The sequence below is a fragment of the Armatimonadota bacterium genome (assembly GCA_016223145.1).
Lineage (GTDB): Bacteria > Armatimonadota > Fimbriimonadia > Fimbriimonadales > Fimbriimonadaceae > Nitrosymbiomonas.
Genome location: JACRPN010000005.1, coordinates 335,535 through 441,808 on the forward strand (window position 1 = coordinate 335,535; position 106,274 = coordinate 441,808).

Consider the following 106,274-nt stretch of genomic DNA (forward strand, 5'->3'; position numbering starts at 1 on the left):
GAGGTCGCGAAAGTGGCGCGAGTGGGTCGCTGCGCTCGAAGCGTTCGAAGAGTCCATTGGCGGTGAGTGAGGTTCTATGCGGCAGTCCTCCACCCATGAGATCGCACTGAGCCCCGACCAGGAGGCTGCCCTCCAGACCCTCCTTGCGCCGATGTGGCCGGCGCAATGCCTCTTCCTTACGGGGAGGGCGGGCACGGGCAAGTCGACGGTTCTGCGGCGCTTTGTCGAGGAGACCGACTGCAACGTGGTCGTGCTCGCGCCGACGGGCCTTGCCGCCATCAATGCGGGCGGCCAGACCATCCACAGCTTCTTTCGTATCAAACCTGGGCCGCTCGAACTCGACGACCCCGAAGTCCCACAGTTTCGGCCGGGGCACCCGATTCGAAAAGTGATCGAGGAAGCACACGTGCTCGTGCTCGACGAAATCTCGATGGTTCGGGCTGACCTGCTCGACGGAATCGACCAGGCGCTGAGAAAGAACTCCAAGCAAAGCCGAGAGCCTTTTGCGGGCAAGCGCATCCTGTTTGTGGGAGACCTTTGGCAGTTGCCGCCGGTCGTGTCCAATCCAGCAGAGCAAGAGATGCTGGATGCCAGATATGGAAGCGAGTTCTTCTTCGACTCCCTAGTGGCGCAAAGGGCGCCCATGCTCGCGATCGAATTGGAGACCATCCACCGCCAGGCGTCTGACCCCGCGTTCATGGACGCCCTAAACCTGCTTCGTTCGGGGGATTCCGAATCGCTCCCGCTTTTCAATGAGCGGGTCGTCTATGGCGGTGGGCCCCCCGACGTGCTTCGGCTCACGGCCACCCGCGCTCGGGCGGCGTGGATGAACTCTCTTCGACTCTCCGAAATCGTCGGCCCGGCGAAACTCTATTCGGCGGACATCGTCGGGACGCTCCGCGAAGAAGAACTCCCTGCCGAGCGATTGCTGAATCTCAAAGTTGGAGCTCGCGTCATGTTTACGCGCAATGGGACTGAGTGGGTCAACGGCTCGCTTGGCGAAGTCGCGGGATTGGGCGAGGGCTATGTCCAGGTCCGCCTCGATGAGGGTACGACCGTCGAAGCAGAGCCGGTCACATGGGAAAAGAGGAGCTACACCTGGAACGCGCTGGAGCGAAAGATCGGGAGCGAGCTGGTAGGGTCGGCCACTCAGATCCCATTGCGTCTGGCCTATGCGGTGACGATCCACAAAGCGCAGGGGCTGACGTTCGACAAGGTTCATGTCGACTTCGACCGGCGCGCCTTCGGCCACGGCCACGCCTATGTGGCGCTCTCGCGCTGCCGCAGTTTGGCTGGGCTCACGCTGGAGCGGCGGCTCACGGAGGCGGAACTCCAGACGAGCGAGCGCGTGAGGTCGTTCGCGAGGGGTCTGGGGCTGTAGGGGGCGGGGCGTTAGGCATTGGGCGTTAAGGCCTTAGGGCATTCGGTGATCGGTACTCAGGTGTTCAGGTCGCACGGATCCTCGGCCCAGGTCTTCGGATGCTCAAGTTCTCAGGCTCGGGGTGACCGGCATCGCGTATCGCGCTTCGCCCATCGCGTCTACCACGTCGCCCAACGCCCCAATGCCCCAATGCCTTCCCCCAAATTCCCAGCATCCCAATCCCGATGAAATACGGTGTTGGGTCCTGTGGGCCGCGCCGATCCTTTCCGTGGCAGGAGGAGTTGCCATCCCAATTGGCAACAGGACACGGATATGGTCAATGGCGCAAAGCAACGTTTAGGAGAACTGCTTGTCTCGCAGAAGCTGATCACGCAAGACGAGCTCAACACCGCACTCGAAATTCAGCTCGAAACCTCGGCGGCCCTTGGTGGCATTCTCATTTCGCTCGGCTTCATCTCGGAGGACATGCTCCTTCGCGTGCTCGCCGCACAGATGGGCGTCAGCCCCTGGAACCTCGCTAAGGAGCCGCCCCACGAGAGCGTGCTTCAGCTCCTGAAGAAGGAGGTCTGCGAGACGCACCAGATGCTCCCCGTGCGTGAGCAGGGCGAACTCCTGACGCTTGCCATGCGCAACCCGCTGGATGTCGAGGCGATCGACCTTGCGCGAAACCTCACCAAGAAGCGCATCGTGCCCGTCCTCGCCAACCCTGAGCGGCTCGCCAAGGCCATCGAGGAGAACATCATCGACGCCAAGCAGTCCCAGATGGATACTCTCGTGGACCAGGCGATCAAGGAACACGGCGACCACAAGCCCAAAAAGCGTGAAAAGCAGATTCTCACGGAAGCCGACACGCGCCCCGTCATCGCGGTTGTCAACCAGATCCTCACTCAGGCGATCCGTCTCGGCGCGAGCGACATCCACATCGAACCGCGCGGCAACCGCCTCGAGGTCCGCTTCCGTGTGGATGGCCACCTGCGAAAGGTTCGTGACTTCCCGCTCGACGTCATGCCGATGCTCACCGCGCGCCTCAAGATCATGTCCGAGCTCGACATCGTCGAGACCCGCCTGCCGCAAGACGGGCGCACGACCGTGGGTGTCGACGGCCGGAATGTGGACATGCGCGTCTCCGTGGTGCCCAACTACAACGGCCAGCGGGTCGTCCTCAGGCTCCTTGACCGTGCGTCGCAGCTCCACAAGATGGAAGCTCTTGGCTTCTCGCCTCTGCAGCTTTCGATGTTCCGCGGGCTGATCGAACGGCCCTACGGCATGATCCTGGTGACCGGACCCACAGGCTCCGGCAAGACGACCACGCTCTACGCGGCGCTCAACGAAATCAAGGACATTACGTCGAACATCATGACCGCCGAAGACCCTGTCGAATTCGACATCGACGGCATCAGCCAATCGCAGGTTAACGAGAAGATCGGCTTGACGTTCCCCACGGTACTGCGCTCGATTCTCCGCCAGGATCCGGACGTCATCTTCGTCGGAGAAATCCGCGACAAGGAGACCGCCGAGACCGCCATTCGCGCCTCGCTCACCGGCCATCTGGTGCTCAGCACGCTTCACTGTAACGATGCGCCCGGCGCCATTCCGAGGCTGCTCGACATGGGTGTGGAGCCCTACCTGCTCAGCACGTCGCTGATCGGCGTCACGGCGCAAAGGCTGCTCCGCAAGATCTGCCCGCACTGCAAGGAGGAGGCGCCTGACTCCTTCGTTCTGAACGCCATGGCCTCCGGATTTGGCCTCGAGGCCGACAAGCAGTGGCGCGGCAAAGGCTGCCCAAAGTGCCAGCACACCGGCTACAAGGGACGCATCGCCGTACAGGAGATTCTGCCGATCATGCCCGACGTTGCCGAAGCCATCGCCGAACACAAGGCGCTCGACACGGTCAAGTTCCTTGGGGCCAAGGCAGGCTATGAGCCGCTCCAGTTGGACGCGATGCGACGGGTGATCGAGGGCGTGACGACTCTGGATGAGGCGCGCCGCCAGGTGGCCTTCGCCCAGGCAGGCATCGAAACGCCGTTCCTGAAGTTGGCGGCGTAGGTGTTAGGGCCGCGTCGAGCGCTTCAGGCGCTCGACGCGGCCAAGAAACTCCTCGAAGCGCTGCAATGAGCCGACGGATTCGGCCCAGACCCGAATGCGTTCAAGGTCGACCGCTTCGGCCAGAGCGACAGCAGCGGCCGCAAGTCGGGCGGATGGGTCGCGCCGCTGATAGAAGAAGTCCCAGCTAAGCCGATCACGGACACAGTCAAACGGGGTGAGCACGTTGAGTGTGAGCCCGTCGCGCGCGATCGTCTTGAAGTCGGTGAGAAGCTCGTCGCCAATGAGGAGTTCGTCGTTCGGAAAATCCAAGGTTACGAGTTGGCCATCGCAAACAAAGATGCGGCCCGAGCTTACATATCCGAGCTCCTGGAGAACTTCCTCTCGTACGTCTTCCTTTCCCCAGAAGCTGGCGATGAAGTCAACGTCTGACGACATGTATGCTTCAGGAGCATAGATGCTCGCGGCGCTTCCACCACAGAGCACCGCAGTGATTCCTCTCCGATCGAGGGCGGTGCAGACCTTGAACGCAACGGCCTCAAGATCGTCTTTGGGCGTCACACGCAGCTCGGAACTCAAAGAGGTTTCCCTCTCTTTCGTGGCCTGCGGCGACGTCTCTCCACAGACGTTTCCAGATCCGGCTCCTTCCAGATCATTGCCGCAAGAAGCGCACGAAGCTCGCGCAATAGGGGATAGCGGACGTTCCAGCTATAGACACGTTCTCTTCCCACCGGCCCAGAGACGAGCAGGCCGTCCATTTCCAGTCGGTCGAGTGTTAGCTGCATGGATGACAAGGGCACTCTGAGCACCAACGCAAGCTCGGTCGCGTAGCTTGACTCAAGGAGCTGGAGCGCCAGCAAGGCGCCCGTTCTCCTGGTGGAACCAAAGAGCGCAGACTTGACCACAGGTCCAATATTCGACATGTTTCTGTCGATAATACCATAATTATGGTGATTCAGGCAGAATTCTGACGATTCACGTGTTGAATCAAGTGCAGTTCTACCGAGGGCGCGGCGGGATGGGCTCATCACCCCGGTCCGGCTTTACATTCGGGTCCCTTCTCCACCTCAGATCAATCCGTCCATGCGGCGGAAAGCCCTTGCTGAAAAGCTCATAGTGCCCGAACCGGTCAGGGAGGTATTGGAATGTGCCGTTGGCAAAGGTGTCGCGCCATTCCGCGGCAGGCGCGTCGAGCTTAGAAAGGTCCTTGGGCATCCGCCCTTCGTCCCACTTGAACGAGAGGATACGGGCATGAAGCCGCAGCAACCGCAGCTGCGTGCGGGTCTTTGCTTCCGCATTCGCGAGCTGGGGCAATATGGCGATGGCACCCCCCGCAAGCTGATCGGCCAGTTCGGCGCTCGATCTCGGAGGCTTAGGGCTGTAACCCGACGCCGACATCCCCTGCGCCTCCAACCCTGATATCCAAAGCTCCTCTGACCCTTTGAGAACGGAAACGCCGGTTCTCAGGCTCTCTGCGTATTTGGCTTTCGCCCGTTCTACGATGACGGGCCACTCGGCTTGGCTAACGGCCAAGATCGCCTTTCGCCAATCTTCATCGTAGATCTCTGACTGCGCTGCCTCACTAGGCCTTGCGGCCATCTGACGCAGCGAAGACTCGAACCGGTGGGCTTCGGCCTCGACGGCCTCGAAAATCCGGGCATCCCACTGCGGAAGTTGGGCGAGGGCTTTCGTAAGCGATCGGCAGTCCGGCGACGAAAGCTGATCGAGGTGCTTTTCAAACTCGGCAAGCACGATGCCGGACATGGCGAGCGACACCAGCCTCGCAACATAACCATCCTGCGGCACGTGGTGCGCCATCGAAAGGCAAACGATGAGGCTGTCGGTGCCCGCGTTCGATTTGCCCTGGGCGAAGTAAGCATTCGCCTCGCAGGCGAAGAACTTGGCGAGAAGCTTCATTCGAGCCAGAAAGGTGTTTCGAAGCTCGCTGTCAGGTGGGAGTGCCCGAACAGGCTTGCCGTTTCCGCGCCTGACCAACTCCTTCACTTGATCCAGACCGGCGAGGGCGACGCGGCTGGCCTCAAGCACCGAAGTCTTGCGAAGATCGCCAAACGGGAGCTTCGAGAGCCCATCAAGCTCCTCTTTCGAGGCAAACTCTGCGCCCGATGGAGACATCTTGTAGCCGAGCCAGTTCTGGAAATCCCCAAAGCGGCTTCTCGCCACCATGTCGGTGGCAAGGACGTATTCCTCCATCCCGTTCTGCCCGGTCGGATTCGGAAAGAGCTTGGGAAACAGCGGGGCATTCAGTTCGGCGAGCTGCGCCGAGCTTGCAGGACTTGGGTCCTTCTGCACCTGGCCAGGCGATTCAAGCAAGAAACAGGACCAGCCAACCAAGGCTGTCGTCAAGCATAGGGCGAAGAGCTTCAACGTTCATCCCTCCAGCAGCTTCAGTATGGGCGGATTCTTGCGGATGAGGGCAACGAATATGGCCGATTTGACTAGGGTTATGTGGGGCCGCGCAACACCTAACACCTAACACCTAACACCTACGGGGCCGTTGACCCTTCGCTCATCGTTCCTGGCCCCTCACCCGGTTCGCCATGGTCACCGACCTCTCCCCCTTTTGGGGCGAGGTGGGTTCCTTCGCCCCTCGCCCAATCCCAACGCTCCAATGCCCTTCGCCTCTCGCCTCTCGCTTCTCGCCCGTTGAGAATGGCCCTAATGCCCTAATGCCCTAATGCCCTAATGCCCCAATGCCTAATGCCCCAATGCCATTCGCCCTTCGCCTCTCGCCGAAAATCCTGGAGTTGGCCTATAAGCCGGATTCTGTCTTTGTGCGACGATTTGTCTCTGCGGCCGACCCGGGGGCTCCGCGGGCCGCCTCAACGCCCCCCTATTCGGCCTTGCTTCCAGCGGGGTTTGCCCCACCGCCGGTTACCCGGACGGCGCGTGAGCTCTTACCTCGCGATTTCACCCTTGCCGAAGATGGTGCTGGGTTTTGGGTCATTAGGTTGTCCGGTTCTCGGGTATTCAGGTTTTCAGGTGTTCGGAGCTTTGTTTTCCGATAACCTGACCACCTGAAAACCGGTCGCCAAACACCCAAGACCCAGCACCCCTTCGGCGGTTTGTTTCTGTGGCACTTTCCATCGGGTCGCCCCGTCCCGCCTTGGGCCGGCGTTCCGACCACCCGTAGCCGCCGGTTCCGTGCCGGCGCCAAGTTCCTCACAACCCGGGTGGAGCAAGGTCCGTAGCCGCCGGTTCCGTGCCGGCGCTAAGTTCCTCGCGACCAGGGTGGAGCAAGGTCCGTAGCCGCCGGTTCCGTGCCGGCGCATTGCCAAGGGTCGTCGGAAGGCCGGCCCTCGACGGGCGCCGTGCCCTGTGAAGTCCGGACTTTCCTCCCCGATCCTTCGCCTGGCCCGCCATTTTGCGCAGGCTGAAGACCAGCGGCTACGTCTATGCAGCTTATCTGGCAAGCTCAAGCCAAGGATCGGGGCCGTCGCCCGGCCAACTCCACCTCCATTATCCCCTTTCACGGCCCAAACGGTCCCATTTTTCCGCGCGGTATCCAACCTCCGGGATCAGCGCGAGGGCATGCTATCGTAAGGAAGGACAGACCGAGGTACCCCGACACATGGCCTTTTCGATCCTCTCCCTCCGCCCGATTTTGGTCTCTGCCCTCACGCTCTTTGCCCTTGGGAGCCAATCTGGCAGCCTGGTCCAACGATTCGTAGAAGCCCTTAACTCCGGCGACAAGGCAATACTCGAGGCATTCGTTCGGAGCGAATTTAATGAGTCCGTTCCGGTTCAGCAAAGAGTGGATCGGATCTTCCCGCTCACACAGCAAGGTGCGCCCTTCAAGCTGGTCAAGATGGTGGAAGAGAAGGCCAACGCGATTCGCGCACTGATCGAGGACAAGAACAAGGAACGCCTTGGCCTAACCCTGGAGCTCGCGGGAAGCCCGCCCAAAATCGCCCGCATCTTGTTGGCGGATCCCGAGTCACTAAACGCCGCCCCACCCAAGGACTACTCAGGCTGGACCGATCTCTCCTCGCTCGCTGCGGCAATCTGCAAGGACACCGGGGTTCCAGCCCTTGGACTGGCGGTGTGGCGAGCCGATCGCCCGATCGAAATCGCGGTCGCGGGGCTTCGTAAGGCAACCGGCAAAGAGGAAGTGAAGACCGACGACCTTTGGCACATCGGTTCGATCACCAAGTCCATGACAGCGACCCTGATCGGAAAACTGATCGACCTTGGCAAACTCCGGTGGGACATGACGATAGAAGAGGCGCTGCCGGGCGTCCCCATGAAGGAGCCTTATCGCAAGGTCACTCTTGAGCAGATCATGCACCATCGCGGCGGAATCCCCCAAGATATGGGCTTCACCGCAGTCCGCGTGAACGAGATCTGTGGCAACGAAACCAACCCTGTCAAGCTCCGCGAGCGATACACAAAGAACATTCTGGGCCGCGAGCCCATCGCCAAGCCGGATGAGAGCTTCGCCTATTCGAACGCCGGCTACTCCCTGCTGGGACACATCGCAGAACGCTCCATGGGCCAGCCCTATGAGCAATTGATGGACATCTACGTCTTCAAGCCTCTTGGCATGAATCGGTCCAAGGTCGGCAGTAGCGGCTTCCCGGGAGCCCGCACCACCGGGCACATGAAGGTGAACGGAAAGACGGTCCCGATGCCATCGGAGGGCAACCTGGGCACGATCGTCGCGCCTGCCGGCAACACCTGGTGCTCTATGCAAGACCTGGCGACTTACGCCAAAGCGCACATGGACGGCCTGAAGGGCAAGAACGGGCTCCTCAAGGCCGCGACCTTCCAGCGCCTCCACGAGGGTGTGCCGGAGCGGCCCGGCGATTCGATCTATGCCTGCGGCTGGAGCGTTGGCGCGATGCAGGGCACGGCGCTTCGCCACGGGCACAACGGCTCCAACGGCAGGTTCTTTGCTGAACTGGCGTTCTTTCCAAGCCAGGGATTGGTGGTGGCCTCGATGGTGAACTGCGGCGGCGAGGCGTTCCCCTCGCCACCTCTTCAGGCCGTACAGGCAGTGGCCCGGCGCTACGCGCCTGAGAAGTAGCCCACCGGCACAGAACAGGGGGGCCTATCAACAGCCTGCTGATTCAGGCCCCAACGGCGCTCAGGTCGCTTCCGCCCGCCTCTCACCGACTCTCCCACTCTCCCACTCACCGACTCACCGACTCACCCATTCTCCCGTTCCCCGACTCTCCCACTCACCGACTCCCGTCACCAACCCTCGGGTACAATTTTCGCTCCCCGTCGGGCGGTTAGCTCAGTGGTAGAGCACTACAATGACACTGTAGGGGTCACTGGTTCAAATCCAGTACCGCCCACCATTTTTTGAACCTGAATCGGGTTCGGGCTCCTAGCTGGTTCCTAAACGGATTCAAAACCCAAGAAGACGTCCTGATTAGGCGCTGACCCCGACGGTTTGGTTGCAGGCGTCAACGATGCTGGGTCGTCTCATCTGGAGCTCTGGTCCAACCCCCGAACGTAAGCCCCGCACGATGATAGGCCCGCGTTTCAGCCTAAGGGCGAATAGATCATGCCCCAGCCCCACGTCGCTGAGGTATGAAGAAGGCTGGACTGGGAACGCAGCCATGAAGTTGGTAGATTCTTCGCGTAACGCGTTTCAGAAGGCACTTGCCTCATGGGTGGCGGTGCTTGCGTGCACGGCATTAGCGGGCAAGCTGGGCTCATGGCGCGAGGAATACCTGGCCGGATATCTGATCATTCAGACCGGCGAGCGCGTGGACCGCTCCTACAATGCGGGCTTCTCGATGTACGTCGCGGTATGGCCCCTGCTGAATGCCTATCCCGGCCACCAATTTCAGACCGGCCTGCCGAGCACGTGGATGTTCGCCCAGCATGACGGCGAAGCTCCCAAAGACGCTTACTCCGACGTCGAGGGCGGTCTTGGCTGGTGGCGCGACACACGGTTCCCGACTGAAACGCCCAAGTTCATCATGGGCGGTGTGGGCCCACGATTCTCCGAGATCGCCAACGGGCCGGCCCACGGCGCAGGAAACTGGAAGGAGCCTCGAGGGCTCTACGGCGTCGCGCAGCTCAGCCCATGGCTGCTGTTCCCCATCGATGGCCTAAACCTCAAACAAGGGGAGTGTGGCGGGCTCTTCGGCTACGGGTACCTAAACCTCCCACTCTGCGAGGCAAAGGCCACGACCGACGGGAAGGATGTACCTACAGGCGGAAACTGCTGGACGCTGTTCTTGAGCGCCAAGAACTTCAAGGGGCCCGTCGCCTTTTTCACGCCCTACTTCTGGTCGCACTGCGCCGCCAAGGAACCACGCCTCGCGGGCAAGCTCCTAGACAGCCGGCCCATGGATCCCAACATGGCGATCCAGATGGAGACGCAATACATTCCTTGCCAGGTAGCGACGGACGCCAAGGGAAACTCCTACGCCCGCATCGCGCCCACGTCGTTCCCGAAAAACGCCGGGGAGGATTCCGCGCTCGTCCACCAGGCCATCGCATACAACAAGTCGGCGCTGTATGATTCCGTCGCTGCCTGGTTCGCGGGCGGCAAGCCTAGTAGAGGCGCGGTAGACCCGAAGGGCGCGTTCGCGCGGTCTTTCCCAGGCAAGGGCTACGCGACGTGGGAAATTCACGTCCCCGTTCCCGGCCAAAAGGAAGACCGAGTGCCGCTCGCGTGGAACGCTTTCGCCTCGCCAATCGCCGCGGATGCGGCCACCCACGGCTACCGATGGACCGGCGTCACAAGCACGCCGATCCGCGGCCACAGCTCCTTGGCGACGTTGCCGGAGTACTACAAGCTGGCGCCGGGCGACGAGAAGACCAAACCTCGATGGGATCCGGTGACGCCTTCCAGCGTGCCGGGGGAAACTGGCCTTCAGAATGTTGAGTGGAAGCGCCCAGAGGAGCCACCGCAAAGGCCATACGACACGCCCGACGATCCGGCTAGCTGTTGGAAGAAACCGGGGCCGGAGGCTGGACCCTACAAAGCCTATCTGGGCGATGGCACCGTGGTCACCTACTATTGGTATCGCTTCGCCGACCAGCCCGCGCTGCTGAATGCCGGCCTTACGGACGCCGAGCGCGAACGACTGCAAAAGCGCGTCGAGAAGCTGCACCGAGCCTGGCCCAAGAACCGCGACTATCTCGCTCCGCCCAAACTCGGCAGCCTGGCCGAACTCGATCCCGCGCAGATCGTGAAGCCCCCGAAAGGGCTGGAAGTGGGGTTCGTACCGATTGCGACCCGGCAGGAGCTTCGCAAGAAGTAGCCGCCTCGGCCAAGGGCGGTTCCGGATGCCAGACCATCGGGTCCGTCACCTGACCCGCAGAAGCCGCTTCATCGCTTCGCCCATGGCTTGGCCGATATCCCAATAGGTCCCCGCGTTGCAGTTCCAGTGGTAGCCCTGGTTGTTTGGCGACAGCTCGGCCGGCCGCCAAAACCCGCGCGTACCGACGAATACCACGTTGCCCTTGAACTCCGGCTCCTCGGCGACGTCGGCTTGGGCCTTCATCAGTGCCAAGGCGCGCGCGTTCTTCTCTTCGGGACCGCCCTGTCCAGTTTCTGCAATGACGAAAGGCAGCTTGGGAGCGCCGAGATCCTTGCGCATGTCGCGGATAAAATGGGCCATGTTGCTCTGGTATTCGGCGACGAATTGCTCGTTGATGCGGTCGTTCCAGCCCTGATGCCATCCAAAACCCGACAGCACGTATTTTCCGTCGCTTCCGGGAACGAGCTCTTTGATACTCTCGAGCGCCGCCTTCACCAGCGACACGGTCTCGCGGTAGTACTTGCCCACGATGCCTGGGTCCTGCGCGATGGCGGCATCGTTCTTCTCCCCAACCGAGCAGGGCACTTTGCCCGCGCCGGGCGGTCGAAAGTCCACGCCCAGGCTCTTTCCACCCCATGCGCACTTGATGAGCAGAACCGGCTCCTTGAAGGCATCCCCCATAACCCATCCGAAGCCGAGTTCGGGGCCGATCCGCTCCTCGTTCGCGCCGTAGCCTGTCGTTAACGGACCTTTGCGCTCCAGATAAGTGATGAGCACGTCGTCGCGCTTCTTCCATGCTCCGTCCTTGTCGAGCAACGACGCAAACGCTTTCGCCGTTGCCGGGTCCTTGGTGAAGAACTCCAGAGACCCCTTCCCACCGTTGCGCTTCTCGTCGGCGGCCACGAATCCATGCCCCTCCATGTTCGACTGCCCCGCGAGGATGAACACGCGCACGGGTCTTGCCCAAGGCGCGTGTTCCGCTAAGGAGTGATTGGCTGCAACGATCAGGAAGAGGCCTGCCAGGAGCGAGTACGACGTTCGTCGGTTCATGGGCTCTGTTTCGACCTTCTTGGTTCGATTCCTTTGCGAGTCGAGAAGCCGGCCGAGCTTGGCGATGCGGCGGGCCAACAGGCCATGCAAGAATCGCCTACACTTCGAGAATGACCTTGCCGATGGTTCTTGCGTCGCTTCTGGGGTCCTTCTCGTGCGCAGCAATGGACGCCCCTCGAAATCCTCTGTCAGCAAGGAACCTAACTTGCGAGTTTCGCCAAGATCCCCTGGGTGTCGACGTTGCACATCCAAGGTTGGGTTGGACCCTTGACGGGACTTCCTCGGTACGGACCCAACGCCAGAGTGCGTATCGCGTGCTCGTGGCAGCCTCTATTGAACGGCTCGTCAAAGATGACGGGAATCTGTGGGACAGCGGAAACGTATCGAGCAGCCAACAGAACAATATCCCCTATCAGGGTCTCGCGCTCAAATCCGGACAGACTTGCTACTGGAAGGTGCGCGTTCGCGATAACGCCGGACAATGGTCTTCCTGGAGCCCAGTGGCGCGTTGGGAAATGGGCCTGCTCAGCCCCGGAGACTGGAAGGCGCTGTGGTTGGACGACGGTAAGCCAGTCCCAGCATCGGACGCCGACTTCTATAAGGAGGATCATGCGCCGCTGTTCAGGAAGGAGTTTTCGGCGTCGAGGAAGATCAGGCGGGCTCGCCTTTCCATCGCCGGGCTGGGATACTACGAGGCCAGCCTGAACGGGAAACGGGTCGGCGACCACGTCCTAGACCCCGGCTGGACCGCGTTCTCCGAGCGCGTCCTCTATGACACCTACGACGTGACGAAGATGCTGGTTCGAGGAAGGAACTGCATCGGCGTGACGTTGGGCAACGGGTGGTTCAACCCGTTGCCGATGCGCATGTGGGGGAGCCGCAACCTGCGAGACGCACTGACGACGGGACGTCCCCGTTTCATCGCGCAATTGCGGCTTGAATATGTGGGCGGGGGCTCGGATACGATCGTATCCGACACCTCATGGAAGGTCGGGGAAGGCGCAATCCGGCGAAACAACGTCTACCTTGGTGAGGTCGTGGATGCCCGGCTGGATCCAGCCCTCTGGGGCCACGTCGGATTCGACGACGCCAAGTGGCGCGCTCCGAGCGTCGCCGCCAAGAAGCTGGGCAGGCTCTCCTCTCCCACCCATCCGCCAATTCGTGAGACCAGGCGTTGGAGCGCCGTGTCCGTGAAGGAGCCCAAGCCCGGGATCTATGTGTACGATATGGGCGAGAACTTCGCCGGCTGGGTGAGCCTCAAGCTCAATGTCCCCGCGGGAACCCAGGTTCAGCTCCGCTACGGCGAACTCCTGTATGCCGACGGGACCTTGAACCCCATGACCGGCGTGGCCGGCCAGATAAAGGGGCTCAAGCGAGGCTCGCAGGAGAGCGTCGGGGGTCCGGGTGCGCCACCTGTGGCGTGGCAAGCCGACACCTACATCGCCCGAGGAGGCCGCGAAACCTATCAGCCCAGGTTCACGTTCCACGGGTTTCGCTACGTCGAGGTGAGCGGGGTCCCCAAGCCTTTGCCTCTGGAGGCGGTGGTCGCTTCGCGGCTGAACTCGGACCTGGAAACAGCCGGATCGTTCGAGTGCTCCGATCCGATGCTCAACCGGATCCAGGCGATGTGTCGGCGGACGTTTCTCTCGAACGTGTTCAGCGTCCAATCCGACTGTCCGCATCGAGAGAAGTTTGGTTACGGGGGCGATATCGTAGCGACGAGCGAAGCCATGATCATGAACTTCGACATGGCCGGCTTCTATCAGAAGGCCGTCCGGGATTGGTCGGACAGCGCCCTCAAGGATGGAATGTTCACCGACACGGCGCCGTTCGTGGGCATCCAGTACTGCGGCGTCGTTTGGGCGATGGCCCATCCCTTGCTCATTGATCAACTATTCCGCTACTACGGCGACTCGTCTATCAGCGAAGAGCAATACGATGCGGCGAAGAAGTGGCTGGCGCTGGTTGAGGAGCGCTATCCGAACGGCATCGTGACGGATGGCCTGAGCGACCACGAGGGGCTGGCCCCAGCGCCCGCGCCTGACATGGTCACGCCGATGACCTTCCATACCGCGAACCTGCTTCGCCGAATGGCGGATCGCCTGGGGCGAAAGGCGGACGCGGCTCATTTTGCCGATTTGGCGGGCAAGATCCAGAGCGCGTACGTCGCGAAGTTCGTGAATGCCGAGACCGGGAAGATCGGGCCGGGGACGCAGGCGAGCCAGTCCGTCGCCCTTTACTCGGGCATTGTCCCAGAAGTTATCCGTCCGCAAGCGTTCGCGTTCCTGGTGAAGGACATCGAGGCGCACGCCGGCCACCTGACGACAGGGATCATCGGCACGAAGGCGATGCTTGACGTCCTATCGCGAAACGGAAGGGCGGATCTGGCTTACGCCATCGTTTCGAAGAAGGACTTTCCGAGCTGGGGATGGATGCTCGAAAACGGCGCAACCACGCTTTGGGAACATTGGGAATTGAGCGACAACACGTTCTCGCATAACCACCCGATGTTCGGATCGGTTAGCCAATGGTTCATGCAGTGGCTTGGCGGGATTCAGCCCGGTCCTGAGAGCCGGGGGTTCGACCGCGTGTCGATCAGCCCGCGCACGCCGGAAGGGCTGAAGTGGGTGAAATCAAGCTACCGCAGCATTCGCGGGAAGGTCGTGAGCAACTGGGCCCGTGAGGGAAGCGGGATCACGTTCGAGATCGAGATTCCGGCAAACACGGTGGCCAGAGTATCGCTTCTGGCGGACTCGGTGGCCCACGTGCATGAGAGTGGCCGTCCGCTGGCAAAAGCTCAGGGCGTCAGCAATGTCATGACGGACGGACACACCGTCGAGTTCGAAATTGGCTCAGGAGCCTATTCATTCTTCGTAGCGTCTGACAGGAATGCTCAGGAATAGCCTCACTCAAACACAATTTCCAGCGAAATAGTCTTCATTGCGGGAAGGATTGTCTGGATCGTCCGCGTGCCAACAGCCGACGAGACCTTTGTTCCGGCACCGGACGCCACAACTCTCTTTATCCGCCTCGGAACAGAGATTTCCACCGTCTGAGCCTTCTTCGACAGCAACGTCACGGTGACGCGGCCCGGCTTCCAAGTCAGGCGTTTGACCTCGATCTGGCCGCGACACAGCGCCCCCTCGATCGTCCCGGCGGGCCACTCCCTGGGCAGCGCGGGGAGCAACTGCACCTTGCCGGGCGCGGAGTTCACCAGCATCTGGATGAGCACCGCCGGCAGCCCGCCGCTGACGTCCATGTTGAACAGCGACTTGGGGTTGTGCATCGAAGCGAGGTTGCTCAGCCAGTAGCTGTTCACGAGCCGGACGACGGACTGATAGGCCAGCTCGCCCTCTCCGAGCGTCGCTGCAGCCTGGCCGAGTTGCACGACTCCGAACGACATGAAGCCGGCCTTCTTGTAGTGGTTCTCCAGCTTGATCTCGACGATCTTGCGAAATGCGGCCTGCAGTTTGGGGCTCGCGGCAATCTCGTCCGGCATCCAGTAGTAGAGCGGATAAAGGTGCGAGGAATGCCGGTGGTCCAAGTTGTCCTCGATCTTCGGCGTCAGCCACTCCTTGACCACACCCTGATCGCTGATCATGTAGGGCGGCATCTTGCCCAGCATCGCCCGCCAGACCGGGATCTTCTTCTGGTTGACGCCGAGTTCGCGCAAGGCCGCGATGAGGTTGGTGAGAAGCTCCTTGGCGGCGGCCACGTCCATGGTCGCGTTGAAGGAGCCCTGCGAACCCGTGTTCTTGGCGAAGTTCTCCGGCGAGGTCGTCGGGCTGAAGACGTACTTCCCATCGGGCCCGAGGTAGAGGTAGTCCTCGAAGAAGAGAGCCACCTCCTGCATGAACGGCAGCGCGTGCTCCACCAGGAACTTCCGATCACCTGTGAACAAATAGTAGTCATAGAAGAAGTGCGCCGCCCACGGCGCCCCGGCCACCCACATGCCGCCTGCGAAATCCGGCGCGAGCGCGTTGTTGAAGGCGGTCGCCGAGGACCTTGACGGCAACACCATGCCGCGCGCGCCGAAGATGTGCTTGGCGTTGACGCGCAGGTAGGGCGCCATGGACTCGATGTACGACGTATAGGCGAGCATGAGTTCGGGATTGTTGCCTGGGAGCATCGCTGCGATCGCCGAGGGCACATTGCCGTTGTGCGTGAAGTCGCTCGCCCAAGGCGGCACGTAGGTCCCTGCCCAAATGCCCTGCAAAGTCGGCGGCAGGTCGCCCGTGCAGCAGATGATGTTGTACCGGCCGGCGTCGAAAACCTTCTCGGTCAGCGCGCGGGAGAGGTTCTCGTTGGTCGAGGAGGCCAGAAGCTCTTCCGAGGTCTTCTTGGCTTCCGCGCCGCCGCCGAGGTCCAGGCGCATCCGGTCGAACATCGCGCCGTGGATCTTCGCGTGCTTCTTTAGCAGGCCTGCGTAATCGGGTGCCAGACGGTCCAGCGCCTTCTTCATGGGCTCGATCAGGGGCTTCTCGGGATCGTAGATCGGCTCGATCTTCGTGAACACGAGCACCTCGTCGGCGCCCTTGATCGTGAGGACGGAGCCCTTGACGCTCGCCTCGCCGCCTGGCGCGACGACCCGGCAAACGGCTTCGAGCCGGTGAATGCTCCCCGGATAGGCGCGCGTGAACGTGCTGGAAAACGTCAGGTGCGCGGAATCCGCCGTGCAGACGACGTTCGAGACATGGCTCTTGAACGTCTCCTCGGAGGCTTGGAGGGTTTTGGCGCCAAGCTTGGGATCGAGTGAGCGCGGCGTCAGTTACAGAGCGCAGTCGACGCTTCCCTTCCCCGGGCCGGTAATGCGCAGCACGGCGACCCCGTCGGCGCGCGACACGAACAGCCTTCGCTCGTACGCGCCTCGGCCATCGGCCCAATACACCGCAGCCTCCGCCGTACGGAAATCGACGCTCCGCGCGTAGTCCCGCACCGACCCTTTCGCGGGCATCGTGAGGCGCATGTCGAACCCAGGAACGAACGGGTCCGGGTACATGAAGCTCTGCTGGCCCGAGAGGTCGAACGCGAGCCGCGTCGCCTGTTTGTAGAGGCCGCGATTAATGAGGCTTCTGACTTCAGCGAGCCGTGACGAGGTGTCCGGCGGGGCAAGGGGAGGCCGCATCGGCAGGAACATCCGACTGTGCGTGAACACGATCGTCTCGTCGAGCGGCCGGCCGAAGACGTTGGCGCCGATCGTGCCGTTGCCGCTCAGGAGCCCTTGCTCCCAAGTCTCGGCGGGCGTCGTGCTGACGAAGCCGCGTTCAGGGTGCGGCAGGCCCTGCCCGGCGGCACTTGAGGGTTGACAAGTCATGGCCAGTATTGCAGCGGTCAGGAGCGTCGTCGAGAAGGTGAGTGAGTTGTCCACGTCTGTACGGCATTTTGCCCCAGGGTCTTCATCCCATACAGGCCCAGCATCCCCTTTCCCAGCGCGTCGCCGACGAGGAAGTACGTCTCGGCGTTGCCGAACTCGTGGTGGCCGTGCGTGGGGTTGGGCGAGTCCTCGGGCTTGCGCACGAAGTCGTGCGTGGGCACGAACACCACATTGCCGCCGAGTTCGGGCCTTTCCGCCGCCGCGGCCTGCGCCTTTCGCAGCGCGTCCCAGCCGCCTTCGGCCTTCACCCAGGGGCCGGTGAGTTCCCCGATGACGACGGGCAGCTTGGGAGTTTTGAACTCGCGCCGAACGTCCAGGATCAGGTTGACCAGATTCTCCTCGTATTCGGGCACCGCCGTCTTTGGCTCCACGCCGTCGTTCCAGCCGTGATACCAGACGAAGCCGGCCAACTCGCAGCGTCGGCCCTTGAGTTCGGGGAAGTCCTTGTCCAGGTTGGCGATCGCCTCGCGTACTTGGGCGATCATGAGCGTGTAGTACTTGCCCACCTCGCCGCCGGAAGAGGGTGGGCGGAAGTCCTTGTAAAGGCTCTTGCCGCCCCAGGCCGTCTTGACGAGCAGCACGGGGTTCTTGAAGTGGTTGCCGACGACGTGGCCGAACTGAAGCTCCGGCCCGAAGTGGTGCGTGCCGCCGTAGACTGCGAATCCGACACCCAAAGGACCGACCAGCAGCGGACGGTTCTCGCGCTGGTAGCGCACCCATACGTCGTCGCGCACCGTCCACCGGCCGTCGGCGCCTTTCAAGTGCTTGAACATAGCGGCTTTGGCAGGGTCGGCCATGAGCGTTTCGAGCGTGCCCTTGCCGTTGTTGTAGTCGGGGCCGGCCAGGTCCACGACCGCCTGGCCTTCCATGTTGGATTGTCCTGCGAGGATGAACACCTTGACGGGACCTTTGGGGACCTGCGCCGGCAACGCAAGCCCTGCGAGCATGTGGGCGCCGAGAACGGTCAAGAGCAGCATGACGGTGTTTTACTTCCTTTCGGCGACGGAAGCGGCTACACCCGTGTCGTGAGGTCTGATGGGGTGCGTCTCCGCAGGCAATTCGGACAATATCCTGGTAGCGTAGCGACATGAGCCCGCTCATTGCCCTCGCCATGCTTTCGTCGCAAACCCCCCAGGCCAGCCCGGATCCCTACGCCAACGAGACCCCCGCCCAGCGGGATGTGCGCATGAAGTGGTTCCGCGAGGCGCGCTTCGGCATGTTCATCCACTGGGGCGTTTACTCGGTGCCCGCAGGGGTTTACGATGGCAAACCGATCGGCGGCATCGGCGAGTGGATCATGCATCAAGGCAGGATCCCGGTGGATCGCTACCGCGCCTACGCCAAGGAGTTCAACCCGGTCAAGTACGACGCCGACAGATGGGTGCGGATCGCCAAGAACGCCGGCATGAAGTACATCGTGATCACGAGCAAGCACCACGACGGCTTCGCGATGTTCGACTCCAAGGCCTCAGACTGGAACATCGTGAAGGCCACGCCGTTCGGGCGCGACCCGCTTGCCGAACTCGCCAAGGCCTGCCAGAAGCATGGCCTCCGGCTTGGCTTCTACTACAGCCAGGCTCAGGACTGGAACAACGGCGGCTCTGCGGCGGGCGGGCATTGGGACCCGAAGCAAGACCGCAACATGACCGAGTACATCCAGAACGTCGCCGTGCCGCAGGTGAAGGAGATCCTCACCAAGTACGGCAAGATCTCGGTGCTCTGGTGGGACACCCCTTACGAGATGACCAAAGAGCGCGCCGACATCCTCCTTCCCCTCTTCAAGCTCCAGCCCGGGATCATCCACAACAACCGCCTCGGAGGCGGCTATCGCGGCGACACCGAGACTCCCGAGCAGTTCGTCCCGGCGACCGGTTACCCCGGGCGCGACTGGGAAACCTGCATGACCATGAACGACACCTGGGGCTACAAGAGCACCGACCACAACTGGAAGTCGAGCAAGGACCTGATCCGGATGCTCGTGGACATCGCCAGCGAGGGCGGCAACTTCCTGCTGAACGTCGGGCCGACTTCGCTGGGCGAGATCCCGCCTCCCTCGGTTGAACGCCTGGCCGCGGTCGGCGCATGGATGAAGAAGAACGGCTCTGCAATCTACGCGACGTCGGCGAGCCCGTTCAAGAAGCTCCCCTGGGGCCGCTGCACGAAGGTGCTCGGCAAGGACGGCGCGGCGCTTTACCTGCACGTTTTCGATTGGCCCACGAACGGCAAGCTGCTGGTGCCCGGCCTGAGGAGCAAGGTGGGTTCTGCCTGGCTTTTGGATGGCGAGAAGAAGCTCGCGGCCCGGAACACGCCCGAGGGGGTCGAGATCGCGGTGCCTCTCCGGGCGCCCGACGCGGTTTCGACCACGGTCAGGCTCATGGTGAAGGGCGAGATCATGATCGAACAGCCGGAGTCAACCTTGAAGCTCGGGGCGTCGCTCGCTCTGACGCCCGATGAGGCGACGCTGCACGGGGAGCTTCAGTCCGAAGAGCGTGGTGGCAAGCCCAACCTTGGCTTCTGGACCGACCCGAAGGACTACGCCGAGTGGACGTTCACCGCGGACAAGGCGGGATCGGTGAGCCTGACGACCGAAATCGCTGCGCCCGCTTCGGCGTCGTTCACGGTCACGCTGGGCGGCAAGACGGCGCGGCTCACCTCTCCTAACACCGGCTCCTACGACTCCTACCACGCCGTGGATCTGGGGACATTCTCGGTGGTGGCGGGGAAGAACACTCTCGTGGTCCGCGCGGTCGCGGAGGGCTGGAAGCCGATGAACCTTCGGGCGATCCAGATGAAGGCTGTGCCGTAGGCTTGCGCTGCTGTCGAAACCCAACCCTTCAGAGCGCAAGCACGATTGCCGGATTTCAGGGCAGTGATCTACCCCAGGGGCAACTGATGAATGCACCTTTTGGGGCGGCCCGTTCCTTCCGGAGTAAGCACCAAACGGCACTAGTCCTGGGACTGAAGTCCGCCGGCCGCGCTTCTTAGCTCCTCCAAACGGCGGCGCATGCGAGTCAGCACGCCCGCTTGTTTCGGATCGATCGCGAGGTTGGTCAGCTCTTTTGGGTCCGTCTTTAGGTCGTGCAGGAACTCGTACGGCGGCTTCTGCTCGAAGTAGCGCGCGTACACATATCGCTCGCCTCGCACGCCTTCCCACTTCGGGATGTAAGGATTCACGAAGAGGTGCTCGCAGAAAAAGTCGCGCCGCCATCTTGGTCTCTCCCCTCGGACTAGCGGCGCGAGGCTCCTGCCCTGGCATTCTTTGGGGACCTTTTGGCCGGCCAGTTCCAGCAGAGTGGGCGCGACGTCGATGTTCAGGGCCAACTGCTCCGCCGACTTGCCCCGTCGGCTGGCGGGCATGCGCGGGTCGACGATGAGAAGGGGGACCCGCAGAGACTCCTCGTAATGAACCCATTTGCCGGAGAAGCCGCGCTCGCCCAGAAGATAGCCATTGTCAGACATAAACACGATGATCGTGTTGTCTGCCAAGTGGAGTCGCTCCAACTCGTCCGTGAGTCTGCCGATCTCGTGGTCCACGCCAGAAATCATGCGGTAGTACGCGCGCACGTTCTTGACGTACTTATTCGGAGTGTCGAACTGCCAGTACCAGCGGATGCGGTTCATGCTCTTTCGGAGGAACTCGGGCTCAGCCTGGAACTGCTTCTCCTCTGCCGGTGTCGGCGTCGGGATAGCCGCGTCGTCGTACAGACCGTCCACGGTCTTGGGCCAAGGATAAAGGTTCTCCAGGCTGCCGTCCTCGGCGTGGGGGCTGTTGAAGCTGACGGACAGGCAGAACGGTTGCTGGGCCGGCTGCTTTTGCAGGAACTCGATGGCGCGATCGGTCGCGATCTGGTCAATATGCCGGATCTCGCCGGACGGCAATTCGCGCAGGAAGGGGTAGCCGATGGGCGACAGCAGATCGAACATCTTGGCCCCTTGCCCTTTCTCCACCGCGATCCCGAACTTGCCGATCAGCCCCGTGCGGTAGCCCACCCCACGCATCAACGAGGGGTAGCTGGTCTCGCAGAGCTGGGCGCCGAGGGGATGTGTGCCGAAGGTGTACCCGTGCCTACGCTCGAAGCAGCCAGTGAGGATCGAGGCCCGACTGGCGGCGCAGATCGGCGTGGTCACGAAGCTGTTTGGAAAGCGGACGCCCTGCGTCGCGAGGCGATCGAGGTTGGGGGTTTTGAGGAACGGATGCCCCAGGTAGCCCGCCGCGTCGTACCGCTGATCGTCGGTCAGGAGGATCAGGAAGTTCAGCGGCTTCGCTGATGGCCTCATGGGCGCAGATGAAATCCCCAGGGCATAGAGCGCCAGCAAGGCAAGGTGCATTTCCAATTCTCCAAGTCCTAAGGGACGTCAGCATTTTGGCAGACGCACCGGAGAGACAAAGAGCCTCTGCGATGCCCTTCTGCGTTCTCTCAGGCACCACTCCGTCGGCCCATCTGAGGCTCCATAGGTGATACGGGTTCCTAAGCTGGTTCCAAAACGAGATGACCCGATATGACCCAAATTGACCCGATTCAAGAACCCTAACCGGGCTTCTTGAGCCCGCCAAGATTGCCATGACACTGAAGGGGTCACTGGTTCAAATCCAGTGCCACCCACCATCCTGCTGAACTTGAATGACGATCGGGTTCCCATGCGGTTCGTCAGCTCCATAAGGTGATCCTTGCCACCGCAGCTGCCTTGTAGGGGTCGGAGTGTTGCCGACGATTCCGGAATCGCGTAGCGAGGCTTCGCGGCCGTGCTGCCATGACTATGGTTTGCGGCCCGGACAGGCGAGAACTCGGCGTCGAATGCCGTCCAGCATCGTGCGAAAGATGACCTGGTGCAGCGGGTACACAAGATACCAGTACGCGAGACCGGCGACCCCCACGGGATCGAAAATGGCCGTCAGTCGGATGGTGCAGCCCGAGTCGCTCTCTTGCACTTCAAACTGCAACCAAGCTCTCCCTGGCAGCTTCATCTCGGCGGCAAGAAGGAGCAGCCTGTCCGGCTCGATTCGTTCCACGCGCCACCAGTCCAGGAAGTCCCCGACCACCAGTTGGTCGGGATGTCTGCGCCCTCTGCGCTTGCCCACGCCCCCAAGGACAAGGTCGATCGCTGCCCGAAGGTTCCAAAGCCAGTCGAAACCATACCAGCCCCGGGCACCCCCTATCTCACGGATGGGGCGAAAAGCCGCTTGGGCTGAGCACTCCACGTGAACGCTTCGAGAGTCCACGAGACGGTTGCCATATCGGCGAATTGCGTTGGTAGGTCGGGTTCCGGACGAGCCGAACGAATCGGACCAGCGCGACTCGGCAAACTCCCTGTCCTCGTTTCGCATTGCCAGCGCTACCGCCTCAGTGAATCTGTGAGGCCGCACCGAGAAATCAGCCAATGCCTCCGTTCGACGAACGACAGAGGCGTATCGAATACTCTCGATAAGCATTCGACCCACGCGCGCATAGATCGGTGTGACGAGCCCGAGCCAAAGGCTCGACAGGTGAGGGGTCAAAACGGGGACTGGGATGATCCAGCGTCGCAAACCCCGCTGGCGCGCGTACTCCAACATCATCTCTTGATAGGTGACCACTTCAGGGCCCCCGATCTCGTAGACCCGGCTTTCAGATGCGTTCAGAGACAGCGCTTCAACCAAATAGTCCAGAACATCCTCGATCCCTATCGGCTGTGCCGGCATCTGCACCCAGCGCGGGGCGACCATTGCGGGAAGCCGTTCGACGAGCGCTCGGATGAGTTCGAAGCTGAGACTTCCCGATCCGATGATCACCGAGGCGCGAAACTCAATGACGGGCACGCCGGTCGAACGTAGGAGTTCACCAACTTCAAGCCGACTTCGGAAGTGACTGGAAAGCTCCCCTTCATCGTTGCTCAGCCCTCCCAGGTAGACGATTTTCCGAACGCCTGCATGCGCGGCCGCTTCGGCGAAGTTCGACGCGCATCGGCGGTCTCGCTCTTCGAAGTCGGGTCCAACCGCCATCGAATGAATCAGATAGTAGGCCGTTTCGACGCCCGCCATGGCTGCCTCTAGGGACTCCAAGTCGAGCGCATCGCCCTGAGCCACTTCGCTGCTCGACGCGTCGGGTAATGGCATCGATCTGGGCCCTCGAACGAGGCACCGGACCTTGTGGCCGCTCTTGGCAAGTCTCGCAAGGAGCCTTCCACCCACGTAACCTGAAGCTCCTGTCAACAGAATCATAAACTCGCCCGCACTGAAGAGAACGTTCGAGCATGGCTGAGCCACTCGCGCAGCGCGCCCATATCCGGGCAGATCTTTGCCCCAATCGCCTCTATTGTAGGGGCATAGCTTGTCGCTGCTTCGCCGCCAACAAGAAGGAACGTGTGCTTCTCCAGCAAAGAGCCAAGCCCGCGAATTTGATTCTCTGTATCAGGATCGCGCAGAGGATACACGAGGCTGATGGCTACCGCTGAGGCACGTGTTCTCGCGGCCGCTTCTGCAATCTCCACTGCAGGCAAGTCGGGACCCAAATAGGTGACATCCCAGTCCATCCTGGCGGCCACGATAGCGGCCAGCATGGCTCCGATTTCGTGGCGGTGACCCGTCGGTGTTGCGGCAATAAGCTTTGGCGCGTCTCGCGAAGGCAGGATCGAAAGCCTCATTCTCTCCAAATGGGTGCGGACCAGTGCGGAAGCCAAGTGCTCTTGAGCGATGCTGAGCTCGCTCGATGCCCACTTTTGTCCGACTTCCCGTAGCAGGGGCACCACGAAATCGTCCAGGAAGGCATCGACGCCAAGCAATAGACTTGCGCGCACGAGAACGGACTCAAAGGACGAAGCATCCAGGCTCTGCAGCGCCCGCATCGCAGAACTCAGAAAGCTTGGAGCCGCCTCTCCAGACCCGACTCCGTCGTGTCTCTCTCCAGGTGACGTCAAGCGGTCGAGGTCCTCTGCCGGCAAGACGGCGATCATGCTGATGCTGTGGCCCAACTCCACGGCACGATGCAGGAGTTTGAGCCGGCGGACGTCTGCTTCGTCGTACACACGCCTGTTGGTGCCTGTCCGCACGGGTGCGATCACCCCGTAGCGGCGCTCCCACGCGCGTATGGTGTGGACCGTCAGGCCTGTCTCTTCAGCCACGGCGCGGATGGAGTAGTAGGAGTTCATAGTGAGATTATGGGCCTCTTGTCTAAATATTGTCAAGCAAGTTTTGAGTCTGAGCAACACAAATGCGGAAAATATTGCGACAAATTCTTGACAAACAATAGACAATGGCTGTACCATGTTCTCGTCGCCCGGTCCCAGAGGGGTGCAGCGACAAGGACAAAAACATGAAAACGCTCGACATGCTCTCTCGCATCCTCGTCATCGTCGGCGGGCTCAACTGGGGCCTCGTCGGCATCGCCAAGTTCGACCTCGTCGCCACCCTGCTTGGTGCCGGCAGCGCGCTCGCCAACATCGTGTACGTGCTGGTCGGAATCTCGGCCGTAGTGCAAGCGATCCGACTAACCGGCGCATCTTCTGCACCTGCATCCGCTCACGCCCACTGACGCCTCATCGTCAGACCCAATCCAAAGGAACAACTAACATGAAGAAAATCATCCTCAGCATTGCCCTGGCCGGTATGGCCGTCGCCGCTTTGTCGTCTATGGCTTTGAAGCCCTCTCCCTCTGCAGACATCGTGGATACGGCGGTCGCCTCCAAGCAATTCCCCACTCTTGTTGCCGCGGTGCAGGCCGCCGGACTTGTCGAGGCCCTCAAGGGCAGCGGACCGTTTACCGTCTTCGCCCCGACCGAAGAGGCTTTCAAGAAGCTGCCCAAGGGCACACTGGAGTCGCTGCTCAAGCCTGAGAACAAGGCCAAGCTCGTCGCGATCCTGAAGTACCACGTGGTCCCGGGCAAGGTCATGGCCGCAGACGTTCTCAAGCTGAAGAACGGCACGGAAGTTCCGACCCTTCAGGGCCAGTCTGTCAAGGTCAAGAACAAGCACGGCGTTCAGGTCAACAACGCCAAAGTCGTCAAGACGGACATCGAGTGCAAGAACGGGGTCATCCACGTGATCGACACCGTCATCCTGCCGAAGTAACCGCTACGCAACACCCACCCCGACCCTGCAGCCCGGCCGATCGGCCGGGCTCCCCTCTTCAAGGAATGCCATGAACACAATCATCACCCTCATCGCAGCTGTGGCCCTTTCCCAGCTTCCGAAGGACGCAAAGACCCTGAATCTCGGTGACGGCTACTCGCGTGTCGAGACGGCGTCCTACCTTATCGAGGTTCCCGCCGGGTGGGAGGTCTCCGAAGAGACACCCTGGGGCCAGCGCAAGGCCCATCCCAAGGGAGCCGAAGGAGAGTTGGGAGTCATGACGGCTCCTCCCGGAGGCCAGAGTTGGGATCAGCTCTATCAGACTTCTCTCTACTTCATCCTTCGCGAATCGAAAGGCAAGCCCACGCCGTATCGGCTCGGCAAAACGGCGAGCGGATTGGAGACTGCCTCATTCGAAGTGCTCGATGACCAAGGATTCGCCGCCAGGCGTTTCGTCCTGATGCGCGGCAAGGACGGCCGACTGTTGGCGCTTTCCGTAAAAGTACCCACCCGAAATGCCGACAAGGAGTGGTCCAAGCACTTCGATCGATTGGCAGCCACCGCCAAATTCAAGTAGCTGGCGGTTTCGCCTGCAAGCCAGATGACGTAACTGAAAGAGGAGCTTCAAGCAAGTCCAGAAGAGCCTCGTTGAAGGATCAATACCAAATGAAAGAAAAAAAGATCATCGCAGTCGTTGGCGCCACCGGCGCCCAAGGCGGGGGGCTCGTTCGAGCGATCCTGTCCGACCCGAACGGAGGTTTCGCAGTTCGCGCCCTAACGCGGAACGTGGAATCTGAGAAAGCCAAGGAACTCGCTGCTCTTGGCGCCCAGGTTGTTTCGGCCGATATGGAGGACGTTGAAAGCCTCAATCGGGCTTTCGAAGGCGCGTATGGCGTCTTCGGCGTCACGAACTACTGGGAGCACTTCTCGCCAGAGAAAGAACTCCGCCACGCGAGCAACATGGCCGAAGCCGCCAAAGCCACGGGCGTGCAGCACTTCGTATGGTCGACGCTTGAAGACACGAGACGTTGGGTTCCTCTTGACAGCGATCAGATGCCCACGCTCATGGGCAAGTACAAGGTGCCCCATTTCGACGCCAAGGGAGAGTCGGACCAGTTCTTCCGCGATCTCGGAGTGCCCACGACCTTTCTTCTCACCTCGTTCTATTGGGACAACCTCATCCACTTCGGGATGGGTCCGCAAGCCGGACCGGATGGTTCGTTGGCCATCGCGTTCCCCATGGACGACGCGAAGCTGCCCGGAATTGCATCCGAGGATATCGGCAAGTGCGCGTACGGAGTATTCAAGACTGGCTCTGCCATGATCGGCCAAACGGTTGGCATTTCGGGCGATCACCTTTCTGGTCGTGAGATGGCGGCCGCGATGTCCCAGGCTCTTGATAGGGAGATCCGCTTCTTCCCGATCACCCCCGACGCCTATCGCGCGCTCGGCTTTCCTGGCGCCGATGACCTGGGCAACATGTTTCAGTTCTATCGCGACTTTACCGAGGACTTCCGCGCAATTCGTAGTGTGGAGAACACTCGCAAACTCAACTCGGAGCTGAAGTCCTTCCACGACTGGCTAAAGGCTCATGGCTCCAAAATCCCCCTGCCGGTCAGCGCCTGAGGCAAAAACATGGGAATCGTGAGTGGCCTGATTGCGACCCTGGGCTCCGCCGGCCGGCGTGTTCGGGCCTGTATGGACCTTGCTGTACGTTCTAATGGCCGTCGCCGCTTGGCGGATCTATCGAAGCGGGTCGGCAAACACAAAATCCCTGCTCGGCCTCTTCCTCTTTCAACTTGGGCTCAACGCCCTTTGGAGTTGGACATTCTTCAAGTGGGAATCGGGCTTTGGCTCGATGATCACGATCGTTGCCCTTTGGGTTTCGATTCTTGCGACGATGATCGGCTTTTGGAGAGTGAACTTCGCTTCGGGAATGATGCTGATTCCATACCTCGCCTGGGTTTCTTTTGCTGCGGCACTGAATTGGGCGATCTGGAACCTGAATCGAGGGGCGCTTTAGGAATGAAGGACAAACGCATAGGAAAGAAGTTCGAAACTGCTACGGCAGTAGCCGTTGTTTGGTTCGAGGGACATTCGATATGTGCTGGCCGGCAAGAAGCGGTTGAGGGCCCGAGCCAATGATCGGGCGAGTGGTCGTCGTCAACGACAAGATGCAGCAGGGCTATATCTACGTCCTTCAAGAACCGGAGGGGCAGAACTTCGACCCTGACTTCCGGCCCGAACTGACCCCAAGAGAGATGCTCGAGCTTGGCGTCTTCGGCGGCAAATACATGACCGACTGCCGAGAGGAGTTCCCGTCCGACTGGTTCGAGAACACCAAGCTCTGCCAGGAGCGTCACGATCCAACGCTTAACTGCTTCGGCGTCAACGCTTCCAAGCCGCTCTCCTACTGGCAGGACAAGGGCTGGATATATCCGGAGGATCCACGCGGCTGGTTCCAGTGGTACTGCCGCTACTATATGGGCCGGCGCGGCGCCGATGACGCGCGACAGATCAAGCGCTGGCGGGCCATGAAACGGCACCTCGCCCAGCTCCAAAAACACTGCAGGCCCGGAGAGGCCAACTGCCGACGACGCCAAAGACAGGCGCTCCTGCATTGGGCGTACGACACGAGGCGGGTCTGATGCGAGTTCGGACCCTCTCCCGTGAAATCGTCGTCCCGGCGAGGCTGGAAGAGGTGTTCGAGTTCTTCTCAAACGCGGAGAACCTAGAGAAGCTGACCCCTGCCTCCCTCCGCTTTGAGATCCTCACTCCGATACCCATCGACATGAAGCCGGGCGCGCTCATCGAGTACCGACTGCGGCTAATCGGCGTCCCTTTCCGATGGCTGACAGAAATCACCGCGTGGGAACCAGGAGTTCGATTCGTGGACGTCCAGCGTGCGGGACCATACTTGCTCTGGGAACACGAGCACTTCTTTGAGGCGATTGAGGGAGGCACGGTGATTCGTGATTGCCTTCGCTTCGCCGTTCCCGGTGGACTCATCGAGCCCTTGATAACGCATCTCTTTGTTCGGCGCCAGGTCGAACGCATCTTCGACTACCGCGAACGCCAGGTCTTGGCGATACTTGGCGGCTGATGGGCCCATGACATAGCTCAAGTCGGTTCTTTGCTCAGGACGAACAAGATCCACGGCGGGCAGTTGTCCCAATCTCCTAAAGACGCCGGACCTCACATACCGTAGTTTTCGCCTCGCAGAGCCGACAAAGGGTATGGTCCGAGCATGCTCAGCCTTCTTGCCGCTGCGGCAGTGTGCCAGGCCCCTCCCCGGCCCAACATCGTCATGATCTTCTCTGACGATCATGCGCGACGGGCGATCTCAGCCTACGGGTCCCGGCTGATCGCGACGCCGAATATCGACCGCATCGCCCAAGAAGGCGTCCGGTTCGACCGGCACTACACGGCCAACCCCATTTGCGCGCCAAGCCGTGCCACGCTCCTCACCGGCAAATACAGCCATTTGAACGGAATAAAAGACAACGCCTCCACCTTCGACGGCTCGCAAGAGACATTTCCCAAGCTGCTGCAGGCGGCAGGCTACAAGACCGCGTTCATCGGCAAATGGCACCTTGCCTCCGATCCCACGGGCTTTGACCACTGGGAGGTTCTGCCCGGCCAAGGCGCCTACTACAACCCGGACTTCCTGACCCCAAGAGGCAGGGTCACCGAACACGGCTATGTCACCGAGATCATTAGCAAGAAGGCGGTGGATTGGCTTGAAACCACCGACGGTAAGCCGTTTTGCCTCTTGGTCGGACACAAAGCGCCTCATAGGAACTGGGTCCCTGGTCCAAAGCAGATGGCCCTCTTCAACGACCGGACCTTTCCTGAACCGCCGACTCTTCGAACCGGATACGAGGGCCTGGCCACCGCCGCCAAGTCCGTTAGGATGCGGCTCGACCAACACATTCGGCCTGCCGCGGACCTCTTGGTGGACACCGTCCCGCCGAGAATGGACGAGGCGCAGCGGGCGCTCTGGAAGCAGGCTATGGCCCAACAGGACGCCTCGTATAGGTCGCAGTTGGAGTCTTCTGGCGATCTCCTGGGCACCAACTACCAGCGCTACCTGAAGAACTACCTGCGGTGCGTAGCGGCCGTAGATGAGAGCGTTGGGGAGATCTATGGCTACCTAAACTCCCGAGGTCTGCTCAAGAACACCGTCCTCATTTATGCCTCGGACCAGGGCTTCTTCCTCGGGGAGAATGGATGGTACGACAAGCGCTGGTTCTACGAGCCCTCAGCGGGTACGCCCCTGGTCGTTCGCCCCGCTGGAGGGGCGAGGCGGTCCAAAGCAATGACGGTGGGCTCCCTGACGAGCAACGTCGACCTTGCTCCGACCCTCCTGGATCTGGCGGGAGTCGCGGTTCCAAAGACGATGCAGGGCACTTCGCTCAAGGCGATGCTCAACGGCCGCGGCGCTCGATCGAAGGATTCGGCGGTTTATGGCCACTTTTATGAGAGCGACGACGGCGACCATAAGGCGCCGAAGTATGTCGCGGTTACGACGGCTCGCCACAAGCTGATCTATTACTACGAACAGGAAGAGTGGGAGCTATTCGATCTCTCCCAGGACCCGAACGAGACAAGGAACCTGTGGCTGGAAGGCGCCTCGGGGACGGTCAAAGCCGAAATGCGCCGAAAGCTCCTCTCCCGGATGCGCGAGCTGGAGGAAGAGGAAGGCCTCATTCAAAGCGTCGAACGGGCGGCCCGGATCACCCCTCGACCTTTCCTGGGGGGCGCACTTCGGCACCCTTCGTCTTCGTGATCGCGTCTCCCAATTCTTTGCGCCCGATTTCGATCATCCGCAGCAGGCGCTGGACCACCTGCGGATGCTGATCGGCGACGTTTGTCGTCTCTGCCGGGTCCTTTTTTAGGTCAAACAGCGACAGTTCGATCTCCTGCGTCACCTCTCCGGCGGATTTGCCGTCGCGGCCTGCGGGCTCAGTCTGATGGCGATGCCTGTGTGGCACATGCAGCTTCCAGTCTCCGCTGCGGACAGCCTGCAACTGGTCGGGCCAATAATAGTAGAACCACTTCCAAGGGGTCCTCGCGCCCGGTTCGCCGGAGATAAGCGGCCGGATATCGTGCCCGTCGATCTTGGCCTCCGGCAACTTTGCCCCCGCAAGCGCGGCAATGGTGGGAAGCAAGTCCATGGTCGAGGCCACCTCGTCACACACGGCGCCGGCTGGGACCCTTCCCGGCCAGCGAAAGATCCCGGGTACGCGGAATCCGGCCTCAAACGTCGTGCCCTTGCCCTCTCGGAAGCCTCCCGACGAGCCGGCGTGATCGCCATAGGGACGCCAAGGGCCGTTGTCTGAGGAGAAAACGACGAGCGTGTCCTTGTCCAGGCCGGTCTGGCGAAGCGTCTTGAGGATCTCTCCAACCGACCAGTCGATCTCTTGGACCACGTCGCCATAGAGCCCGGCGCCGCTCTTTCCCAGGAAGCGCTCGCTCGCCGCGAGGGGCACGTGCGGCATGGAGTGCGGCAGATAAAGGAAGAAGGGGCGGTCTCGGTTGGCGCGGATGAACTCGGTGGCGATCCGCGTGTACTTTTGGGTGAGCTGGGCCGTATCGTCGAGCGTCTTCACCTCCTCGATCCGCTTGTCGTTTCGATAGAGCCACAGCGGAGGCCAGGCGTTTCGATTGGGCGGCCACATGTCGTGCGAATAGGGTAGGCCGTAGAACGTGTCAAAGCCTTGTCGGGTGGGAAGGAGGTTATTGACGCCGAGGTGCCACTTGCCCACGCACGCCGTGGCGTATCCGAGCGGCTTGAGGATGCTCGCAATGTTCGCTTCCCCGGGGTTCAGACCGGTCCTGGACTCCGGGCCGAGCACCTCCGGCACGCTGACACGCACGGGGTAGCAGCCCGTCATCAGCGCTGCCCGCGAAGGGCTGCACGCCGGTGAGGCGACATAGAAGCTGGTGAAGCGCGTCCCTTCCTTCGCCATCCGGTCGAGGTTGGGGGTCATGTAGGCTCTGTTGCCGTAGCAGCTTAGGTCCCCGTAGCCCAAATCGTCGCAGTAGATGACCACGAAGTTGGGTGGCCGAGAGGCCACCGTCATGGCGAGTGCGGCAAGCCCAAGGATCACGGGCTCATTCTACTGCGGCAGAAAGTGATCGCGGGAGGCGAGCTTTCGTCTATGCTGAAACGGGGAAGGATATGAGAAGCCTCAAGATCGCCGCTTTGGCCGCCATCCTCACGGTGGGAGGCGCGACGCAGCCCGGCGCAGCCGCTCCTGCTCATTCGAAAGCGGCCGCCAAGCCCAATATCGTGCTGATCGTGGCGGACGACCTAGGCTACGGCGAATTGGGCTGCTACGGCGGCAAGGAGGTCCCCACCCCGAACATCGACTCGCTCGCCAAAGACGGGGTGCGGCTAACCGACGGCTATGTGAGCTGCCCCGTGTGTGCGCCAACGCGAGCAGGCCTGATGACCGGCCGGTATGGCCCTCGATTCGGCTTCGAGCTCAACCCCGGCCCGCAGCAGAATGCCTCAAGCGGATTCGGCCTTCCGAAATCGGAGAAGACCCTGGCAGAGAGGCTGAAGGCAGAGGGGTACGCGACCGGAATGGTGGGCAAGTGGCACCTTGGCTACAAGGATGGCCTGACGCCCCCCGACCGCGGTTTTGACAGCTTCTTCGGTTTCCTGGGTGGCGCGCACAACTACCGAAGAAGCGGGCAAGGCGGCGCGATCTTGCGAGGAAAAGAGAAGACCACAGGGGCCGCCTACCTGACGTATGCCTTCGGGCGAGAAGCGGTCGGATTCATCGAGGCAAACAAGCGCCACCCGTTTTTCCTCTATCTTCCCTTCAACGCGGTGCATGCACCTCTTCAGGCGCCCACGCGGCTCGCCGAGAAAACGGCCTCGTTCCCAGAAGGTAAGCGGCGAACGTTCGCCGGCATGCTCATGGCGATGGATGAAGCGGTTGGCCAGGTCCTGGCTACGCTCAGGAAGAGCGGCCTCGACGAGAACACACTGGTGATCTTCATCTCGGACAACGGCGGACCCACCCCACAAACGACCTCCTCCAACGGGCCGCTACGGGGGTTCAAGGGCCAGACCTGGGAAGGCGGGATCCGGGTCCCAATGCTGGTCCGCTGGAAGGAGAAGCTCCCTGCTGGAAAGGAGTTTAGGGAACCGGTGATTGCGCTGGACATCGTGCCCACCGTACTCGGCGCCGCTGGCAAGCCGATTTCCGCTGATGAGAAGCTGGACGGGGTGAACTTGCTTCCCTTCTTAACCGGCGGCGACAAGGGCGCCCCGCACGATCTGCTCTATTGGCGCTTCGGCCAGCAGTACGCCCTCCGGGAGGGTGACTGGAAGCTGGTCACAGCGCAAGGAACGACGGACGCCCTGTTTGACCTCGCAAAGGACATCGCTGAGAAGAACAACTTGGCGGCCGACGAGCCCACGCGCGTTCGTGCGATGAAGGCCAAGTGGGAGGCCTGGTCCAAGACGTTGATGGCCCCAAAATGGGGTCGCAACAGCGGTAAGGTCGAAGACTGAACCTCGCCCCCATTCGCCCATGAACAAGCTCAAGTACGCCGTGCCTGCGGAAGCCGCCCGCAAGCCTCGGAGCTTTCACCTCCTTGCAAAGCCTACGGGCGCTGTCTGCAACCTCGATTGCACCTACTGCTACTACCTCTCCAAGGAGGCACTGTATCCGGGTTCGCCTTTTCGCATGTCCGACGAGGTGCTTGAGAGCTATGTCCGGCAACTCCTCGAGGCGGTCGAGGCGCCGGAGGTCCAGATCGCTTTTCAGGGCGGCGAGCCCACCCTGATGGGCCTCGAGTTCTTTGAACGGGCTGTCGAGCTTGCGAGGAAGGTTCGCCGAAGCGGGCAGACCCTCTCCTTCAGCCTGCAGACCAACGGCACCCGCATCGACGAGGCGTGGTGTGAGTTCTTCAAGCGAAACAGGGTTCTTGTGGGGCTCAGCATAGATGGGCCGAAGGACGTGCACGACACCTACCGCGTAAACAAGGGAGGGAAGGGCACGTTCGACAGGGTCCTGCAAGCCTGGAACGACATGAAGCGAACCGGGGTGGACGTGAACGTGCTCTGCACGGTACACGCGGCGAACCAAGACCGGGGGCTGGAGGTGTATCGCTTCTTCAGGGACGAATTAGGGGCAGAGTTCGTCCAGTTCATCCCGATCGTCGAGCGCGTCACCACCGAGAACGCCGTCCTTGCCGAGCAGGGCTGGCACACACGGCCCGGTGGCGAGCGTCCGCTCTACGAGCAGACGGGCTCAGCGGTGACGAGCCGATCTGTCAGTCCGGACGCCTACGGGCGGTTTCTCTGCGACATCTTTGATGAGTGGGTGCAGCGAGACGTCGGAAAGGTCTTCGTCCAGATGTTCGATGTGACTCTGGGGTCCTATTTCGGCCTACATTCCCTATGCATCTTCGCCCCGACTTGCGGCGAGGCTCTGGCGCTGGAGCACAACGGCGATCTCTATTCTTGCGACCACTTCGTAGAGCCGCGCTTCCGACTCGGGAACATCTTGGAGCGGCGGATGGCAGACTTGGTGGAACTGCCGCTTCAAAGGAAGTTTGGGCGCGACAAGCGAGACACCTTGCCGCAGATGTGCCGGAAGTGCGACGTGCGTTTTGCCTGCAACGGAGGCTGCCCAAAGGACCGCTTTGCCTGCACACCGGACGGCGAAGAGGGGCTCAACTACCTCTGCCCCGGATTCATGGCGTTCTTTCGGCACTCGAAGCCAAAGATGGAGCGCATGGCGGAGCTGCTGAGACGCGGAAGGCTCGCAGCCGAGATCATGAAGGAGGCCTGAGACCTCGCCGCCTGCGGTAAATTCCCTCCATGGTTCTTGGGCTCTTGCCGCTCTTGGCCTTTACCGTCGCGAATCGTCCCCCTAACATCATCCTCGTGATGGCGGACGACCTGGGTTTTGGCGAGCTTGGCTGCTTTGGCCAAACCAAGATTAAGACCCCCAATATCGACCGCCTTGCATCCGAGGGGGTCCGATTCACCCGTTTCTACTCGGCCAGCACCGTGTGCGCTCCCACCCGCTGCTGCCTGCTGACAGGCAAGCACACGGGCCATGCGGCGATTCGAGGCAACAAGGAGGTCGGCGGCTGGGGCCTGAATGAGGGCGAGGGCCAGGCGCCCCTTCCGACATCGGAGGCGACCCTCGCCGAAATGCTGCGACGGCGGGGTTATGCGACAGCCTGCGTCGGTAAATGGGGGCTCGGCGGTCCGGGCTCAGAAGGGCACCCACTCAAGCATGGCTTCGACTTCTTCTTCGGGTATCTGTGCCAGCGTCAGGCTCACAACTACACGCCGACCCACCTATGGCGCAATAACGACGTGTACCTTCTAGAACAAAACCGCTATTTTGCCGCCCACCAAAAGCTCCAAAGGGCGCAGGATGCCGACGCGGCGTTCGAACAGTACATGGGGCCCCAGTACGCCCCCGCCGTCACACACCAGCAAGCAGAAGACTTCATCAGGGACAACAGAGCGAAGCCATTCTTCCTTTACTATGCTTCCACACTGCCCCATGGTGCGCTCCAGGCGCCGAAGGAGTGGGTCGGCCGCTATCCGCGTGAATGGGATCCGCAGCCCTATCTTGGCCAGAACAGCTATCTTCCAAACCTGAGGCCAAGAGCATCCTATGCGGCGATGATCAGCTATCTGGACGAGTGCGTGGGCAAGTTAACGAAGCTCGTGGACGATTTGGGCCTCTCGGGAGACACGATGTTCCTATTCAAGGCGGACAATGGCACTGCCCCCAATGCCGGAGTGGACAGGGCGTTTTTCAACTCGCTTGGCGGGTTGCGGGGGATGAAAACGAACCTCTATGAGGGCGGAATCCGCGTTCCGTTCATCGCGAGGTGGAAGGGCCGTTTCTTGCCGGGAGTCGTGGAGGGTCGCCCTTGGGCAAGCTACGACGTCATGCCCTCGCTTGCCGAACTCTCGGGGGCGAGGATGCCTGCCGGTGCCGATGGAGTCAGCTTTGCTCCGCTGCTCAGAGGTGAGCAGCAGAAGAAGACTCATGAGTTTCTGTACTTTGAGTACCCGGAGGGATCTCAACAGCAGGCGGTGATCTCGCGAGATCTGAAGCTGATTCGTCCCAGCCTTAAGGGCGATCCCGGCAAGGCAGAGCTCTATGACCTGGAATCTGACCCAGGTGAAACGAAGGACTTGGCAGCTACCAGGCCGCGGGACGTCGAACGGCTGCTGGCGATCGCGAGAAGAGAGCACCGTTCCTCCAAGGCCTTTCCCATTGCAGCTCTCGATGGAAAGCCAACTCCCCGCCGCTAGTGCCGCGGGCATCATGCCCATGGATCCGGGGTTCCCCTTGCTTGGCCTTTTCGCCTCTCAACGTATCATGGGCATCTTGCCAAAAGACACGTCCGGTCCATCTTTAGTCGATGCGGCTTCTGGCCAAGAGCAGCTTTCTCGTCCGGAACGAGCCCAGCGCTAGGGTCTCCTGCTCCTCAAACCCATCCAGTTTGACCGAGCCATCGGCAAAAACCGACAGCCGGGAGAAGCCGCAGTTCGCGATTTCCGGCCCGTCGATCACAGAGCGCAAGACCGTATACGGGATGCCTTGGATCGTGCGCAGACGATTCTGATGAAAGTGCCCCTGAAAGACCGCGGCGACCTTCCCCGACTTGGTGAGGACCTGGCGGACCCGCTCATGGTTGCGCACGCTCATCGTGGGCATTCCGTCGAGCAACTGGTGCGAAAACACCACCACAGGCCCTTTGGCGCTGGAGAGCTGACGCCCAATCCAGTCGATCTGCTTTTCCGGGATGAAGCTGTCTTGCCAGTCGTATCTCCCCATGGCGTAGTCGGCGCCATCTGACCGGTGACAAGCGTCCAGGCACAGGAACCGGACCCCATTGATGTCGAAGGCCTCGTAGGTACCCGCCGACTTGGTGACTTCGGCATAACGGTCCTTGTCCATCCTGTTCAGGCAGTGGTTCCCCATGATGAAGTGGTAGGGGATTCCCGTCTCCAGGAACCGCTGCGCGACCGTGCGTGCGGCCATTTCCTCGGCGAGGTCGGTCTTGTGGGAGTCGATCAGGTCACCCAAGTGAACCAGTCGGTCGGGCGCCAGCGGAACCAACTTGCTGAGGGCGAAGTTCACCTTCGAGAGCGACGCACGGTAGCACCGCGACCCCATGTCGATCTTGTTGGCGTGGTGAATGTCCGTCAGGAGCCCGATCGTAGCAAGCGGCTTCCCGCCATCGAACGCAGCCCAGGCCCTCCCGGACGCGAGTCCGGCAAGAACAAGTGACCCCTGGCCCAGAAAGGCCCTACGCGATAGTCCTCCGCCCACCAATAGGCGCTATTGTAGGACAGGAATTCGCAAACGCAAAGAGATAGTACTGCTGAAAAGGTACTAAAGAACCCGCAATTCCCTACCTGCCGCCGACATCTTCAGTACCAGCCTTGCCTTCCCAGCTTTCGCCGGCGTGCGGCATCTGCAGGTCTTCGATCGCCGGTCCACGGTCTCCCTGGTCGAAGAGAACGTCCTCGCCTCCCAATGGATACTCCTTGCGCAAGGGGAAACCCACCCAATCGTCGGGAAGCAAGAACCGCTGCTTCTGCTCGTTGCCCTCGAATACCACGCCATAGAGATCCCACACTTCGCGCTCGGGATATTCGGCGCCAAGGTACACGGGCACCAAACTTGGCACCTTCTGGCCGTCGTCGACGCCCACTTTCAGAAAGAGCCGCAATCCAAGGTGTAACGAATACAAGTTATAGATGACCTCGAACCGCTCTGACAGGTCGCGTTCGTGGTCCCATTTGCTGTAATCCGCCCCAAGACACTCGCCGAAATAGGTGAACTGCATCGCCGGGTCGTTCTTGAGGAAATCGGCCACCTCGCGAATGCTCTCGCGGGCCACGCAGACAAAGGTGTCCCCACAGGATTCCTTCACCTTCAGCACCTTGCCGCCGAACTTGGCCTGAAGCGCCTTGACGTCGGGCCGATCCACTGCGGTCTGGCTCATGAGCCCGCTCCAACAGCCTGAGGTTCGGCGTCGGGCGTCGTGCCCTTGGCGAGCGAGACCGTATCATCCCATTCCAGCGCGCCAACGCGGATAGCGTAGACGTATCCGAGAACCCAAGTGGACATGTAGATCAGCACCTCGATGAAGCTGAAGACCTGAAACGCCGGGCTTCCGTGCTTGAAATAGGCCATCCAGCCCCAAAGGAACACGATTTCGATGTCGAACAGAACGAAGAGGATTGCCACCAGATAGAACTTGATCGGAAAGCGTTCGCGAGCCGACCCGATCGGCTGCACGCCGCACTCATAGGGCGATTCCTTGTACGGGGTGACTTTCTTGGGCCCCAGAATGGTGCTCGCCAGGATCATCACCACGCTGATCAGCCCAGCCACCAAGACCAGCATCAAGAGGCCGAGGTACCCGCTGTCCATTGAGTCGGAGTTTACCTACGGAGCCCATAATCTTCCATCGCACTGCTCGATCTCACCGAACGATCTCAGCTCCGCGTCTTTCTGGCAAAGCACGACCTTCGGGCCAGGAAGGGGTATGGGCAGCATTTTCTTTGCTCCTCGAAGGTCGTCCAGGCCATTCTCGCGGAACTCAATGGAATCGCCGGCGTGCTGGAGGTGGGTCCCGGGCCGGGGGTTCTGACCCAGGCTTTGGCAGACGAAATGCGCAAGGTGGCGGCGGTCGAGCTGGACCCGCGCATGGCCGGCGCGCTGTCAGAGTCCGCCCCGCTCGCCGAGGTGCTGATCGCGGATGCTCTCAAGGCGGACCTCAGCGGCCTTCTGGACCGGCTTCCCGCACCCAGGGCCATCGTCTCCAACATGCCTTACAACATCACGGGTCCTCTGCTGGGGAGGTTTGCAGAAGTTCGCGGCCAGATCGATCGCGCCGTGCTGATGATGCAGAAGGAGGTCGGTGACCGCATCCTCGCCGAGCCGGGCAGCTCGGACCGAGGAGCGCTAAGCGTGTGCCTGCAGGCGCAGTTCTCAATTCGCAAGGTCTGTGTCGTGCCGCCGGGGGCGTTCGATCCACCGCCCAAAGTGGACAGCATCGTACTGAGACTGATCCCTCGCCACTTGCAAGGCTCGGAGAACCAGGAGTCTCGGTTCTTTGGGTTGGTACGTGCCGGGTTTGCGCAGCCTAGAAAAACGCTCCTGAACAACCTGGGCGGAACGTACGGCAAGCCGGAGGTCGAGCGCCTGCTTGCTTCATTGGAACTAGATCCGAGAATTCGGCCCCACATGCTCGATCTCGAGCAGTGGCGTCAGGTTTCACGAGCTTTGGAGCCAACCGATGGGCAAGTTTGAGGTCTCGGTGTTGCCCAGCGCTTCAGTAAAAGCCTCTGCGCTGGAGTTGGGCTTCGCCACGGTCGGCATCTGCGATGCGGCGCCGTCGCCTGGCATCACCGCCTACGCCGATTGGCTCGCCAATGGGCGACATGGCACGATGAGCTACTTGGCCAAGAGCTCTGACCTTAGGGCCGATCCTCGCGCCTTGCTTCCGTCTTGCAGGTCCGTAGTCGCAGTGACGCTCAACTATGCCCAGCCCAATCCGCCAGTTCCCGGCCAGCCGCGCATCGCCACCTACGCCCTAGGCCGCGACTACCACAAGGTTCTGCGATCCAAGCTCCGAAAGCTGGAGAGATGGCTACAGGCCATGCATCCAGGAGTGGAAACGCGAGCCTGCGTGGACTCCGCGCCGATCCTCGAGCGCGATTTCGCCCACTTGGCGGGACTGGGCTGGTTCGGCAAGAACACCCTGCTCATCGACTCGCGCCGAGGCAGCTGGTTCTTCATCGGCCTGCTGCTGACGAGCCTGCACTTTGAGCCGGATCTTCCTTCGATGGGCTCCTGTGGAAGCTGCATGCGCTGTGTCGAAGCGTGCCCGACGGGCGCGATCATCCAGGAGAACAGAAGGTGGCAGGTGGACGCCCGCCACTGCATCAGCTACTTGACCATCGAGCACAAGGGTGACATCGAACCTGAACTGGCAGCGAAGATGGGAGCGTGGACCTTTGGCTGCGACGTCTGCCAGGAGGTCTGCCCCTTCAACGAGCCGCGCGCTTCCCAGCCGTTGCGGGCCGCAAAGGCTTCGGAGCCAGACTTCTTGACTGGGCGCGCGTGGCCGGGACTGAACGAACTCGCGCAGATCTCGCACGAGGATTGGGATGGTCTCACGAGGGGCTCGGCGGTTCGGCGAACGGGCTTACTGGGCCTCCGCCGCAACGCTCGGATCAACTTGGAAAATGAACGGTGAGACAGCCTCCCAAAAAGGGTTGCGATTCCGGGGACGGGTTGGCGCGGACTGGAGACCGCCCACCCTAAAAAGGCTGGGGTGAGCCCCGTCATCCGTCGCCCAAGCATCCATTCCTCAACCCGCATTCAGCAAGCCTCACCCACTCATCCACTCACCCTCTCACCCACTCACCCTTTCCCCCACTCACCGCCTCATCCCTCTCTCCCCGCCCTCCCAAGCCTTCCTCTGCTATGCTCAAGACGCCATGTCGTACTTCCCGGAAGTCCCATCCAAGGTGCCCTATGAGGGCAAGAGCAGCAAGAACCCGCTCGCGTTCAAGCACTACGACGCCGACAAAATGGTCGGCGGAAAGGCCATGCGCGACCACTTCCGGTTCGCGGTCTGCTATTGGCACACGTTCAAAGGCACGGGCCAGGACCCCTTCGGAGCACCCACGATGCTCCATCCATGGGCCATCGCCGCCGACCCGATGATTCGCGCTCGCGAGACGATGGATGCCGCGTTTGAGTTCTTCGTCAAGCTCGGCGTAGGGTTTTGGTGCTTCCACGACCGCGACATTGCTCCTGAGGGCGCGGACTTTCGCGAGTCCTGCGACAACCTGAAAGCCCTGGTGGACTACGCCGCCCAGAAGCAAACTGAGACCGGCGTCAAGCTGCTCTGGGGCACGGCGAACCTCTTCAGCCATCCGCGCTATCAGGCGGGCGCCGCGACCAACCCCGACCCTGAGGTCTTTGCCTATGCCGCCGCACAAGTCAAACACGCTCTCGACGCCACAAAGGCACTGGGAGGACAGGGCTACACCTTCTGGGGCGGCCGTGAGGGCTACGACACGCTCTGGAACACCGAGATGCAGCGAGAAAGAGCGCAGTTCGCCCGGTTCCTGCATCTGGCAGTCGACTACGCCGCGAAGATCGGCTTCAAAGGCCAGTTTTACATTGAGCCCAAGCCGATGGAGCCTACCAAGCACCAGTACGATTCCGACGCCGAAGCCTGCCTGAACTTCCTACGTGAGTTCGGGCTGATGGACCACCTGAAGCTGAACCTGGAAACCAACCACGCGACCTTGGCTGGGCATTCGATGGTCCACGAAATGCGCGCGGCCAGGGAGGCGGGCATTTTGGGCTCGGTGGACGCCAACGTCGGCGACGAACTGCTGGGTTGGGACACCGACCAGTTCCCGACCAACGTGTACCTGACGACCCAGATCATGCTTGAAGTGATGGCGATGGGCGGGTTCACGACCGGAGGTCTGAACTTCGACGCCAAGGTGAGGCGGCAATCGCACGAGCCGGTGGACCTTTTCCATGCGCATATCGGCGGTATGGACGCCTTCGCCCGCGGCCTGGAAATCGCGCACGCTATCCGCGAGGATGGGCGTTTGGAAGGGTTCGTCAAGCAACGCTACGCAGGCTGGGCCGACGGCTTCGGCAAAGACCTCTTCGAAGGCAAGGTCAGCTATGAGGCTTGCGTCGAAAGAGTTCTCGAGAAAGGCGAGCCGACGCGCCGCTCGGGCCGCCAGGAGATGCTGGAGAACCTGATCAACGAGTTTGTGCTGTAGCTGGTCGAAGCTCGCTTGGAATAAGATGAACCCATGTCGCTCTGGGCCCTTATTCCGATAGCCGCTAGCACTATTTGTGTTTCACAGGGGTCGCCTTCCCCTCAGTCTGCGCCAAGACCCGAGCCCATCCAGATTCGTCAGCGCGGACTAACCGACCTTGGGGCTTACGCGATGCTCCATGAACTCTGCACCAAGATCGGCGGGCGTGTCAGCGGCTCCCCTGAAGCGGAGCGAGCCGTGGCCTGGGTCGAGAAGCAGATGCGGACCATCGGCCTTGAGAACATCCAGCGGGTCCCCTGCATGGTGCCCCACTGGGTTCGCGGCAGGCCCGAGTCCGCCACGATGAAAGCCGCCGGCATCAAGACCAAGCTCGCGGTCTGTGCGCTGGGTGGGAGTGTGGCGACCCCCAGGGGCGGCCTTGAGGCCGATGTGATCGAGGTGCACTCGCTGAAGGAAGCCGAGGAGCTCGGCGAGCGGGGGAGGGGCAAGATCGTGTTCTTCAACCGGGGCTTTGATCCCACGCTGCCCGCAGGGCAATCCGGCTATGGCGGCGCGGTGGACCAGCGGACCAGCGGCGCTTCGGCGGCGGTGAAGTCGGGTGCGGTGGCGGTCTTGGTGCGCTCGATGACGCTGGCCGATGACGATGCCCCTCACACGGGCGCGATGAATTACACCGATCCGCGAAAGATCCCTGCCGCTGCCCTGGGAATCCAGAGCGCCAATAAGCTCAGCGCGGCCCTTAAGAAGGGGCCGGTTCGGGTGAAGCTGGAGATGTTCTGCCAGACCTTTGAAGATGCGCCCTCAGCGAGCGTGATGGGTGAAATCCGAGGTTCCGAGCTTCCAGACGAGGTGATCGTGATGGGCGGGCATCTGGACAGTTGGGACCTGGGCCAGGGCGCGCACGACGACGGCGCGGGGATCACTCAATCGCTCGAGGCTTTGAGGATCCTGAAGGTGCTCGGGCTCAAACCGAAGCGCACGATTCGGGTGGTCGCGTTCATGAACGAGGAGAACGGGCTTCGCGGCGCGACGTCCTATGCCGAGATGGCGAAGGCTTCACCCCAGAAGCACATCGCCGCCATCGAGAGCGACGCGGGCGGGTTTATGCCGAGAGCGTTCGGCGTCACGGAGAGCCAGCACGAGAGGGTTTCCGGCTGGCTGGAGGACCTGCGCCAGTTCGGGATCGAGCGGATCAATCGGGGTGGCGGCGGCGGGGACATCGGGCCGCTGGGTGCGCTCGGAACGGTCCTTTTTGGGCTGGAGCCGGAAGGCACGCGCTATTTCGATATGCACCACTCGCGGAACGACAACATCAAAATCGTCCACCCGCGCGAGCTGGAGTTTGGGGCTTGCGCAATGGCCTCGCTGGCGTGGTTGATCTCTCAGGAGGGGTTTGGCCGGTAGGGCGTTGAGGCGTTGGGGCATTGGGGCATTGGGGCATTTGGGCATTTGGGCATTAGGGTGTTAGGGCATTCCGCATATGGAATTCGTCATACAATCCTTGGCGAAGGGCGAAGGGCGAAGGGCGCTTATGCCCAAGCCGACGGAAACATCTCCTTGCTCCCGCAGGCATGGGTAGGTCCTTAGGGCTCCCCCCGGAATCCTCCAAATCCTTGAAATCCTTGGCCACTTCTGGGTTTTGAGGACTTTGGGACTGTTTGCCTCGCGATGATCCTCCCTTCGCTGGTGAGGTCATCTGAACTAGGTGGTCTGGCGAGCCCCTTGTCAACCGCAACGTCGTGTTTTCAAGCTCAGAACGCCCCAAGCTCGGGGAGAACTTGTGGCGGCTTCATCCGGACACCCCGCTAAAGCGGTGGTGGCACCCATCACCGGTTGCATAGAGTTTGGGGTGCCACCGGCCAAGAGTAGTCTTGTTTCCTATCTCATCCCCGATGATCGGGGCAGCCACCCGAATCTACAATTCCTCTGATTGCCCACCCGAAGGGTGGCCGCCGCCAAGTGCGGTTGCCTAGGATGTCGTTCCTAACTCCTATGTTCACCAGATTGTCCAAAAGTAGTACTGACTTCAATCTCAGCAGTCTGCGACTGCAGCCACCCGAATCTCACAATTGTTCTGATTGCCCACCCGAAGGGTGGCTAGCCGGTCGGTGGCCCAGGAGCCAGAGGCCCCATGCTTCCAGGTCGTGCCCGTCCTAAGGCGGGTCGTGCCGTCGTAGGCGTAATCCTGCTTGAGGAGCTTGGTCGAGGTGTAGCTTCCGCCCGAATAGGCGTCCCAATAGTGCTCGACGGCGTTGGCTCTGCCTGCGGGGTCATAGAGATAGCGTGCTCTGGCTCTGCGCGTGGCGGGGTGAGGTTAGTCCGTGGATTGAGGGCGTCACGATGAGACGGCCTCCAAGTGGGTAGCCACAAAACAAGAAGGCTAACAGCAGTCATGGCTCCCGCAACAATAGGCCACGAAGTGGCCGGCCGTCTCCGTTCGTGCTCGCAAGACCAAAGCTCCTTAGACCACGTACCTACTGATAGAGATGAGAGTGTTTACGCTCGGTTTGGCAAGAACGCCCGCGCTCCAGACGCTCTCCTCGCTCTATCGCCCGCCAACCGGTTCTACCGTTCCCGGTCTGATTTGCGCCGAGTGCCTCACACCCATGATGCTCGGGTCGCCAATCCTATCGCCCCAAAGGATGCAGCTTCACAAGCTCGTCATGTTCGCCGATTGGGCAAGCGAGGATGCTCTTGACGAATTCCTTAACACATCCAAGCTTGGGCAATACATCGTCGCCGGATGGCACGTCCGAATGACTTTTCTTCGCAGATGGGGATCCGTGCGCGAATTCGCCTCACTTCCAGAGTCCAGCGGTGAATCTGACGCCAATGCCCCCGTCGCTGCCTTCACTCTCGCACGAATGAGGCTCCCAGAAATCCCCAGGTTCGTCCATTGGGGGAGGCCCGTCGAAGCGATGGTCAGAGACAACCCGGAGGCATCCTACTCACTCGCCGCAATCCGGTATCCACGGACCATCGCGACCTTCTCCATTTGGAACTCTCAGCAGGCGATGCTCGACATGGTGAGGGGAAAGAGCAAGGTCGTCAGGCCGATGCGCCACTTCGAAGCCATGCAGGAGCGGGAGCGTCGTGACTTTCATCACGAGTTCACCACGCTCCGATTCCGGCCGCTCGCCGAATACGGAACCTGGGAGGGGCGATCCACGCTCTTGCCGACGGGGACAAGTGGATGAGCAAATCAATCTACTCTTTGGTTCTTGGAGAAGACTTCAGTCGGCTTCACCCGAAGATCCAAGAGCGTTTTGGGTTTGACAGCAGTTCCCGCAAGCGGGCCATCGGGCGCGGCACTATGGATCGGGTGTGGCACGGGAGGTTCTATACAATCCCGTTCCTCATGGTCGGCACTTGGCGGAACATCATGTTCCCAGAAAGGGGCGAAAACGTTCCGTTTACCATTGAGAATTGGGCCTATGTAGACTCTTTCGGGCGCGAAACCGTCACCGAACTTCGCACCTTCAGGTTAGGGCGGGAACGACGATTCGACGCCTACATGGTGAGAGATCCCATTCGCAACCAAGTGGTCGACTACTTGGGGACCCACCAGCATTTGGCCGTCGATCTTCACTTGAGCGTCGCCGAAAACGGAGGTCTTCGCATCGAATCTGGGGAGCAGCGGTTCTACGAAGGCCCGATTGCATTCAAGTTTCCAATGTTCTTTTCCGGAAGAGCCTGCGTTGATGTCTGGTTCGACGAAGAGATCCAGAGATATCGCATCGAGGTTGAAGTCAAGAACGAGTTCTGGGGCACTCTCTTCGGCTACGTCGGTACCTTTGATGTCGAATGGGAAGAAGTCGATCCCGCGGCCATCCCGAAGGGGATCCAGCCCAAGCGCGAGGAATCTCGGTACTGATTGTTGTCCAGAACCAACCGCAGCAGCTCAAGCTCGCCTTATTCATGACTCAGTGATGGCAGAACTCGGGACTATGTTGGCAGGGCGATGATTCACGACGCATCCCCAGGCCACTTGGTTGGTGGAGATTACGGGATTCGAACCCGTGACCTCTTGCATGCCATGCAAGCGCTCTCCCAGCTGAGCTAAATCCCCACTATGCGATTGTCTGCTGGATGGTCCCGTCCAACGTGACCTTCCCGATTCCATCGGGACGCTCTCCCAGCTGAGCTAAATCCTCACAACGGTGGGCCAGATTATGGCCCAGGATCAAGGGCGAGGTCAAGGACTCGCAGCTCTAGCCAATCAACCGACGATTCACCGGGACTTCAGACGAGCTCACGGTCTGCTTCTGGCATCGAGCATCCGTTCGCGCAAAGGATCGCCGGCACGGAACCTGCGGCTACGGACAATGGGTGGGTTCCTGTAGCGCAGGCACGGAACCTGCGGCTGCACGCCTTTGATATTTAGGCAACCTACGCCGCCGCTTCTGCCTCGGTGCTCACCAGGGCCAGGTTGTATTGCGCCTTTTGGTGCGAAGGCTGCAGGGTGAGCGTCTGTCGGTAAGCGGTTCTTGCCCCATCGAGCACCCCCATTTGCGCGAACGCGTTGCCCAACACGAACCACCCCTCGGCGTTGTCGGGCTGCAGCCGGAGGCCAAACTCATAGGCCTCGGCGGAGTCCACATAGGCCCCTAGGCGATAGAGGAGATCCCCTGTGTTGAAGTAGGAATTCGGGTTCGCGGGATCCTGCTCGATCGCTTCGCCATATCTGCGCAGCGCGCCGTCATTGTCGCCGGTTTCCGCGAGCGCGCGCCCCCAGTTGATGAGCAGCTCGCAGTTGGGCTCCTTGACTCTGGCATAGGCCTCATAGGCCTCGATGGCGTCGGCCGGCGTGCCGGCCTGCTCCAGGATCTGGGTCCAGGCGACCCAGCAGTCAAGTTCGGAGGGCCGCGCCTCCCAAGCCTGCTTGAAGCAAGCGGCCGCCTTGCGAAAGTCCCCCTGCTGCAAGGCGATTCGGCCCAAGGTCTTGGTCGCCGGTTGAGCAAAGTCCTCGTGCTTGGAGGAGGCTTCGATGAAGGCAATCGCTTCGTCGACCCTGCCCAGACGCTCAAGCGTGAGACCTTTGGCAAAGTTTGCCGGCGCAAACTGTGGGTCAACACCCAAGGAAACTTCAAGGTAGGCCAGCGCCTCTTCCAGCCTTCCAAGCTCGCTCAGAATCTGGCCCTTGATGGCGTGCCTCTTGTGGCGGAAGATGCCGTAGTCCCCGGTCAGGCCCTCGGGCCATTCCATCGCCAGGCACTCGTCGATGGCCTCCAGCGCCTGGTCAAACCGCGCCAGCTGAAGCAGTGCAAGCGCCCTTTCAAACTGGTTGAGGATCGTAAAGAAGTTCAGCTTTCGGCTCGCTTCAGTGGCTTCCAAAGCCTCTTCAGATCTTCCAGTGGCGTTCAGCCCAGAAGCCAGAATCTGATAGGCGAGCGAACCAAATGCGTTGCGTTCATGGATGAACTCGATGCACTTGCGCGCGGCCCTCACCGCGTCTTCGGGGCGCTTGGCCACGCTGTAGGCGTTCGCCAGGTTGAACCAGTGGAAGCTGTCTTCGGGCGATTCGTCGACCTCACGTTCGAGCATGCCGACGGTGCGGTCGATCTTGCGCTTTTCCTGCATGTCCTCCGGCGCGTAGCCGTAGTGGTTCAGGGTGACGTTTCGCAGCGTCGCGCTTGGCATTCCAAGCTGGTCGAAGCACTGGAGCACCTGCTCGTGAACGCGGCCCTCAAAGTGGACCTCCGGCAGGCGCTGGAAGATGCGGACGGGCGTATGGACATATTGCTGCCGGCCCTCTTTGTCCATCAGGTTCAAGATGCGGACGTAATAGCCGCCGAACTGCGGGCGGATCAGACCCTCGGCGATGGCGGTCCAGCTTCGCGGGTCCACCTCTTCGTCGGCGTCGATCCAGAGCACCCAGTTGCCCGTGGCCATGCGCAGGCTTTCGTTTCTGGCCGCGGAGAAGTCGTCACACCACTTGAAGAAGCCGATCTTGGCGTCGAAGGAGCGGGCGATCTCGATGGTGCTGTCGGTCGAGCCGGTGTCCACGACGACGATTTCGTCGACGTGGTTGGCGATGCTGCGCAGGCATCGCTCCAGGTGGCGCTCTTCGTTCTTGACGATTAGGCACGCGCTGAGTTTGATGCCGCACTCGCCGACGGGTTCGATGGCAAACTTGGAGACCTTCTCTGCGATGGCCCTGCCTTTGGCGTCGTCCACCTTCAGGCGGGCGGCCATCAGCTTGCGGCAGTGCGCATAGCGGTTCAGGATCTGGGCGAGCTCGCCAAAGCGCTCCGCGCCCACGGCGCGGTCGAGCAGGTTCGCAGCCTCGTCCTCGCGCTGAAGAAAGCAAAACACGATCGCGACCTCGCAGTTGAGGTCGGGATCATTTGGCGATTGGGCCAAGGCGGCCTCCAGAATCTGGAGCGCCTGTTGGTGCTCCTCGGTCTTGAAGGCGGCCCTTGCCCGAGCGATGGCGTCCTTGCTCATGCTACGCGCTCGCGGTAGAGCTGCTCAAGATGCCTTCTGGCGCCCGCGATGCTGAAGAGGTCGTCGCGCAGCAGCTTCTTGATGATGAAGACGGTCTGGATATCTTGCGGACGATAACGCCGCTGGCCGCCTTCGGTGCGCCCAGGCTCCAAAAACGACTCGAATTCGCGCTCCCAATAGCGCAAGGTATGGACTTCGACGCCGGTGATCCGGCTGGCCATGCTGATGCTAACGGGCCGTTCTGCCCTGGTTGGTCGTCGCTCGATGGTCATTCCCGACAAAGTTCACTCCCCGGTGATGGTTCCAAGGTAAGTGATCGGCAGGTTCCCGGTACTTTTGCAGGGGTGGGAGGGGTTGAACGACTCTCCGGGTCAAGGCAGGCTCGTTTGGGGGGAGCGGATTCCGCTGTCGGGGGACCGCGCCTACTCCTCGACGATGTATTCGGCGATGAGGAGGGCTGTGTCCATCAGGGCGTCGACGTGGGTGCGTTCGTAGCCGTGGCTGGTGTCCACACCCGGGCCGATCAGCGCGACCTCGGCCTTGCCGCCTCCCCGCCAATAGACCGAGCCGTCGCTGGTGTAGTACGGATAGACGTCGGGACGGACCTCGATCCCCGCGCGGTCGGCGAGGTTGCGCATCTTTTCGGTCAGCGGGCGGCTGTAGGGCCCGGACGAATCTTTGACGCAGACCGAGCAGTGGAACTCATCGCTCTGAAGGCCCTTGCCGATGGCGGCCATATCCACGACGACCAGCTCAGAAAGATCGTCCGGCAGGCCGTCAAGCCCACCATGGCCCACCTCTTCGTAGTTGCTGAAAAGGATCGTGGTGTTCTCCGCGGGAGTCACCCGAACATCGCGGATCGCTTTGATCGCGGCGAGGATGCAAGCAACTGCCGCTTTATCGTCGAGGAACCGCGAGCGGATAAAGCCAGAGCCTGACTGCTCCACACGGGGGTCGAAGGCGACGAAGTCGCCGACTTCGATGCCAAGCAAACGGGTTTCATCGGCGCTCGAAGTGCGCTCATCGAGCCGGACTTCCAGGTTCCCGTCGTTTCGGGCCGCCGAGGTGGCTTCTTTGTTGACATGGGCGGCTCCGTTTTCAAAGACGATGGAGCCGCGGATTTGTCGGCCTTGGCGGGTCTCGATGGTTACTCCCTCGCTTTCGACCGTGGGCCACATGACTCCGTTGAGCGCGGTCAGCCTAAGCCGTCCGCTGGGCTTGATCTCTTTGACCATCGCGCCCAGGGTGTCCACATGCGCGGTAAGCCCTCTCGGCTTGCGGTAGCTCAGACCCTCCAGGTGGGCGATCAAAGCGCCTTTCTGCGTGCGCTTGCAGTCCACATCCAAGCTGAGCAGCTCTTGCTCTACGAAGCTGATTGCCCAGTCCGTCGAGCCGGTGGGGCTCGGTGTGTTCAGCAGGTCGATGAGGACCCGGGTGAGGTAGTCGATGGAGATTTCGAATTGGGACAAGGGCGGCTCCGAGGTGCTTGAGTGTTTACCCGATGGGTGGTGCGGAGCATTGCCCGTCGCGCTTCATATCGCGGGAGCCTCAGGGTCTCCCACCCCAACCCCTCCCCTCCCGACAAGCCGGGACTCGGAAGGATTTACGAACCAAAACGAGGGAGGGGCTCAGACAAATCGCCCATCGCGCATCGCGTCAGTTCTCTATCCAGAGTCGTGCTGGTAGTTCACCAGCGCCTTGGCCCGCGACCAATGCGCGGCGACCAACAGGCACATTCCGCCGCCGATCACGATCGACACGCGCTCGCCCCAAAAATGGGCAACCGCGCCGGCCTCGAAGTCGCCCAATTGAGGACCGGAGATGTGGAACAGGCTGCTGGTGGCGTTCATGCGGCCGCGGATTTCGTCAGGCGTCGCGAGCTGGCGGATGGTCTGGCGCATCACCGTGCTCACCATGTCCGACGCCCCCACCGCCGCCAGGCTCGCCATCGCCATCGGCAGGCTCTGCGAGAACCCGAAGGCGATCGTGAAAAGCCCGTAGAAACCGATCATGCTCACGACTAGCCGCCCCTGCCGGTGGACCGTTGGCATCCAGGCCAGCGCAGAGGCCGCGATGAGCGCCCCCAGGCCCGAGGAAGCCGCCAGCAGCCCATAGCCCCGCTCATCCAGCTTGAGAATTGTGGTGGCCATGGCGGGCAGAAGCGCCTCGGCGCCGGAGCAGAAGGTGGCCCAAAAGTCCACCCACATCGCGCTGCGAAGGGCGGGAGTCCGGTTGACGAAGCGCAGACCCTCCTTGATCCGCGCGATCACCTCGGCGGCGGTCTTCGCCCTGTCTCCCTCGTTCTCCGGGAGGCACGGCGGAAGCATCCACACGGCGATCAGCACGGCGAAGAAGGAAAGGAAGTTGAAACCATAGCCCAGGGCAATTCCGGACACGCCCAAGATTCCTTTCCAGCCGATAAAGACCCCCGCGAGCACGGGACCGAGCACCTCTGAAAGCCTCCATACGACGCCATTGAGGCTTGCTGCGTTGGGGAAGTGCTCCTTTGGCACCAGCCTGACAACCATCGCTTGGCGGGCCGGGCCGTCGAAGGCGCGTGCGACCGAGCTGAGCGCCACGATCGCATAGAGGCCCGCGACCGTGGCCCAGCCCAGGGCGGCCATCAGGCAGAGCGCCAAAGAAACCAGCGCCATGCCGCTCTGGGTGAGGAGCATCACCTTGCGCCGGTCCGCCTGATCGGCGAGCACGCCTCCGAAGAGCGAAAGTGAAACCAGCGGCACCACCCGCACCAAGCCAAGCAGCCCGACCATCAGGGAGCTTCCGGTCAGGTGGTAGACGTGCCACGAGATCACCCACGTCTGAACGTATGCGCCAACGTTCGAAACGAAGCTTCCGGCCAGGTAGCCGCGAAAGCCGGAGTGTCGTAGGGCAGGAGGGAGTGGCATTGGGGCTGGAGTAGGTCCCCGATACTACTCCGTACGGGGCTTTGCCTTGCTGGCCAGGATTGGCTTCGCCAACCAGTGGGGCAACGCAACACACCCCTCCGGCTCAGCCGGGAGGGGTGTGTCTTTCTTGAGGAACGAACGGAGGCTTATTTTCGCTTGCGTCGAAGCAAGCCGAGCAATGCGATGGCCATCGCCGCCGAGGTGGCAGGCTCGGGGACCGCGTTCAGCTCGAAGTCATCGACCACATACGCCTGCCCCCCGCCGAGCGGGTTGCTATGGGCGCCGATCATCGAGGCCCTGGCTCGAACCGTGACCGTGCTGGCCGGTGCAAACGCTCGAACCGAATACATCTTGTACTGAAAGGCTTGTCCGTTCGGAGTTACAAGCGTCGGCAGCAGGGAGAGAACGGCTCCTCCCACCTGTGCGCCCGCAGCGTTATAAAACTCGAGCGCAAACTCGGCGTCCTGCATGAGAGCGTTTGGCTCGCCGCCTGCCCAGCCGGTCAGCAGGTACGTGACTCCGCCGCCTGCCGCCACATCTTGGTAGAGATGGCCGGTCGCGTCGCCGTCATTGGCATTGCCTGAGAACGGCTTGAAGAACACGCCAAAGTCCTTGCCGCCGGTCCCGTTATTGGTCACCGGGGTGGGTGCAGGGCCGGCCCAGTCTTCCGAGGACATCTCGTCTTCGTATGGGCCGGTGATTGAGCGCGTACCGACGTTTTGCCAATCGGCGGGTTTGGGCAGAAAGAACCCAGGAACGATTTCCTGTTGGTAGGTCTGGTCGAGGTCGCCATTTAGCAATAGGTTTGCATTTGCGACGCCACTGGCCATGAGCACGAGGCCCAAGCTTAGAAACTTAACACCATTGTTCACAGTAGTCTCCTCCTCCAATAAAACAGAGGTTGAACCTGAAACGGTTCAGTAACGAACGGTACCAGTATATGTGATGGCAGTGGCCCCTGCACAGGCGGTCCCGCCAAATACGGCAAAAATGCTGGGCGATCCGCCTATTGGCGCGAGTCGTGCGAATTCAGATCTGGCGTCCGACGAGGAGTTCAGCCGAGTCAAGGTGCCCAGCACCTAAGTCCTAAGCCCAACCGAACCGTTTCAGGACCTCCGAGCCCACCGCCCACGAAAGTGCTGTCGGGCGGCTTAAGCCCGATGGCCGGCCTATGTGCGGCAGCAGTAACGGGCCAAGAGAGCCAACCTATACATTTATTGATAGTATGTTTTCAGCGCCCGAAAGCGGGGGTAGGAGCACCTCAAAACAACCGACGGTTTGCCGCAGATTGAACTCGCAAGGTCCCTTGAGGCTATCGAGAAGCCCAGCGATCGGCGCCATGGCCACCCCTGTCGCCCCTCCGGCCTCCATTCAAAAATGTGGACTTGACGCCACATCTTGGGCCATCTTCTAGAGCAGGCCCCTTTGGCCGACCAACGACGACCGGCCGGGCGGCCTTTGCCAGTAACCCAGCGCGCTCCAACTACGGACCTTCGCGCTGCGGAGGCCATGCTTGTGATCGACAAATTCGAAATCGTCGCTCGTGAGGACTACTCCGACGTCACGTTTATGCTGGAGGTCCGCCATCCCTTGATGGCCAAGGCCGCCAAGCCAGGGCAATTCGTCATTGTGATGTCGCACGCAGAAGGCGAGCGGATCCCCCTGACAATCGCCGACTTCAGCACCGAGCGCGGAACGATCACGCTGGTCATCCAGGCGGTCGGCAAGAGCACGCTCGAAATGCAGCGAGACTGTGTGGTGGGTGCGACGCTCTATGGCCTGGCTGGACCGATGGGTATTCCCAGCCCCCTCAGCCACGCGAGGAAGGTGATCTGCGTCGGCGGCGGCCTCGGCGTGGCGCCGGTTTATCCGCAGGCCCGTGGGTTCAAGGACAACGGCGCGACCGTGATTGGCGTCCTCGGCTTTAGGAACAAGGATCTCGTGTTCTGGGAGGACAAGTTTCGGGCGATCTGCGACGAACTCGTGCTCTGCACCGACGACGGCTCCGCTGGGATCAAGGGTTTCGTCAGCGACGGCATCAAAAAGGTTCTTGAAACCCACACCGACGTCGATGAGGTGGTGGCGATCGGCCCACCCGTGATGATGAAGGCCTGCGCCGAGGTCACGCGGCCGCACGGAATCAAAACCGTCGTCAGCCTGAACCCCATCATGGTGGACGGCACGGGGATGTGCGGCGGCTGCCGGGTGAAGGTGGGTGAGCAGGTGAAGTTTGCCTGCGTCGACGGGCCCGATTTCGATGGGCACCAAGTCGATTTCGACGATCTCATGGTGCGCCTCAGGCGCTATAAAGAGGAAGAGCGGGTGGCCAAAGAGAGGTGGAGCGAGACCTGCCGCATGAGGGGCGAGCCTGGCCAAGTCGTGTCCGAGCTGCCTGCGGGGAGAGGAGCCTGACGCCATGGCCAAGAAGCGTACGATTCGATCGATTCCCCAGGCGCGTACTCCGGTCCGCGAACTGGACCCCGAGGTTCGCGCGCGCAACTTCGAAGAAGTCAACTGCGGTTACTCCGACTCGGAGGCCGTGCTCGAATCCGAGCGCTGCCTCTTTTGCGACAACCCGAAGTGCATCGCGGGATGCCCGGTCAACATCAACATCCCGGAGTTTATCCGCAAGGTCGGCGAGAACGACTTGCGCGGCGCTTACGATGTCATCACCGCGACAAACTTACTTCCTTCGGTCTGCGGACGGGTGTGCCCTCAGGAGAACCAGTGCGAGAAGGTCTGTGTGGTGGGAGAAACGCTGGAGCCGGTCGCGATCGGCCGTCTTGAGCGCTTTGTGGGCGATCGGGCGATCGCCAACGGTTGGGCGAACATCCCCTACATCGAACCGGGGCCGTTCAAGGTCGGCATTGTGGGTTCGGGGCCGGCCGGTATGGCCTGCGCAGCCGACATGGCCAAGGCGGGTTGCGAGGTTATCGTCTTCGAGGCGTTCCACCTGCCGGGAGGCGTTCTGCGGTACGGCATTCCTGAGTTTCGCTTGCCAAACTCGGTCGTGGACGCCGAGATCGAGAACCTGAAGAAGCTGGGCGTGAAGTTTGAGTGCAACACGCTCGTGGGGCGGCTCTTCACGGTCGAAGAGATGCTTCAGGAGCACGGTTTCCATGCGGTGTTCATCGGCACCGGCGCGGGGTATCCGGCGCTTCTTGGGGTTCCCGGCGACTCGTTGAACGGTGTGCTCTCCGCCAACGAACTGCTCACGCGCTGCAATCTGATGAACGCGCGCGACTTCCCGAACACCGACACCCCGATGCCGCTTGGCAAGCATGTGGTCGTGGTCGGTGCGGGCAATACAGCGATGGACGCCCTGCGCGTGAGCCTTCGCTTGGGCGCGGAGAAGGTGAGTTGCGTCTACCGCAGGTCGAAGGCCGAGGCGCCGGCGCGGGCCGAAGAGGTGCATCACGCCGAGCAGGAAGGCATCGACTTCCACTGGCTGACGAACCCGGTGGAGGTGCTCGATGATGGGCAGGGCAGCGTTCGAGCAATTCGCTGCGTGCGCATGGAGCTTGGCGAGCCGGACGATTCGGGCCGCCGCCGTCCTGTACCGGTCGCGGGAAGCGAGTTCGAGATAGAGACCGACCAAGTGGTGTTCGCCATCGGCACGAACGCCAACCCCATCATGGGGCAGACCTCCAGCCTGGACCTAAACAAGCGAGGCTACATCGCGACGGACCGCAACCTGGCGACCTCGATCGCGGGTGTGTTTGCAGGCGGCGACATCGTGACCGGGGCTGCTACCGTGATCCAGGCGATGGGCGCCGGCCGGCGCGCGGCACGGGGCATGAAGGCTTACCTCGGCATTCGCGAGGGCTTCGAGTGGCCGACGGCAGAGAGCGAGCATGCGGCAAGTCCAGCTTTTGGGCTGGCCGACGCCGAGCGCCACTTCGTGAGGCTCAAAGCAGCAGTTTGATCCGGCCGCATCGGCGGCAACAAGGCTCCCACCATGATCGAAACACAGGAGAAATCGGGTTTGCAGAAGAAGAAGGCCCCGCAGAGCGGCGCCAAGGGTCCCAAGCGGGTCACTAAACTGCACGAACACATCATCGAGATCATCAGCGACTCAGGCGAAGGCGCACAGCGCTGCGGCCAGTCGCTAGGCGCGATCGCCGCGAGGATGGGCTACGGCATCTGGACCATCGAGATCATCCCTGCCGAGATTCGGCCCCCGGCCCGCAGCGTCGCCGGGGCGAGCGGCAACCGAATCCGCATCGGCGAGGGGCAGGTCACGAACGGTGGCAACGAGACCGACCTCGTGGTGGCGTTCAACGAGCAGGTGCTTTTGGGGCGCGTTCGCTCGGGGCAGCTCAAGCCAGGCTGCCTGATCCTGCTCGAGGACAAGTGGCGACAGGACCCCGACCCGGCAATTGTCGCTTCGTATGTCGAGACCTACGGGCAGCTCGTCAAGGCGGGGTTCCGGGTGCTCGAAATACCCATGGAGGTCGAGTGTCTCAAGCACGTGCGGGACGCCCGCAAAGGCAAGAACATGTTCGCGCTGGGGGTGCTGTGCAGCATCTATTCACTCGACCTTCAGGTCGCCAAGGACCAGATCGCTTTGACCTTCGGCAAAAAGGCCGAGTCGGTCATTCAGGCGAACATCGAACTGCTCCTCGCCGGCTTCGAGTGGGCCGAGGCTAGCCTCGATTTCAAGTACGCGATACCCTGCAAACGCCCGACGGAGGCGCAGATCGTGGTGAACGGCAACACCGCCTTGGCGCTCGGGGTACTCGCATCGGGTATGGAGGTCTGCGCGATGTATCCGATCACGCCCGCCACTTCCGCCTCGCACTACCTCGCGGAGGCGTTCGAGAAGGTGGGCGGCGTGCTGCACCAGGCCGAAGACGAGATTGCGGCCTGCGCGTTCGCCGTCGGCGCTTCCTATGCTGGCAAGTGCGCGGTGACCATCACGTCAGGGCCTGGCTATTCGCTCAAACAGGAGGTGATCGGCCTGGCGGTCATGGCGGAAATCCCGCTGGTGATCGTCAACGTCCAGCGCGGCGGACCCAGCACCGGGCAGCCGACCAAGGTGGAGCAAGGCGACATGCTTTGCGCCGTTTTTGGCAGCCACGGCGACGCGCCGAAGGTGGTGCTCGCGCCGGCGACGATTGAAGAGTGCTTCTATTGCGTGATCACCGCACGGAAAATCGCCGAGACGTTCCGCATGCCGGTGGTGGTGCTCAGCGACGCAAACCTGGCGACCTCGCAGAGCCCCTTCCCAAGACCGGCGTTCGATGTGGCGTGGTTTGCGCCGCCCATCGACCAAACACCGGCGCCCGCCGGTGCGAAGCCCTATGCCTGGGACCCGGAAACAGGGCTCTCGCAGCGGTTCATCCCGGGCCAAGCGGGTGGAACGCACACTTTGACGGGTCTGGCGCACGACGAGAACAGCCACGTGGCCTACGACCCCGAGATCAACCAGCGCTCCCTTCGGGCCAGGAGCCTCAAGCTTGCAGCGCTGCAGAAGACCCTGCTCCCACCGCCGGTTTTTGGCGATCCCGAGGGCGACCTCTTGGTCATTGGATGGGGCAGCACCAAGGGCGCGATCGAGGAGGCGGTCGCAGGGCTCCGCAAGGAGGGCCACCGGATCTCAAGCGTCCACTTCAGCTTCATTCAGCCCCTGCCGCCGGGCGTGAAGGAGATCCTCGGCCGGTTCAAACACCACGTGGCGGTGGAAGTGAACTGGTCGGACGACCCGAACGACGCACTGATCGACGAGACGAATCGCCGCTACACAGCCCTGGCCATGATGCTCCGTTCGCGCTATTTGGTGGATATCGATTGCTGGAGCGAGGTCAAGGGCCAGCCCCTGCGGCCAGCGAAGATTCGCGAGGTCCTCATGAAAAAGCTTGAGGAGGTGGAAGCATGAGCACGGTCACTCCCAACCCCAACGAATGCCTGATGGCGCTCTACGAGGAGCGCCACGAAATCGAAGATTATCAGAAGGGCGTCCCGCGATGGTGCCCTGGATGCGGCGACAACGCCATCCTGACTGCGGTCCAAAGGCTCTGCCGAGACCAGAACCTCCGGCCCGAGCGCACCGTGTTCGTCTCCGGCATCGGCTGCTCCAGCCGCCTGCCCCACTACATGAACACCTACGGTTTCCACAGCCTTCACGGCAGGGCGCTCCCGGTCGCCGAGGGCATCAAGATGAGCCGCCCCGAACTGGACGTGTTCGTGAACATGGGCGACGGTGACTGTTGCAGCATCGGTGCGGCGCACTGGATCCACGCCATCCGCTACAACATGAACCTGACCATCATGCTTCACGACAACCAGATCTACGGCCTGACGAAGAAGCAGATGTCCCCCACCAGCCCGCTGGGCCTCAAAAGCAACACCTCGCCGCGCGGGGCTTATCTGGAGGCCTTGAACCCGCTGACGGTTACGCTGGGCGTTCAGAACGTCTCCTTCGTCGCCCAAACGGTGGATTGGAACCCGGAGCTCCTCTATCAGGTGCTCTCGGCCGCCTACAGGCACAAGGGCTTCTCGTTCGTTCGGATCGTGCAGCGCTGCCCGGAGTGGCTGCCGAAGATGATGGACCCGTGGATGCAGGACGCGAGCAAGGTTCTGCTGCTGCAGCATCCCGACGGTGTGACGCTTTCGCCCGAATCGTCGCGCCTCTTCAACAACCAGGAGGCGCACGACCCCAGCGACATCGACCGTGCGCGAGAGATTGCATCGGACATCGACCCCATTCCCGTGGGCGTTCTCTATCGGAACCCGGAAGTGCCCTGCTACGAGGAAGTCCGGCACGATCCCCACCTTCGTACGAGCGCATTCGTGCAGCACGGCCTCGAGGCGGAGTTCGACAAGTTCACGGTTTGGCCAGAGGAGCCGGAAGCGCCCAAGAGCCATAGGAAACAGACAAGGAAATGAACCCAGCGGAAGTCCAGCAGGTCGTCGCGTTCCACCTCACCGGACGGTGCGTGGGGTCGGCGGTGTCTCCCGTCGAGCGAGGGATGGTTCCCGCCCTAATGGCGCGCCGAATGCCCTTGGCGAGCTTACGGTACGACTACCCGGTCGTGCTATGCGGCGGCAAAGCAGAGGAGGCGGTCCAGTCCCTATCAAGCGCTTTCGAGAACGCCGCATCTCAAGTCGTCGGATTCGAGCGCGGACGCCTGGAGAAGCAGACCCTCAAGCTGGAAGTGGGGGTTCGACTTGCGCTTGCTAAGTTGCCCGGAAAGAGTTTGGGCGAGGTCGTGGAGGGGTGTCTTGCGTTGAAAACCAACGCGCACTTGCGCGAGGTCGCCGATGCATTGAAGCCCTTCCTGCCCCTCGATGGCGTGTTGAGGGAGTGCGGGCCGGAGGCGGTTCTGGAGATCGCGCGCCATCTGCACGAAGCGGCGCAAAGCGCCAAGGCCCGTCGGTTTCTTTCAACGCTCGATCGGCTTGAGTACCGGCTATCGGAAATCCTCCGATCGGGAGACCAAGGGACCTCAGCCGCAAGGGAGCCTGAGAAGCTGAGAGCCGCAGTCGGGACCGGGTTTGCCGGCGCCTTCGACTTCAAGGCGCTCTCGAAGGTGCTCGAAAAGGGCTCGCATGGCCGGGAGTTGCCCCCGGAACGAAGGGCGAGGCTGGAGTGGATCGTGGCGACCCTACGGTCCCAGAGGTTCACCGCCTGCCCCAAGAGGGCCAAGGACGCCACGAACGGCGCTTCGCCCTACGGGTTCGTCTATCGCTCGACCCACGACGCGCTCGCGGCCTTCAGGGAGCGCCTGCCCAGGCTGATCGAACTGGCAAAGGCGATGGCGATCGCAGAGCTTGAGATCGAGGGCGAATACCGCGAGGATTGGCACGGTCCAGTCTTCGAGAACTATGGAAGCCACGGTCTCGACCGGGCGGTTTTGAGCCAATTCCCCGACTATCTGGTTCTGGTGAACTCAAAAGCGCTGGAAGCCGAATCCAGTACCGCCATCCTCGAAGCCCTCTCTGCGGGCCTGCCGATGAAAATCGTCGTCGTGACGGATGACCTCCTCTCAGAGACTGAGGAGGCCCCTCTCCACCTAGGGTTTGGGCTCAAGAACCGCCAACTCGCCAGCGCGGCAATGAGCCTCGCCGACGTGTTCGTGCTCCAGGCCGGCGCCTCGGAGTGGGTGCGTCTGAGGGACCGGATCGCTTCGGGGTTTGCCTCCGACGCTCCCGCACTCTTCAGCGCCTTCAGCGGGTCCAGTGGGACCTGCGGCGAGGTTCCTCCCTATCTCGTCGCCGCCGCCGCCACCGAGAGCAGGGTTTTTCCGACCTTCGTCTACGACCCCTCGAGGGGCGGAGATTGGGCGGCGCGGTTTTCGGTCGAGGACAACCCGCAGCACGAAGCCGAATGGCCGATGCACCGCCTGGAATATGAAACGAAAGACCTGCGCGCGTGCGCCGAGTCGGTGAGCTTCACCACGGCGGACTTCATCGCGATGGACTCTCGGTTCTCGGGCCAAGTTGCCAAGGTGGACGCGGCTCTTTGGCCAGAAGCGCTGGAGGGGGTGCCTGCCGCGCTGGAGTCCTCGGGTGCGGGCTTGCCCGCAAGAGCGCCGTTTGTGTTCCTGGCTGATGGCGAGGGGAACCTCATCAAGGCCGCGATCACCGCACCCTTGCTGGCCGAATCGAAGCGTTGTCTGGCGATGTGGCACAGCCTACAGGAGCTTGGCGGCGTGCACAACTCCCATGCCGAGCGGCTCCTCGCAATCGAGCGCCTCCAATGGGAGGAAGAGCGCAAGCGCCTGGCGGAGCTTCCGCCGGTAGGAGCGGAGACGTCGGCCCCGGAGCTGCCGGGGGGTCCGGCCGCGGCGCTCGACGCCGAAACTGCCTTGGCGGCGCCTGTTGTGTCTGCTGAACCAGAAGCCAAGCCTCCCTCCGACGATCCCTACATCGAAACCGCCCGGTGTTCGACCTGCAACGAGTGCACCAACCTGAACAACCGGATGTTCGCCTACAACGAAAACAAGCAGGCGTACATCAAGGACCCGACGGCAGGAACGTTCCGCCAGCTCGTGGAAGCGGCGGAGAGTTGCCAGGTGGGGATCATCCACCCCGGCAAACCGAAGAACCCCAACGAGCCGGGGCTGGAAGAGCTTCTGAAGCGGGCAGAGGCGTTTGCGTAGAACGCATCTCAAAGGCTCCTGACGAAGGGCCGAGAGTTGAACGCGAAGGGCGCAGCTCCGCGGGCTTCGGAGCAAGGCGCGGGCTTCATGCCCGCTCACCCTGAAAAGGCGGGGTATACCCCGCCCTCCGACGCGGGGTCCTTTCGGCCGATTCACCCGACACTTGAAAACCTGACAACCTGAACACCCTCCTCACCTCCTCACCTCCACCCCTCCATACCCCTTCCCCCCCACCCCCTCCCCGCCCGGGCTCCCCCCTGCCATAATCCGCTCATAGGCTCCGGGCTTTCACCCAAACCTGCCGGGGCCGGAGAGGACACATGAAAGTCAGCATTATCGGCGGGGGTGGCCGCGTCGGATCCGACGCCGCCTTCTGCCTTCAACTCGGCGGGCTCGTCCGCGAAATCGTTCTCGTCGACATGAATCAGGATATGGCCGCGGGCGAAGCGCTCGACCTGCGCCACGGCTCGGCGCTCACCGCCAGCCAAACCATCACCTCGGGCGATTACGACGCCGTGAAGGGCAGCGATTGCGTGGTCATCACAGCCGGTCTGCGCCGCAAGCCGGACGAGACCCGGCTCCAGCTCATCAGCCGCAACGTGGACCTCTTCAAAGGCATCCTGGATTCGCTGAAAGGCGCTTCTCTCCCCAAGAGCGCCACGATCCTGGTGGTCTCGAACCCGGTCGATATCCTCACCCAGCTCACCGTCGAGAGCGGCATCCTTCCCGCATCGCAAATCCTGGGCTTGGGCACGGTGCTCGATACGTGCCGCTTCCGATCGCTCCTCGCCGAGGAGTTCGGCGTGGGCGCCCGCGACATGCACGCCTTGATCCTTGGCGAGCACGGCGATTCGATGGTGCCGATCTGGTCCTCCGCGACCGTCAACGGCATCGCGCTTTCCAGCCTCCCCGGCTACACGAAGGAGAAGGCCGACGCCGTGTTCGACTTTACGAAGAAGTCGGGCGCCGAGGTCATCCGCATGAAGGGCGGCGCGGGCCGTGCAGTCGGCGTTTCGATTGCCGAAGTCGTCCACGCGATGGCGCTGAACAGCGGCGCGATCTTGCCGGTCAGCTCGATGCAGGAGGGCGCTCTGGGCATCTCCGGCGTTTGCCTCTCGCTCCCGACTCGGGTCGGCCGAGCTGGCGTGCTTGGCGTCATCGAGCCCGACGTTACGGAAGCCGAAAAGGAAGGCCTGCACAAGTCCGCCGCAAGCCTGAAGGACGTTAGGGGCCAGATTAACTAGGTTATAATTCGCCTGTTGAGAGAAGGCGAAGCGGCCTTGGGCCGGCGGATCCTCGACGAAATTCGAGGCTACGCCGGCCTTTTCGTTGGCGCAGCCTAGAATCCGGGGCGCCGCCGACCTCCCTGTTGGCGGACCTCGGCCGGAGGAAACAACATGCCAACACTCGTCATCGTCGGCGCCCAGTGGGGCGATGAAGCCAAGGGCAAGCTCGTCGACGTGCTCGGCTCGGAAGCGAGCATGGTGGTCCGCTACAGCGGCGGAAACAACGCCGGACACACCGTCATCGTCTCGGGCGAGGAATTCAAGTTTCACCTGATCCCTGCGGGAATCCTGCACCCTGGCGTCACCGCCATCCTCGGCGGCGGCATGGTCATTGACCCGAAAAGCCTGCTCACCGAGCTCGACCGCACCCGTGAGAAGCGCTCCCAACTCGGCACACTCAAGATCAGCGCGTCGGCCCACGTGGTGCTCCCCTACCACGCCATCCTCGACACCCTGGAAGAGTCGGCGCGAGGAGAGAACAAGATCGGCACGACGGCGCGCGGTATCGGCCCGGCGTATCAAGACAAGGTCGGGCGCTTCGGCATCCGCATGGCCGATTTCGTGCATCCCGAGCGCTTCCGTACGCGCCTGCAAGAGGTGCTCGCCTACAAGAACACCCTGCTCGTCGCTCTGGGCGGCGAGCCGCTGGAGTTCGAGCCGATCGTCTCGGAGTATGCGGCGTATGCGGACCGAATCCGGGAATTCGTCGCCGACACCGATGTTCTCGTCGCATCGGCAGTCGAAGCGGGCGAGCGTGTGCTCTTCGAGGGCGCGCAGGGCACTTTTCTGGACCTGGATTGCGGGACCTATCCTTATGTGACCAGCAGCCACCCCGTGGCCGGCGGCGCCTGCCTGGGAACCGGCATCGGCCCTCGGCGCATCGATGCGGTGCTCGGCGTCTGCAAGGCTTACACCACCCGCGTAGGTTCCGGCCCCTTCCCCACCGAGCTTCTCGATGAGACCGGCGAGTGGATTCGCCAGCACGGCAAAGAGTTCGGCACCACCACCGGCAGGGGACGGCGCTGCGGCTGGCTCGACCTTCCGATCCTGAAGCAGAGCGCCCGGCTGAATTCGCTGAGCGGATGGGTGGTCACGCGCCTCGACGTGCTCGCCGGCTTCCAATCGGTCAAGGTCTGTACCGGCTACCGGCTGGGCGGGAAGGAAGTGATCGGGGTCCCTCAGGACACCGTTGCGCTGGAACAGGTCGAGCCGATCTATAGGGAGTTGCCCGGCTGGAGCGGAGATCTTCGGTCGGCGCGAACCTGGGACGACTTGCCCCCTACTGCCCAGTCGTATCTGGAATTTCTGGAGGAGTACACGGGTACCCCCATCGCGGCGATCAGCGTAGGGCCCGATCGCGCGGAGACCATTTGGAAGCGCCGTGAACTCGTCTGGGGTTGATGCGTTCTGGCAGAAAGACCGGATAAGAGTGTAGATTCGGAGTGGCCGCCCAAGGCCAAAGGTCTTGGGCGGCCACCATTCGGGCGGTATCGTCAGGTTTGACTATGAGCAGACAATCTCTTCCCTTCGTTTCAGCGTTGCTGTTCGGCGCGCTCTGCCTGCCTCAAGTCGGGTTGGCGCAGAAGACGTTGAGCCTGCTCGACGCCATCGAGATGGCCAAGCAGCGCAATGGAGACGTTCGGTCGGCGTATCTGGATCTGCAGACGTCGCGCAGCCGTGTGAAGCAGGCCTTTGCCGACTTCTTGCCGACGGTCATCCCGAACTACCGCTACCTTCACGATCGCAGCCAAGTGTTCACGGGCGCTTCGGCGGGTTCCAGCACCTCGAACACCCGAACGTCCTCCGTCTCGGCCGATTGGCTCCTGCTCGACCTTGGGCAGAGGGATTGGTCTTACCGCGCGGCCCGGCGCGGCGCCGATGCCTCCGAGGCCAGCACGACCGGAACCGTCAGGAACGTTTTATTTGCGATCCTTCAGCGGTATTTCGACACGATCCGCGCAAGGGAGCTTCTGCGCGTCTCAGAGACCCAGGTGAACCGAGCCGAAACGACGCTCGAAGCCACGAAGCTGCAGATCGAGGTGGGCGCGGCCCCCAAGAAAGATGAGCTCCAAGCCAAGGCCGACCTGCTGAACGCCAAGGTGGGCTTGCTGCAATCGCAGAACTTGACAGCTACTTCTGAAAGCGACCTGAAGGCGATCATCGGGTGGAACGCCGAAGAGACCCTGCCCGATCTTGAGAAGATCACGGCGCCAAGCACCTTTCCTGAGGTTGCCGAGACCGAGGACCTGATCAAAGAAGGTCTTCGAGACAGGCCAGATCTGGTCGCCCTCCGCAAACGCGTGGAGGCGCAGGAGTTCAGCCGCAGAATCGCCGAGCGCAACTCGCAAGTGTCGCTTTCGGTTTCGGCCAGCTATGACCGGTTCTTCTCGCCGCTGGTCCAGGATTCCAGGCAGTTGACCGTGCTGGCCTCCATGCCGCTCTTCGATGGCGGCTATTCCAAGGAGTCCGCTCGCCAGGCACGCTACGCGCTGGAATCGTTGAAAGCCCAGTTGATGCAGGCTGAACGGGACGCCGTCGCAGACATCGAGTCGGCGCGGACCGTGCTCGCTCAAAATGTGCTCCGGGTTCAAGCCTCACAAGCCGCATTGGACGCCGCAAGACTGAACTATGAGGCCGCCGCAGAGTCTCATAAGGCAGGAGCCGAAGGAACCTCGATTCTCACGGTGCTCACGGCGCAGGTGAGCCTCGTGACCGCGGAATCGAACTTCGTCGAGGCTCTTTTCGACTACCTCATTTCCGATGCTCGGCTGAAGCTGGCCACCGGCAAGCCGCTACCTGGCGAACAAAGCAAAAACTGACACTATGAAGAGATTTGGGACTTGGCTTCTTGGGCTTGTTGTCGTCTTTGCGAGCCTTTGGTTTTTCGTCTTTCGCGGCGACGGCGAAGAGCCCGAAATCGAGTATCGCTATGAAGCGGCGAAGGTCGGCGAGCTTACGCGCTCCACTTCAGCGACCGGCACAGTGGTGCCGCTGACGACCGTCGACGTCAAATCCAAAGCCGGCGGCATCGTGGAGCGGCTGTACGTCGATGAGGGCGCTGTCGTCAAGAAAGGCGATTTGGTTGCCGAAATCGATCCTCGCGACACCAAAGCGGCCTTTGAACAGGCTCAAGCCGATCTCCGCCAGGCCGAAGCCCGAGCCGACCAAGCGGGCATGAATCTCGACCTTCAGAAGCGCAACACCAGGACCAGTTTGGCAACGGCACAGGCTGCACTCGAATCGGCGAAGCTCCGTCTCGAGCGGGCCCAGATTGAATCGAAGCGCCAGCCGACAACGAGCACTTCCAGCCTGACCAGCGCCCGGGCAGCCTACGAAAGCGCCCAAGCTGAATTGGAGAGGTTTCAGACGGTCACCAAACTCCAGCAGCGCCGCGACACCGAAGGCGGCTACAACCGTGCCAGGGCCGATCTCGATGCTGCAAAGGCGGACTTTGAGCGCCAAAAGGGCCTCCTTCAGCGTGGATATGTGAGCCAAGCGGTGGTGGAACGCGCCAAAGCGAGCCTCGAATCGGCGCAGGCCTCGTTCGACACCGCTCAGCAGAAGCGTCAATCGCTCGAGCGCGATCTCTCGGCACAGGAAAAGGCACTGACCTTCGCCGTCACGCGCTCCAGGGCTCAATTCGAACAGGCCAACGGTGACATGGCCCAGATCGACATTTCTCAGCGAAACCTCGCCGAGGCGAAGAAGGCCGTCGAAGTAGCGACGCTCGACTTACAGCGTGCCAAGGACGCCGCCAAAAACGACCAGCTTAGGGCGAGTGAGCGAGTAGCCTCCGAAGCGGCCACGGTCAGAAGCAAAGTCTCTCTGGACAACGCCAAAGTCCAGCTTGAGAGCACGACGGTGATGGCCCCACGCGACGGCGTCGTGACGCTCAAGTACTTGGAAGAGGGCACCATCATCCCGCCAGGAACCAGCACGTTCTCCCAGGGGACGAGCATCGTTCAGATCAGCGATGTGACGACCTTGTTCGTAGACTGCAACGTCGATGAAGCCGACATCGGCTCGGTTCGCAAAGGGCAATCGGTCTATATCCGAACCGAAGCCCACCCGGGAATGCAGCTCAATGGAGTCGTGGAACGGGTCAACCCTTCGGCAACGACCACCAACAACATCACCGCCGTCAAGGTTCGCGTCCGCGTGCTGCCCAACCAGAAGCTCTCCCTCATGCCTGGACTCACCGCGAGTTGCGAATTTCTCACTTTTTCCAAGAAAAATGCACTTATCGTTCCGTCCCAGGCTATTCAGCGCGAGGGGGAAAAGACCTACGTCAAGGTGAAGGGCAAGGACCCCAAGAAGCCGGTGCGCAAGGAGGTCAAGGTCGGTGCCAGCGGCGACAACGGCGTGGAGATCCTCGAGGGGATTCAAGCGGGAGACGAGATCGTCACCGCTGAGATTGACCTCGCTCAGCTTCGCGACATCCAACAGAAGATGCAAGAGGCCCAAGAAGGCGGCGGATTGGCCGGCGGCCAAGGTCCCAAGATGCGGCCCCAGGGCGGCGCGGGCAGGATGGGTGGCGGCGGCATGGGTGGCGGCGGCAAGATGGGCGGAGGGAGATAGGAACCGAGGGACCAAGGGACAAAGGGACTGGTCAAGGCACAGCTGGAGCTTGTTGATGGGAGCAGAAATCGAAAACACGGATCTCTACCAGAAGTCGTGCTCCCTCGCGGATCGAGTCTGGGCAGATGTATGTAGTTGGGAATGGCTCGCCAAGAAGACTGTCGGCGCCCAGCTTGTTTCATCGGTTGACAGCATTGCCGCAAACCTGGTGGAGGGCGATGGTAGAGAGATGGGAAAGGACGCTCTCAGGTTCCTCATCATCGCTCGTAGCTCCGCAAGAGAAACTCGTCACTGGATTGCCAGAGCTCAGGCTCGCAAGCTTGTTGAACCGAATGTGGCTGACTGCTGGACAAGGGATCTTGAGGAGGTTCTTCGAATGCTTCGGTCGCTCATTACCTGTCGCATGGCCAAAGTAGACGGAGTCAAGGAACCACATCCTACCTACGGCCAAGATGATATTTGGGATTGGAGCAATTGGCCATGCGCTTTGAGCAACGAGTTGCATTCCCTTCCAGATGACAAAACACAGACGGCTGCATTTCCCGTCCCTTCGTCCCTTGGTCCCTATGTCCCTTACCAAGTGGAGATGACTCGGAGGTCTCGCACCCCATGAATCTGAAAGACAGCTTCGAATCCGCCCTCCGAGCCATCGTCGCCAACAAGCTGCGCTCGTTCCTCACCATGCTCGGCGTCGTCATCGGGGTGGGCTCGGTCATCGCCATGATCGGCATCGGCGAAGGCACAGCCCAAAAGTCGCTCGAAAACATCGAACGCATGGGTACCGACATGCTGACGATCATGCCCAACTGGCGTCGGGGCGGCATGAGCGGCAACGCAGACACCCCCGTGCTCAAGCCCGAGGACGTCGATGAATTGCGGCGATTGCCCGTGGTCAAGCTGATCAGCGGCGTGGTCCAGACCCGTGCCCCAGTCAAGTTCGGAAGTCTGACGCACCAAACCCAGATCTCGGGCGGCGAGCCCCAAATCGCGATCATCCGCAACGCCACCAAAATGCACGCGGGCAAGTGGTACACGCTCGAAGATGAGGCTATGGCAACCCAAAAATGCGTGCTAGGCTTCACCGTCTACGATGAGCTCTTTCACGGCGAGAACGCCATCGGCGCGACCGTGCGCATCAAGAATCAGAACTTCGAGGTGGCCGGCGTCATCGGCTACAAGGGTGGCGCGGGCTTCATGAACCCCGACGACGTGGTCTACATCCCCCTCAGGACGGCGATGACTCGACTCATGGGCAAGGTCAACCTGGACCAGATCATGCTGCAGGGGATCAAGACGGACCTGCTGCCCTACACGCAAACCAAGGTCGAGGAGATCCTCGCCAGGAAGCGCAAGAGCGCCAGCGGCGAAGAACAGTTCCGCGTGATGAATCAGGGAGAATGGATCGAGCAGATCGAGACGCAGACCCGTCTGCTGCGGATTTTGCTCGCGGGCATCGCCTCTGTCTCCCTGCTGGTCGGCGGCATCGGCATCATGAACATCATGCTGGTCAGCGTGACCGAGCGCACGCGCGAGATCGGCCTGCGCAAGGCCATCGGCGCGAAACGTCAATCGGTGCTGCAGCAATTCCTATTGGAAAGCGTGGTGATGTGCCTGGTCGGCGGCGTGGTGGGCATCGCGGTGGGTACCGGCGGCGTGATCATCGTGGCGAAGTTCCTGAAGGTGCCCCCGGCGATCAACTGGCAGGCCATCGTGCTGGCGTTCGGGTTCTCGGCGATGGTGGGCCTCTTCTTCGGGCTCTACCCGGCGCTCCGAGCCTCCCGCCTCACGCCGATCGAAGCGCTAAGGTACGAATAATCTACTATTCTTTCCAGATTCATCGGCGATTGCCATACAATGGTCTGCATGATGTCGCGGGTGATGCTCCTAAGTGCCGTCGCGCTCCTTTTTCCCGGTTCGATTCTTTCGGGATCGTCTGGCTCCCCGCCATCTCAGGGCGAACCCCCTCCACCTGCTCTTGGCGGGCCAAAGTCCTTTGACTTTTCGATGGACCACTCGACGCTGGTTCACGTTAACATCACAATCCATCGGGGGGGCAGAGCATGGTCCTACCCGCCTGATATGGTCTGCTCGCGGGAATGCAAGGGGCGCGTCCATTACCGGCATCCGGATTGCGACTTCAGTTGTGATGCCCGGTGTTCACAGATTCACCGCGCCAACTTGCAGCCCGAAGCTAGCTCCCAGGTTCCATACTCAAGGGACTTCGGCCCCGGCCTCCAACAGTTCGGTTTTCCCGGACACGAACCATGGACACAAGAACGGGTCTTCATCGACATGGAGCGCCAATTCGACGAAGCCGTAGCGCCAATCCTGGCCGACCCGAAGAACTCGCTCAACAAGGTATTCCCCCACTGGAACGACACTCCGTGCTCCAGGGTCTCGCGAGGATTGGGCTTTCAGGACTACATCGTCACGGCCAACTGGCAAATCTACCGATTTGACCTAGCTCCTGACGGCAGAATGATCCGCGTGAACGGCCCGAAGGGCTCGGCCGACATAGGCTCTCTCAGCATCCCGACCGAAGCGATCTGCTACGTCCGAGAACCCAGAATCGAGTGCCGATGCATGGTCGTGATTGACCCCAAGCTGGCACCAAGAACTGAGACTGGAGGAGGAAACGCCGGAGACTCCAACAAGGGTGGAGGCACGTCGACTGGCGGTGGAAACACGGGAGGCGGAACCACGGGCGGCTCGACCGGTGGAGGCACGACCGGCGGCGGACAGACCGGGGGATCCACTGGAGGAGGCCAAACGGGTGGGAACACCGACCCCAACCCACCGCCTGAGACGCCACCCCCAGGATGCTCCAACGGAGACACCGGCGCCTGCATCGGCCCGATCGACCTGGACTACTGCAAGTTCGAGGTGGAGTGTCGGGACATGAACGTCGGCCGCTGTACCGCCGAAAACCCCACCGACAAGCCGATCACCTTCTGCATCAATCCCGGGACTCTATGCATCCCGAGCGATCCGACCTATCAGTTGATGGCGTTCTCCACGGAATGCCGTTTCAACATCATGCCCCGCAGCCGCGTGGAGTTTGATGTCGAGGTCGTTCCGGCTTCGGGTCCCAGCCTCGGAACCCAGAACCCGCGCGGAGGCGGAGAGGGCCGCATCCAGTGCCTGGAGATGGAGAAGAAGCAGCCCAAGCCAGGGGTGAAGTACAAGCTTGGCATCCCCAACGACCCAAAGCTCGTCGCGCTGATGAACCTGGCATCCAAATCTCTCGTTCGGGGCCCCTGGGACCAGGTCCGCACCTGGATCTATACCGACAAGGCCTCTCACATGGACGTCACCGAAAGGCTGATTCCCGCGCCGGCCGAAGGAACCTACCTGCGCCTCCTGCACGAGGTCGCCTCGACCGCTGGCGTGGACTTTCAGCAGCCGGCGTACAAAAAGTGCCTGGAACCTGAGCTCTTGCCTGGAAAAGGCTCGGCCCCGAAAGAAGCGGCAACTTGGCTCGTGAAGCAGCTGGACCAGAAGGACCCGAAAGCTCTGGCAAAAGGCGTCCTAGCCGGCTTGGATGCCTTCAAGGAGATCCTGGCACCTGGGGCCGACGAGCACTACACGCCTCGCGTTGCCGCCACAGCCGCGGAACTCTGCCGGAGCTCGACGTCGGAAGTTCAGGCTGCGGGCCTCAAACTGCTCAAGGAGGTCGTCCCTCCTGAACGGCGCGAGTCGTTTGTGAAGGAAGGCGGGCTGGCAGGCCTCTGGAAGCCTCTCTTTGGCAGTTTCGAGGCGAACTGTATGGCGGCTATGGATGTCATTGAAGCCTTCAAAGGCTCCCTCTTTTCCCCGATGCTCCATGAGCTCGAGTCCAATGGAAAATCCGAGGCGATCAAAGCTCGGGCGAAAGCGGTTCTCAAGTCGTTGGGAGGGTGAGGGGGCATTCCTCCTCGCCCCCTTGGGGAGAGGACGGTGAGCAAAGCGAATCGAAGATCCCGCGCCTTACGGGACCGGGTGAGGGGGGAGAAGATCGCGATGTGCGATGCGTGATGAATCGGAGTCCCTCCCTCGTTTTGGTTCGTAAATGAGGGAGGGGTTGGGGAGGGAGACCCCCAATGCTCACACAACGCGAAGCGTGATGAATCGGAGCCCCTCCCTCGTTTTGGTTCGTAAATGAGGGAGGGGTTGGGGAGGGAGACCCCCGATGCTCTCGCGACGCGATGCGGGATAAGAGGGATTCCCCCTCGCCACTGGAGGGCGAGGCTCCGTCCGAGCCTGAAACCGATCAACAGACCATTGAGGGTGTATCATCCCTGACCATGGATGCGCTGCAGGAGTACCTGAGGGAGTGCGCGTCCACGCATGGGTTCGGGGTGGCTGAAACCTCCCACTATCCCGCCCTCAAGAAGCTCATCGACGCCGCAGGCAAAGAACTTAAGCCGCACGTCGTCTGCATCATCAACCCCAAGGGCTCGGAGGGCAACCAGCCCGATGGGGGCCTTTTTCCTGCCAACCACCTTCCCAAACCAGGCCAAGAGGGGTTGCCGTTCGAGGACACGAAAGCCCGCAAGCCTGAACGAGGCGTGATCGAGGCCAAGGGGCTCGGTCAAGACCTGGAGCAGCTCATCGCCGGCGAGCAGGTCAAGCGCTACCTGCTGCAGTACAAACAAGTGCTGGCAACGAACCTGCGGGAGTTCGCGGCGATCCACTTAAGGAACGGCCAAGCCGTCGTGGTCGAGCGCTATTCGCTCGCAGTCTCGGAGTCCGCGTTCTTGGATCTTGCGGGCAGACCCAAGGTCGCCGAACGCCAGCACGGAAAACCCCTCGCCGAATTCCTGAAGCGGACGCTACTGGCTTCCGTCACCCTCTCAGCGCCTGCCGAGGTGGCTGCCTATCTGGCCTCCTATGCCAGAGAAGCACGGCACAAGCTCGACCTCAATGCGCAGCCCCTGGAACTTAAGCAGATCCAAGACGCACTTTCCGAGGCGCTGGGCGTGAAGTTCGAAGGCGAAAGAGGAGACGACTTCTTCCGGTCCACGCTCGTGCAGACCCTGTTCTACGGCATGTTCTCCGCCTGGGTCCTCTGGCATGAGGAGCCGAATCCAGACAAGGCGCCGTTCAATTGGCTTCTGACGAGCCACTACTTGACCATCCCCGTGATCGACCGGCTTTTCGTGGGCGCCATGTCAAGAAAGGTCTTGGAACAAACGGACCTCACGACAACACTGAAGAGCGCCGAGGAGGTGCTCAACCGCGTCGATTGGCCCGCATTCTCCGAGGCGTTCGAACAGGGCCTTGCGGTGCAGTATTTCTATGAGCCGTTCCTTGCCGCGTTCGACCCCGAGCTTCGCAAACAGATGGGCGTCTGGTACACGCCGCCCGAGATCGTTCGGTACATGGTCGGGCGCGTGGACCAAGTCCTACGGGAGGAGCTCGGCGAGGCCGACGGGCTGGCGAGCCCGAACGTGCTGGTGCTGGACCCCTGCTGCGGGACCGGAGCCTATCTGGTCGAGGCCCTGCGGCTGATTGCGAAACGGTATGCGGATCGTGGCGAGGCCGTCTTGCATGGCGACGACATCCGCAAGGCGGCTACCGATCGGCTTTTTGGGTTCGAGCTGCTTCCTGGGCCGTTCGTGGTGGCGCACCTTCAGCTTGGATTCCTGCTCGCGAAGCTGGGAGTGCACCTGGGGCCAAACGAACGTTCGGCGGTGTACCTGACGAACGCGCTGACCGGTTGGGACCCGGCTCAGGACGTGAAGCAACAACTCGACCCGCTGTCGCTGTTTGCCGAAGCCGACGCGGCGAAGGAGGTCAAGCGCGACAAGCCGATCCTGGTAGTCATGGGCAACCCGCCGTACAACGGCTACGCAGGGACGTTCCAGATGGACGAGGAGTTGGGGCTCGTCGAGCGGTACGTTTCGGGCAAGCGCAAGGGTCAGGGGCTGAACGACCTTTACGTGCGGTTCTTCGCGATGGCGGACCGCAGGATTGAGAAGACCGGACGGGGCGTGATCTGCTTCATCAGCAACTACTCTTGGCTGGATGGGCTCTCTTTTGGCGAGATGCGGCGCAAGTATCTGGAGACGTTCGACCGGATCTGGATCGACAACTTGCACGGGGACCGGATCATCAGCGAGTATTCGCCGGATGGGAAGACCAGTGAGACGATTTTTGCGGTGTCTGGTCAATCTGTCGGGATAAAGGTCGGAACGGCGATCTCGATGCTTCTCCGAAGAGGCGCGAGCATCGTACGCAGACCGTCTGCCGAGGTCTTGTATCGGGACGTGGATGAAGCACGGGCTGAAGACCGCAGGTCCCAGCTTCAAAAGGCGCTCCGCGATCCCCAGTTCACGGATAGGTATTCGCCTTTGTTACCGAATCCCAAGCTCGCCAACCCGTTCAAGCCGCGGAAGGTGGGAACGGGGTATCTGGACTGGCCGCGCCTGCCAGAGCTGATGCCTACCGGTTTTCCCGGTGTCAACACAGCCCGCGATTCGTTCCTCGTTGACATCGACCGAAGTTCGCTTGAGGCGCGGGTCAGGGCCTACTTCGACAAGGACTGCACCGAACAGGAATTGGCGAAAGTCTCGCCTCAGGCGGTGTTGGATACGAGCGGTTACAACGCCCGAACGACTCGGGCTACGCTACAGGCACGAGGTCTAGACCCTACTGGGTTCCGCAACGTCTATTACCGACCCTTCGATGAGAGGTGGCTGTATTACGAACGCGAAACGAAGCTCATCGATAGGAACCGGCGCGAATTCGAGCACCTGATCCAGCCAGGGAATGTCCTACTTATCTGCTCCGAAGTTCAGCGAAGGGAGTACGACGGACCGCTGGTATGCCGGCCCTTGCCCTCATATCACATTATCGAGCGTGCGAGTCTTTGCTTCCCGCTAAGATGCTTCGGAGCGTCAAGTGAAAGCTCGCAGGGTCTGCTCTTGCCACTTGATGGGGATGCAGAAGGCTCAGTGCGCTCAGTCTGGAACCTCAGTCCACTCGCATGGGAGGCGCTTGAGACATCCAAGCTAAACGGCCACCCCGAATGCATCTTCTTCCATTCCCTCGCCATCCTCCACAGCCCCGCCTACGCTGAAGAGAACGCCGGAGCGCTGAGGCAGGATTGGCCCCGCGTGCCGCTGCCCAAAGACCGCGACCTGCTTCTGCACGGCCTCGAACTCGGCAAACGGCTGGCGGCGCTGCTCGATCCCGAATCGCCGGTTCCCGGCGTGAACGAAGGCGATCTGCCTGCACACCTCCAAGCCATCGCAGGGTTCGACTGGAACAAAGAAGGCGCTCCAAGAGAGGGCACGTCCGACCTGGACCTCAAAGCCAATTGGGGTTACAAAACGCCGCAGGGCGCGGTGATGCCCGCCACCGGCAAGGTGCACTGGCAGAATCGGCCCTCCGCGCAGCCGAGCCTGGAAGGCGCCCCGGCCGGGCCGGTAACCGTCGACGTCGTCATGAACGAGCACGCGCGGTGGACCGGCATCCCGGAGGCCGTCTGGAACTACACGCTGGGCGGGTACCAGGTGATGAAGAAGTGGCTGAGCTATCGCGAGCGAGATGTCCTGGGTCGGCCCATGAAGCTCGCCGAAGTTCGGGAGTTCTCCGCGATCGCGCGGCGCATCGCGTGCATCCTTGCGATGGGGCCAGAGTTGGACGAACACTATCGGGCCAGCGCGACGGCGGCTACTCGAAGCGAAGAAGTCTGAACCACCTCGCCCCTTGTGGGAGAGGTCGGTAAGCGAAGCGAACCGGGTGAGGGGTTTCGGGAGCCCAAGATAGCCTCCCATCGGTTGACGTAGCCACGGCCAACCGTTTTGTAGGATATGAGAATCCCCCCACCCCCCGACTTTCGCTTTGAGTACTGGGACACCCGCAGGACCCCTAACCACTCCATCACCTGGCTCGTCGAAGGGCTCCTCCCGAAGGGCTGCATCGCCCTGCTCTCCTCCCGGCCCCATGCCGGAGCACTGGAGTTCACCGCCGCCCTCTGCGGCGCCATCGCTGATGGGCTGGATTTCGTCGGAATGGCCACGGCCAAGAGCCCGATCCTCTGGTTCGCCTGCGCCCACTCCCGCGCCGAAACCGAAGATGCCCTGCGCCTCATCCCGCCCTCGAACGACGACTCGCCCTTGCGGTTCGACCCTATGGTGCAGGAATACGGCGAAGTCGGAGCAATCCCGCTCTATGTCTGCTATTCGCCCCTCCAACTGGACCGGCAAGAGACCCTGGACGAGGTGGTCGCCTATGCCAAATCGTTCGAGGCCGGGTTGATCGTCGTGGACAATCTCACCGCCTGTACGCAAGGAGGTACCAGGCACGACGGCCATAGGGCGCGCCCCTTCATGCGCTCGCTTCTCGAAGCGACCGCTCAATGTGGGGCGACCTTCCTCCTCCTTCACCATCTGGCAAAGTTTGGCGGCCTGACGCGGCCTGCCGACCATCCCGAGTTGGCCTCCGGGTCCCACGTGCTCCTGAACCTTGAATCGGGTATCGACAAATGGAAGCAACGCCTGTTGCGCCTATCCGCGAATGGTTCGGGCCGTTATCCGAGCAGAACGCATTTCTTCCGAGTAAATGAGCCCGGCCGCTATGTGTCGGCTAACCCGGAGGACGAGCCAATCCCCGTCGGCACGGTCTATGAAAGGACCCTTGAGCGCCTAAACAATCACCCAAAAACGGTTAACCAGTTGTGCGAGGAGAATGGTTGTTACCGTGTCAGTGTCGACATGGCCGCTCGACAGTTGGTTAGGGCCGGGCTCGCCGTTCATGGCCCAAAACGCGGCCGCAGCTTCACTTACCTGCTGGCCGGCGCCCAAAGCGCCTACGACGACGCAGTAAGGATGGCGAAGAGACCCTCTCCAAACCCGGAGTAGCGCGAGTGTCTCGCCGAGCGGCCCCACCCTCTGCTAACCCTCGCTACCCTCTCGCACCCTCGCTTAACCTCACGCGCCCTAGCCACTGTATTCCTACTGGGTCTACAGAGTCACAAACCTGAACTTCTTGCCGGGCCACCCCAGCTCATGTAACATGAAACCATGGGACTCGGGATTGCTTCGGCCTTGCTGTTCGCGTGGGTGGGTTCAGGCACTACGCCCTCGACACCCTTCAGTGGCACAATTGCCCATCGCCCTCCCCCCTTCGCCCTAAGTCCGTTACCCCCTGCTCCCGCTGCCGACCTTGAGTGCGCCCATGCCGCCAGGGCTGCGACGGCCGTCGAGGCCATGCTTGCCGGCATCGTCAAGAAGCCGCTCGAAGGCACAGCCGACACTGACGTCCTCAAAAACGTCCTCGAAATCGAGGCGCTTCCAGACACATCCACCCTCGTCGGCACGAACGTGATGACCGTGAAGAGCCTGATCAACGGCCTTGGCCAGTTCACTTTCCGCCTGGCGGACAATTTCACGCTCGGCACAGTCCTGCTCAACGGCAGCCCCATCAGCACCACGCGGCTCGACTCGGCGACTGTCCGAGCCAACCTCGGGACGACCTTCAATCAGGATCAGACCTTTCAGCTCACGATCCCCTACAGCGGCCAGCCCGTCGCGGGGTCGGGGTTCGGCTCGATCGTCTTCCGGACCCGCTCAAGCGGCGCGAAAGAGGTCTTCACGCTCAGCGAACCCTGGTTCGCCTACACCTGGTGGCCCGCAAAGGACGACAACGATGACAAAGCTCTGACCGACATCGCCGTCATCGTGCCGAGCCCGATGGTCGTGGCGGCGAACGGCCTGCTGCAGGGCGTTGACCCCCTTTCCGGCGGGCGCCAGCGCTATCGGTGGAGCAGCCAATACCCCATCGTGACGTACCTGGTGAGCTTCTCGGCGACCAACTTCAACACCTGGACCACGAGCTACACCCACGCGGGCGGCTCGATGCCCCTGAACTTCTACATCTATCCTGAGTGGGACTCCTCGGGCAATCGAGCGGGATGGGAAAGGTCTGGGCCGATGATCGGCGCCTTTGCCACGATCTTTGGCGAGTACCCGTTCATCCAGGAGAAGTACGGCATCTGCAACTTCGGGTTCGGTGGCGGGATGGAGCACCAGACCATCACCGGCCAAGGCGGCTTTGGCGAATCGCTCACGGCACACGAGCTCGGGCATCAGTGGTGGGGCGACATGGTCACCTGCAAGACTTGGCCCGACATCTGGCTGAACGAGGGCTTTGCGACCTATTGCGAGGCGCTGTGGCTGGAGCGCAAGCCCGGCAGCAGCGGCCTTCCCGCGCTCAAGAGCGCGATGGCGAGCCGCAAGCCTAGCAACTACAACGGATCGGTGTATTGCTACGACGCAACAAGCGTCAGCAACATCTTTAACGGGAATACGAGCTACCGGAAGGGCGGATGGGTTCTGCACCAGCTTCGGCACATCGTCGGCGACGCCACCTTTTTCGCCATCCTTGCCGAATACCGCAGCCGATATGAGTTTAGGGCCGCGATCACCGAGGACTTCATCCGGGTCTGCGAAGACGTCTCGGGGAGGAGCCTAAGGTGGTTCTTCGACCCTTGGGTCTACGGCATCGGCGCGGTGGCCTACAAATGGGGGATCGAACAGACGACTGTGGACGGCCGGGAGTATCTGCAGGTTCACCTGAGGCAGACGCAAAGCGCCTCGTACCCGGTCTTCTCGATGCCGGTGGACTTTCGGTACACGGTAGGGGGCAGTCCCGTCACTCAAGTGCTCTGGAACACGGCCCCGACCCAGCACTACGTTTTCCCGGTCAACGGGAGCTCTTCCGCTCATGCGCTAGATCCCGATGGGTGGGTTTTGACGAGTTCCGTGGCTTCGGAGGCCTATCAGCCCGGGCCGCCCAAAATCGTCCGGGTGGACCCCTCGCCAGGCTCTACGGGTCCCTTTTCAACAATTCGCATCACGTTCCACACGCCGGTCAACATCAGCACAACGGACGTTTCGGTCGCCACCCGTTCGGGCGCAAAGGTGCGTTGTCCGATGCGCTATCAAGATTCGACGAACACGATGATCGTCACGATCCCCTCCAAGGCGGGCTCGCAGTTCTATATCGTCGTGCGGGATACGGTGCGCGCGGTGAACACCGGGCTTGCCCTAGACGGCGAGGCCCCCGATTACCACAGCGTGCCCTCTGGAGACGGTCTTGCAGGCGGGATGGCGATCTATCGGTTCGGATATTGAGCGGCGGCGTCCTAAACGGTCCCAGCGAATCTACGTCTCAGCAGGTAGAGTTTCGCTATAGCTTCCCTGGAGGCCCACTTTTCCGCCCATGTCAGACCGCGTGATCATCGACACCCGCCACCTCTCGAAGGACTACGTGATGGGGGACGTGGTCGTCCACGCGCTGCGCGACGTGACGCTCTCCATCCACGAGGGCGAGTTCGTCGCGATCATGGGGCCATCCGGCAGCGGCAAGTCCACCTTTATGAACCTGGTCGGCTGCCTCGACCGCCCCACGAAGGGCGAGTACGTGCTGAACGGAACCGAGGTCGCCACCATCAGTGACAACGACCTAGCCGGCGTGCGCAACAAATATATAGGTTTTGTCTTTCAAACATTTAATCTTCTTCCAAGAACTTCGGCGCTGAAGAACGTCGAACTGCCGCTGGTCTATGCCGGCGCGGGCGACCGCCACGAAAAGGCGATGCAAGCCATCAGAACCGTCGGTCTGGAGCCGCGGGCCCACCACAAGCCGAACGAGCTTTCCGGCGGCCAGCAGCAGCGCGTGGCGATCGCCCGCGCGATCGTGAACGATCCGGTGCTCATCCTTGGCGACGAGCCCACAGGCAACCTGGACACAAGGACCTCTGAGGAAATCATGGGGCTCTTCCAGGATTTGAACCGCCACGGCAAGACGGTCATTATCGTCACCCACGAACACGACATCGCGATGCACTGCAAGCGGATCATCTGGTTCCGGGATGGACGCATCGTGTCGGATGAGTTGGTCAAAGAGCCGATCGACGCAAGGGAGAAGATCAAGGAGCTTCCCGATCCGGACGCGGAGATCCCGGTCGCCGGGTTTCAGGTGTAGGGGCTATTTCCTGGCTTTGGCCGCGATTTCCTTGAGCACGACCTCCTCGGCTCTTTCGAGGAATAGGTCCTTGCCGTTCTCGTCGTACTCCTTCGCCACAGCCACATCGGGGCTGACACCGACGCCCTCGATGCGGAACCCGTCGGCGATCACGTCCACGATGGGAATCTCCAGATAGGCCCAATCGGAGGCGCGGGAGGGCGTGGTTCCGAGCACGTGGCCCGCCGTGGTGGAACCCACCAGCGTGCCGCGCTTGCTGCGCTTGATAATGTGGCTGAAGACCTCTTTGGCGCTGCGCGAGCCGTCGTTGATAATGACGACGAGCGGCCTGCCATAGCCGAAGAGCTGTTTATTGCCCCCGGTTTCGCCGAACTTCCATTCGATGGTGGATTCGGGCCGAAAGAACGGGTCGCCAAACCCCTCGGGGCGGCCGCCGAAACCATCTCGAATGTCCAGAATGAAGCCGTCAGTGTCCTTGAATCGGCCGTAAACCAGGTTCGAGAGAGCGTTTTTCATATCCTCGCTCGACATCGTCCATAGGTGCACATAGGCCAGCTTCTTGCCATCCCGCTCGATGATCCGGGCGCTGTTGCGTGTGGCTTCGAGAAACATCTGTCCCGCCGGCTGGGAGGCGACCTCGACCTCCTTTTCCAGTTGGGCCGAGCCACGCTTCACTACCACCTTGACCTTCTTGCCGACGCTCTCGCGGAAGGCATCCACGGGTGAGAACGGCTTGCCGTCCACGCTGACCATGCGGTCCCCTTTGCGGATGTCGGCGGTCTCGGCAGCCATGCCGTTCATGACCATGTGGACCGTGTAGCCGTCCTTGTCGCGCCGGTACCAGAGGCCAATGTTGGGCATCGACTCGGCGCTATTGCTCCGCGCAAGGCTGTCGAAGTTGTAGTAGCCCTGGCTAGAGCGGGTGAGGAAGGCGAAATGCGAGTCCTTGAAGTCGTCAATCATCTTGTTGACGGCCTCGCTGAACTCGCCCTCGTTCTTTGCGCCTTTGGCGGCCGGCGCGTATTTGGTGAAAAGGGCCTCCATTTCTGCCTTTCGGGATTGGCGCGCGTAGTAGCGGCTCCGAATGGCGGATTCGACCTGGTTCCAGGCAGCGGCGTAGTCGCGGGGCTGCTGGGCTGACGCCAGATCGATCGAAAACGGTTCGACGACGTCGTCGGGCGATCCAAGCCAGATGGGGCCTGGACAGCCCTGCGCTTCACTCTTAATCGGTGGATTCAGGATCGAAAGATCGAGGATGGGGACGCCCTGCGCCGAAAGGAGCGTTTGTCCCAGACCGACGAGTGTTGCCAACAGCAGCGAAGTCATGCCTGTTTGTACCGTAAGGCCGCGCCGGGCTGTTCCGCCTCCGTGACTTTTGGGGCTTAGGTTCGGGTATCTTTTTCGGGCGCGAGCTTCGGCTCGTGCCAGTGGGAGTTCCAGAACTCTGGGACAATGGCACCACAGGAGCAACATGAGAAAGAACATCCGCAAAGCGGCGCAATCGCCGCGCTACGTTTCGGCCGCAGGCGTCGTCGAGAAGGGCCAATACTATCCGATCGAAGAAGCGATCGCCCTCGTCAAAAAGAGCGCCACGGCCAAGTTCCCTGAGAACATCGACCTCGCGGTCCGCCTTGGCATCGACCCCCGCAAGAGCGATCAGAACGTTCGAGGAACCACCGCACTACCGCACGGCACGGGCAAGAAAGAAAAGAAAATCGCCGTGCTCGCCAAGGGCGACCACGTGAAAGAAGCGGAGGAGGCCGGGGCCGACGTGGTGGGTTCCGATGACCTCATCACGAAGATCCAGGGCGGGTTCAAAGATTTCGACATCGTGATCGCGACCGAGGAGATGGCGCCGTCCATCGGCAAGATCGGGCGAATCCTCGGCCCGCGTACCCCCAACAAGCGCAACGGCACGGTCACGAACCAGGTGGGCCAGGCGATCCGCGAGATCAAGGGCGCGACCCGCGCCGAATACCGCGCCGACAAGGCCGGCATCGTGCACATGTGCATTGGACGCGTGACGCTCGACGATGCGAAGATCCAGGAGAACCTGCACGCCGCGCTCCACGCGCTCATCAAGGCTAAGCCGCAGACGGCCAAGGGCCGCTATCTGATTTCGGTCACGTTGAGCAGCACGATGGGCCCGGGCGTGAAACTGGACCCGACAGTCGCGCACAAGTTTGCGAGCTAGGGAAGACATTAAGGCATTAAGGCATTAAGGCATTAAGGCATTAGGGCATTAAGGCGTTAAGGCGTTAAGGCGTTAGGGCGCTAGGGGTTTTGGGTGTGGTTTCCCCTCCAGACCCCCACTTATTTCAGCCCAGCGTGGCCAAGGAGGGGGCATTCTTGTCTCTTCGTTCCTCGGTCCCACCACCCCTACATCAGCTTGACGGGCAGGATGCGCAGCCTTCGATGGGGTTCCTCACCGACCGATTCAGACGCCACGCGCCGGGCTTCGGCAAGCTGGTGCTGAAGCTTGCGGATGGGCGCCGGCTGCGGCGATAGCTCGAACGGCTTGCCCGTTTGGCCCACGGTCTCGATCGCCTTCACGACCTCGTCCATCGCCACGGCCTCGAAATCCACCTGCTCCTTGCGGCTGGCGGTCAACTCCTCCAGAGCCTGAGCGATCTGCTGCGTCGTGTTCGACTTGACGATTACTGTCGGCACATTGCGGCCTGAGAGCTCGCGGAGCTTCTTGGGGCGACCCTGATAAGAGCTTCGCACCGCGAGAATGACGTCGGCGTGGTGGATGTCTCCGGTCACATAAGCTGGGAGCTTGCGCTCGCGGATCGCCCGCTCAAGGCGGGTCCTCGCCACACCAAAGGGATAGATCCGAAGGACATTCCCGCTGCCATTCCCCGCAGGCAGCGGCGACTCGTCGCGCTTCTCGCCCTGCACGTCATCGGTCTGCCGGGCTCTGCCCGAACTCGTGCGGCTGGGGGTCCGCTCGTGGTCCTCAAGGACCCTCGACAGCGCCGGGAACCGTGTATTGAAGCCCGGCTCGTTGAGCTCCAACGTGTGCTCGCGCTGGACGACTTCGACCTCGCCCGAATCCAGCCGAACGCGAATCTCGGGCCGCGGCGCGATGCCACGCAGCACCAGGTCCACGGTCTTCTGTACGTTGTGATGCACGGCGAGACGGTCAAAGTCCACGAGTTCGACGATCACATCGAAGGTCGGTGGGGCCTTGCGTTCGAGCACCGTCTTTTGGGTGCCCCTGCGCTTGGCCTCGTCATCGCTCAACGTCACCGCTTGAATGCCGCCCACCAGGTCGGCGAGCGAGGGGTTCAGCATCAGGTTTTCCAGGGTTTGGCCGTGCGCAGTCGCGACGAGTTGAACGCCCCTCTCGGCGATGGTCCGCGCCGCAAGCGCTTCCGCCTCGGTCGAGATCTCGTCGATGACGATGACCTCGGGCATGTGGTTCTCGACGGCCTCGATCATCACGGCGTGCTGCTCGCTGGGCACCCGTACCTGCATCCGGCGCGAGGACCCGATGCCCGGATGGGGCACGTCTCCGTCGCCTGCGATTTCGTTGCTGGTGTCGACGATCACAACGCGCCTGTTGACCTCATCGGCGAGCACGCGAGCGACCTCGCGGAGCTTGGTGGTCTTGCCCACGCCGGGCTTCCCGAGCAGAAGGATGGACGCCCCGGAGCGCACGATGTCGTCGATGATGTCGATCGTCCCTTCCATCGCACGGCCGACGCGGCAAGTAAGGCCGATGACCCTCCCATGACGGTTGCGAATGGCGGAAATCCGGTGAAGGGTGCGCTCGATGCCCGCGCGGTTGTCCTCGCCGAATTCGCCGATGGCGCGCGTGACCGCGTCGAGGTCGTTCTCCGTGACGATGACGTCCTCCCACCGCTCGACCCGCGAGCGGTAGCGGGCCTCAGCCACCCTGCCATAGTCGAGCACGACCTCGATCAGTGCATCGAGCTCGTTGAGGCGCTCCAAGCGCTCGCGGACGACGGCGGGCAGGACTTCAAGGAACTCCTTTAAGCCATTGGGAGGGGGGTTCATAGAAAATTGGGAAGACCGAAAATCGGGCACTCCTATTCATTCAAACGGACGGAATACGGTTTCCGCACCTGTGAATTATGCTTGGTCTTGAAGAACGATGCTTACCGATTTTGATTCGCCTTTAGACCAATACTTGATCTTCACGGTGTCGCCCGCCCGACGATCGAGGAGGAGCCTGGACAGGTCCGTGTAGTCGCGAATGCGCTGTCCGTCGAATTCCGTAACCACGTCGAGGCCCTGCATTCCCGCGCGCTCCGCCCCCGATCCGGCGCCCACCCTCTGGACCACGACGCCCGCCTTTGGCGGCTCAGAGCCGGTGGCCTGTTTGAGCTGCTCGCGGGCCGATTCGCGCTCCAGAAGGCCAGGGATACGGTAGAAGGAAACCCCCAATGTGCCGTAGCGGACGCGCCCGAACTTCAAGATGTCGGAGGCCACGCGCTTGACCCGGTTGACCGGGATGGCGAAGCCCAGCCCAACGCTGCCGCCGGTCTCGCTTGCGATAGCCGTGTTGATGCCAATCAGCTCGCCTTTGGCGTTTGCCAGTGCGCCGCCGGAGTTGCCCGGGTTGATGGCGGCATCGGTTTGGATGGCGTCGGCGAGCACGCCGGGACCGCCGGTGTCCAAGGTCCGGTTAAGGCTGCTGACGACGCCAACGCTGACGGTGTCGTCGAAGCCCAGCGGAGAGCCGACGGCCAGAACCCATTCGCCGATTTCCAGTTTGGAACTCTCGCCCATTTCGACCGCCGAAAGGCCCGTCGCATCCACCTTGAGCACCGCAAGATCGGACCGTGGGTCGGTGCCGACGACCGTGGCCTGCATGTTTCGTCCGTCCGGCAGCCGAACCTGGACCCGGTCAGCATTCGCCACGACGTGGTTGTTGGTGATGATCGTTCCGTTCGCCGCGATGATGACGCCGGAACCTGAGCCGGTCTGCGCGATGCGCGTTTCCTCAGAGAAGAAGGTGCGATAGCGCTCCAAGCGGTCCACGGACACCACCGAAGCGACCAGTTTCTTGGCGGCCGCCCGGAAGTCCGCGGGAGTCTGGACGTTCTCGAGCGAGACCTTGGAGATGGGGGCCGACTCCTGAAACAGAGCGTCTGGCTGAACCGATCGCTGAGCCAGGTAGCGGTCGATGCGCAGAGCTGCGAAAGCTCCTCCGAAGACGGCAAGTCCGATGAAAAAATAGGTCGTGGCTTTGCTCATGGCTCTCAATCCTATGACGTTTGTTTACGTTCACGGAGATTCGGCAGTTCCTGGGTCCCGATGGCCTAACAAGTACAATTCGAGACGTGTCATCCCCGTTCCAAGCCCTGGCCGGCCTCGACCATGCCGCGATCGAATCGCAGCTTGGGGACCTGCCGCAGGCCCGCATGCGCGCGGCGCAGATTGCCGACTGGATCTACCGAAAAGGCGCAGTGAGCTTCGACGAGATGACCAATCTGCCGGCAGCCTTACGCGAGGGCTTGAAAGAGCGTTTCGTGGTCTGGCCGCTTCAGGTTGCCCGCAGAGCGACCTCCACCGATGGCGTGATCAAGCTCCTGGTGCACAGGGGCGACGGCCAGGTCTATGAGTGTGTACTGCTGCCCTATGAGAAGCGCGTGTCGTGCTGCCTCAGCTCTCAGGTGGGCTGCCCTATGGGCTGCACCTTCTGCGCCACGGGGCTCGGCGGCTTCGACCGAAACCTGTCGGCGGGCGAAATCGTAGGGCAGTACCTGATGCTCCAGCGCGAAATCGGCCCGGAACGCCGCATCTCGCACGTGGTGTTCATGGGTATGGGAGAACCACTATTGAACCTCACGAACGTGCTGGAGGCCATCCGCCTGCTTCATGACGAAGTGGGCCTGAGCCACCGGCATATCACGGTCTCGACGGTGGGCATCGTGCCCAAGATCGACGAGTTAACCAAGCTCGGGCTTCCCATCCATCTAGCTCTTTCGCTTCACTCGCCGCTGGACGCGGTACGCGACCGGCTCATGCCCGTCAACAAGCGTTGGCCCGTCGCGGAAGTGATGGCCGCCATGCGAAGGCACCAAAGGGCCACGGGTAGGAAGATCACGATCGAGTATCTGCTGATTTCAGGGGTGACCGACACCGAAGACCAAGCGGCGGCGCTGGCGGGCTTGGTTCGAGGCGTTCCCAGCGTCGTCAACCTCATTCCCTTCAACTTCGTAGACACGACGCACGGCTATTCGAGGCCCTCGAAGGAGCGCGTGAGGGCGTTTCGTTCGGCGCTTGAGTCGCGGGGGGTCAACGTGACCCAGCGCGTGGAGCGGGGCCATGACATCGCCGCCGCCTGCGGCCAACTCGCGGGGGAGCACACGGGCAAGTTTGCCAGGAGGGCCACACGATCCGAACTGCTTGTCCTTTCCTGATCGTGTGCTTGCTGATTGCCGGGTGCGGCGACGCGCCAAAGGCTTCAAGAGGCGCGCCAAAGCCGGACGCCAAGTTGAAGCCCATGCTGGAGCAGGCCGTTCGGACCTCTGCCGCCGAGGGCACCCGTTACAGCTCGGGAAAGAACAGACGGCCCCTTTGGACCGTCAGGTGGAACCGCGCCGACCTCAACGCCAGCGAGGAAGGTGAGTTCTATGGGACCGCTTACGACGTGTCCGGCACCTTTTTCAAGGGAGCTCAAGCTGCGAGCACCTTCCGCGCAAAGCGTGCCGTGATCGCCCAAAAGGGGAACACGCTGGAGCTTCTAGGCGGCGTGTCCGTCCAATCCGAAAGACCCCCATCCAAGCTCGAATGCGACTCGGTGATCTGGGACCCTGAACGCGAGGTAGGCGAGGCGCGGGGTAACGTTCGGTTCACAGCGGACGACGTGGTGATCGGCCCGTTCGATGCCTTTCGGTTCTCGCCGGAATTGAACGCAGCCGGAACGCCCGGCATCTTTGGCAAACGCTATGGAAAGTAGGTGTGCTTTGAGTTGGTACGCGGCAGCAGGGTTGTTGCTGCTGTGCGGCGTTGCGCTCGCGCAGATTCAAGGCCGCGGCAAGGTCAACCTTCAAGACACCTCAGGCAATTCGAAGATTCAGAACGGCTCAGAGTTCGTCTTCGAGCGGCTCGACGACGGCAGAATATCGTTCGAGGGATCCGGAAGCCCCATCTACGGCGCCTTCAAGAAGCAAGGCCTGACCCTTGAGACGGGCAGGATCGACGGCATCGCGACGACGGCTCAAAGGACGTTTTCCTTGGCCTCCGCGACCCTGACGGGCAAGGTCCGCGCCGTCCTTGTGAGGCCGTCGGCAGCCAAGACGTCGAACTCGGTCCAGACGATCGAGCTGAACTGTCCGAAGGCCGATTACCTGGCCGCCGAAGAGCGATGGACTCTCACTGGCCCTGTCGCGGTCCATCGGGAGGATCAACCCGCGCGCGAGGACCTTGAGCTGAGCGGGTCGAGCGCCACCGTGGTGCTGTACGGCGAAAAGGACGCCGCCAGAGGCAGCGCAGGCTTGCGTTCGGTGACGATGAGGAAGGCCACGCTGAAGATGAAAACGAACCGCCGGCAGGCCAAAGAGAAAGCGCCCGGCGAATTTGAGTTCGTCGAGTTCCATTTCAATGGCACGGCCGACAGCTTGGTGTTTGACGATCAAGCCAGGACCATCACCTTTCGCGGAAACGTGCACTTCTGGGGAGACGATCCGCTGCTTGTCGGAGACATGACCGGCGATTCGGCGGTCGTAACGCTCGATGCGAAGGGGCAGCCCAAGAGGATTTCGATGTCAGGGGAGCCTGGGGTGACCAAGGTCAACCAAAAGCCGCCACCTAGTCACGAAGGGATCACCCGCAATGGCGCAATGGCGCAAATGACCGCAAAGAGGCCATCTCTCCCCTCTTCCCCTTATCGCTTCATCCCTTCATCCCTTCACTCGCAACTCCTCTGTCCTTCGGTCCCTTCGTCCCTCCGCCCCACTGACACCCAGGTGTCCGCATGACGATCACGACCCACGATCTTGTCAAGGTGTATCGGGGACGAAAGGTCGTCGACAAGGTCAGCATCCGGATCAGCGAAGGCGAGATCGTTGGCTTGCTGGGGCCGAATGGCGCGGGAAAGACGACGACGTTCTACATGGTCACCGGGATCGTCAGGCCCAATGGCGGCGAGGTGCAGCTTGACGGGGCCCCGATCACACGCTGGCCGATGTACAAGAGGGCCCAAGCAGGCATCGGCTATCTGCCCCAGGAAGCCAGCGTCTTTCGAAAGCTCTCGGTGGCGGACAACATCCGGCTGGTGATGGAGGTCAACCGCGCGCCCAAAGACGCCATCGCCAAGCGCATCGCCGAGCTTGCGGAGGAGTTTCACATTGGGCACATCCTGGACGCCAAAGCCGGAGTGCTCTCCGGGGGTGAGCGCCGGCGTGTGGAGATCGCGCGTTCGCTCGCCACGGAGCCGAAGTTCATCCTCCTCGATGAGCCGTTCACCGGCATCGACCCAGTCACCATCGAGGAGATTCAGAAGATCATTTCAAGGCTCAAGGCGCGAGGCATCGGCATCTTGATCACCGACCACAACGTTTCTGCGACGCTCAGCATCACTGACCGGAACTACATCTTGATCGGGGGGAAAATCTTCGCCGAGGGCACGGCCGCCGAGATCGGCTCCAACGAAGCGGTCCGCAAGCACTATCTCGGCGCCCAATTTGCCGGCGAGGGCGATGTGGACCCTGCCGGAAGCAACGGCAGGGCCAAGTCCGCGCCCGAGAGCGAGGAAGCTCACGATTGAAGCGGCTCGACCGGCTGATCATCAGTGAGCTGGTGGGGCCTTGGGCCTTCGGCGTGGCGATCTTCTCAGCGCTGATCTTCGCTTCGGTCCTGCTGGTACGCGTGACGGAGTGGGTGGTTCGGGGCATCAACCCAAACACGGTCATGGAGGTGGCATTCTTGTTGATGCCGGGCATCGTGGTGAAGACCTTCGCCATGGCGATGCTCCTGGCTACCCTGCTCGCCTTCGGGAGGCTTAGCAATGACAGCGAAGTGGTGGCTCTTAAGGCTGCCGGCACCAGCCTCTTTCGCATCATGAGGCCGGTGCTGGCCTTTGGGCTGGCGGTGGCGTTCCTTTCGTTTGCGCTCAATGAGGCGATCGTTCCAGGGGCGGCTGCCCGCGCCACGGCGCTCACAACCGAGATCAAGAAGCAGATCGATAAAGGCAAGGGTGCAAAGCCGGTCTTCTACACGATCCAGGGCAAGAACGGCGCGGTCGCACAACTCATGGCGCTCGACTTCAGTCTGGTGGACCAAACCCTGCGACACGTTACGCTCTCGACGTTTGATTCCGAGAAGCGCCACAGCACCATCCTGCTCGCCGACGAACTGCGCTACTTCGGGCCGAGAGATTGGCGGATCATCGGAGACGCGCGGCTGCTCAAGGCCGACGGGAAGTGGGTATTAGGGCTCAAAGACGCCTGGCCGAGAGAGGTCGCGCAGCCGGACATTACGCCCCAGAACTTGCTGGCCGGGTTCGCGGACGATCTCGACGTGTTCAGCATCGGGCAGATGGTGGAGCAGATCCGCAAGCTCAAGTCGGACCCCAACCCCGACAACAAGCAGATCGCCAACCTGCAGTTCGGGCTGTACAACAAGGTGGCTCTACCTCTGGGGGTGGTGGTGTTCGCGCTGCTTGGGGCGCCGCTCGGGATTCGGAACGCGCGGGCGGGCATGGCTGTTGGGTTCGCGCTTTCGGTGGCGCTCAGCTTCCTCTATCTGATGCTGGCGAACTTCATGGCAGTCTATGCCAAGGGCGGCGCGATCCCACCTTGGCTGGCGAGCTTCTTACCGATCCTGATCGGGGCCGCTGCGGCGGGGTACGCGATTTACAGGAAGAACCAATAGGGCGCCTTTAGCGTTCGGCTGTGTCGCCCCCTCTTCTCCTCATCCCATCACCCCGCCCCTGCCGCCGCCTCCACAAGTAGCATCGGCCCTGCAATTTCGAGCAGACTAACACTTGAGGGCGCACAATCGTCTTAACCGTAGGGTGGCCAAGGTTGGCCTGACATCCGCTAGCGACAAATGGACTTTCTGAGCTTTGCGTTCCTTGCACTGTTCTGCCTTTTGGGCGGCATTATCGCCGTCTATGCGGACAGGCTTGGGCGCGTGCTCGGCAAGCAGCGACGATCGCTTCTGGGCCTTCGGCCTCGAAAAACGGCCGAAGTCATCGTCTTCTTGGGAGGCGTGCTCGTCCCGATGCTCACGATCATGCTCGTGCTCGTGGCGAGCAGCGACGTGCGCGAGTGGCTCCTGAGGGGCCGGGAGGCTATCGCCGAGGCCAAGAGGCTGACGATCGATCGCGACGCAAAGGTCAAGGAGAACACCATCCTCGACCAAAGGAACAAGGACCTGAACGTCCGCGTCACGGGTCTCAACGAGCAGCTCGAGAAGCTAAACCGACAAGTAGATGAGGCCGTGCTGGCCTCCAAAAAGGCGCAGAGCGACGCGGTAGCGGCAAGGGCACAGGCCGCAGCGCTGACGCGGAACCTGAGAAAGGTAAGCATCCAACTTGCGGCCCAGCAGACGGAGCTCACGGCGACGACCTCCAAGCTTGAAAAGGCCCGAAAGGAGTACGGATCCCTAAACGGCAGCTATCGAGAGCTTGACAGCCAGTTCAGAGAGCTCGGCGAGGACTTCAACAGAAAGCTGGAGGAGAACTCCAAGCTCCAAAGGACCAACGAGAGCCTTCAGCAGCAAGGAGACGAGCTCATTCGAACGATCGACGGCCTAACCCAGGATAAGGGTCGTTTGCAGGGCGAGGTCAGCGAAATCCAGGGCCGACTGAACGAATCTCAAGAACGCCTGAAGAAGGCTCAAGAGGACCTAGAGCGAACCAACAGCGAACTGATGACGGCCCAGAACGATGCCCTGCGGCTCGGAGGGCTCGCGGCGAGCGCGCGAACCGGCAAGCCCATGTTCCTTCGGGGGGACGAGATCGCGCGCCTCAGCGTGGACGCGAACTTGACCCCGCAAGAGGCTCGGCAAGAGGTTTCCCGTCTGATGCGTGCCGCCAGGATGGAAGCTGAGGAACGCGGGGCCAAGCCGCTAGCGGGGTTGCCATCGGCGGGCCTGACGCAGCGCACGATCCAGGGAAGGACCGTTTCGGCCGAAGAGCAGCTGGACGCATTGATCCGCAGCCTTACCGGCCGGCCTGATCCCGTTGTGCTCATCTCGCGGTCGTTCCTCAACTCCTTTGGCGGCGAGCCCGTCCAGCTCGATATCGCCATCTATCGCAATCCGCTCGCGGTTCGCGCCGGAGACATTGTCGCCGAAAGGCGCGTCGACGGCACCAAGGACCTGGCTGCGATCCACACTCAGGTGACCTCCTTTATCGCTGAGGACGTGCACAATGCGGCTCAGCGGGCCAACTTCATCCCCGCCAACGGCCGGGCGGACAGCTACGGGTCCGTCTCGATGGCGGAGGCGCTGAATCTGGTAGAGAGAATCAAGGAGGCAGGCCGTTCGATCCGGCTTCAGGCGATTGCCAGACAGGACCTGCGCGTGGGGGACCCGCTGCTGCTGGAGTTTAGGCTGAAATGAGGGCGATGCGATGAACAGAAAGACTATCCTCGCCATCGACCCGGGAAGCTCCAAGTGCGGGGTGGCGCTGGTGCGGCGGGAACAGGAAGGCGCTCTGACGCTGGTCTGGCGGACCATCTGCCCACCGGCGGACCTGGCCGAAAAGCTCTCCGAGGCCCGCGGCATCGAATCCTATTCAACGGTTGTCGTCGGTTCGGGAACCCATTCCAGGCAGATCGTCGAGGCGATCCGGATGCAGCTTCCCAGCATCGGCGTCTTGTTGGTGGACGAGCGAGACACCAGTCTCCAGGCGCGAGAGCGCTATTGGGAGCACAACCCGCGCAAGGGCTGGAAGAGGCTCTTGCCCGCGACGCTGTTCCCGCCCACGGAACCGATCGACGACTTCGCGGCGTTGGTCCTTGCGGAAAGGGTGCTGGACCCGCAGTGAACGAGGTGCGAAGGGCGATGGGCGATGCGCGATATGCAATGAGACCCGGAAAACCGGAAGCACCTGGCCACCTGATCACCTGACCACCTGACCACCTGACCACCCAATGCCCAATGCCCAATGCCTAATGCCTAATGCCTAATGCCCATGCCTGACCTCGAACCCACCCCAAAGAAGAAGCGCAAGATCGGGCGCAAGGTGCTGCTCGGGCTCCTGGTGATTGCAGGAATCGCGGCGTGCTTCCCAGGGGTTCGCCAGACGGTGCAAGGGGTGTACGACCTCTACCAAAAGGGTGTCTTCACGCACGCCGAAAAGAAGGACTATTCCGGCACCAACACCCAAAACCTCTTGGCGTTGCATACGGCGCTGATGCTGGTTCACGATAGCGACGGGCAGTTCCCGGAAGGCAAGACCTGGATGGACGACGTGAGGCCGCGGCTCAAGACGTACATCACCGGCGAATCCGGCTTCAAAAAGCTGATCCGGCCGGACCTGTTGCCTGAGAAGGAAGGCGTCTTTGGCTACGCGCTAAATGATTCCTGTGCAGGCAAGTACAAGGACGACATCAAGGACCCGGACAACACGCCGCTGGTGTTCGTTAGCTCCGACACCTCGAAGAACGCGCACGGCGACCCCAAGAAGCTGCTGCCGAACCCTCAGATGGAGGGCGGGAATCTGGGGATAAGTGTGAGTGGGAAGATCCTAAAGCTCTGAAGGGCGCCGCACCGCGTTTTGGTACAATAGCGCATCCGTCAGCACCCCGCCGGAAACACGTTTCAACGTCGAGACGAGGCCCCAATATGTCCACCACCCAAGCCAACAAAACCCTGAACAAGCTCGATTTCCTTAAGCTCATGATGCTCAGCCGCGAAGGCGACCGCCGCGAGGGCATCCTGCTCCGGCAATCGAAAGGCTGGTTTCAGATTGGCGCGCTGGGCCACGAGGCCATCGCTGCGGTCAATTGGGTGCTGCGCGAGGACGACTGGATCTTCCCTTATTACCGAAGCCGCGCGCTGATGCTGGCTCGGGGCCTGAGCAGCTACGACCTGGCGCTCGCCTACCTGGCCAAGCGCGATTCGGCTTCGGCGGGCCGCATGATGCCCGGGCACTATCATTCCGCCGAGCACAACGTCTTCAGCGTGCCCACTCCGACCGCCGGCAATATGCTCCCCGCCGTCGGCTGCGCCTGGGGCATGAAGCTTGAAAAGAAAGACTCGCTGGTCGTCGCAAGCGTGGGCGATGCGGCCTCCCGTCAGGGGTGCTTCTACGAGGCGCTGACATTCGCGATCCAGGAGAGCCTGCCCGTGATCTTCATGGTCGAGGACAACAAGTACGGCATCTCGACCCCGACGAACCGGATGCTTCCATTCAACCTGGGGGTCTTTTCCAAGGATGTTTTTGTACACGTGGACGCCCACCATCCCGACAACGTGCTCGCTGCCGCCACCGTCGCGGCCAACAAGGCGCGCAGCGGGGGAGGGCCGACGCTCTTGTGGTGCGAGGTCGAGCGCCTGGGCAGTCACACCTCCAGCGACGACCACCGCGTTTACCGGTCGCCCTCGGACATTGACGAGATGCAAAAGCGCGACCCGATCACGCTGCTGCGAAACGAACTGATTGCTGCAGGAGAACTGACCGAAGAGGAGTTCAACGCCTGGCACGAGGAGATCGTCAAGCAGGTCGATGAAGAGTACATCCGCGCTGAGAAGGCCGCTGACCCCGACCCCGCTGCGGTGTTGGAGCACTCGTTTGGGCAGGTCCCAGCCGCCGAGGCGCCTCCGATCCAGACTTCCGACAAGACCAACATGGTCGCCACGATCAACACGACCCTTCGCAAGGCGCTTGAGTCCGACCCGAAGGTCGTGATGTTTGGCGAGGACATCGAGGACCCGAAGGGCGGCGTCTTCGCGCTCACGAAAGGGCTCTCGGAGTCTTTTCCCAACCAAGTCTTCAACTCGCCGCTCGCTGAAGACACGATCCTAGGGGTCGCCGTGGGCATGGCGGTTTATGGAATGAAGCCGGTCTTCGAGCTTCAGTTCATCGACTTCATCTCTCCCGGCTGGAACCAGGTTGTGACGAACATGTCGACCCTGCGCTGGCGGACGAACGGGCAGCTCAAGTGCCCGCTGGTGATCTACGCTCCCAGCGGCGCGTACTTGCCCGGCGGCGGAATCTGGCACTCGATGTCCGGCGAGGGCTATCTCACGCACACCACAGGCCTCAGGGTAGCGATGCCCAGCACGCCTGAGGACGCTGCAGGGCTTTTCTGGACCGCGATCCAGGGCGACGACCCCACCTTCATCCTGGTGCCCAAGCACATCTTCCGCAAGGGCATGCCGGTCGAGAAGGTCGAGCCGGTGCCGTTTGGCAAGGCGCGGATTCGGCGCGAGGGCTCGGACGTGACGCTCGTCACGTGGGGCAACGGTACCGAACTCGCCGAGGAAGCCGCGGCCAAGCTGGAGGGCGAGGCGAGCGTCGAAATCGTGGACCTGCGGAGCCTTGTGCCTTGCGACTACGAAACGATCAACCGCTCATTGGAAAAGACCGGCCGGCTGGTGGTGCTCTACGAGGACAACCGCACGGGCGGCTTTGGGCAATCGGTGGTGTCGGAGCTCGTCTCCAACCCCGAGAGCTGGAACACCTTCCTCTCTCCACCGCAAGTGGTAGCGCGGCAAGATGTTCCGATTGGCTTCAACCCGGTGCACGAGTACGCGGCGTTGCCGAGCCTGGAGGACGTGCTGAAAGCGGTTCGGGTGGTGATGGAGTAGGGCGAGAAGCGAGAGGCGAGAAGCGAGAGGCGAGAAGCGAGAAGCGAGAAGCGAGAGGCGAGAGGCGAGAGGCGAGAGGCGAGAAGCGAGAGGCGAGGGGCGAGGGGCGAGGGGCGAAGATGCGGGAGGCGGCAGGTTTTGAAGACCTGGAAGTCTGGAATTCAGCGATGGAATTCGCAGAGCTTGTCTATCGGGTATCTGCCGAGTTTCCGCGTGAAGAGCAATACGCCCTGGTCAGCCAACTGCGTCGTGCAGCCGTCTCGATCCCATCCAATATAGCTGAGGGATGGGGGCGTGGACCGGGCGCTGCGAACCTCAACCACGCCCGGATCGCTCGGGGATCGTGTTATGAGGTTCGAACTCAGTTGCTTCTTGCTGATAGGCTGGGACTAGCCTCCAGCCGCTCCGTCGGCGAAGCGATCGATCGGTTGGGATCGCTGCAGCGGCTCCTCGGCGCGTATGTGCGAGGGATGGAGGCCAAACACGTGAGGGAGACACCTGCGAACTATGGCGCGGATGACGCAGACTGATCGAGCCCTTTCGCCTCTCGCCATTCGCCTCTCGCCCAGGTACAATCTAACCCCTCTATGTCTACTGAAAACGGCTCGATGAACGTGCGAAAGACCTGGCGCGAGAAGGTCGGGCTGGCGGAGATGCTCAAAGGCGGCGTCATCATGGACGTCACCAACGTCGAGCAGGCGAAGATCGCCGAAGACGCCGGCGCGGTCTCGGTCATGGCGCTGGAGCGCGTGCCCGCGGACATCCGCGTGCAGGGTGGCGTGGCGCGCATGTCCGACCCCGAAATGATCCTCGCCATCAAGGAAGCCGTGTCCATCCCGGTCATGGCCAAGTGCCGCATCGGCCACTTTGCCGAGGCGCAGATTCTCGAGGCCCTGGAGATCGACTTCATCGACGAGAGTGAGGTGCTGACACCGGCCGACGTTTCGAACCACGTGGACAAGCACGGGTTCACCGTGCCGTTCGTATGCGGTGCGCGGAACCTGGGCGAGGCTTTGCGGCGCTGCGGCGAGGGAGCGGCGATGATCCGCACGAAGGGCGAAGCCGGCACGGGCGACGTGGTCGAGGCCGTGCGGCACATGCGCACGATCATGGCGGACATGGCCCGTGTGCAGGCCACCCGCGAGGATGAGCTCTACGTCGTCGCCAAGGAACTTCAGGCGCCGCTGGACATGGTGCAGCACGTCCACAAGACCGGCAAGCTGCCGGTGCCCAACTTCAGCGCGGGCGGCATCGCGACGCCGGCCGACGCGAGCCTGATGATGCAGCTTGGCGCGGAGAGCGTGTTCGTGGGCAGCGGCATCTTCAAGGCGGGCGCTTCGCTCTCGCCAGAGGAGCGGATCAAGGCGCAGTCGCGGCGCGCCAAGGCGATCGTGGAGGCGGTGCTCTTCTACGACCAGCCCAAAAAGCTGGCCGAGATCAGCAAGAACCTGGGCGAGCCTATGGTCGGCATCAACGTCAGCTCTCTTGAAGACAAAGAGCTGATGGCGGTCAGGGGTTGGTAGGCCACTCTACGGGTAGCTCATCGCGACATCGTCCGCGTTCGGCTTCGCGACAGACCGACGATCCCCACCGTCGTCCTTCCCGTTCGGTCCCACGCTCCACACCTTGAAGCTGTTCTTGGAGGCCCGGAATCGAAGGGGTCCGTCTGAGAATGGATCGTTCAACTCGGCTGGAAGCGTCTTGGGCCAGAAACCAGTCTTGCGCTTCTCGCCGATAGCAAACACGAGAGCTCTATCGACTCGCGTGCTCGCCCGGGCTCTCCCTTTCGAAGTTGCGCAGACCTCCGACAACGGCAAGCACACTCTGGGCAGAAGGTAGCTCGCCTCCTGGTGAGCTTCGAATATCGTGGTTTCGCGCCTCAAGATATCTTCTGCCGCCTGGAAGTCGTCAGGATGCTCTGCGATGAGCGGAAGCACTTTGCGCCAGAACTGAAGCAGCCGAACCTCGGCAGCGTCTCGCATCGCCTTTGAGAGGGGAATTGTCGGGGTCTCAGGTGGGTCTTCACCAGATGAAAGGGCGCGGATCTCATCGAGGCTCTTTGCCGTTCTGGCGATCATGATTCCGCCGGATGCTTCACCTCGGAGAGCGCGGAGCAGGTCGGGCTCCTTGGGGCAACGTGCAAGCACGTCGGCGGCCATTTTGAGCGCTGGTACGCTCTCGGGCTTCTCTTTGGCGATCTGAACCGCCGCCTCTTGGACGAAACCCTGCGCGGTGATCTGCACCAGGTAGCCGATTAGCAACCCTTCCTGGCCGATGTGCGCGCTGACGCGGAACGCGGTTTCAAGATCGGATTTTGCGCCTGTGAGATCGCCGCCTCGGGAGCGGATCAGAGCCCGGGCGCAAAGGAGGCGGACCACCCTCTTGAGTGGTGCCATTTCTGGAATCAGGACGTGTGCTCCAAGCTCCCAATTGCGCCTGTAATCCACTTTAGGCTTGCGCGAGGCGGCCTCCACTTCGGCGAGGAAAGGCTCCAACTTGGCGAGCACGGCTCGAAAGCTCTCTTGCTGGACTTGAGTGGCGGATCTGGAGAAGATCAGCTCGTCCAGAGGTTCATCGAGCATGAGGACCGATCGCGCCTCTTTCATCACCTCAGGCGACTTCAGATAGGTGATCGCCGCGTTCTCGGCGTCGGGAGTCTTGCCGTCCGGCAGGGCGTCGGTCGGCTCTACCGGAATGCCCTCTTTCCTCGCCGCATCCCGTTCGGCGTCCAGCATGGCGGCGGTCTGGGCGATGTCGTCCCCGGAGCCGCAACCCCACAGCAACGCGGCGGGGATCGCCCAAAGCGCATGACGGCCGATTAGAGTGCCTTTCAACTGGGTTCTCCAGCACCAAGTACGTCTGCCCGCCTCGCGAGGTTGTGTTTTGGGCGAACTCTATTGGACCCGCGGTCTCTCGGCATTACGCGCAAAGGTCAAAACCAATCTGGACCGATTGGGCGGACCCGGCGGTCGGAGGCTGGGAAGTAGGCCACGGTGTCTCGCCCGTAGTCATCCCCAAATCGCCGACTCCTCTCATATTCAGCACCCGTCAGACCGCCGTCATCCTTCAAGTCCTGGCCAACGCTGTACACCCGGAAGGTGTCGCCCTTCACCACGTACTTGAGAGGATCGGCGTTGAAAGGGTCGACGGCGTGGACTCCAGCCTCGGCGAGCGACTTTGGCAGGCGCTTGTGCTTTGCGCGATAGGCAAGTACACCCAACTCTGCCTCTACGACGCGCCTCCGAGCTTCCTCATTCACGAACGCGCGTCCAGCCTGAGCAAAGACTGGGAAGAGGATGGACGAGAGCAAGTTGGAGGGCCTGTGAGAGCGTGAGAACTCGTACTCGATGGCCAAACGGTCCATTCGGTCGCCGACAGCGATGGGGTTGAACCCGCTATGCTTGGCCTCTTCGAAGATGAGGCACCAGAAGTCCAGCGTGCGGGAGGCATAGGCCCGGCAGACCATTTCCCGGTCAAGTGTGGGCGGCAGAAGCCATCCACTCTCAGAGGAGTAACCAAACGCATCTTCGTTTTCGGCGCGAAGCTGCTGGAAGAAAGACACCCAGTGCCGAGCTGTGTAGTAGCCATAGAAGGCCTCACCCTTGAAGCACTTCTCCACATCTGCCTTGGCGGGCAGATGTTTCATGCTTTCGGCGAGTTGTGCCAACGCCGAAGGGTCATCCGCCCAGACGGTGGCCGCTTCGCTTCGGAAGGCCATGGCGATCGAATCGATGGAGATGGACACCAGTGCGCCAATGAGAATCGGCTCCTCACCGACATGGGCGGCCACGCGCGAGACCGTGTCGAAATCCTCGATCGCTTCTCGCGTGTGGCCCCGGCGGGCATGGAACAGTCCGCGTGCGCCCACAAGCTTCGCCATCGCTTTCATGTCGGCGAACTCAGGAAAGAGCAGATTCGGCCCCTTGCTGAAGTCGCGCTCAAAGTCGCAATGCGGACGCTTGGAACCCTCCTCAAGGAGTTTGATCGCGGGGTCAAACTTCTTGAACGAGGCGGCAAGCTCAGCGTGATGCGTCTCCAAAGGGTCGGCCACCCAGTCCATGACTTCAGATGGCATCTGGTATCGCACTCTCTCGAAATTGGGGATTTCGGCTTGAATGGCCGCGATCGCCTGACGGTAGAGCGGCGCAGCGTTGTCCTTGTCCGCAATCGGCGGGTGCGGGCGCATGTCTTGCGGCGTCAGCGGGATGCCAAGTTCCCTGGCTCTTTGCTCGTTCTCGGCAAGCTCCGAGGCAGCATCGGCAAAGTCTTGCCGCACCCAGAGCCACCCGCCGCCGGCGGCCAAGAGGGCCAACGCGAAGGCCCATTTGAACAGCTTGAAGCCGAATCGGCCCAGTCGGCGCAAAAAACTGACGCGACGCATACTTGCGTGACGGGATGGACCTCGCCACATGTTCTGATCTTACACCGAAATCGGCAAGTTCTTTCCCAATAATCGCACGAGATTCCTGGCGAAAGTACCGTGCCCTGGCGCTAACGCCTGCGGAACAACTCCAGCATGAAGAGGCTGGCTCTGGCGGTAGTGTGTCTCGCGGCGTATGCCGTTGCGGACTATCAGATCATCGACAACGCACGCGGCATCGGCCGCGTCATGGTTTCGGGCGGCTATGCGGACTTTCAGACGGGTGTGGCACACCTTTCCGACGGGTTCAACACCATCGCTCAGGGCAGGTTTGGCCTGGACATGGTGCAGGCTGGCGGCCGCGCAAACTATCACTACACCGTTCGTTGCGAGGAGCTTACGTTCCTGAACATCGCGGGTTCCAGGGCCATGTTCATGGGCCCGGCAATGCTCGCAGCCAAGGACAGCTCGGGACCTGTGGCGGTTCCGGGAACGATTATCGTGACACTCGACGACGGGCACATGTCCCAGGTTGCAGATCACATGAAAATGGAGTTTCGCGCGGCATCCAACGGCAAGCTGTGGAAGGTCGAGGGGTCGCTGGCGCGGGGCTCGATTGTCGTGTCTCCTGCTACGATCAATCCCTAATCCAAGCACAGAAAGTTTTGCTTGCGGGGTCTTGCGTCGGGGGGCGCAAGGCCCCGATTTCCGTTTGAGAGCGGTGGACGATTGCGGATTGCGGACTGAGATACGAGATCGGCCATCTTAAGATCGGCAACCTGAGCAATGTGACTCGGGATTTCAAATTCGGTAGGGCGGGCCGAAGCCCGCTCTCCCTGAAAAGGCGGGGTAAACCCCGCCCTCGCTCGCGCAATCCACAGGACCCAACACCCAAATGCCCTAATGCCCTAATGCCCTAATGCCTCAATGCCCCAGGTACGCCTTGAACATCTCCAGCAGCCCAGGTGCGGACCTCATGCTCTCCGTGCGGGCCTTCTTGATCTTGGCCAGCATCTGAGCTTCGGTGTCGTGGAACGGATCAATCGCGTCCGCTTTGCCCGCCAGACTGTAGAGGCCCCACTGCCCCATGGGCCCGTTCACGGCCATCGTCTTATAGGTCCACATGCACCAGGACCAACCGGCCCTGTCCCACTGCTCGATCAGCCCCTTTGTGGCTTCAGGCGTGCCGTGAGGCTCCACGTTGAACTCCCCGGCATAAACGGGGGCGTTGCGATAGCCCTGGAGCTTAACGAGCTCTGGCATCCGCTTGGATAGGGACTCCGCGTGCTCGGCGCTTGACTTGGCATCGAAATGATAGAAGTGGAGCGAGAACCCCACATTCGACCAGTTTGCGAGGTTGGGGTGGGGCGTCGTCTCGAAACCCTTGTAGCCGTCATCCACCAGCACCACCTTCTTCGGCGCGACCTTCCGGACCGCGCGGATCACCCGGTCATAGACGAGGTGCAGCATGGCGGGGTTGGGCGCGCCCATCGGTTCGTTCATCAGGTCGTAGATGGCGACCGCCGGCTCGTCGGCAAAGGCCTTGCCGATGGCGGTCCAGGCCTTCTCCATCTTCGCGATGTTCCCGACGTCGAACCACAGGCGGTTGCGGCCCTGCTTGCCGGTGTGGTGCTCGTTGCTTTGGCCGCCCGGCGCGCCGTGCATGTCGAGGACCGTGTAGAGTCCGTGCTTCTTGGCGGAAGCCACCGCGTTCTTCAGCAATTGCAGGCCGCCCTTCTCCTCTAGGAGTTCCACCAGAAACGGCAGCCGGACGTGGTTAAAGCCTGCCGACCTGATGCGCGCGAAGTCGGCGTCCGTGATCCAGTTCGCTCGGTAGGCGTCGCGAACGCGGAGCATCGCGGCCCTACCCAGGCGCTTCTCCACCGTCGACCAGAGGCTTGCGTGATCGACGACTTCCTCCTTTCCACCGGGTGTCGCCGCGTTGACGAACGGGGTCATCCAAATCTCTTCGACCAGCCAGCCGCCGAGATTCACACCTTTGAGCGCCACCGTTTTCCCGCTGGAGGTGGCCAGCGACTTGTCTTTGCAGTGCAGGGCTTCGAGCGGGGCGCCTTGCGCTCCCACGGTCACGGCGAGGAAGGGCAGCATGGCCTGAAACAAGGAGAACCTCCCAGCGACTTTCCCTAATTGCAGAAATTCGCCTTGCATAATTCTGCATCCTGATGTAAGGTTATATCAAGAGTGATGCAACGTTGCATCATCCGACCTTTGGACTGAAATGGACCGACGAACCTTGGGGCCGAACCTCAATAGTCTGGCGCTAGCGCGCCTGCGCGTCAGCCTCAGCGTCTGCAGAAGGCCAAAGGAAGCGACTTTGAGCGATCATCCAGGAACCGTCTGCCCCACGGCTTCCTGCCCTCGAAATGGACCCCGGGGGACGCGATGAGCGGTGGACCGAGACCCAATGGGGCAACCCTGAAGGCCGTTGCCGAGGCGGCCGGGGTCTCGGTATCTGCCGTCTGCAAGGTCCTGAACGGCAAGGGCGACTCCGTGAGGGTGAGCGAACCGACCGCCGCAAACATCCGAGAAGCCGCCCGTCGGCTGAAATACAGCCCAAACGCGCTCGCAAGGTCCTTGCGGATATCGAAGACCCAGACGGTTGGGCTCATCTTCGAAAACTTCGGGCAGATCTCGGCGGGGCCGCTCTACTATGTAGAGCTCCTCGACGGCATTGCCAGCGAGCTTTTTGCCCGAAGGTATCGGTTGACGATACTGCCGGAGGTCCCGATCGATCTGGCAGCCCAGACGCTCGGCGATGGGCGGCTCGATGGCGTGATCTGGTGCAAAATGCCCCAGGATCTTGAGCTCCATCAGGAGCTCTTCGACCGAGGGCTGCCCATCATTGCCCTGAACTCCACGCCACCCCAAGGCTCCCCGATGCCGCATTGCGTCGCGTGCGACAACTCGACCGGGTCCGAGCTTGTCGTCGAGCACCTCTGCGAGCTCGGCCATCGACGGATCGTGTTTGCACTGGAGAAGCGAGAGGAACGCACCCCCGACGCTCTGGCACGGCTCAAAGGCTTTCGCGATGCGATGGCCAAGCGGGGCCTAAGGGTGGGCGACCGCGAGATCGTCTGCTGGCATACGGATGCTCGCGAGTTCCCCGAATGGTGCGCCGCGAAACACCCCCACACGGCGATCTTTGCATGGAATGAGCGGTTGGGCGGAGAGATTCTCGCGCGCGCTTCCGAAACGGGGCTCGATGTACCCCATCAACTGAGCGTCGTCGGGTTTGACAGCACGCGGTATTGCGAGTCGACGTCTCCCCGGCTCACGGCCGTCCGACAGCCGATCAAAGAAATGGCGCAGACCGCAGCAAGCCTGCTTTTGTCTCTGATCGACGGGGAACTGCCCAAGCCCTGCCACCATCAATACCCCTGCACGCTGGACGTCCGAGAGTCTACGGCGCGCCCACGTTCCTAAGGCCGGCCCCGTAGCCGTCGGTTCCGTGCCGACGCGGCCCAAGGGACTTTCATGCAGAGGACGCAAAGCGGACCCGTAGCCGTCGGTTCCGTGCCGACGCACCCCGAGGGACTTTCACGCAGAGGGCGCAAAGCGGACCCGTAGCCGTCGGTTCCGTGCCGACGCGGCACAAGGGACTTTCATGCAGAGGGCGCAAAGCGGACCCGTAGCCGTCGGTTCCGTGCCGACGCGGCCTGAGGGGCTTTCACGCAGAGGGCGCAAGGAAGTGCAGAGGACCGGCGCGAATCGATGCCACGTTTCGAACCATCCGCCCCAACGGAATCGCCGTTACTGGCTCTTCTTTCCTTGGTCCAAGTTCAGCATCGTGCCGATCAGGGTCTTTTCGGCGGTTCCCTTGTCGCCGCTTTGAATGGCCCTGAGCGCCAACGTGACCTCTTGAGCTTCGGCGGTGCGGCCCTGCGAGACCAGCAGCGCCTGAGTCCTCTGAAGGTCGGCGACCGCGCCCATGACCGTAACCTGGCCTGTCTTGAGGCCCATGATGGTCTTCTCCACGGCACGGGAGGCCATCTGGATGTCGGCGGCTTGACGGACCCTGGGGTCCACCGGCGCTGAATATCGGGCGTGGTCCGCCGTAAACTCCATCACCATGTCGAGATCGATGGTCTTGGTGCAGCCCGCCAGGCAGTCGTCGTAAGTGAGCCGCCCGGAGGCCACGCGGTAGTGCCCGAGCGGGTGGTTGGGAAACTCCAGATCGACGACTTGCTGCATGGCGGCGCCACGCTCCAGGTCGGCGAGTCCGAGCGAAAACTCGCGCTCGCCAGGGTTGTCCGAAGCGAACTGCGGCGAGCGCATGTTGGCCCATCGCGCCAGCTTGAGATCGAGCACGAGGTTCCGCGCGACCACTGTCATGAGCTTTTCGAGCTCCGTACGAAAGATCTCGGGGATCAGCTCGGGTCTTGGAATGAAGTAGTAATTCCCGCCCGCCTTTTTGGCCATTCCCGCCAGGAGTTCCTCGTTGTAGTCCGGCCCAAAGCCAAGGAAGGTGCATGTGATGCCGCGCGCCTTGATCTCAGAAGCGTGGTTGACCAGGGAGTTGTAGTCCTTGATGCCAACGGTCGGGTCGCCGTCGGTGAGCACGATCATGCGGGTGGCGCGACCCGGGTCGGCGAGCTGAAGGATCTGCTGGGCCGCCATCGCCAGGCCGCCGTAGAGGTCGGTGGTGTTCCCTGCCATCAGGCGCTGGATACCTTCCTTGATCTGCTGTCGGTTGGTCACCCTCTGCGGAGGCATAAGGATGTCCACTGTCTCCTCAAAGGTCACGATGCTCAGCACGTCATCCGGCGAGAGGAGGTCGACCACGTAGCTGCAGGCCTGCTTGACATAGTCGAGGGGCGGACCCTCCATCGAGCCCGAGCGGTCGATGACCAGGCAGAGGTTGAGCGGCGTTCTGGCCCCAACGGTCGCCACGCCAGGAAGCCCAGGATCGGCGCCGGCGGCTACCATTTCGATCAAAAACTGCTCGCGCGCGGGGCCATTGGCCATCGTCGCCGGCCGGCTGGCGATGATCTCGGCTCTGAGGGCCACTTGCGCCGCCATCTGCACGGTCGCGTTGGCCGAAAGGCCTGGCATGGCTTGGGTCCGCATGGGGTCCGATGCGGGCATCGCTTGGGTGCGCAGCGGGTCGAACCCCGGCCCGGGGCTCATCACGGTTTTGTTCGGATCGTTCGGGTTTGGAGGCATGGGCTTCTCTACGTTAGTTTATATCGGGTTTCGGGGGCAAGAACGTTCGGTAAGCAGGAAACCGGAAAGCCTGGCTGCGACTTGAATCCACTATACTTGGACTATGAAAAGCCTGATGGCACCGCTTTGGAGCCTGATGATGCTGGGTCTCGTCGGCTCTCTGGGAGCCTTCCAGGCGACCCATGGTGGGCCCACGCCTCAACCAGAGCCCAAGCCAGACCAAACCGTGGGTTTCACCTACACAGCGGGCGCATATACTATGGAGGTTGCTGGTGTCTGCAAGATCACGGAGTCTGAAGTCCGTTGTTGGGACCTGCGCGGAAAGCAATCTACTGCGCTGACGTCGTTGGTTGAGTCTGCGCTGAAGCCAAAGTCAACCTATGTACCCCCGATACAGTTCCAGTATGGAAAGAAGAACCGCCTCGTCATCTTCAAGCAAACGATCTCTTCCGCAACGACAGGCACGACTAGCTACTCCATCAGCATCAACTACCTGGGAAACAGCGCAAGCGGCGGCTACGGCGGCTTCCTGAACTTCCCCATGGGCAACTACCAGCCCGGTAAACCTCAGGTTCGATACGAGTCGCGGCCCGTCGCCGCCGAATCGAGCGCTAAGACCACGAAGGCGCGCCTCATGGTGATACAGTTCTTCCCAGAGCGAGCGACGCTAAACTGCAAGCCCGGCGCAAAAGCAGGCCTTTCAACTGCGGACATCGAGCTGCTTTCCATCAAGAAAGCCCCCGCAGGGGAACAGCTTCCTCCAGGCTATCTCCAGGAAACGAGATGGCAGATCGACCTCAAGGTCAAGTTGAAGGTTAGGGACAGGCTAAACTTGGGTCTGACGGCTGTTGGGCCGGATGGCAAGTTCCTCAGTCAAAAGACCAGCGACGGCAAACCGATTTCACAAGAGGAAGTGCAGAAGCTGTGGTCAAAACCCGGTGGACATCGTCCCTACTCACTTCAATCGGTTATGGTCCAGACCGGCTCCATGAACGGCGATCGCCAGACCTGCTTCGTCAACGTCGATCCAAAGTACATTGCGAAGCTCGCCATCGGCTTCTCGAAGACCAGAAACGTGGACATGACGGGCATACCCCTGGACCCGAAATAGGCTCCCGGCTACTCCTTCCCCCAGCAGTTGACCAGCCACCAGCAGGCCTGGTCGTGGGGGACGAACATCGGGTGCGCGAGGATCTCGAACGCCGGAAGGTAGCCGAGCGAGCCGTCGCCATAGTCTTTAACGCGCTTCATCACGGTCTCCACGTGGGCTTTTGCGTTGCGGCACCGCTCTATGTCGGCCAGCGACCCGCCGATCCGCGCATGGGTCTTCTTGGCAATCCGCTCCAAGTCTTCAAAGATGCCGCGACAGATGGTCAGGCTCGCGAGAGCCTCGCCAGGCTTCTTGGCGGCGTACGCCGTGCGCGCCTTCTCGGCAGTCTGGGCGAACTGGACCGCGCCCCTCACAAACAGCGTGACCCCTTTCTCCGCCTCGCCGGGCGCGACGGCTTCGGCTCGCTCAAGGATCGAAAGGGCCTTGCTCCCGATCTCACCGGACAGTTCCTCGCCGTGGCGCATCCAGAGCAGAAACGGGTTGGAGTACATCAAGAGCCGGCTCTTGAGGCGGCTCCGCCAGCCGTCGAAGACGAAGACCCCGCCAAGCTCATTCAGCTCCACTCCCATCAGCCTGGCCCACTCTTCATGGCGCTCGGAAACCTGGAGATACGCCCGGAGGAACGCCGAATCCTGCTCTTCTGACCGCGCGTCGCCATCGTCTGCCCGTCGAAGCATCGCGCCACTGGCCTGCAGCGCCGGAAACAGCGTGTCGTAACTCCCAAACAGCCCGCACTCCCAGGTGGTCACGCAAACCCCGTAAAGGCCCATGTCAATTGCATCCTGGATCACCTCTCGAACGTTCTTTTCGGACTGGGGCAGGTGCATCCACGCTGCGTCGTAGGTGTGCAGCGCTGGGCAGCCCACAACCTCAAAGCCGCGATCGAGAAAGGTCGGCACGGTCTCGCGCACACCCTTGAAGTACTGCCAGTCGAAGATCAGCGTGTTCTTGGGCAGGCACTCCAGGGCCTCGGGGTGTTCGAGAAACATGTCTCCCCACACGCCGGGCCTGCGTCCCGCCTTGGCCACTCGCTCGGCGAGGGGGCCGAAATGCGATCCGTAGATGTGGGCTTTGAGCTCTGGCGAGGCGCCCTTCTTGGGCTCCGCGCTGCCAGCGGCCTCGCCCACGTCGCCGAGCCTCGCTTTGCACTTCAGACATTGCCCCAACTGCCACGTCTCGTCGCCGCCGATGTGGATGAGGGGTGAGGAGAACAGCGCGATCGCCTCGTCGATGATCGAATGGCACAGCTCCATAAATTCCGGGCACGACGGGCAAGCCTGCATCCCCTCGAACAGCGACTCGCGGTAGCGCTTCCCCTCTTCGGTGTAGATCATCCCCTCCAGGTGCCCCAGCAAGTTCAGAAAGGGAACGATCTGGATGTCCGGGTACTCAGCCACCAGAGTGCGGATCATCTCAGGAGTGACGCAGCCCTTTCCGTGGGACCAAGGGGTGCTTCCATAGGCGAAACGGTGCTCGAAATAGAGCCCGATGGCGTTATAGCCGGCTTCGCGGGTGAGATCGAGGTACCGGCGAAGGTGGTCGAGGGTCGGGGATTGCTCGCGGGCGATGTCGAGCATCCACATGCGCAGTTGCATGGGTCCAAGGTACCTGGGGAGCTGCGCCGGTGTAAGTAGCGCCAGGCGGCATGGTCAATTGCCTATGGGATTCACCGAGGCGGCTTCGCTACGCGAGCGTAAGGGCCACTTCGGAGCAGAAGTGGCGCCCGTCGGGAGTGAGGCGGATCACACCCTCGCCGGCCCATTCGACCCAGCCTCTCGCTTCGAGCCTTCCGATCTGAGTTCTAAGGTTTGAGATTTCAGATTCGGAGAGGCTCAGTGAGGCGAGGGGCAATCCCTCGTTCAGGCGAATGCCCAGCATGATGCGCTCAAGCTTCTCCTTATGAGCGTCGAGGGGCTCCCACTCGCACCAGAGAGGAGAGGGTGAGTCGGTGAGGGAATGAGTCGTAGAGGGGGTGAAGAGATGATGAGATGATGAGATGAAGGGCAGAACCCCCTCGCCCCTTGTGGGAGAGGGTCCGTGAACGGAGTGAACGGGGGTGAGGGGATGGGAGGGTGCGTCGGGGAGGGAGTGAGGAGGCGGATGCCCTCGCCCCTCGTAGGAGAGGGTCCGAGAGCGAAGCGAACGGGGGTGAGGGGGCATGGGTGATGGCACGTCAGATGAGCCGGTGATGGGTGGGTCGGTGAAGGGTTTTCGGAGCGCTGATGCGATCTGGCTGTAACGTGCGGGGTGCTTGAGGTTGGTATAGCGAATTCGGACTCCTGACGAACGGGCCCCAGTAGCCAGTCCCTCTGTCCCGTCGCCCCTCGGTCCACCCGTCCCTTCGTCCCCTTGTACCGCTCCCAATCCGCAATCGAAACACCCCACCGCCCCCGGGCCATAGCCGGCATATTCCTCATAGCGCCAATAGGCCAGATTGTGGCGGCACTCGTAGCCGAGCTTGGCGAAGTTGCTGATCTCGTACTGCAGGAAGCCGGCGTCAGCCGAAAGCGCGAGGGCATCCTCATACATCGCCACCTGCACGTCGTCGTCCGGCAGCACCAGCGCTCCGCGCAGGTGCTCCTTGTAGAAAGGGGTGTTCGGCTCGAGGGTCAGGCAATACAAGCTGAGGTGATCCGGGCCTAGCGAGATGGCCCGGTTCAGGTTCTCCCGCCAGGCCCCTCTGCTCTGCCCGGGGAGCGCAAACATAAGATCGAGGTTCACATTGTCAAGCCCAGCCTCTTTCGCGGCCTGGAACGCCCGTTCGATATCCGTGGAGCGGTGAACCCTTCCAAGCCGTTCGAGGTCCGAGTCCAAGAAGCTCTGGGCGCCCATGCTGATTCGGTTGAAACCCATCGCGCGCATCGCCGCAAACTTGGGGATGTCCACCGTGCCCGGGTTGGCCTCGCTGGTGATTTCGCAGGATTCAGTCGGAGGGTGCGCTTCGATGACCGCTTTCAGAAGCCGCTCTAGCTGGCTGGCCTTGAGGAAGGTGGGTGTTCCGCCGCCGAAGAAAATGGTCTTTGCCGGGCGGCCATGAAGGGGGCTGCAATCGATCTCATGAACCATGGCCCTGACCGTCTGCTCGTGGATGGCCCCTTTCATCGCGAAGGAATTGAAGTCGCAGTAGCCGCACTTCGTCGGGCAGAACGGCGTGTGCACGTACACCGCAATCGGTTCGGCCCGCTCCATGCGCCTAGAGTAGCACCCGTCGCGAAATCGGGTAAGAATCGCACCAATCATGGTCACACTTGCCCTCGCCGCCACGTTCCTGCCCTTCGCCCATGGTGCGAATCCGATTCTTCAAGACGACTACATGCCGGCCGGACCCAAAATCGTGTTCACGATGGCCTCAGGAGGCTCCTTCACGATTACTACAGACCCCAAAAACTCGCCCCTCACGGTCAAACACATCCTGGACCTGGTGAAAAAGGGCTTCTACGACAAGCAGCGGGTGCACCGCGTCGAGCACTGGGTGGTGCAGTGGGGGTCGCCCCACAGCAAGTCGGGAGAGTTCTGGAAGAAGGACCCCAAGACTGGCGACTACGTGAAGGACAACTGGACGGGCCAACGCGCGGTCACCGACCGGGTCGGCGACGGCGGATCGGGCAAGAACATCGA

The 106,274-nt window shown here is 61.7% G+C and carries 84 protein-coding genes, 2 tRNA genes and 1 other RNA gene (1 of these 87 only partly in view); 57 read left to right on the forward strand and 30 right to left on the reverse strand.

Going from position 1 to position 106,274, the window contains the following annotated elements; genetic code table 11:
- The 3 genes from HZC36_03820 to tadA form a co-directional block, all read left to right on the forward strand.
- On the forward strand, nt 1-70 hold the 3' portion of the coding sequence (locus tag HZC36_03820; GenBank protein MBI5706101.1) for a PIG-L family deacetylase. 677 nt of this gene lie to the left of the window's left edge; 70 of the gene's 747 nt are visible here — the last part of the coding sequence; the start codon falls outside the window, past its left edge; the stop codon is at nt 68-70.
- A 6-nt stretch (nt 71-76) separates the two neighbouring features.
- The gene (locus HZC36_03825; GenBank protein ID MBI5706102.1) at nt 77-1,381 is read left to right on the forward strand and encodes an AAA family ATPase; all 1,305 of its coding nucleotides are present in this window, start codon (nt 77-79) and stop codon (nt 1,379-1,381) included.
- 312 nt (nt 1,382-1,693) lie between these two features.
- On the forward strand, nt 1,694-3,427 hold the full coding sequence (gene tadA, locus HZC36_03830; GenBank protein ID MBI5706103.1) for a Flp pilus assembly complex ATPase component TadA: 1,734 nt from the start codon (nt 1,694-1,696) through the stop codon (nt 3,425-3,427).
- A gap of 3 nt (nt 3,428-3,430) precedes the next feature.
- Here tadA and HZC36_03835 read toward each other — a convergent pair whose 3' ends face one another.
- The 4 genes from HZC36_03835 to rnpB all read right to left on the reverse strand — a co-directional run bounded on the left by HZC36_03835 (nt 3,431) and on the right by rnpB (nt 6,894).
- Nucleotides 3,431-4,003: a hypothetical protein gene (locus HZC36_03835; GenBank protein MBI5706104.1), complete on the reverse strand. Its 573-nt coding sequence runs from the start codon at nt 4,001-4,003 to the stop codon at nt 3,431-3,433.
- Entirely contained in the window at nt 4,000-4,347 is a 348-nt protein-coding gene (locus tag HZC36_03840; GenBank protein MBI5706105.1) for an ArsR family transcriptional regulator, read from the reverse strand. Before HZC36_03840 ends, HZC36_03835 begins: the two co-directional genes overlap by 4 nt.
- A gap of 76 nt (nt 4,348-4,423) precedes the next feature.
- On the reverse strand, nt 4,424-5,809 hold the full coding sequence (locus HZC36_03845) for a hypothetical protein (GenBank protein ID MBI5706106.1): 1,386 nt from the start codon (nt 5,807-5,809) through the stop codon (nt 4,424-4,426).
- A gap of 372 nt (nt 5,810-6,181) precedes the next feature.
- Nucleotides 6,182-6,894, reverse strand: an RNA gene (gene rnpB / locus HZC36_03850) — RNase P RNA component class A.
- A 119-nt stretch (nt 6,895-7,013) separates the two neighbouring features.
- On the opposite strand from rnpB, the gene HZC36_03855 reads away from it, so the two are divergent.
- The 3 genes from HZC36_03855 (at nt 7,014) to HZC36_03865 (ending at nt 10,668) form a co-directional block, all read left to right on the forward strand.
- Entirely contained in the window at nt 7,014-8,468 is a 1,455-nt protein-coding gene (locus HZC36_03855; protein MBI5706107.1) for a beta-lactamase family protein, read from the forward strand.
- A gap of 202 nt (nt 8,469-8,670) precedes the next feature.
- Nucleotides 8,671-8,745: transfer RNA gene (locus tag HZC36_03860), tRNA-Val, on the forward strand.
- A 354-nt stretch (nt 8,746-9,099) separates the two neighbouring features.
- Nucleotides 9,100-10,668 (forward strand): hypothetical protein, encoded by a 1,569-nt coding sequence (locus tag HZC36_03865; GenBank protein MBI5706108.1) that lies wholly within the window; start codon nt 9,100-9,102, stop codon nt 10,666-10,668.
- 45 nt (nt 10,669-10,713) lie between these two features.
- On the opposite strand, the gene HZC36_03870 is transcribed toward HZC36_03865, so the two are convergent.
- Nucleotides 10,714-11,718, reverse strand: coding sequence for a sialate O-acetylesterase (locus tag HZC36_03870; GenBank protein ID MBI5706109.1), 1,005 nt, complete (start codon nt 11,716-11,718; stop codon nt 10,714-10,716).
- Between the two features lie 320 nt (nt 11,719-12,038).
- On the opposite strand from HZC36_03870, the gene HZC36_03875 reads away from it, so the two are divergent.
- Nucleotides 12,039-14,621: a family 78 glycoside hydrolase catalytic domain gene (locus HZC36_03875; GenBank protein MBI5706110.1), complete on the forward strand. Its 2,583-nt coding sequence runs from the start codon at nt 12,039-12,041 to the stop codon at nt 14,619-14,621.
- Nucleotides 14,622-14,623: 2 nt separating this feature from the next.
- Here the strand turns inward: HZC36_03875 and HZC36_03880 are convergent, their stop codons facing one another.
- From HZC36_03880 to HZC36_03890, 3 genes are all read right to left on the reverse strand, one after another.
- Nucleotides 14,624-16,234, reverse strand: coding sequence for a hypothetical protein (locus tag HZC36_03880; GenBank protein ID MBI5706111.1), 1,611 nt, complete (start codon nt 16,232-16,234; stop codon nt 14,624-14,626).
- A 252-nt stretch (nt 16,235-16,486) separates the two neighbouring features.
- Complete coding sequence (locus tag HZC36_03885; protein ID MBI5706112.1) at nt 16,487-17,032, reverse strand: glycoside hydrolase N-terminal domain-containing protein; 546 nt, start codon at nt 17,030-17,032, stop codon at nt 16,487-16,489.
- 17 nt (nt 17,033-17,049) lie between these two features.
- Nucleotides 17,050-18,069 (reverse strand): sialate O-acetylesterase, encoded by a 1,020-nt coding sequence (locus tag HZC36_03890; protein MBI5706113.1) that lies wholly within the window; start codon nt 18,067-18,069, stop codon nt 17,050-17,052.
- A gap of 134 nt (nt 18,070-18,203) precedes the next feature.
- Here HZC36_03890 and HZC36_03895 point away from each other — a divergent pair, with 134 nt between their 5' ends.
- Nucleotides 18,204-19,898, forward strand: coding sequence for an alpha-L-fucosidase (locus HZC36_03895; GenBank protein MBI5706114.1), 1,695 nt, complete (start codon nt 18,204-18,206; stop codon nt 19,896-19,898).
- A gap of 140 nt (nt 19,899-20,038) precedes the next feature.
- Here HZC36_03895 and HZC36_03900 read toward each other — a convergent pair whose 3' ends face one another.
- The 3 genes from HZC36_03900 to HZC36_03910 form a co-directional block, all read right to left on the reverse strand.
- Nucleotides 20,039-21,421, reverse strand: coding sequence for a sulfatase (locus HZC36_03900; protein ID MBI5706115.1), 1,383 nt, complete (start codon nt 21,419-21,421; stop codon nt 20,039-20,041).
- Between the two features lie 427 nt (nt 21,422-21,848).
- Nucleotides 21,849-23,291: an SDR family oxidoreductase gene (locus HZC36_03905; GenBank protein MBI5706116.1), complete on the reverse strand. Its 1,443-nt coding sequence runs from the start codon at nt 23,289-23,291 to the stop codon at nt 21,849-21,851.
- Nucleotides 23,288-24,217: a MerR family transcriptional regulator gene (locus tag HZC36_03910; GenBank protein MBI5706117.1), complete on the reverse strand. Its 930-nt coding sequence runs from the start codon at nt 24,215-24,217 to the stop codon at nt 23,288-23,290. The genes HZC36_03905 and HZC36_03910 overlap by 4 nt, the downstream gene beginning before the upstream one ends.
- Nucleotides 24,218-24,381: 164 nt before the next feature.
- Between HZC36_03910 and HZC36_03915 the strand changes: the two genes are divergently transcribed.
- The 8 genes from HZC36_03915 (at nt 24,382) to HZC36_03950 (ending at nt 29,925) form a co-directional block, all read left to right on the forward strand.
- The gene (locus tag HZC36_03915; protein MBI5706118.1) at nt 24,382-24,600 is read left to right on the forward strand and encodes a DUF378 domain-containing protein; all 219 of its coding nucleotides are present in this window, start codon (nt 24,382-24,384) and stop codon (nt 24,598-24,600) included.
- A 38-nt stretch (nt 24,601-24,638) separates the two neighbouring features.
- Complete coding sequence (locus HZC36_03920; protein MBI5706119.1) at nt 24,639-25,136, forward strand: fasciclin domain-containing protein; 498 nt, start codon at nt 24,639-24,641, stop codon at nt 25,134-25,136.
- Nucleotides 25,137-25,206: 70 nt separating this feature from the next.
- A complete protein-coding gene (locus tag HZC36_03925; GenBank protein MBI5706120.1) occupies nt 25,207-25,713 on the forward strand; it encodes a hypothetical protein in 507 nt (168 codons plus the stop codon).
- An 89-nt stretch (nt 25,714-25,802) separates the two neighbouring features.
- The gene (locus tag HZC36_03930; protein ID MBI5706121.1) at nt 25,803-26,762 is read left to right on the forward strand and encodes an NmrA/HSCARG family protein; all 960 of its coding nucleotides are present in this window, start codon (nt 25,803-25,805) and stop codon (nt 26,760-26,762) included.
- Between the two features lie 31 nt (nt 26,763-26,793).
- A complete protein-coding gene (locus HZC36_03935) occupies nt 26,794-27,159 on the forward strand; it encodes a tryptophan-rich sensory protein (GenBank protein MBI5706122.1) in 366 nt (121 codons plus the stop codon).
- 118 nt (nt 27,160-27,277) lie between these two features.
- Nucleotides 27,278-27,784, forward strand: coding sequence for a hypothetical protein (locus tag HZC36_03940; protein MBI5706123.1), 507 nt, complete (start codon nt 27,278-27,280; stop codon nt 27,782-27,784).
- Complete coding sequence (locus HZC36_03945; GenBank protein ID MBI5706124.1) at nt 27,784-28,239, forward strand: SRPBCC family protein; 456 nt, start codon at nt 27,784-27,786, stop codon at nt 28,237-28,239. The genes HZC36_03940 and HZC36_03945 overlap by 1 nt, the downstream gene beginning before the upstream one ends.
- Nucleotides 28,240-28,383: 144 nt before the next feature.
- The gene (locus HZC36_03950; protein ID MBI5706125.1) at nt 28,384-29,925 is read left to right on the forward strand and encodes a sulfatase; all 1,542 of its coding nucleotides are present in this window, start codon (nt 28,384-28,386) and stop codon (nt 29,923-29,925) included.
- Here the strand turns inward: HZC36_03950 and HZC36_03955 are convergent.
- On the reverse strand, nt 29,873-31,222 hold the full coding sequence (locus HZC36_03955; GenBank protein ID MBI5706126.1) for a sulfatase: 1,350 nt from the start codon (nt 31,220-31,222) through the stop codon (nt 29,873-29,875). The genes HZC36_03950 and HZC36_03955 overlap by 53 nt on opposite strands.
- Before the next feature lie 98 nt (nt 31,223-31,320).
- Here HZC36_03955 and HZC36_03960 point away from each other — a divergent pair, with 98 nt between their 5' ends.
- Genes HZC36_03960 through HZC36_03970 form a run of 3 tightly spaced genes read left to right on the forward strand, consistent with a single transcriptional unit; the run spans nt 31,321 to nt 35,445 of the window.
- Nucleotides 31,321-32,667: a sulfatase gene (locus tag HZC36_03960; GenBank protein ID MBI5706127.1), complete on the forward strand. Its 1,347-nt coding sequence runs from the start codon at nt 31,321-31,323 to the stop codon at nt 32,665-32,667.
- 19 nt (nt 32,668-32,686) lie between these two features.
- Nucleotides 32,687-33,952: an anaerobic sulfatase maturase gene (locus tag HZC36_03965; protein ID MBI5706128.1), complete on the forward strand. Its 1,266-nt coding sequence runs from the start codon at nt 32,687-32,689 to the stop codon at nt 33,950-33,952.
- 29 nt (nt 33,953-33,981) lie between these two features.
- Complete coding sequence (locus HZC36_03970; protein MBI5706129.1) at nt 33,982-35,445, forward strand: arylsulfatase; 1,464 nt, start codon at nt 33,982-33,984, stop codon at nt 35,443-35,445.
- Nucleotides 35,446-35,548: 103 nt separating this feature from the next.
- Here HZC36_03970 and HZC36_03975 read toward each other — a convergent pair whose 3' ends face one another.
- The 3 genes from HZC36_03975 to HZC36_03985 form a co-directional block, all read right to left on the reverse strand.
- Nucleotides 35,549-36,469, reverse strand: a complete 921-nt coding sequence (locus tag HZC36_03975; protein MBI5706130.1) for a metallophosphoesterase — start codon at nt 36,467-36,469, stop codon at nt 35,549-35,551.
- 82 nt (nt 36,470-36,551) lie between these two features.
- Nucleotides 36,552-37,148 carry an NADH-quinone oxidoreductase subunit C gene (locus HZC36_03980; GenBank protein ID MBI5706131.1) on the reverse strand — a complete coding sequence of 199 codons (597 nt, stop codon included), beginning with the start codon at nt 37,146-37,148 and terminating at the stop codon, nt 36,552-36,554.
- On the reverse strand, nt 37,145-37,579 hold the full coding sequence (locus tag HZC36_03985; GenBank protein ID MBI5706132.1) for an NADH-quinone oxidoreductase subunit A: 435 nt from the start codon (nt 37,577-37,579) through the stop codon (nt 37,145-37,147). Before HZC36_03985 ends, HZC36_03980 begins: the two co-directional genes overlap by 4 nt.
- Nucleotides 37,580-37,615: 36 nt before the next feature.
- Here HZC36_03985 and rsmA point away from each other — a divergent pair, with 36 nt between their 5' ends.
- From rsmA to HZC36_04015, 6 genes are all read left to right on the forward strand, one after another.
- The gene (rsmA, locus tag HZC36_03990) at nt 37,616-38,461 is read left to right on the forward strand and encodes a ribosomal RNA small subunit methyltransferase A (protein MBI5706133.1); all 846 of its coding nucleotides are present in this window, start codon (nt 37,616-37,618) and stop codon (nt 38,459-38,461) included.
- Nucleotides 38,448-39,410: a tRNA epoxyqueuosine(34) reductase QueG gene (gene queG / locus HZC36_03995; protein ID MBI5706134.1), complete on the forward strand. Its 963-nt coding sequence runs from the start codon at nt 38,448-38,450 to the stop codon at nt 39,408-39,410. The genes rsmA and queG overlap by 14 nt, the downstream gene beginning before the upstream one ends.
- A gap of 244 nt (nt 39,411-39,654) precedes the next feature.
- Nucleotides 39,655-40,968, forward strand: a complete 1,314-nt coding sequence (gene xylA / locus HZC36_04000; GenBank protein MBI5706135.1) for a xylose isomerase — start codon at nt 39,655-39,657, stop codon at nt 40,966-40,968.
- A gap of 171 nt (nt 40,969-41,139) precedes the next feature.
- The gene (locus HZC36_04005) at nt 41,140-42,372 is read left to right on the forward strand and encodes a M20/M25/M40 family metallo-hydrolase (GenBank protein ID MBI5706136.1); all 1,233 of its coding nucleotides are present in this window, start codon (nt 41,140-41,142) and stop codon (nt 42,370-42,372) included.
- Between the two features lie 1,082 nt (nt 42,373-43,454).
- A complete protein-coding gene (locus tag HZC36_04010) occupies nt 43,455-44,165 on the forward strand; it encodes a hypothetical protein (protein ID MBI5706137.1) in 711 nt (236 codons plus the stop codon).
- Entirely contained in the window at nt 44,162-44,842 is a 681-nt protein-coding gene (locus tag HZC36_04015; protein ID MBI5706138.1) for a DUF4166 domain-containing protein, read from the forward strand. Before HZC36_04010 ends, HZC36_04015 begins: the two co-directional genes overlap by 4 nt.
- A gap of 119 nt (nt 44,843-44,961) precedes the next feature.
- On the opposite strand, the gene HZC36_04020 is transcribed toward HZC36_04015, so the two are convergent.
- From HZC36_04020 to HZC36_04045, 6 genes are all read right to left on the reverse strand, one after another.
- A tRNA-Ala gene (locus tag HZC36_04020) sits at nt 44,962-45,037 on the reverse strand.
- Between the two features lie 320 nt (nt 45,038-45,357).
- Complete coding sequence (locus HZC36_04025; protein ID MBI5706139.1) at nt 45,358-47,415, reverse strand: tetratricopeptide repeat protein; 2,058 nt, start codon at nt 47,413-47,415, stop codon at nt 45,358-45,360.
- Nucleotides 47,412-47,636, reverse strand: coding sequence for a MerR family transcriptional regulator (locus HZC36_04030; protein MBI5706140.1), 225 nt, complete (start codon nt 47,634-47,636; stop codon nt 47,412-47,414). Before HZC36_04030 ends, HZC36_04025 begins: the two co-directional genes overlap by 4 nt.
- Nucleotides 47,637-47,837: 201 nt before the next feature.
- Nucleotides 47,838-48,884, reverse strand: coding sequence for a M42 family metallopeptidase (locus HZC36_04035; GenBank protein ID MBI5706141.1), 1,047 nt, complete (start codon nt 48,882-48,884; stop codon nt 47,838-47,840).
- 195 nt (nt 48,885-49,079) lie between these two features.
- Complete coding sequence (locus tag HZC36_04040; GenBank protein ID MBI5706142.1) at nt 49,080-50,321, reverse strand: MFS transporter; 1,242 nt, start codon at nt 50,319-50,321, stop codon at nt 49,080-49,082.
- Between the two features lie 146 nt (nt 50,322-50,467).
- Nucleotides 50,468-51,193: a PEP-CTERM sorting domain-containing protein gene (locus HZC36_04045; GenBank protein MBI5706143.1), complete on the reverse strand. Its 726-nt coding sequence runs from the start codon at nt 51,191-51,193 to the stop codon at nt 50,468-50,470.
- A gap of 637 nt (nt 51,194-51,830) precedes the next feature.
- Here HZC36_04045 and HZC36_04050 point away from each other — a divergent pair.
- From HZC36_04050 to HZC36_04125, 16 genes are all read left to right on the forward strand, one after another.
- Nucleotides 51,831-52,733, forward strand: a complete 903-nt coding sequence (locus HZC36_04050) for a sulfide/dihydroorotate dehydrogenase-like FAD/NAD-binding protein (GenBank protein ID MBI5706144.1) — start codon at nt 51,831-51,833, stop codon at nt 52,731-52,733.
- 4 nt (nt 52,734-52,737) lie between these two features.
- Nucleotides 52,738-54,246, forward strand: coding sequence for an NADPH-dependent glutamate synthase (gene gltA / locus HZC36_04055; protein ID MBI5706145.1), 1,509 nt, complete (start codon nt 52,738-52,740; stop codon nt 54,244-54,246).
- Nucleotides 54,247-54,279: 33 nt separating this feature from the next.
- Complete coding sequence (locus HZC36_04060; GenBank protein ID MBI5706146.1) at nt 54,280-56,199, forward strand: 2-oxoacid:acceptor oxidoreductase subunit alpha; 1,920 nt, start codon at nt 54,280-54,282, stop codon at nt 56,197-56,199.
- Nucleotides 56,196-57,209, forward strand: coding sequence for a 2-oxoglutarate oxidoreductase (locus HZC36_04065; GenBank protein MBI5706147.1), 1,014 nt, complete (start codon nt 56,196-56,198; stop codon nt 57,207-57,209). The genes HZC36_04060 and HZC36_04065 overlap by 4 nt, the downstream gene beginning before the upstream one ends.
- Nucleotides 57,206-59,425: a hypothetical protein gene (locus HZC36_04070; GenBank protein MBI5706148.1), complete on the forward strand. Its 2,220-nt coding sequence runs from the start codon at nt 57,206-57,208 to the stop codon at nt 59,423-59,425. Before HZC36_04065 ends, HZC36_04070 begins: the two co-directional genes overlap by 4 nt.
- Nucleotides 59,426-59,745: 320 nt before the next feature.
- Entirely contained in the window at nt 59,746-60,669 is a 924-nt protein-coding gene (locus HZC36_04075; protein MBI5706149.1) for a lactate/malate dehydrogenase family protein, read from the forward strand.
- A gap of 153 nt (nt 60,670-60,822) precedes the next feature.
- A complete protein-coding gene (locus tag HZC36_04080; protein MBI5706150.1) occupies nt 60,823-62,112 on the forward strand; it encodes an adenylosuccinate synthase in 1,290 nt (429 codons plus the stop codon).
- A gap of 104 nt (nt 62,113-62,216) precedes the next feature.
- Nucleotides 62,217-63,530 (forward strand): TolC family protein, encoded by a 1,314-nt coding sequence (locus tag HZC36_04085; GenBank protein ID MBI5706151.1) that lies wholly within the window; start codon nt 62,217-62,219, stop codon nt 63,528-63,530.
- A 4-nt stretch (nt 63,531-63,534) separates the two neighbouring features.
- The gene (locus tag HZC36_04090; GenBank protein ID MBI5706152.1) at nt 63,535-65,289 is read left to right on the forward strand and encodes an efflux RND transporter periplasmic adaptor subunit; all 1,755 of its coding nucleotides are present in this window, start codon (nt 63,535-63,537) and stop codon (nt 65,287-65,289) included.
- 55 nt (nt 65,290-65,344) lie between these two features.
- Nucleotides 65,345-65,902, forward strand: a complete 558-nt coding sequence (locus HZC36_04095; protein MBI5706153.1) for a four helix bundle protein — start codon at nt 65,345-65,347, stop codon at nt 65,900-65,902.
- Nucleotides 65,899-67,104, forward strand: a complete 1,206-nt coding sequence (locus tag HZC36_04100; GenBank protein MBI5706154.1) for an ABC transporter permease — start codon at nt 65,899-65,901, stop codon at nt 67,102-67,104. The genes HZC36_04095 and HZC36_04100 overlap by 4 nt, the downstream gene beginning before the upstream one ends.
- Before the next feature lie 477 nt (nt 67,105-67,581).
- Nucleotides 67,582-69,189 (forward strand): hypothetical protein, encoded by a 1,608-nt coding sequence (locus HZC36_04105; GenBank protein MBI5706155.1) that lies wholly within the window; start codon nt 67,582-67,584, stop codon nt 69,187-69,189.
- 383 nt (nt 69,190-69,572) lie between these two features.
- Nucleotides 69,573-72,968 carry an N-6 DNA methylase gene (locus HZC36_04110; protein MBI5706156.1) on the forward strand — a complete coding sequence of 1,132 codons (3,396 nt, stop codon included), beginning with the start codon at nt 69,573-69,575 and terminating at the stop codon, nt 72,966-72,968.
- A gap of 117 nt (nt 72,969-73,085) precedes the next feature.
- Entirely contained in the window at nt 73,086-74,135 is a 1,050-nt protein-coding gene (locus tag HZC36_04115) for an AAA family ATPase (protein ID MBI5706157.1), read from the forward strand.
- A 162-nt stretch (nt 74,136-74,297) separates the two neighbouring features.
- Nucleotides 74,298-76,409, forward strand: coding sequence for a hypothetical protein (locus tag HZC36_04120; protein ID MBI5706158.1), 2,112 nt, complete (start codon nt 74,298-74,300; stop codon nt 76,407-76,409).
- A gap of 88 nt (nt 76,410-76,497) precedes the next feature.
- Nucleotides 76,498-77,262, forward strand: a complete 765-nt coding sequence (locus HZC36_04125; GenBank protein ID MBI5706159.1) for an ABC transporter ATP-binding protein — start codon at nt 76,498-76,500, stop codon at nt 77,260-77,262.
- 3 nt (nt 77,263-77,265) lie between these two features.
- On the opposite strand, the gene HZC36_04130 is transcribed toward HZC36_04125, so the two are convergent.
- Nucleotides 77,266-78,588 (reverse strand): PDZ domain-containing protein, encoded by a 1,323-nt coding sequence (locus HZC36_04130; protein ID MBI5706160.1) that lies wholly within the window; start codon nt 78,586-78,588, stop codon nt 77,266-77,268.
- Nucleotides 78,589-78,733: 145 nt separating this feature from the next.
- On the opposite strand from HZC36_04130, the gene HZC36_04135 reads away from it, so the two are divergent.
- Nucleotides 78,734-79,456 (forward strand): 50S ribosomal protein L1, encoded by a 723-nt coding sequence (locus tag HZC36_04135; GenBank protein MBI5706161.1) that lies wholly within the window; start codon nt 78,734-78,736, stop codon nt 79,454-79,456.
- A gap of 185 nt (nt 79,457-79,641) precedes the next feature.
- On the opposite strand, the gene HZC36_04140 is transcribed toward HZC36_04135, so the two are convergent.
- Together HZC36_04140 and HZC36_04145 are read right to left on the reverse strand one after the other, a co-directional pair.
- Complete coding sequence (locus tag HZC36_04140) at nt 79,642-81,285, reverse strand: AAA family ATPase (GenBank protein MBI5706162.1); 1,644 nt, start codon at nt 81,283-81,285, stop codon at nt 79,642-79,644.
- A gap of 75 nt (nt 81,286-81,360) precedes the next feature.
- Nucleotides 81,361-82,488 carry a trypsin-like peptidase domain-containing protein gene (locus HZC36_04145; GenBank protein ID MBI5706163.1) on the reverse strand — a complete coding sequence of 376 codons (1,128 nt, stop codon included), beginning with the start codon at nt 82,486-82,488 and terminating at the stop codon, nt 81,361-81,363.
- A gap of 86 nt (nt 82,489-82,574) precedes the next feature.
- Here HZC36_04145 and rlmN point away from each other — a divergent pair, with 86 nt between their 5' ends.
- The 11 genes from rlmN to pdxS all read left to right on the forward strand — a co-directional run bounded on the left by rlmN (nt 82,575) and on the right by pdxS (nt 93,524).
- A complete protein-coding gene (gene rlmN / locus HZC36_04150; GenBank protein ID MBI5706164.1) occupies nt 82,575-83,657 on the forward strand; it encodes a 23S rRNA (adenine(2503)-C(2))-methyltransferase RlmN in 1,083 nt (360 codons plus the stop codon).
- Nucleotides 83,658-83,659: 2 nt separating this feature from the next.
- A complete protein-coding gene (lptC, locus tag HZC36_04155) occupies nt 83,660-84,196 on the forward strand; it encodes an LPS export ABC transporter periplasmic protein LptC (protein MBI5706165.1) in 537 nt (178 codons plus the stop codon).
- The gene (locus HZC36_04160; GenBank protein ID MBI5706166.1) at nt 84,186-85,217 is read left to right on the forward strand and encodes a hypothetical protein; all 1,032 of its coding nucleotides are present in this window, start codon (nt 84,186-84,188) and stop codon (nt 85,215-85,217) included. The genes lptC and HZC36_04160 overlap by 11 nt, the downstream gene beginning before the upstream one ends.
- Nucleotides 85,214-86,005 (forward strand): LPS export ABC transporter ATP-binding protein, encoded by a 792-nt coding sequence (lptB, locus tag HZC36_04165; GenBank protein ID MBI5706167.1) that lies wholly within the window; start codon nt 85,214-85,216, stop codon nt 86,003-86,005. The genes HZC36_04160 and lptB overlap by 4 nt, the downstream gene beginning before the upstream one ends.
- Entirely contained in the window at nt 86,002-87,111 is a 1,110-nt protein-coding gene (locus tag HZC36_04170) for an LptF/LptG family permease (GenBank protein ID MBI5706168.1), read from the forward strand. The genes lptB and HZC36_04170 overlap by 4 nt, the downstream gene beginning before the upstream one ends.
- 177 nt (nt 87,112-87,288) lie before the next feature.
- Nucleotides 87,289-88,806 carry a DUF3084 domain-containing protein gene (locus HZC36_04175; GenBank protein MBI5706169.1) on the forward strand — a complete coding sequence of 506 codons (1,518 nt, stop codon included), beginning with the start codon at nt 87,289-87,291 and terminating at the stop codon, nt 88,804-88,806.
- Between the two features lie 10 nt (nt 88,807-88,816).
- Nucleotides 88,817-89,233: a Holliday junction resolvase RuvX gene (gene ruvX / locus HZC36_04180; GenBank protein ID MBI5706170.1), complete on the forward strand. Its 417-nt coding sequence runs from the start codon at nt 88,817-88,819 to the stop codon at nt 89,231-89,233.
- Nucleotides 89,234-89,380: 147 nt separating this feature from the next.
- Nucleotides 89,381-89,947 (forward strand): hypothetical protein, encoded by a 567-nt coding sequence (locus HZC36_04185; protein ID MBI5706171.1) that lies wholly within the window; start codon nt 89,381-89,383, stop codon nt 89,945-89,947.
- Between the two features lie 86 nt (nt 89,948-90,033).
- The gene (locus HZC36_04190) at nt 90,034-92,001 is read left to right on the forward strand and encodes a 2-oxoisovalerate dehydrogenase (protein MBI5706172.1); all 1,968 of its coding nucleotides are present in this window, start codon (nt 90,034-90,036) and stop codon (nt 91,999-92,001) included.
- A gap of 119 nt (nt 92,002-92,120) precedes the next feature.
- The gene (locus HZC36_04195; GenBank protein ID MBI5706173.1) at nt 92,121-92,531 is read left to right on the forward strand and encodes a four helix bundle protein; all 411 of its coding nucleotides are present in this window, start codon (nt 92,121-92,123) and stop codon (nt 92,529-92,531) included.
- 78 nt (nt 92,532-92,609) lie between these two features.
- Entirely contained in the window at nt 92,610-93,524 is a 915-nt protein-coding gene (gene pdxS / locus HZC36_04200) for a pyridoxal 5'-phosphate synthase lyase subunit PdxS (GenBank protein MBI5706174.1), read from the forward strand.
- 6 nt (nt 93,525-93,530) lie between these two features.
- Here pdxS and HZC36_04205 read toward each other — a convergent pair whose 3' ends face one another.
- The gene (locus HZC36_04205) at nt 93,531-94,835 is read right to left on the reverse strand and encodes a hypothetical protein (GenBank protein ID MBI5706175.1); all 1,305 of its coding nucleotides are present in this window, start codon (nt 94,833-94,835) and stop codon (nt 93,531-93,533) included.
- 98 nt (nt 94,836-94,933) lie between these two features.
- Nucleotides 94,934-96,382: a hypothetical protein gene (locus HZC36_04210; GenBank protein ID MBI5706176.1), complete on the reverse strand. Its 1,449-nt coding sequence runs from the start codon at nt 96,380-96,382 to the stop codon at nt 94,934-94,936.
- A 135-nt stretch (nt 96,383-96,517) separates the two neighbouring features.
- On the opposite strand from HZC36_04210, the gene HZC36_04215 reads away from it, so the two are divergent.
- Nucleotides 96,518-97,009 (forward strand): hypothetical protein, encoded by a 492-nt coding sequence (locus tag HZC36_04215; GenBank protein MBI5706177.1) that lies wholly within the window; start codon nt 96,518-96,520, stop codon nt 97,007-97,009.
- Between the two features lie 276 nt (nt 97,010-97,285).
- On the opposite strand, the gene HZC36_04220 is transcribed toward HZC36_04215, so the two are convergent.
- On the reverse strand, nt 97,286-98,470 hold the full coding sequence (locus HZC36_04220; GenBank protein MBI5706178.1) for a cellulase family glycosylhydrolase: 1,185 nt from the start codon (nt 98,468-98,470) through the stop codon (nt 97,286-97,288).
- 294 nt (nt 98,471-98,764) lie between these two features.
- On the opposite strand from HZC36_04220, the gene HZC36_04225 reads away from it, so the two are divergent.
- Nucleotides 98,765-99,805: a LacI family DNA-binding transcriptional regulator gene (locus HZC36_04225; GenBank protein MBI5706179.1), complete on the forward strand. Its 1,041-nt coding sequence runs from the start codon at nt 98,765-98,767 to the stop codon at nt 99,803-99,805.
- A 327-nt stretch (nt 99,806-100,132) separates the two neighbouring features.
- Here the strand turns inward: HZC36_04225 and HZC36_04230 are convergent, their stop codons facing one another.
- A complete protein-coding gene (locus tag HZC36_04230) occupies nt 100,133-101,545 on the reverse strand; it encodes a VWA domain-containing protein (protein ID MBI5706180.1) in 1,413 nt (470 codons plus the stop codon).
- A 103-nt stretch (nt 101,546-101,648) separates the two neighbouring features.
- Here HZC36_04230 and HZC36_04235 point away from each other — a divergent pair, with 103 nt between their 5' ends.
- The gene (locus tag HZC36_04235) at nt 101,649-102,656 is read left to right on the forward strand and encodes a hypothetical protein (protein ID MBI5706181.1); all 1,008 of its coding nucleotides are present in this window, start codon (nt 101,649-101,651) and stop codon (nt 102,654-102,656) included.
- Nucleotides 102,657-102,664: 8 nt separating this feature from the next.
- On the opposite strand, the gene HZC36_04240 is transcribed toward HZC36_04235, so the two are convergent.
- Nucleotides 102,665-104,251: a family 20 glycosylhydrolase gene (locus tag HZC36_04240; GenBank protein MBI5706182.1), complete on the reverse strand. Its 1,587-nt coding sequence runs from the start codon at nt 104,249-104,251 to the stop codon at nt 102,665-102,667.
- An 88-nt stretch (nt 104,252-104,339) separates the two neighbouring features.
- On the reverse strand, nt 104,340-105,845 hold the full coding sequence (gene hemW, locus HZC36_04245; protein ID MBI5706183.1) for a radical SAM family heme chaperone HemW: 1,506 nt from the start codon (nt 105,843-105,845) through the stop codon (nt 104,340-104,342).
- 49 nt (nt 105,846-105,894) lie between these two features.
- Between hemW and HZC36_04250 the strand changes: the two genes are divergently transcribed.
- On the forward strand, nt 105,895-106,274 hold a 380-nt coding region (locus HZC36_04250; protein ID MBI5706184.1), incomplete at its 3' end, for a peptidylprolyl isomerase.

Excerpts from the sequence above, each read along its gene's own strand:
- HZC36_03825 (MBI5706102.1), top strand. The coding sequence starts at position 77 with ATGCGGCAGTCCTCCACCCATGAGATCGCACTGAGCCCCGACCAGGAG.
- tadA (MBI5706103.1), top strand. The coding sequence starts at position 1,694 with ATGGTCAATGGCGCAAAGCAACGTTTAGGAGAACTGCTTGTCTCGCAG.
- HZC36_03840 (MBI5706105.1), bottom strand. The coding sequence starts at position 4,347 with ATGTCGAATATTGGACCTGTGGTCAAGTCTGCGCTCTTTGGTTCCACC.
- HZC36_03855 (MBI5706107.1), top strand. The coding sequence starts at position 7,014 with ATGGCCTTTTCGATCCTCTCCCTCCGCCCGATTTTGGTCTCTGCCCTC.
- HZC36_03870 (MBI5706109.1), bottom strand. The coding sequence starts at position 11,718 with ATGAACCGACGAACGTCGTACTCGCTCCTGGCAGGCCTCTTCCTGATC.
- HZC36_03885 (MBI5706112.1), bottom strand. The coding sequence starts at position 17,032 with ATGACTTGTCAACCCTCAAGTGCCGCCGGGCAGGGCCTGCCGCACCCT.
- HZC36_03890 (MBI5706113.1), bottom strand. The coding sequence starts at position 18,069 with ATGCTGCTCTTGACCGTTCTCGGCGCCCACATGCTCGCAGGGCTTGCG.
- HZC36_03895 (MBI5706114.1), top strand. The coding sequence starts at position 18,204 with ATGCTTTCGTCGCAAACCCCCCAGGCCAGCCCGGATCCCTACGCCAAC.
- HZC36_03900 (MBI5706115.1), bottom strand. The coding sequence starts at position 21,421 with ATGCACCTTGCCTTGCTGGCGCTCTATGCCCTGGGGATTTCATCTGCG.
- HZC36_03905 (MBI5706116.1), bottom strand. The coding sequence starts at position 23,291 with ATGATTCTGTTGACAGGAGCTTCAGGTTACGTGGGTGGAAGGCTCCTT.
- HZC36_03910 (MBI5706117.1), bottom strand. The coding sequence starts at position 24,217 with ATGAACTCCTACTACTCCATCCGCGCCGTGGCTGAAGAGACAGGCCTG.
- HZC36_03915 (MBI5706118.1), top strand. The coding sequence starts at position 24,382 with ATGAAAACGCTCGACATGCTCTCTCGCATCCTCGTCATCGTCGGCGGG.
- HZC36_03920 (MBI5706119.1), top strand. The coding sequence starts at position 24,639 with ATGAAGAAAATCATCCTCAGCATTGCCCTGGCCGGTATGGCCGTCGCC.
- HZC36_03925 (MBI5706120.1), top strand. The coding sequence starts at position 25,207 with ATGAACACAATCATCACCCTCATCGCAGCTGTGGCCCTTTCCCAGCTT.
- HZC36_03930 (MBI5706121.1), top strand. The coding sequence starts at position 25,803 with ATGAAAGAAAAAAAGATCATCGCAGTCGTTGGCGCCACCGGCGCCCAA.
- HZC36_03940 (MBI5706123.1), top strand. The coding sequence starts at position 27,278 with ATGATCGGGCGAGTGGTCGTCGTCAACGACAAGATGCAGCAGGGCTAT.
- HZC36_03945 (MBI5706124.1), top strand. The coding sequence starts at position 27,784 with ATGCGAGTTCGGACCCTCTCCCGTGAAATCGTCGTCCCGGCGAGGCTG.
- HZC36_03950 (MBI5706125.1), top strand. The coding sequence starts at position 28,384 with ATGCTCAGCCTTCTTGCCGCTGCGGCAGTGTGCCAGGCCCCTCCCCGG.
- HZC36_03955 (MBI5706126.1), bottom strand. The coding sequence starts at position 31,222 with ATGACGGTGGCCTCTCGGCCACCCAACTTCGTGGTCATCTACTGCGAC.
- HZC36_03960 (MBI5706127.1), top strand. The coding sequence starts at position 31,321 with ATGAGAAGCCTCAAGATCGCCGCTTTGGCCGCCATCCTCACGGTGGGA.
- HZC36_03965 (MBI5706128.1), top strand. The coding sequence starts at position 32,687 with ATGAACAAGCTCAAGTACGCCGTGCCTGCGGAAGCCGCCCGCAAGCCT.
- HZC36_03970 (MBI5706129.1), top strand. The coding sequence starts at position 33,982 with ATGGTTCTTGGGCTCTTGCCGCTCTTGGCCTTTACCGTCGCGAATCGT.
- HZC36_03980 (MBI5706131.1), bottom strand. The coding sequence starts at position 37,148 with ATGAGCCAGACCGCAGTGGATCGGCCCGACGTCAAGGCGCTTCAGGCC.
- HZC36_03985 (MBI5706132.1), bottom strand. The coding sequence starts at position 37,579 with ATGGACAGCGGGTACCTCGGCCTCTTGATGCTGGTCTTGGTGGCTGGG.
- queG (MBI5706134.1), top strand. The coding sequence starts at position 38,448 with ATGGGCAAGTTTGAGGTCTCGGTGTTGCCCAGCGCTTCAGTAAAAGCC.
- xylA (MBI5706135.1), top strand. The coding sequence starts at position 39,655 with ATGTCGTACTTCCCGGAAGTCCCATCCAAGGTGCCCTATGAGGGCAAG.
- HZC36_04005 (MBI5706136.1), top strand. The coding sequence starts at position 41,140 with ATGCTCCATGAACTCTGCACCAAGATCGGCGGGCGTGTCAGCGGCTCC.
- HZC36_04010 (MBI5706137.1), top strand. The coding sequence starts at position 43,455 with ATGAGAGTGTTTACGCTCGGTTTGGCAAGAACGCCCGCGCTCCAGACG.
- HZC36_04015 (MBI5706138.1), top strand. The coding sequence starts at position 44,162 with ATGAGCAAATCAATCTACTCTTTGGTTCTTGGAGAAGACTTCAGTCGG.
- HZC36_04025 (MBI5706139.1), bottom strand. The coding sequence starts at position 47,415 with ATGAGCAAGGACGCCATCGCTCGGGCAAGGGCCGCCTTCAAGACCGAG.
- HZC36_04030 (MBI5706140.1), bottom strand. The coding sequence starts at position 47,636 with ATGGCCAGCCGGATCACCGGCGTCGAAGTCCATACCTTGCGCTATTGG.
- HZC36_04040 (MBI5706142.1), bottom strand. The coding sequence starts at position 50,321 with ATGCCACTCCCTCCTGCCCTACGACACTCCGGCTTTCGCGGCTACCTG.
- HZC36_04050 (MBI5706144.1), top strand. The coding sequence starts at position 51,831 with ATGCTTGTGATCGACAAATTCGAAATCGTCGCTCGTGAGGACTACTCC.
- gltA (MBI5706145.1), top strand. The coding sequence starts at position 52,738 with ATGGCCAAGAAGCGTACGATTCGATCGATTCCCCAGGCGCGTACTCCG.
- HZC36_04060 (MBI5706146.1), top strand. The coding sequence starts at position 54,280 with ATGATCGAAACACAGGAGAAATCGGGTTTGCAGAAGAAGAAGGCCCCG.
- HZC36_04065 (MBI5706147.1), top strand. The coding sequence starts at position 56,196 with ATGAGCACGGTCACTCCCAACCCCAACGAATGCCTGATGGCGCTCTAC.
- HZC36_04070 (MBI5706148.1), top strand. The coding sequence starts at position 57,206 with ATGAACCCAGCGGAAGTCCAGCAGGTCGTCGCGTTCCACCTCACCGGA.
- HZC36_04075 (MBI5706149.1), top strand. The coding sequence starts at position 59,746 with ATGAAAGTCAGCATTATCGGCGGGGGTGGCCGCGTCGGATCCGACGCC.
- HZC36_04080 (MBI5706150.1), top strand. The coding sequence starts at position 60,823 with ATGCCAACACTCGTCATCGTCGGCGCCCAGTGGGGCGATGAAGCCAAG.
- HZC36_04085 (MBI5706151.1), top strand. The coding sequence starts at position 62,217 with ATGAGCAGACAATCTCTTCCCTTCGTTTCAGCGTTGCTGTTCGGCGCG.
- HZC36_04090 (MBI5706152.1), top strand. The coding sequence starts at position 63,535 with ATGAAGAGATTTGGGACTTGGCTTCTTGGGCTTGTTGTCGTCTTTGCG.
- HZC36_04095 (MBI5706153.1), top strand. The coding sequence starts at position 65,345 with ATGGGAGCAGAAATCGAAAACACGGATCTCTACCAGAAGTCGTGCTCC.
- HZC36_04100 (MBI5706154.1), top strand. The coding sequence starts at position 65,899 with ATGAATCTGAAAGACAGCTTCGAATCCGCCCTCCGAGCCATCGTCGCC.
- HZC36_04105 (MBI5706155.1), top strand. The coding sequence starts at position 67,582 with ATGGAGCGCCAATTCGACGAAGCCGTAGCGCCAATCCTGGCCGACCCG.
- HZC36_04110 (MBI5706156.1), top strand. The coding sequence starts at position 69,573 with ATGGATGCGCTGCAGGAGTACCTGAGGGAGTGCGCGTCCACGCATGGG.
- HZC36_04115 (MBI5706157.1), top strand. The coding sequence starts at position 73,086 with ATGAGAATCCCCCCACCCCCCGACTTTCGCTTTGAGTACTGGGACACC.
- HZC36_04120 (MBI5706158.1), top strand. The coding sequence starts at position 74,298 with ATGGGACTCGGGATTGCTTCGGCCTTGCTGTTCGCGTGGGTGGGTTCA.
- HZC36_04125 (MBI5706159.1), top strand. The coding sequence starts at position 76,498 with ATGTCAGACCGCGTGATCATCGACACCCGCCACCTCTCGAAGGACTAC.
- HZC36_04130 (MBI5706160.1), bottom strand. The coding sequence starts at position 78,588 with ATGACTTCGCTGCTGTTGGCAACACTCGTCGGTCTGGGACAAACGCTC.
- HZC36_04135 (MBI5706161.1), top strand. The coding sequence starts at position 78,734 with ATGAGAAAGAACATCCGCAAAGCGGCGCAATCGCCGCGCTACGTTTCG.
- HZC36_04140 (MBI5706162.1), bottom strand. The coding sequence starts at position 81,285 with ATGAACCCCCCTCCCAATGGCTTAAAGGAGTTCCTTGAAGTCCTGCCC.
- HZC36_04145 (MBI5706163.1), bottom strand. The coding sequence starts at position 82,488 with ATGAGCAAAGCCACGACCTATTTTTTCATCGGACTTGCCGTCTTCGGA.
- HZC36_04160 (MBI5706166.1), top strand. The coding sequence starts at position 84,186 with ATGGAAAGTAGGTGTGCTTTGAGTTGGTACGCGGCAGCAGGGTTGTTG.
- lptB (MBI5706167.1), top strand. The coding sequence starts at position 85,214 with ATGACGATCACGACCCACGATCTTGTCAAGGTGTATCGGGGACGAAAG.
- HZC36_04175 (MBI5706169.1), top strand. The coding sequence starts at position 87,289 with ATGGACTTTCTGAGCTTTGCGTTCCTTGCACTGTTCTGCCTTTTGGGC.
- ruvX (MBI5706170.1), top strand. The coding sequence starts at position 88,817 with ATGAACAGAAAGACTATCCTCGCCATCGACCCGGGAAGCTCCAAGTGC.
- HZC36_04185 (MBI5706171.1), top strand. The coding sequence starts at position 89,381 with ATGCCTGACCTCGAACCCACCCCAAAGAAGAAGCGCAAGATCGGGCGC.
- HZC36_04190 (MBI5706172.1), top strand. The coding sequence starts at position 90,034 with ATGTCCACCACCCAAGCCAACAAAACCCTGAACAAGCTCGATTTCCTT.
- HZC36_04195 (MBI5706173.1), top strand. The coding sequence starts at position 92,121 with ATGCGGGAGGCGGCAGGTTTTGAAGACCTGGAAGTCTGGAATTCAGCG.
- pdxS (MBI5706174.1), top strand. The coding sequence starts at position 92,610 with ATGAACGTGCGAAAGACCTGGCGCGAGAAGGTCGGGCTGGCGGAGATG.
- HZC36_04210 (MBI5706176.1), bottom strand. The coding sequence starts at position 96,382 with ATGCGTCGCGTCAGTTTTTTGCGCCGACTGGGCCGATTCGGCTTCAAG.
- HZC36_04215 (MBI5706177.1), top strand. The coding sequence starts at position 96,518 with ATGAAGAGGCTGGCTCTGGCGGTAGTGTGTCTCGCGGCGTATGCCGTT.
- HZC36_04220 (MBI5706178.1), bottom strand. The coding sequence starts at position 98,470 with ATGCTGCCCTTCCTCGCCGTGACCGTGGGAGCGCAAGGCGCCCCGCTC.
- HZC36_04225 (MBI5706179.1), top strand. The coding sequence starts at position 98,765 with ATGAGCGGTGGACCGAGACCCAATGGGGCAACCCTGAAGGCCGTTGCC.
- HZC36_04230 (MBI5706180.1), bottom strand. The coding sequence starts at position 101,545 with ATGCCTCCAAACCCGAACGATCCGAACAAAACCGTGATGAGCCCCGGG.
- HZC36_04235 (MBI5706181.1), top strand. The coding sequence starts at position 101,649 with ATGAAAAGCCTGATGGCACCGCTTTGGAGCCTGATGATGCTGGGTCTC.
- HZC36_04240 (MBI5706182.1), bottom strand. The coding sequence starts at position 104,251 with ATGCAACTGCGCATGTGGATGCTCGACATCGCCCGCGAGCAATCCCCG.
- hemW (MBI5706183.1), bottom strand. The coding sequence starts at position 105,845 with ATGGAGCGGGCCGAACCGATTGCGGTGTACGTGCACACGCCGTTCTGC.